The organism is Ruegeria sp. AL1, assembly GCF_056540905.1.
This window is the reverse complement of sequence record NZ_JBQFXP010000008.1, coordinates 56,585-169,832: the sequence shown is the minus strand read 5'-3', so window position 1 is coordinate 169,832 and position 113,248 is coordinate 56,585. Positions and strand designations below refer to the sequence as shown.

The window sequence follows — 113,248 nt, the reverse complement described above, 5'->3', positions numbered from 1 at the left end:
GTACCCAATACGCGTTCAAATCACCGTCTTTCAGCTTGCGGTGATGCAAAACCGCATGGAAGCCGGGTTTGGGCGGAATGGTCCCTGCCGGGACGTTCCAGGCGGTCTCGCAAATCTCGCGGTGCTTGTCGTTCATCACCACCATGTCGGCGGGCAGACGGTGGGCAAAGGTGCCGACCTCGCGCGCCGTACCACAGGCCGAGGGCTGACCGGTCAGCGAGAAGGGTGAGTTGCCGGGTTCCGAGATCTTACCGACCAGCAGGTGCACGTTATACATCAGCGAGTTCACCCAGGAACCGCGTGTGTGCTGGTTGAAGCCCATGGTCCACAGGCTCATGACCTTGCGATTGGGATCGGCATATTGCTGGGCCAGACGCTCCAGCTTGTCAGCCGGAACACCGGACAGTTCCGCTGTATATTCCAGCGTGTATTTCGAAACCGCCTCGGCATATTCCTCGAAACTGATGGGTTCCATCTTGCCGACATTGGGGTTCTCGGCCTCTTGCTGCAGCGGGTGATTATCGCGCAGGCCATAGCCAATATCGGTGGCGGTTTTGGTGATATTTACGTGGTTCTTGACGAACTCTTCATTCACCGCGCCATTCTGGATGATGTAATTGGCGATATAGTTCAGGATCGCCAAATCGGTCTGCGGCGTGAAGACCATGCCGTTATCGGCCAATTCGAACGAGCGGTGCTCATAGGTGGACAGCACGTGCACCTCGCAGCCCGGTTTGGTCAGGCGCGTATCGGTCAGGCGCGACCACAGGATCGGGTGCATTTCCGCCATGTTCGAGCCCCACAACACGAAAGTATCCGCGTGTTCAAGGTCGTCATAGCAGCCCATCGGCTCGTCAATGCCAAAGGTGCGGATAAAGCCCACCACAGCCGAGGCCATGCAGTGCCGCGCGTTGGGATCGATGTTGTTAGACCGGAACCCCGCCTTCATCATCTTGGCGGCGGCGTAGCCTTCCCAAACGGTCCACTGGCCCGAGCCGAACATACCGATGCTGGTCGGGCCTTTCTTGGCCAGCGCTTCTTTCCACTTGGCGGCCATGACGTCAAAGGCTTCGTCCCAGGAAACAGGCTCAAATTCACCGTTTTTGTCGTATTCGCCGTTGGTCTTGCGCAGCATCGGCATGGTCAGGCGGTCCTTGCCGTACATGATCTTGGACAGGAAATAGCCCTTGATGCAGTTCAGGCCCCGGTTGACCGGTGCGTCCGGGTCGCCCTGAGTGGCGACCACACGGCCTTCCTTGGTGCCGATCAGAACCGAGCACCCGGTGCCGCAGAACCGACACGCGGCCTTATCCCAGCGAATGTCGGGATTTCCGACCTGTGCGCTGGCCTGCCCGGTTGCAAGCGGCAAACCGGCGGCCGAGGCAGTCGCGGCGGCGGCGGTTGATTTCAAAAAGGTCCGACGGGATTCAGAGATGGTCATGACATGGGTCTCCGGCTTTATGTCTGGCGGGAAGCATCAAGATGCGGACGAGTTTCCGCGAGGTCTTCGAAATGGTGATAGGTGAGCGACAGCGAGATCACGCCTGGGATCTGGTGCAAATCCATGATCGTCTCGGACGCCAGTTTTTCCGGCGTATCCTCGACCACGACAACAAGGCGGCCATCCTCGGCCGCCGCGTGAACTTCGGCCCCGTTCACCCGCGCAATTGTATCCTGCGCGCTTTGGGTGGTCTCTGGGGTGACATGTACGAGGCATCCACAGATGTTCATAAGGCAACCTCCGGTGCGGGTGGGGTGTGGCGTTCAAAGCTGACGGATCCGGCAGGGCAGGCGCTGGCGCAAGCACCGCATCCGGTGCAGCTGTCGGTATCGAACGTCGGTTCAGCCCGACCTCCCTTCTTCAGCTTGAAACGGATCGCACCATGGTCGCAGACGTCCTGACACATCCGGCAACTTACGCCGTTCATGGACAGGCACGACGTCGATACTTTCGCCCGCCACGGCCAATCGGCCACATGTTCGGGGTCCAGCGCTCCGGTGGGACAGGCGGTGGCGCAATCGCCACAAAAGGTACAGGTTCCGGCATTCAGTTGAACAACTGGCCACCCGTGCGAATCGAATGTGATGATTTCTTCCGGACAGGCTTCGACGCATTCGTCGCATTGCGTGCACAGATCAAGGAATTCGACCTCATCTGCACCGGGCGGACGGATAGATGTCCGATCATTACGCAGCACCTTTCCCTTCAGAAAGGCGCGGCGGCTGGCTAACTTATTCATTCGCTCGCGACCTTTACGACAAGAGCAGGGGTTGGGCCTGCTCTGTCAGCCTTGTAGCGAGTCGCAAGTGACCGGAAATTGACTTAAGTCATTTCGAGAAATGTTTATTTTTTAGGCACTTTAAAAAACATGACAGAAAAATACATGAATTCAAATGCATGAGTGTGAGTCGTTCTTGAGTCGCGAGCCCCGATCCTTAGGCGCGTTTCTCACTGATCGAAGATACACCCAGAACCGACAGCACCTTGGCTTCGATCTGTTCAGCGTTCATACCGGCCACCGCATACATGTCCGCAGGATTAGCCTGGTCAATGAAGATATCCGGCAGAACCATGGACCGATACTTGAGCCCCTGATCAAACACGCCCTCATCCGCCAACAGCTGCGCGACATGGCTGCCGAAACCGCCCACGGCCCCTTCTTCTATGGTGATCAGGGCCTCATGCTGTGCGGACAGATCCAGAATAAGTTCCTTGTCTAATGGCTTGGCAAACCGGGCATCCGCTATGGTGGGCGTAATACCCTTGGCCGACAAAGCTTCAGAGGCTTTCTGAACTTCGGCCAGCCGTGTTCCGAATGACAGCAGGGCAACCCGCGCGCCTGTCTGGATGATCCGTCCCTTGCCGATCTCAAGCACGTCGCCCCGTTCCGGCAAGTCAACGCCGACGCCCTCGCCCCGCGGATAGCGGAAGGCGATTGGGCCATCGTTGTGGGCCACAGCAGTGGCAACCATATGCATCAGTTCAGCCTCATCCGCAGCGGCCATAACAACCATGCCGGGCAGGTTGGCCAGATAGGCGATGTCGAACGAGCCCGCATGGGTTGCACCATCTGCGCCCACCAGCCCCGCACGGTCGATGGCAAAGCGCACCGGCAGGCGCTGGATCGCCACATCATGCACCACCTGATCGTAGCCACGCTGAAGGAAGGTCGAATACATCGCGCAGAACGGCTTCATCCCACCGGCCGCAAGTGCTGCCGAGAAGGTCACCCCGTGCTGTTCCGCGATCGCCACATCGAAACAGCGCGACGGATAGCGCTCGGCAAACAGGTTCAACCCGGTGCCATCTGGCATCGCGGCGGTCACGGCGACGATCTTGTCATCCCGCGCGGCTTCTTCGACCAGGGTCTTGCCAAAGACCGAAGTATAAGAGGGCGCATTCGACGGTGCTTTCTTCTGCTCACCCGTCACCACATCGAACTTGGCGGTCGCATGACCCTTGTCGCGGGCCTGCTCGGCGGGGGCGTAGCCCTTGCCCTTCTTGGTCAGCACATGGATCAGGATCGGCCCCGTCGCCCGCGCCTTGACGGTGCGCAGAACCGGCAGCAACTGGTCCATATCATGCCCGTCGATGGGGCCGAGATAGGAAAAACCCAACTCTTCGAACAGCGTCCCGCCCACGGCCATGCCTTTCAGCATCTCCTTGGCGCGCTTGGCGCCTTCTCGGAAGGGCTCTGGCAGCAGCGAAACCGCGCCTTTGGCGGCAGCTTTCAGGTCGTGAAACGGTTCCTCGGCATAGATGCGCGACAGGTAGTTTGACAGGGCCCCCACAGGCGGCGCAATGCTCATCTCGTTGTCATTCAGGATGACGATCAGGCGCTTCTTCAGGTGGCCTGCGTTGTTCATCGCCTCAAAGGCCATGCCTGCGGACATCGAGCCATCGCCAATGACGGCAATCGCATCGCCCAGCCCCTCGGGCGTCACACCGCCCAGATCGCGCGCCACGGCAAACCCCAGCGCGGCACTGATCGAGGTGCTGGAATGGGCCGCGCCAAACGGGTCATACGGGCTTTCGCTGCGTTTGGTGAAACCGCTCAGCCCGTCCTTCATGCGCAGGGTGCGAATACGGTCGCGCCTTTCCGTCAGGATTTTATGCGGATAGCACTGGTGGCCCACATCCCAGATGATCTTGTCGCGCGGCGTATCGAACACCGCATGCAGCGCCGTGGTCAGTTCCACTACACCCAGCCCCGCCCCAAGGTGCCCGCCAGTGACGGACACGGCCGAGATCGTTTCAGCCCGCAATTCCTGCGCTACCTGATGCAACTGCGCGTCCGAAAACTGCTTGAGGTCCGCAGGGCGGTTCACAAGGTCCAGCAGAGGCGTATTCGGGCGGTCAGACATTTGGCAATCCTGGCTTAGCTGTCCCGGGCAATAACGAAGCGGGCAGCCTGCTTCAAGGTTTCTGCCTTCGGCCCGTACCCATCAAGCGCTGCGCAAGCCTGTTCGACCAGTTCGGCTGCGCGGGACTTGGCGGCATCCAGACCTAGCAGCGAGACAAAGGTTGCCTTGCCCGCATCGGCATCTTTCTGCAGTCGCTTTCCGGCCTTTTCGGCATCCCCCTCGACATCAAGAATGTCATCGGCGATCTGAAAAGCAAGGCCAAGCGCTTGGGCATATTGGCGCAAGGGGGTCGGGTCGGCCTGCGCCAGACGCGCCCCAGCGCACGCTGACCATTCAATAAGGGCTCCGGTCTTTCCCGCCTGTAAGCGCGTAATCTGATCCAATGTCAGCGGGTCTGACGTCTCCGCCGCGATGTCAAGGGCTTGACCCAATACCATCCCCTGCGCACCGCTTGCTTTCGCCAGTGTTAGGGTCAAATCGGCGCGGATTTCGGCATGACCAACTTCGGGTTGGGCGCATAGCTCAAAGGCCAATGTCTGCAGCGCATCCCCGGCCAGAACGGCCGTCCCGTCATCCCATTTCACATGAACCGTGGGGCGACCGCGCCGCAGGTCATCATCATCCATGCAAGGCAGATCGTCATGAACCAGCGAATAGGCGTGCAGCGCTTCTATGGCGGTGGCAGGCCAGATCGCTCGGGTTTCATCGACCCCATGCAACCGCGCACTCTCGAGCACCAGAAACCCGCGCAGACGTTTGCCGCCCTCGGTGGCGTAGGCCATGGCCCGGGTCACGTCCAGATCGTCCAGCCCCCCCAGAACCAGATCGAAATGGCCCTGAATCCGCGCCGCGTCCTGCGCCAGCCTTTCACGAAACATTTACTGACCTTCGACAGGCGTCGTCCCGGTGGGCTGACCATCCGCGTTCAGCGTGATCGCGGCCACCTTTTCCTCGGCGCGCTTCAACTCGTCCTCGCAGCGTTTCTTCAACGCCGCTCCGCGCTCATACAGCGCAATGGACTGGTCCAGCGCCACATCCCCGCGTTCCAGCTGGCCCACGACGGCCTCAAGCTCTTTCATCGCCTGTTCAAACGTCATCTGTTCGACTGGAGTATCGGTCATCGTGCTGCCTTTATCAGTTCTTCCACATGGGCGCGTGTCGCCTCGGCCAATGCGTTCAGATCATACCCGCCTTCCAGAGTCGAGACGATACGCCCCCCACAAACCTCAGCGGCGATCTTGCACAACTCGGCGGTGATCCAGGCAAAATCCCCCGTGGACCAGTTGAGATTGGCCAGCGGATCATCCTGATGCGCATCGAACCCGGCAGAGATGATGATCAGTTCCGGCTTGAACGCGCGTAGACGCGGAAAGGCCTGCGCCTCATAGGCCGCGCGCATTTCCGAGCCGCCGGTGCCGGGGGCCAGCGGCATGTTCACCACCGTTTCAAACGCGCCCGTCTCATCCGCGCGGCCTGTGCCGGGCCACAGCGGCATCTGCTGGCTGGTGATCACCAGCGCCCGCCGCTCGTCCCACAACAGGTCCTGCGTGCCATTGCCGTGATGCACATCGAAATCCACCACAGCGACACGGCTCAGCCCGTGATGATCCAGCGCATGCTTAGCCGCCAGCGCCGCATTGCCGAACAGGCAAAACCCCATTGCCGTCTCGGATTCCGCATGATGCCCCGGTGGACGAATGGCGCAGAACGCATTCCCGACCTCTCCGCCTAAGACCAGATCGACCGCCCGCACCGCCGCCCCTGCCGCGCGATAGGCCGCATCGACCGATCCCGGCGACAAAAACGTATCCCCATCGATCTGAGCAAACCCCTCAACTGGTCTGCTGCGTCGAATTTCGTCGATATGACTCTGCGGATGCACCCGCAACAGATCGTCATCGGCCACCATCGGAGCCGTGCGTCGATCCAACTCCAAAGGCTCTAACGCGCGCAAAACATGCTCCAACCGCGCCACCCGCTCCGGGTGTCCGTCCGGCGTAACGTGGCCCAAACAATCGGCATGAGTCAAAAGCGCAGTCGTCATCGGGATCCCATCTTCATCTGGCTAAAAATATCCTCGCCGAAGGCAAAAAACCGCCGCGCAGCGGCTAAATCAATCCGGCGCCAGCATATACCCGGCGCCGCGCACGGTCTGCAGATAGCGCGGCTGTTTCGGGTCCTGCTCGATCTTGCGCCGCAGCCGCGTGATCTGCACATCCACGGCCCGTTCCTGCGCCTGGCCCTTGTCGCGGCCCAGATCTTCAACCAGTTTGGCCCGGCTGATCGGCTCGCCCGGCTGCGCCGAAAAAATCTTCATCAGCTGGCTTTCGGTGGCGGTCAGGCGCACTGGGTCCTCGCCCTGCCACATCTCTCCGCGTTCGATATCGTACCGGATCGGGCCGAGGTTCAATATCTTCGCAACCGTATCTTGCGCAGGCGTCTCCGGCATACGCCGCAGAATGGCGTTGATCCGCAGCAAAAGCTCTTTCGGTTCAAACGGTTTGGCCAGATAGTCATCCGCTCCGGCTTCAAGCCCTGCGATACGATGCTCGGTCTCGCCACGTGCGGTCAAAAGCAGGATCGGGGTCGCATTTGTTTCCCGCAACGCCTTGGTCAGGCTCACGCCATCCTCACCCGGCATCATGACATCCAGCACAATCATGTCGAAATCCAACCCCGACAAGACGCGCCTGGCATGAGACGCATCGCGCGCTGATGTGACAAGAAACCCGTTGCGCATCAGGAATTTCTTGAGCAAATCCCGAATACGCTCGTCATCATCCACGATCAGAAGGTGGGCATCCATATCACTCATGAGGTGGTATCCCGCAATTTCTTGTAGGCATGACGCATATCAGCATCCATCATTGCTTCAAGTACTTTACGAAATCCCGAAACCGCCTCGGGACCCGCATCCTTATACGCCGCGCGCATCCGAACGCGCTGCGCTTCGGACAATGTGGCCTCTAGCGCACGACCCTCTTCTGTCAGAAATAGATGTCTTTCCCGTTTGTCCACTGTCCCCACACGACTTTGAACCAAACCGTCCTCGATCAAGGTTCGCAACACCCGGTTCAGGGACTGTTTGGTCACACCTAATATGGCCAACAGGTTGTTCACAGTGGTTCCCGGTGCCCGATTGATAAAGTGGATCGCCCGGTGATGCGCTCGCCCATAGGCCATGTCCGACAGTATGCGGTCCGGATCGGCGGTAAATCCGCGATAGGCAAAAAACATTGCCTCGATGCCCTGCCGCAGCTGTTCATCTGTCAGAAACAACAGACTTTCTCCGCCAAAAACCTGGGCGGGGCGGATATCCGACATATCGTGCCTCATTCGTTACTCATTTCCGAGTTTATGTCAGCGTTATTGACATTCCAAGGGCAGACAGGTATCGAACCGCAGTTTTTGCGCAATTTTGTCGCCGGATCAGACCGGTCAGGCGCAACATTCGAACTCATCAACCCAAGGCAGGAGGTTTCGCATGGCGGGGTATGACGATCGTGACGGTGTCATCTGGTTGGATGGCAAACTGGTGCCTTGGCGCGAGGCCAATGTGCACATCCTGACCCATGCGATGCACTACGCGTCTTCGGTATTTGAAGGCGAACGGGCCTATAATGGCAAGATCTTCAAAAGCCGCGCTCATTCCGAGCGCCTGATTGCCTCGGCCGAGGCGCTGGATATGCCGATGCCGTATACGGTGGACGATATCGAGGCCGCCAAGGAAGAAGCCCTGAACGCCAGCGGCCTGCAAGACGCCTATGTGCGCGTTCTGGTGTGGCGGGGGTCGGGCGACGATATGGGTGTGGCGTCGGCCAAGAATCCGGTGCGGATGGCTGTGGCTGTCTGGCCATGGGGCGCTTATTATGGCGACGCCAAAATGCAGGGCGCCAAGCTGGACATCGCGGAATGGAAACGCCCCAGCCCCGAAACGATCCCGGTTCACGCCAAGGCGGCAGGTCTTTACATGATCTGCACCATTTCAAAGCACAAGGCCGAGGCCAAGGGCTGCTCGGACGCGCTGTTCATGGATTGGCGCGGTTACGTGGCCGAGGCCACCGGTGCCAATGTCTTTTTCGTCAAGGACGGCGAAGTCCACACGCCGCTGGCCGATTGCTTTCTGAATGGCATCACCCGCCAGACTGTCATCCAGATGCTGAAAGACAAGGGCATCACTGTGCATGAGCGCCGGATCAAGCCCGAAGAAATGGCTGATTTCGAACAGTGCTGGCTGACAGGTACCGCCGCCGAGGTCACTCCGGTCGGACAGATCGGCGACTACACGTTCGAGGTTGGCGATCTGACGCGCGAAATCGCTGCGGATTACGAGGCGCTGGTCCGCGCCTGAAGCCCCAAAACGTCGCAATCAAGAACCCTCGCAGAATTGCGGGGGTTTTTCTTGTCCTAACGTGCGAGAATTCTTGCTGATCGTTCAGCATACTGGACGTCTGCGCGTATTGGTGTAGCTTACACACATGTTAGATCTGCTCAGCGATATCCTCACCCGCCTGTCCCTGCGGGGAACGTTCTATTTCAGAACCTCGTTCACGCCGCCATTCGGCATACAGGTTCCCGCCTTTGAAAACGTCGCGCGATTTCACTTTGTGCAGCGCGGGGAATTGAAGGTACATGTCTCTAACACAGGCGAAACGCTGCGTTTGAAACAGGGCGATCTTGTATTGATCCCGCATGGATTAGCTCACGCTCTGTTGTGCAACGAAGTCAAACCACTGGACGCGCTGCCTCTGGAACAGGTGCTGGATGATGCGGGTTACAAAGGCGATGGCGTTCTGGTGTATGGCGGGGAAGACAAAAGCCGCGACACGCAGCTGATCTGCGGGCATTTCTCGTTTACCGGGCCGCCGGGGCGTCAGGGCACGGGTCATATGCTGATTGACCGCCTGCCGCCCTATATCCTGATCGAAAACTACGGTGAAGAGGCCGGGGCCTGGATCGAATCCACCCTGCGCATGATCGGATCCGAGGTTAACGGTGCCCGGATCGGTGGTGACCTGATCGCCCTGAAACTGTCCGAGGTGCTGTTTGCGCAGGCGATCCGTGCCCATCTGGAGCATCAAAGCCCAAGCGAATCCGCTCTTGCGGGGTTTGCCGATCAGCGGGTCTCGCGTGCGCTGACTGCATTCCATCAGGCCCCGGCGCAGGACTGGAGTGTCGAACTGCTGGCGCGAGAAGCCGGCATGTCCCGCACTGCCTTTGCCCAGCTCTTTGCGGAAAAGATGGGAACGACACCGATGCAGTATCTGACTGACTGGCGGATGCAGATCGCATGTCATGGCCTGACCGAAAGTCGCTGGAATGTGGCCGACGCCGCCGCCGAGGTCGGATATGCGTCCGAGGCCGCTTTTTCGCGTGTGTTCAAAAAACAGGTTGGCCTGTCTCCCGCAGCTTACCGCGCGATGCACTAAAGCCCCGCTATTTTGAACGATCTGCAATTCATCGCGAACGATCCGGGCTGATACGTTCGGTTTCCGTCCCCTATCTTAGCAATATGCCAAGCAAGGAAAGGAGCCTTCATGTCCGCCCGTTTCGTCACCCGCAATATTCACGCCTATCTTGACTATCCCGTTGCCATCGCGCTGATGACCCTGCCCTTTATTTTGGGTCTGGGCCAATCCAACCCGCTGGCACTTTGGCTGTCCGTCGTCACCGGCGTCGCGGCCTTTGTGCTAACCGTTCTGACGGACCATCATCTGGGGATTTGGCGCGTCCTGCCTTACAAGCTCCACCTGACGGTCGACCTTCTGGTCGGTTTGACGTTCCTGGCCGCGCCCAGCCTGCTTGGGTTTACCGGTCTGGATGCCGCCTTTTACTGGGTCAATGGCGCAGCCGTGGTCATTGTCATCGCCCTCAGCGCCCCCGAACAAACTGCGGCAGCCTAGACTGCGCGCCACTCTGTCTGTCCCGCGAGAGCACACAAAGGATGCCCCGGTCATGGCCGGGGCATTTTCGTCTCTATTACTTAGAAATCAACACCACGCTGCGCTTTTATCCCAGCCTGGAACGGGTGCTTTTCTTCGGTCATTTCCGTGACCAGATCGGCATAATCACGCAAGGCCTGCGGCGCATCGCGGCCAGTCAGAAACACGCTGGTTTTGCCCGATCGCTCGTTCAACCCGTCGATCACCTGATCCACAGACAGGTATTCATATCGCAAGGCAATATTGATCTCATCCAGCACCACAAGGTCGTAATCTCCGCTGTGCATCAGCGCCCGTGCCTTGTCGAAAGCAGCATTGGCGGCGGCAATGTCGCGCTCGCGGTCCTGCGTATCCCAGGTAAAACCTTCGCCCATCGTGTGCCAGGTGACCAGATCACGTTCCTCGAAGAACCGCCGCTCGCCCGTCTTCCATTTGCCTTTGATGAATTGTACCACAGCGACCTTCTGACCCCAGCCCAGCGCCCGGATCACCACGCCAAACGCAGCCGATGACTTGCCCTTACCCTTGCCCGTATTGATCAGCACAAGGCCCCGATCGGGATTGACTGCCTCGGACACTTTCTTGCGGTGCTGGGCTTGCACCTTCTGCATCTTTTCCTTGTGATCTTGTGCGTCGCTCATGTGGGGAACCTTTTTTCGATGTTGCGCCCAACCTAAGCGAAGTTTGCCAAAGGTAAAGGTCAGGCTTTGGGGTCCGTGACCGAACGCGCCTTTCCACGTTCCAGCCCCAGTTGATGTTCGCGCAGAATGACCAGTACATTGCCTGCAATAACCAGTGTCGCCCCGCCCAGCATCACCAGGGTCGGCAATTCGTCGAACCAGATATAGCCAATGACAATCGCAAACAGCATGGTCGTGTAATCATAGGGTGCCAGCATCGAGGCCTGCCCGAACCGGTAAGACGAGGTCACCAGAATCTGCGCGACACCGCCAATCAGACCCATTGCGATGAGTATCAGAGCCTGATTCCAGGTGGGCAGGGTCCATCCCCAGAAGGCGGTCAACGCCGATAGCCCTGTTGCGATAAGCGAGAAATAAAACACAATGGCCGCCGGATGATCCACCTGTACGAGCTGTCGGATATGAATCTGCACAAACGCGCGCGCGATGGTAGCCGCCAAAACGCAAAGCGCCCCCACGGTGGCTGCGAGTTCCATGTTGTTGCCACCAAGGCGCGGCCAGATCATGATCAGAACCCCCAGCAAACCGATCGCCACCGCGCCGATGCGGATCATACGGATGCGTTCACCCAGCATGAATGCGGCGAGAATCAAGGTAAAGATCGGGGTCGCATAGCCGATGGCCGTCACTTCGGGCAAAGGCAGCAGGCTGAGGCCGGTAAAGGTCAGTCCCATGGCCGAAGTGCCCAGCACTCCACGCCAGAAATGTCCCATAGGTTTTTTGACGACAAAGCCCTGCGCCAGCTCTCGGCGCCAGATCAGCCAGCCGATGATGACCGGTATGGCAAAGAGCGAGCGGAAGAACACCATCTCGCCGGGCGGGAAATCCTCGGACAGCGCTTTGACCAGCGCCGCCATCGAGGTGAATAACACCAGCGCACTCAGTTTCAGACCCACGGCGAGCATGGGTCGATGCGATGTTAAGGATTGAGCCATTGCGCCTTTATCTGCGCCTTTGCGGTTCAAAGATCAACGAAAGTATTGTACCAATCAGGCATTCTTCCAGCACGCTGGCAAGGGACGGCCGATCTCATCGGCCAGCTCCTCGAGGTACTGAATCAAACAAGCGAGCCGCCGTCGCGCCAAAACCCGACCCGGCTCAGTCAACATGCCATCGGGCAAGTTCAGAAGCTTGACCTTCCAGTGATCAACCGAAAATCGCAAATCATCCAGAGGTCGGTTTTCCGCAAATGGGTCGGTCGGATCATACAGCACACGACCCAGTGCGCCGCTGACCATGAAAGTTCGCGCAATGCCAACTGCGCCCAGCGCATCCAGGCGATCGGCATCGCGCAGAATACAGGCCTCGCGCGTTTCCGGAGGAATATTGGCCGAAAAACTGTGGACCGCAATCGCATGTTGCGTGGCGGCAATGCGGGCAGAGGAAAACCCAATCTGCCTCAGAATAGGCTCTGATTGTTCGGCAGATCGACGCGATGCGAACTGTCGCTGAAGGTCATCTTTGGGCAGATTCACCAGATCGTGCAGATAGCAGGCCGCCAACAGCACCTGCATGTCCGTCTGGTTATCTGAAATGGCTTGAGCGTTGCGCCAGACCCTGTCCAGATGCGCCAAATCATGAGCCGGGTCGGTCTTCATGCGTTCCGCGACAGCGGCGCGCAGTCGGCTGCGCAGATCAGCCAATCTGCCCCCGATTCTCGCCGATCTGGCCGCGATGCAGCAGCAAGTGATCAAGAATCACGCAAGCCATCATCGCCTCGCCCACCGGCACGGCGCGGATGCCGACGCATGGGTCGTGGCGACCTTTGGTGATGATCTCGGTCTCTTCGCCCGATTTGGTGATGGTTTTGCGGGTGGTCAGGATCGATGAGGTAGGTTTCACCGCAAAGCGCACCACGATGTCCTGCCCGGTCGAGATGCCGCCCAGAATACCGCCTGCATGGTTCGAGCTGTATTGGGGGCCGTTCTGGCCCATGAAAATCTCATCCGCATTGGCCTCGCCGGTCAGTTCGGCGGCTGCCATACCCTCGCCGATCTCGACGCCTTTGACGGCGTTGATCGACATCATCGCAGCAGCCAGATCCGTGTCTAACTTGGCGTAAATCGGCGCGCCCAGCCCGGCGGGAACGCCGCGCGCCACAACCTCGACCACAGCGCCGACCGAGTTGCCGGATTTGCGCAGGTCATCGAGATAGGTCGCCCAGTCTTCGGCGGCCTGCGTGTCAGGTGTCCAGAATGGGTTCTGGTCTATCTGGGACCAGTCGAAATTGGCGCGGTCGATCTTGCGAGGTCCGATCTGCGTCATGTAGCCGGTGATCTGCACATTCGGCGCGATTTGTTTGATGGCCTCGCGCGCCAGCCCTCCGGCGGCCACGCGGGATGCGGTTTCACGGGCCGAGCTACGCCCGCCGCCGCGATAGTCGCGGATACCGTATTTCTGCCAATAGGTGATATCCGCGTGGCCCGGGCGGAACTTGTCCATGATATCACCATAGTCTTTCGAGCGCTGATCGGTGTTTTCGATCATCAGCTGGACCGGGGTTCCGGTGGTCTGGCCTTCGAACACACCGGACAGGATTTTCACCTGATCGGGCTCGCGTCGCTGGGTGGTGAACTTGTTCTGCCCCGGTTTGCGCTTGTCCAGCCAGTGCTGGATCATCGCTTCGTCGATGCTGACGCCCGGCGGACAGCCATCGACCGTCGCGCCCAAGGCGGGTCCATGGCTTTCGCCCCAGGTGGTAACGCGGAAGAGATGTCCGAAACTGTTCATCGACATAGGGCGTGCTCCTTTGAGGGTCGTGATTAGCGGGGAGTGCCTTTGGCCTCAAGCGGATTTGCGGCTGGATGGGTCAGGAGCGCTGCCCGGTGGGCAGCGCGATTGAGTATTTTTGAAAAGATGAAGATCAGGCGGCGGCAGCAAGCTTTGATCGGGTTGTCGTGATGCTGAGTGCTGCCTGGGCGGCCTCGCGCCCCTTTTCGACGAAGTGCGCGCGGTAGATGGCGTTGTGGTGGTCGGTTTCCTGATACTGGTGCGGGGTCAGCGAAACCGAGAGGACCGGGACGCCAGTATCGAGACCGGCGCGCATCAGGCCGTCCACCACGGCCTGGGCGACGAAATCGTGGCGGTAGATGCCGCCATCGACAACAAAGGCAGCGCAGGCGATTGCGGCGTATCGCCCTGTCTGGGCCAGATCGCGGGCCAGCAACGGCATCTCGAAGGCACCGGGGACGTCGAAAACATCGACCTGGTCGGCCGGAATGCGTTCAAGGAACCCATCCAGAGCGCGGTCGACGATATCTGCATGCCAGTTGGCTTTGATGAAAGCATAGCGGGTGTGTGTCATGGTGATCTCCTTTCAGTTTGGTGGCCTGCTGGCGGTCGCGAAAACCGGTTCCCACTTTTCGCTGCCAGCCCGGCATGACACGTCACCCAAGGCGATCACGGACAGACGCGCCGCTGTGCGACACGCTGCACGTTCTCTTTCATCCGGACTATGACCGTCGGCTCTGGCCTCTCACCAGATCTGCTGTCACCCCGGAGGATCCGGGGCCGCTCGCGGGCTTACGGGTCGCAGCCCGCATACCGCCGGTGGGGAATTTCGCCCCGCCCTGAGAACGAGGCGGAGCTTGCCAAGCGCGCATCGGTTCTGCAAGAGAATTCGGCAGGAGGATCGCCATGCACCCCAACCCCGCCTTTCGGACCGAGACCGCAGCACAGAATGCCGTCTTTGCGCGTGACCGTGCCTTTGGCGCGTTGGCGGTGTCCACTGATGCAGCGCCGCTGATAAGCCATGTTCCGTTTCTGCTGAACGAGGATGCCTCCCTGGCCGAATTGCATCTGGTTCGGTCAAATCCGATCGTTCGCGCGCTAAAGATGCCGGTTGCGGCACGCATCGCGGTTTCGGGGCCTGACGGGTATGTCTCGCCCGATTGGTATGGGGTCGACGACCAGGTGCCCACATGGAATTACGTGGCGGTGCACCTGACGGGTCAGCTTGAACTTTGCCCACCCGAAGAGTTGCGGGGTATGCTGGACCGGCAAACAGCGTTTTTCGAGGATCGGTTGCTGCCGAAACCCCCGTGGCTGGCGTCGAAGATGTCTGACGAGGTGCTGGGACGGTTCTTGCGGATGATCGTGCCCTGCCGCTTGCATATCAGCGATATCGAGGGCACCTGGAAACTAAACCAGAACAAGCCGGACGATGTGCGGCAGCGTGCAGCCGACCGGATCGCAGATGACAGTTTCGGCCATGAGTTGAAGACATTGCGGGGTCTGATGCGTGGCGCGTAGCGGGTTTTGTTTTGCTCTGCCTGCTGTACTCTGCGCGTCAGGCAAGGAGACCTGATATGAACCTTTATCACAGCCCGACCTCACCATATGTGCGTAAGGTCATGGTTCTGCTGCACGAGACCAACCAGCTTGAAGATGTTGAGGTGCAGGGCGTGGCCAGTACTCCCGTCGCCCCCGCCGAGGCACTGATCGGCAAGGCGCCATTGACCAAGGTTCCGGCGCTGGAGCGCTCCGACGGGCCCACATTGTTCGACAGCCGCGTGATCTGCGCTTTCATGGATGCCCGGGCGCAGACGGGCTTTTACCCGGAGGGGGCTCGGCGCTGGGATGTGCTGACGCTTGAAGCGCTGGCCGACGGTATTCTGGATGCGGCGCTGCTGATGACATATGAGAGCCGGTTGCGCCCCGAAGAGATGCAGTGGACTGCATGGGTCGACGCTCAATGGCTTAAGATCGAACGTGCTTGCACGGCACTGAACCAGCGTTGGCTGGCGCATCTTTCAGGCCCGCTGGATATGGGGCAGATCGCGGTGGGGTGCGCGCTGGGGTACCTCGATCTGCGCCATGACGCGCGAGGCTGGCGTAAAGGCAATGATGCGCTGGCGGCATGGTATGCCACGTTCAGCGCACGGCCCAGCATGGTGGCGACGCGTCCACCGGTCTGATCGCACGGGTAAGGCCGGGGCTGAACGGCCCCGGCCTTTAGATACGCTCAGGGGGCGCTGAAAGTAACGAGATAGGCAGCAATATCTTCTGCGCCTTTCTTCAGTTTGACGCTCATATTTGGACGAGCGGTGTCATCGCCAAGATAATCCTGAATAAAACCGATCGGGTCTTTGGAATAGGCCGCGATGTTTTCTTCGGTCCAGACCAAACCCTCCTGACCGGCGCGGATCATGTCATCCGTGAACATTCCGATGGGCAGGCGTTCGCTGCCATTCAGATAATCGTTCTCAGATCCCGCGATACGGCCGACCACGCCGTAGAGATTCGGCCCGGTTATGCCGCCTTTGACCAGAACCTCGCCATCTTTGATGATCGCGTGGCACGAAGAACAGCGATTGTAGAGCTTTTCGCCCCGGATCGGGTCTCCGGCGGCCAGTGCGTGGGGTGCGGTGGCAAGTGTAAGCAGCGTTGCGATGGCTGTGATCTTTGACATGGCTCTTCTCGCGATTGATGGGTGAATTGATTGCTGCGTATGGTCACTCTCGTAAAAAGTGCAATTGAAATCTGCCCCGACGGCCCGGTTTAAAAATATCTATTTCTGAGGCGTAATTTACCAGCGCCGGATTCGCGCCAAGCGTGAAATTCTGACGACGATTTCAGGGCGATTTTCCGGTGACATCCGGTCATATCCAAGGCGGATGCCGCCTGTGTGGAGCGGGCAACCTGTCCTTATCAGCACCGGCGAATCATCCACTGTCTGATTCGGGGTTCGACCGCATCCATTCGCACAAAATGACGCCGGAACTTGAATTTTCGCCTCTGCGTAGTGACATGAATGCCCAGATGCGGCGTAGTGCGCGCCTATGACCGCTGGACGAACCGTTTTCTCCCGGATAGATAGCCGCGATGAGACGCCGCTTTGATGCGGTGCTGATGCATGTTTGCCCGAAACTCGGGCGCTGGTAATCGGAGAAAACCTCGTGTCCCACGCAGAAGACCACGAAGGCAACCGCAGAGATTTCCTCTACTACGTCGCTGGCGGCGCAGGTGTCGTTGCGACGGGGGCAGCCGTTTGGCCCCTGGTGAACCAAATGAACCCATCCGCAGACGTTCAGGCGCTGTCGTCGATCCGCGTGGATGTCAGCGGGGTCGAGCCGGGTACGCAGCTGACCGTGAAATGGCTGGGCAAGCCCGTGTTCATCCGTCACCGCACCGGTGCCGAAATTCAGGAAGCTCAGCAGCAGGACGAGGAAGCCGTTGGCGATCTGCCCGACCCGCTGGCGCGGAACTTCAACCTGAATGCCGATGCACCCGCAACGGATGCCAACCGCGTCATGCCTTCGCCCGAGGGCGAAGCACCCGGTGCCTGGATCGTTCAGATGGGCGTGTGTACGCACCTCGGTTGTGTTCCGCTGGGCGATGCCGGTGACTTTGGCGGCTGGTTCTGCCCTTGCCACGGCTCGCACTATGACCTTGCCGGTCGTATCCGCAGAGGCCCCGCACCTGAAAACCTGCCCGTTCCGCCCGCTGAATGGGTGGACAACAGCACCATCAAACTCGGCTAAGGGAGACCCAGAATGTCAGGAATTCCCCACGACCACTATGAGCCAAAGACCAACGGCGAGAAGTGGCTGAACAGCCGCCTGCCGATTGTCGGCCTGATCTACGACACCATCATGATCCCCACCCCCAAGAACCTGAACTGGTGGTGGATCTGGGGCATCGTGTTGGCCTTCTGCCTGGCGTTGCAGATTGTCACCGGCATCGTACTGGTGATGCACTACACCCCGCATGTCGATATGGCCTTTGCCAGCATCGAACACATCATGCGCAACGTGAATGGCGGCTATATGCTGCGCTATCTGCACATGAACGGCGCATCGCTGTTCTTTGTTGCGGTCTACATCCACATCTTCCGCGGCCTGTTCTACGGCTCGTACAAAGCCCCGCGTGAGATCACGTGGATCATCGGCATGCTGATCTACCTGATGATGATGGGCACCGCCTTCATGGGTTACGTTCTGCCCTGGGGCCAGATGTCCTTCTGGGGGGCCACCGTGATTACCGGCCTGTTCGGCGCGATCCCGTTTGTGGGTGACGCGATCCAGACCTGGCTGCTGGGCGGACCCGCAGTGGACAACGCCACGCTGAACCGCTTCTTCTCGCTGCACTACCTGCTGCCGTTTGTCATCGCGGCGCTGGTGATCGTGCATATCTGGGCCTTCCACACCACCGGCAACAACAACCCCACGGGTGTTGAAGTGCGCCGTGGCTCGAAAGCCGAGGCTGAGAAAGACACGCTGCCCTTCTGGCCCTATTTCGTGATCAAGGACCTGTTCGCACTGGCCGTGATCCTGGTCGTGTTCTGGGCGGTTGTGGGCTTCATGCCGAACTATCTGGGCCACCCCGATAACTATATCGAGGCCAACCCGCTGGTCACGCCGGCACACATCGTGCCCGAATGGTATTTCCTGCCGTTCTACGCGATCCTGCGGGCCTTCACCGGTGAGGTCTGGGTTGTGCAATTCGCCAGCTTCATCACCGGCGGCATCATCGACGCCAAGTTCTTTGGTGTGATCGCGATGTTCGGTGCGATCCTGGCGATGGCTCTGGCGCCGTGGCTGGATACCTCGAGCGTGCGGTCGGGCAAGTACCGTCCGATGTTCAAATGGTGGTTCTACCTGCTGATCATCGACTTCTTTGCCCTGATGTGGCTGGGGGCGATGCCCGCCGAGGAGCCCTATGCGACCTTCTCGCTGATCGCGTCGGCCTATTGGTTCGCCTATTTCTTCGTGATCCTGCCGATCCTGGGTGTCATCGAGAAACCCGAGGCGCAGCCCGAGACCATCGAAGAAGACTTCAACGCGCATTATGGCAAGGCTGACGCCGACGCCACGCCGGCCGAGTAAGAAGAGGGACCGGAAACATGTTCAAGAAACTTGCAATCGGTGCCGCGTTTGCTATCGCCCTGACCCCTGCTGCGTCTTTCGCAGCAGGTGGTGGCGAGCAGCATATCGAGGATTTCCACTTCTCGTTCGAAGGGCCGTTTGGCACCTGGGATCAGAACCAGCTGCAGCGCGGTCTGCAGATCTATACAGAGGTCTGCGCAGCCTGCCACGGCCTGCAATATGTACCGCTGCGGACGCTTGAGGATCTGGGTTATTCGGAAGAAGAGGTTATAGCCTATTCCGAAGCCAATTTCGAAGTGTTTGACCCGGAACTGGATGACTTCCGTCCGGCAAAGCCCGTCGATCACTTCCCGGCCAATAACGGTGTTGGCGCGCCGGACCTGAGCCTGATGGCAAAGGCCCGTGCCGGGTTCCACGGCCCCTACGGTCTGGGGATCAACCAACTGTTCAAAGGCATGGGTGGCGCGGAATACATCGCCTCGCTGCTGGACGGTTACACAGGTGAAGAAAAGGAAGAGGCAGGCACCGTTCTGTACGAAAACAAGGCCTTCCCCGGTGGCTGGATTTCGATGGCACCGCCATTGTCGGAAGATCAGGTCGAATTTGCAGATGGTCACCCTGCAACCGTCGAAGCCATGTCCGAAGACATCGCCGCCTTCCTGATGTGGACAGCCGAACCGAAGATGATGGAACGTAAATACTCCGGATTTGTCGGTGTCCTGTTCCTGACGGTCCTGTCGGTTCTGCTGTATCTGGTGAACAAGCGTCTGTGGGCCGGTGTGAAAGGCAAGAAGAAAGCCTGATCAGCCTTCAATACCTGAAAGCTGAAACCCCCGCGCCATTGGCTGCGGGGGTTTCTTTTTGAGATCGGGTAAAAGGGGCCAGCCCCTTCTTGGCCTGCGGCCAATTCATCCCCGGGATATTTATGGCCAGATGAAAAGCGGATCAGGCCTGCAATTGGCTGGCTGTGTAGCCTTGTATCGCAACGGTCACGATCTGGCCTTCAGGCTGCGGGGTTTGGAAGCTGACCTCGGCGAATTGTTCGGTGCGGCCCATATGCGGGTTTTCCATGAGGACATTGTGCGTTTTGCCGTACTGGGCGGTCAGGTGTTTGGCGATCTGCTCGTCGCCTGCGGCACGCAAGCGGGCGGCGCGGTCTTTAATGATGACGCCGTTGACTTGCTGCGGGATACGGGCAGCTGGAGTGCCTTGACGTTTCGAATAGGGGAAGACGTGCAGCCAGGTCAGGTTGCAGTCGTTGACGAGTTTCAGCGAGTTTTCGAAGTGAACCTCTGTCTCGGTCGGGAAACCGGCGATAATGTCGGCCCCAAACGTCATGTCGGGGCGCAGCTTGCGGGCCTCTTCGGTGAACCGAATGGCATCGTCTCGCAGGTGGCGGCGCTTCATGCGTTTGAGGATCAGGTCATCGCCGTGCTGCAGCGACAGGTGCAAATGCGGCATCAGGCGGGGCTCGGTCGCAATGGCCTGCATCAGGTTCTCGTCCACTTCGATCGAGTCGATGGAACTGATCCGCAGGCGCGGCAGGTCCGGCACCAGCTTTAGGATCCGCATCACCAGATCGCCCAGCTTGGGCTGCGCGGGCAGGTCGGCGCCCCATGAGGTGAGATCGACGCCTGTCAGCACAACCTCATTATACCCCCGGTCCACCAACCGCTTGATCTGATCCACCACGACGCCTGCAGGGACGCTGCGCGAGTTGCCGCGGCCGTATGGGATGATGCAGAACGTGCAACGGTGGTCACAGCCATTCTGAACTTGCACATAGGCCCGGGAACGGGTGCCGAAGCCATCGATCAGGTGGCCTGCGGTTTCGGTGACGGACATGATGTCGTCGACCTGCACCGCCTCGGTCTTGCCGATGAAATCGGCGGCCATGCCTTTCCAGGTGTCGGGCTGCATTTTCTCGGTATTGCCGATGACTGCATCAACCTCCTCCATCCGGGCGAAGGTTTCAGGTTCGGTCTGCGCGGCACAGCCAGTGACGATCAGGCGCGCATCGGGATTCTCACGCCGAAGCTTGCGAATCTCCTGTCGGGCCTTGCGGACGGCCTCAGCTGTGACGGCGCAGGTGTTGACGACCACTGCGTTGTTCAGCCCGGCCTGTTGCGACAGCTCTTTCATCGCCTCGGTCTCATAGGCGTTCAGGCGGCAGCCCAGAGTGGTGAATTTGGGCGGAGTCATCCCAAAGACCTCAGGAATTCGGGTGTCAGCGAGCCCGAGAAGACATGGGCGGTGGGGCCGGTCATCCAGACGCCATCCTCGCGCCAGTCGATCCAGATGGTACCACCATCAAGGTCGATCTGCACCTTGCGCCCGGTCAGCCCGCGTCGTGCGGCGGCCACGGCTGTTGCGCAGGACGATGAGCCCGAAGCAAGCGTAATACCAACACCCCGCTCCCACACCCGCATCCGGATATGGTCGGGGCCGATCACCTGCGCCACCTGCACATTGGTTCGTTCGGGATAGAGCGGATGATGTTCGTACCGCGAACCGAATTCGGTGAGGGGGATGGCTTCGGCGTCGCTAACAAAAAAAGTACAGTGCGGATTGCCCATGCCGGTGGCCGTGGGGCCGCCTTCGATAGGCAGCTCCAGCGTGTCCACATCTTCGGCCAGCGGAATGTCACGCCAGTCAGTCTGAGGTTGCCCCATATTGACCGAGGTCAGCCCATCGCCCGCATCCCGGGCGTACAGAGTGCCGCGTTCGGTTGTGAGCGTCAGGTCGGATGTCCCGGACTCATCCATCAGGAACCGTGCGATGCAGCGCGTGGCATTGCCGCAAGCAGCCGAGCTCGACCCGTCGGCATTGTAGAATACCAAATGCGCATCAACCTCACCGGTTTCGATCACGGCGAGCTGATCAAACCCTACTCCGAACTGTCGGTGCCCGATGCCCTTTGCCAGAGCCGGGGTGATCGGCACAGGGTGCGCGCGCGCATCGACAATGACGAAGTCATTGCCCAGCCCGTGCATCTTCATGAAGAGCATTCCGGTATCGTTTGTGCGTCGCATGGCGGGCATATAACGCCGGGTCCGGAATGAATCCACCCTGTCGCGCAGATTCCTGAAAAAAGGGCTTGACCCCCCAGCGCCACCTGCCTAATTAGGCCGCCTATCGGGTCGCCTGAACCTATATGGTACTGGCGAAACGCGATGCGAAATAAGGTCTTGAACCCGGTAGGGTTCTTCCCTTAGAGAGCGTCAGGGATCGATCAGATCCAACAAAAGAGTGGGCCGTTAGCTCAGTTGGTAGAGCAACTGACTTTTAATCAGTGGGTCGCAGGTTCGAATCCTGCACGGCTCACCACTTTTTTCAATAAATCTACATCCTGCAAGGCATTTGGCCGCCACGGAAAGTAAAGTAACTCCATATGAAGGCCAAATCCGGGGCCATCGATAGTTTCATGCCGTGTTTTGATTAAGTGTCGCCCTCGCCTCATCGGCAGCGGGACGCTTAGCATACTTCGCATATTTCTGGGTCTGCTGTAGGGTGGCATGACCTAGCAGGAACGAAACTTTATCCAAGGGCCTCCCATTGTTCAGGAGGCGGTTGGCATAAGTATCTCGGCAAGAGTGGATGGTTGCGCTCCCTTTTTCCGCAGGCACCCTCTTACTGGACGGACACATGGTCGCTATGGCTTCCCGCAGATTCTTACATCGAGACGAATGGTTGGGGCTGGTTGTGAAGGCGGGATAGAACGTCATACACCCGGTCACTGATCGGTACAAAGATCGCCTTATGGGTCTTGTGATTCCAGTTGTCGATAACCCTTTGTTGCAGGTCGATATCTGCCCACTCGACTCCAAGTGCTTCTCCAAGTCGAACGCCTGTATCGATATGATAAACGAACAGGTCGTGCGCCTTCTGCCACGCTCCTGCGCCGTGTTCAGCTTCCTTTTCAAGGCAGTAGGCAATCACTGCCCGTTCCTATTGGGATGACAGGGACCGTGAATTAACAAAGCCCTTTTGCATCTGGAAGTCTAAGTCTGGGTTCGTTTTATGACGCTTCTTGAAAAAGTTGTTGACGCGTTTCAGGAACCGAAGTTCGAGATTTATTGTGTTCGGTTTCATGCCTTCTTCCTTGCGGGCGAGTCAGTGATCATCCAGATCGCCGTCTGTGAGTGATGATAGGTAACGATTAGGATCGAGCGCCCATCGTCCCTCGAAGGCAGCTGTGATGCCCAGTAGTTTGTTGGTGGCATACTGGTAGCTTTCGGCAGTTCTGCCTTCTTCGGAGGTTACCGTGAGATCGCATGAATCCTGCATAGTGATTTCCGGTTTTTCGCCGTGCTGACGCAAATCCATGACCTTGTTGTATTAGGCCATCATTACTCTGTTTGCTTCGGGCAGCATCGCCAAACCGGTTTGGATATCAGCGTCCTGTTTTTGCAGTAGATGCAGGGCAAATCCGAAGGCAACAAGTTCCAAAATCAGTATCTGAAATCGGATGAACCCACCCACCGCGGACTTGCCAAGCCTTACTGCTCCATGATGATCTGCCGGTTTGGTGACAACCGTGTCAGTTTTTTTGGTCGCTCGTGGTAGGTGCCGAAAGATCGCCAAGGTTGCTGCCACAGTGTTTGCAAACGATGGCGGCGGTTTTGATTTCCTCTGCGCAGAACGGACAGAGTCGTGTTGAGTTTTTCATGTGATACATTCTCTTTAACGAATTGAAAATTAACGGAACACTTCGCCGGTGGAGGCGTCGAGATACAAACGATTGGCGACTGTAGGTCCCCCGCAATACATGAAGTACACGGGCCTCGGTTCAAATGAACCCGACCTCACCCATCCTCCATGTTCTACAAACTCGTTCGGTTTGCATGTGCCGTTCTCTACCAACTCTGTGGCAGCGATCAGGAATGCTCCGTGATGTCTCTGCAAATCATCCGACTTGGCGATCCAAGCGTCGGCACCCGACGCATGGGCGGCACCTGCATACATCACGCCTGCAAACAAATACGAAAGTGCAATTATTCTGCTCATAGCGGTTCCTCTACTAACGAAATCGGCCACCAGAGTTTCCTCTGGCAGCCGGGGAGTTAGTAAGCCGCCAAGAGACGACCGCGCTGGCCTTTAGGCCGGAGCCCTGGACATACGCCAGTGCCTCCCCGACCATAGGGTTCGAGGAGGTGTCATTTCGGCCGACACCGACCGCTCTTGGAGGGGTTACTACGCCCCGAGACTGGCTCTATCTGCCAATCCTGAACGCAGCCTAGCCCGGATACCTGAAAATCGAAAGCGCAATCGTCACCCTTCGGACTTGCCGAAGATGTTGATTCCAGTGAAAAAATCGGAATGCTATTGGAGAAGGGTGGTGCCGCTGATAGGACTCGAACCTACGACCCCATCATTACGAATGACGTGCTCTACCAGCTGAGCTACAGCGGCACACTTCTCTTATCCGAGGCCCTGATAGGAACCTCCTCGCAGCCCTGCACGATAGCTCGAAAACTTGCGGGCGGATGACCGACATATCCATGTCTGCCAAAGCCATCCCTCAGCCGGGAACCCGTATGCGGCAATGCGAAAGATCGTTTAAACTGACAACAGGCGCGGCGCAAGTGGGGATCGACAAAGGCGCGGCAGGGGGTTTCTCTGCGGTAGCTGCGCCTCACAAGGTTGACCCAATGACGTTCATCCCGCATCTTTTGTTCAAACTGATTGTATCTTTACCCGGCTGAACCGGGTTCCCTGCACTTTTTCAAAGGTTTAAACTAACCGTCGCAATGTCGGGATACTCGAAAAAGACATATGTTCTGGATACGCACAGGTTGCGCGACCCTGAAAAGACGCTGGCGATTGTCGAGCCCTTTCTGAAAGACATGGGCATCACCCGCATCGCAAATCTGACGGGGCTGGACCGTGTCGGTCTGCCGACAGTGATGGTGACCCGGCCCAACGCGCGCTCGGTCGCGGTTTCGCTGGGAAAGGGCCTGTCGCTGAATGCCGCCCGCGCATCAGGGGTTATGGAGGCTATTGAATCCTGGCATGCGGAGCGGATTGAGCTGCCGCTGCGGTTCGCCAGTTATGCGGATCTTTCGCAATCGGTCATGGTCGCTGATGTGACACGGTTGCCGCAGGTGACCGGAGGTCGCTTTGATCCCCATGACAGCCTGCTTTGGATCGAAGGGCTTGATCTTGGCACTGGTGTGGGGTGCTGGGTTCCTTATGAGATGGTTGATACGGACTATACCACCTCGCCCGTGGGCGCAGCCCGGGCGTTTCCGCGAACCACCAACGGGCTGGCGTCGGGCAACGATGTGACCGAGGCGAGTTGTCATGCGATCTGTGAATTGATTGAACGGGATGCCACGACGCTGTGGCATCAGCGCCGCAGTGACCCAAGGCTTGATCACAAGACGATAGACGACCCAAGGTGCCGGCAGGCGATGGATCAAATTACTGGTGCCGGGCTTGATCTGGGCATTTGGGACACGACCTCGGACATTGGTATTGCCAGCTTTCGGTGCGCGATTTGTGAGTCCTCGGGCAATACGGGGCATATCGGGATCGGGGATGGATGCCATCCCGACCGCGCCATTGCCTTATTACGCGCCCTGACAGAGGCCGCGCAAACCCGACTGACCTACATATCCGGTGCGCGAGATGATCTGGACCCGGATGAGTTCACCGATGCCGCCCGGACCGACCGCAGCGGCTATGTTCGGAACCTGATCGACCATAGCCCTGCCACCCGGCCGTTCAGCGCCTGCCCGACCCATGTGAGCGACTCACTGCACGCCGATCTGGCCCTTTTGATGTCCCGTCTGGCAGCGGCAGGAATGGACCAGGTGATCACGGTCGACCTGTCGCGTCCACAGATTGACATCGCCGTGGTACGTGCGGTTATCCCCGGATTAGAAGCCCCGCATGACGATCCCGACTATGTCGCGGGCCCCCGCGCGAAAGGGATTGGCGCATGACCGTTGTCATTTTCGTCGGACCCACGCTGCGCAATAGCGACGTCTCGGATCATCTGGAGGCCACCATTCTGCCGCCGGTTCAGCAGGGCGATGTGTATCGCGTGGCCCGGGATAAGCCGCGCGCCATCGGGATCATCGACGGGTTCTTCGACGGCGTTCCTTCGGTATGGCACAAGGAAATCCTGTGGGCGATCGAACAGGGCATAACCGTCTTTGGCAGCGCCAGCATGGGGGCTTTGCGCGCGGCGGAACTTTCCGATTTCGGAATGATCGGGGTTGGACAGATTTTCGAGGATTATCGCAACGGCACCCTTAGCGACGATGACGAGGTTGCTGTTTTGCATAGCCCAGCGGAACTGGGGTTTCAGGCGCTCAGCGAGCCGATGGTCTCTATTCGGGCAACGGTTGCGCGTGCTGTGTCCGAGGATATCCTGACACGCGAACTGGCCGGGCGGATTCTGGAGGTCGCGAAAGAGCTGAACTATCGCGAGCGGGCCTGGACAACCGTGATTGAAAGGGTCGATGGCCACTTTGACCTTTCGGGATTTGCAAGCTGGCTGAGTTCGGGGCGCGTGGACGCCAAGGGCGACGACGCCCGACAAATGCTTGCCACAATGGCCGAGTACTTGCGCGACAACAACCGAGCAGCAGCCGACCATAGGGTCGAGCGGACTCTGGCATGGCGCGACCTGTGTGCCCGCATCGACGCTGAAACCGAGGCCGGTCCGTCAAAGGACATAGCGCTGGTGAATGAGTTGCGCCTGACCCCTGATCGCTTTGCTGCGATCCGGGAACGGGCTGCGTTGACCTTGCTGGCAAACGACGAATCCTTGCGGTTGGGATACGTCCCGGATCGTGAGGCGCTGGTTCGAAAGATGTCGGAACATCGGGTTGAGGCAGGATTGCCCCGGCAAACGGATTTGATGGCTTGGTTGCAGACCAACAACCTGGACCCGCAGCAATATGAGAGTTTTCTGGCCGACAGGTCGCGCACGGATCAGGTGATGTCTGCGCTGCAGGACAGAATGGATACCGCCATTCTGGACGAACTGCGCCGCGCGGGCGATTACCCGGAAATGTGGGACCGCGCCGCACGGAAATCCCGGGTTTTGGCCGCGCAAGATCCCAACCCCGACCCGGGCGCGCCAGCCAGCGCTATGCGTATGTTAATCTGGTATTTTGAAACACAACTTGACCAAAGGGTCCCGGATGATCTTGAATCCTATGCAATTGCGCTTGGTCTGAGCGGGCGCGATGCGCTTATTGAACTGATTGAAGCCGAATTTTTGTTTTGCCAATTGGATGGCGGCCCGACGGATGACAAGCCCTCCGACATGGCGGGCTGACACCGGAGCGCCGCGGGAGGGGAAATTGACGATCTGGCCCGAACAACCCGAAGACGAAGCACCGGGCACACGGTTCCTGCTTTATCCGCAGTCGCCTTTTTTGGAACCTGACGCCCAGTTGGAGCTGGTTGAAATATCCGCGCCACCCGGCACGATTGGCGCGGGCCCTTCGGGGCCGCGCATGTATACCGTCAACCCGGTCGGCAAAACGACCCCTTACGGAGCCATGGTGCCCGGCCCCGGTGGGCCGCAGATGTACCTGCCGCCCTGGGACGGCTATTTCCAACCGCCGCCGGAACCCGACGAGTTCGGTAACTTCGTCCACATTGATCCGTCAAACCCCAGTTTCGAGGCCGCGCATCTGTTCGGATCGGCCCATTTCACCATGGATGTATGGGAAGGTTATTTCGGCCGCCCGATCCCCTGGCATTTCCGCAGAGACTTCGACCGGCTTGAACTGTCTTTGCTTCCCAGCCTCGACAATGCCCATATCGGTTGGGGATTTCTGGAAACCGGCGGAACGTGGGATCACGGTGATGAATACCGCGCCTATAGTCTGAACTTTGACGTGGTGGCTCATGAAATCGGGCACGCGATCATCTACAGCGTGATCGGGATGCCCTCGGACGGGGATGCTTCGGGCGAGTATTATGGCTTTCACGAATCCGCCGCCGACATGGTCGCGCTGCTGGCCTCTTTGCATTTCGGTTCGGTTGTCGAGGATTTGCTCGAAAACACGCGGGGCAATCTTTACACGTTCAACCGCCTCAGCCGGTTCGCCGAGCTGTCGCACAATGCACAAATCCGGATCGCAGCCAATGACCGGGTTCTGTCCGAGTTTTCGCAAGGTTGGTCCAGTGAACATGCCTTGTCCGAGCCCTTGACTGGCGCGATGTTCGACATTCTGGTCGACATTTACCACGAACGCCTGCTGGTCCATGACCTGATCACCCCCGAGATGGAGCATCTGTCGGATCAATTGGAAGGGTCACCCGAATACAGCGCGGTGATGCAGCAGATGTTCGACACCCGTTATGAAAAAAACCCCGACGGGTTCCGTACCGCCTTGCTTGAGGCGCGGGATTTCCTTGGGTCCTATCTGGCTGACGCATGGGAATTGCTGGATGCCGACATGCTCAGCTATTTCGGCGTCGAACGCGCTTTGCTCGCCGTAGATCACGAGATCACCGGCGGCGCGTTCCGTCAGATCATCGAAGGCAACTTCCGCATGCGCGACATCGGGCTGACCACGGCAGGTCCGCGGCTGAAAGAACCTGATGAGACCAGCCACGCCTCGTCGGTGCGCACCCGGGTACCCGGGTGAGACTGTGCAAGTGGCTTTGATTTTTGGTTGTTTTGTGGCATTTTATGCCCACGGGGTGATATTTATTGCAATTGGGCACGCATATTTTGCGCGCCAAAAAGGGGGGAGATGAGGTCCTGGACGTCGTCGATCCCGTATGAGGGAGAAAGTGATATGTCTGAGTCCTTGCTCAGTTTTTCCGAAGTGCTGTTATTTGGGCGTGAAATTGAGGACATGGAAGTCAAGCAACAAACAGACGTGCGGCTTGCCATCGAGAAAAATGATACTGCTCTACCATCCATAGGCGGAGAGATTGACGGTGTTGATGTTAAAGATGGGGATCATGTCCTTGTACAAATAGACGATAAGGCGATTTCAGGAATCTACACCGTTTCCAAATCGGGAACCACTTTTACACTTACTGGCCGCGCGACCGTGGACAAGAACAGTTTCGTCTATGTCGAAAAAGGTAAGAACTTCAAAAAGACATTCTGGAAACAAAGGCTGGAAAAAACAGGGGAACAGAGCTTTAAAAACAAGGGAAAACGTAGACGCGGAAAAGGTAAGAATAACTTCATTGGTGATCAATTCGCAGGTGACCCGCGCTTAGCCCGAATTTATGGTTTCTCGTATGAAGGCACATTTTATGAGCTTCCCGAACCGACCGTTTTCTTGGTTCACGGCAAAGGTGCCAGCGCTACGAACAGAAACAAACCCGGAGATTTGGCTTCGCGGGCACCAAACGACCCTTCGCTCAGCGGCGTCGCGGCCGCAGACTATCAAATCGCTGACGACATACTTGTCTGGGAATACGATAAGGCAGATTACACGATCCGCATGGACGTGATGTCCGGCCAGTTCGAACAGGTCCTGCTGGATCTGTATTTCGGCTTCGACAGCCCCGCCATCAGCGGAGCCAAGGTCAGCGGCGCGAAAGTCAGTGGGGCCAAGGTCAGCGGTGCGAAAGTGAGCGGAGCCAAGGTCAGTGGGGCCAAGGTTAGCGGTGCCAAAGCGCGCGGCGACTGAATGGGTGCGACAATGAATGCGAAGGGCGTGCAGTTTGCGCGCCCTTTTTCGTTCAGAATCCGGCCTTTTTCAAACCTTCGACAAAATGCTGCGTGTCATCCTCCAGACGGTCCGGCAACACCTTGGCCCAGCGCGTCAGAGAGAAGTTGGGATGCGCAGCGCGATGCTTGTCAGCAATCTGGCGTGCCATATCCATATTGCCCAATTGCGCGTGGCTGGCCGCCAGCATCCGTTGTCCCTCGGTCGGGTTGTTCATCTTGTTAACCGAGGTGATCACGTCGTCATAGCGTTTGAGGTTGTAATAGGCCCCGCCCAGATGCCACAGATACTGGTCCGGGAAATAAGGGTTCAGCCGCATCGCTTGTTGAAGATGCTGAATCGCCGTTTCATTGTCACCGGAATGGGCCAGCGCATCCGCGTAATCCGAGTGCATATCGGCATCGTTGGGGTTCAGCACCAGCGCACGTTTGTAGGATTCGATCGCCGCGTCATGTTCCTTGCGATAGAGCTGAACAAATCCCAACTCCCCAAACCCACGTGCATCGGTGGGGTCCAGTTCGACCGCGCGCTGGGCGAACGACAGCGCTTTGTCCAGCGCGGTTCCAGGATCCTTCGTCCAGGAATAACGCCAGTCTATGTTGAGCGTTCGTGACAAAGCTGCGGCAGCGCGGGCATATCCTTCATCGCGCTGCAGCGCGGACTCATAACAATGCTGCGCCTCGCGATTGTCCTGCCGCGTATATTTGAAGATATGGTGTTGCCCGCGCAGGACCGAGCCATAGGCCTGTAAATCAGCCGGAATCGACTGAACCATGCGTTGCTTTTCATGAGATTCGATCATCACCGCCGTTGCCGCAACGATGCATTCCGTGACTTCATCCAGAATATCGAAGATATCATCAATTTTGCGGTCAAACCGCTCGGCCCAGATCGTGCGTTCGGAATTGGCATCAATCAGTTCGGCAGTGATCCGAATACGGCTGGATGACCGCCGCACATTGCCCCGCGCGATATAGCGCACATTCAACCGGCGGGCGGCCTCTTGCGGCGCCATCGATTGCGCTTTGAAAAAGAAGGATGAGTTCCGGGCGATGATGAAGAGGTTACGAAACTTGGACAGGTTCATGATGATGTCATCTGTCAGCCCTTCGGCAATCCAGTTGTCATCTTCTTCTCCGCCCTGGCTGACAAAAGGCAGCACGGCGACCGAGGGGATATCCGGGCGCTCCAGCACTTCCAGGCTCATATCGGGCCGCAAGGTTGCCGCCATCGTCGCGCCCTCGACCTCGCTGCGGACGCAATAGGTCGGCACTGGCGACAGGATGTTTTTCAGCTGTTTGGGGCCCAGAAACTCGTAACCATAACGCAGCCGGTTGCGGATCTGGTCATATACCGCCGAGCTGACATAGACCCGTTCGGGCTCGGCAATCTCCTGAAGGCGGGCAGCGATGTTGACGTTGTCGCCATGGACACCGCGTTCATCCACCAGAACCTCACCCAGATGAACACCCGCGCGGAACTTGATTTTCTGATCCGCCGCGCGGTCCTGATTGTGCTCGGCCGCGATTCTGTGCAGTTCCACGGCAAACTCGACAGCGCTGGTCGCGGTTTCAAACAGGACCAGAATGCCATCCCCGCGTACTTCGACAACATTGCCTTCATATCGGGTGCTGGTGGACTCAAGCTGAGACAACAGAGATTTCAACGCGTTATACGTCTCCATCTCATTCTCGCTCATCAATCTGGAGTAGCCGACAACATCGGCAAAGAGCACCGCCCCCAATTTTTGTCTGATTGTCCGTTCCGAACTGGCGTTATTCACTGGCAATACTCGACTGAATTTCCTCGTCGGCTTTGACGAGAGATGTCTATCAGAAACTGGTCCGACATGCGCGGATTTTCAACTTTGTCCCTTATTTTTTGGCGGCCAGCACCATTTGGACGGTGTGTTCGGCCCAAAGGTGACCACAGTTTCGTCGCCCAGTTCCCGGGCCAGATCCTTTCGACGTTTGTCCCATTCCTCTTTCAGTACACCCACAACGACCATGTCATGGTAATGACCATCCGCATACCAGGCCTGCCGCATTGTGCCTTCGATCTGACATCCCACATGCGCGATCAAATCGCGGCTGATGTGATTGTCGGCGCGGTAGTAAGAGGTGATCCGGTTCAGCCCCAGTTGCCGGAACGCAAAATCCAGAAGCAGCGCAATCGCCCGGACTGCAACGCCCTGCCGCCGCACGGATTTGTCGATAAAGATCGGTATGACAGCATCGCGGTTGACCTGCGATATCGCCTCGAGCCCAATCATGCCCTGCGGCTGGCCGCTTTCGGATTCAATGATAAACCAGCACTTGCCACAATCACGCGACGCACAGACGGCATCACCCCAGATTTCTTCGGTTTGCAGCAGGTTCAGCGGAATGCGCGACGTTCGGTCGAAGAACGCCAGATCTTCGATATCTTGAAACCAACGCGCGACGATTTCCAGGTCAGATTTCTCCAATGGACGCAGTTTGAACAGTCTTGTGGCAGAATTGGACAAAAGAAAAACGCCCCCTGAAATAAGTGCTTTAAAGTATTCAAACGATACTATCACAATCGCGCCGAAAACAAGAATTGTGTTTTGGCTGCCTTGTACTTGTGCCCAGGTCAAAACGATGCAACCCCATACAATGTTTAATACAGCTTAGATGACCTCGGCACGGCTGAATGTGAGCGGCGTCACAGACAGCGTCCCAAAAGACCGCTAAATTGGGGATATTAACGAGTTGGCGCCCATGTTGCGTTCCGGGCGCGAGTTTTTATTTTCCTCCCTGTGACTGGGCGCGCCATCAACTGGCGTGCCCGTTTTTGTTCCGGCTTGGCATCATCCTTCAAATTGACGTTTCGGCACATGGGATTGGCAAAGATGCACAAGCCATTTTCCCCGCGCAACTCCATATCTGGTTGCACGATTAGCGCGGAGGCAAACAGATGTCAGATATTGAAAAACGAATTGAAGAACCCACACTCAACCGACTGAACAAAACGGTCGGCGTATTTTCAAAACGCGGCTGGAGGCCGATAGGGCCAGTGATCAAATGCACAAAAGGCTATTCTCAATATGTCCAGCGCCAGTGCTGCCTGTGCTGAGCAGTCTTTTGTGGGGGTCTGAGGGGCTAGCGTGGGTGAGTGGGTTAAGGCCAGCCCCTCCTGAGGGGGTACACGGATCGGCCAATACCGTCCGTTGGGTTCAATCTACCGAACTGGCGTGATCGGGAAAATTGGGGGAATCCCTTAATTCGCGGCTCTTGGCAAAATTGGTTTCGGATTTCCGAACAGTGAGTTTCCGAGGAAATCATGGACACATTTCCGCCACAATGGCACGATGATCTCGTGGGCGGCATGTTTGAATTTTAGCATGCACTGGTTTTCAAACTAGTTTCCGAGGGGGTTATGAGTGCGACATGCCGCCCCACGAATTTCCCAAAGACGGAATTTTCAAATGTGGCCTTTTCGGTCACATAGCGCACAGTATTTTAATAAACTCGACATATTGTGGTCATGCGGACCACCTATACATCAAGTGCGACGCGCCTTGGGATGTCGACGATTTATTTGAGGGGGTACGAGTTCGGCGTGTCGCACCCTGCTAACCCAAACGTCTAACGTTGCGCGTCGTTTCTGAAAATCACGCCACCCCGGCAGGAAACAATCAACCCGTTCAGCAACGCCCACAGCGCTTATTCGGGCCCAAGATTGGTAAAGCAACACCATCCTTCAACGCACCTGCCGATCAGTGCCCTCGCTTACCGCGTCAGGTGTTCGGGCAGCAACGCAATGTAGCTGTCAGTGTCTTCTGTTGAAAGCGCGCCTCTTCGGGTCAACTCTTCGAGGCACAAACACGCAAGATCAAAAGCGCCCATCACGCTGTCTGCAAGAATGCAAAGCTTGGACAATTGAACAACACTCAACGAGCGCAGACGACGCAGGTCCCGGACGAAAAAAGCGTCCCCATCGACAATTTGCGAATGCACTCGTCGGCGCAGTTTCGACCTCAGAGAGCGGCTGCCCAATACCGGTTTCAGGAAATCGAAACTGTGAAAAACAAACCCTTGCGCGCGCAGCTCGCTTTCAAGTTCTCCAAATGTCGGTTCATTTTCATACAGAGGGAAAAAGCGAACTTCTGTTTGGATCACCAGCGCATCAGACAGCTTTTGTCTTGCGTTTTGCATAACGCTCAACTCTCCGCCCTGGATGTCGATCTTGAGCAAGTCGACAGGTGGTACATAATCCAGATCATCCAGACGTTCGGTCTCAATCTCTTCTACGGCTTCGATCCGCATGGGCCTTCCAAAACCCAGATATGCTGCGCTGGCTCGGTCTGGTTTGAACAGCGATGTAAACCCTGAATGTCTGGTCAGGTTGAGTTGTGCAGGACCTCCAGCCCCAATGGCCGTGCAATAATATGTCTCGTTGGATGCGGCTTCGTTCAACAGCTTTTGATGCGCTTCAGGATTAGGCTCAAAACCCACAACTTCGGCTTGGCCGTGTTCCAGAAGATGCCCATACGACGGCGTGCCTTCAATTGGATTTGCGCCAATGTCTACGACACTAACGGTTTGAAAGCTGTCCAGCTTGCAGATGAGCCAAGCCAGCCTTTCGGTTTTTTCAATGTTCTTTCCACCACTTGCTGTTTTTCGGACAGGAGAGTTCTTTGCCCGGGCCAGTGCCCTCGACAACGCCCTGCTCACGTGATCCGAAGAGGAAGGCAGAATGTTTCTCAGCCGATGTATCTTCAAATTCCCTTTTTGACCGCTTTGGATTCGCGTCAGTAGTTTCGACATCGGCACCGAGGGGTGCATCACGCGCGTATCTTCTTGCGACTTCTCAAGAATTTCCTGCATGTGAGGAGGGTTTGTATCAAAGCAATTTCTGTCAAAAACACCCTTGAAATCATATAGGTCAGTTACGCGGAGCGCCCCTTTGTGGGCCGCAGTTGCAAGTATGGCTTCATCGTTTACGCGAAGCGCAGAATGATGGTTTTGAACCTTCTTTCTGAGCGAGAACATGTCCGGGATTAACCGAGCGCTCACGCGCGTAACGGGAAAGATACACCCATAGTGAGTGTCCTCTTCGATTTGCTCCAGGTGTTTTGAGAATTTCCGCGGTTCGTCAAACCTTCGCAAGTCTGCGGCAACTGCGTCACTGGTGTTCGATTGCAGAATTGATTTCACCGCTTTCGCCGCGTCCTCACTTAGAAACACATCGGATTCTATCAGACAATAATATTCATAGTCCGCGAGCTGATGGGCGGCGGCATAATAGCAATAATCCCCACATAACCAGCCCCAATCTCGAGGATGTCTTTCGAATGTCCAGTTTGCCAGGACGGAAGGTGACAACGAGATCTTTCTTGCCTCGGGAAAATCCAAATTGCGCCCTGTTTCATCACAGACAACGAATGTGTTGGGTGAAACATTGGCTTTCAGGTTGTTTAGGAGCGTCAGAATTTGCGAGCTGCGTTCATGAGTTCGAACGAGGAAGGCAGTGTTATCGATGGTCATAGGAGGACTTTTGCCGTCGAACTTGGAAATTGGCAAGTGGCTCGATAGCAGCCCGGCAAATGGACGGTTTTCACCTGCATCGAGGTTCCAATTGCTGGCTCGCTTTCCCAGCCGAGACCACCCGCACCACTTTGTGTACCCAATGGCGGCCGTAGATCCGTCTGTCTGGCGACCCCGGCAGGAAACCTTCTTCACGTCAAAGTTTTTTCTATAACTATTTGAAATATATAAATTAAAATGAAAAGCTCGTAGTGTAATTTTTTAGTAGTGATGCTTACACCACGTTTAGTTTCTTGTCTTCAAACGCAAAAAATTCGCTGCGAGAGCACCGCAACAGATACTATTTGACGATGCAAAACTTAGAAACGTGCTGCGTCACTTCTATGCGTTCAATCTGAGACAAGCAGTCTTTGAGATGTTACTTGGTAACCGGGTTTCTTTCCCTAGTGATGAGCAAGATGAAAGCGATAAAACTCCCAACTCTATTCTCATTGTTACTGATCTACACGAATTTTCATAATGTAAATCACAGTCTCATAGGGTGGTAGGACGTCAAAATCGATTTCCGCAGCACTTCTATGTTCGTCTTCCGTATATGTGTTGTAAAGGTAGTCGACCGAGGTGGTGTGAGCCATTACCCCACCGCCATTTTCAGCCCTCATAGCATTGGTTCTGCTTCCTTTCGCTATGTTGTGAGAATGCAACGGCAAGTCGAGAGTATGGCTGCTTTTTCCACCTTGTTGACCAACTTCGCCTGTTCCGCCTACACCTCTCAAGAAACGTCCACGCAAATCTGGAGTCCCATTGGTTCCGTTGCATATCGCCCACCCCTGGGGGACGTTCCCGTTGCCTTGCCAAGCAACTATAGTGCCAATTGGCAACCTATCCCCTATTTTTCCTATGGCACTGGAAATCAAATCTTCGGCTGTTTTTTGATCGACATATTCGTCTTCTTTGGGATCTTGGGCAGTGTCGTCAGCCTCTTCCCGCTGGATGTCTTTAATCTGCTTTTCCAGATTCTTATTGGTTTCGGTCAAGTCTTCAATCTTCGCCAGAATACATTTGAAGTTTTCATTTGCGGAAACAGTTCCCTTCACTTCTGCAAGCGAACAGTCTTGATCATCTGCGGCAACGACATCAGCCCAACTAAGGACAGCCGCACACAAGCCTATCTTCCAAACAGAAAAAGCAACGAATTTCATCCCAACCTCCAGTCATCAAATAGAAAATAGCAACAAGCACAACAAGAGTTATGGCAGAGGAAATAAGGGTTCTTCCACGTGCAATAGATCGATTTTCAGTTGGCAGGTGCCACAGCGCGTCATCTCCATCACCCTTTTTGTGTTTCGCACCTATTCTTATTAGGTGTCGTTGCAGGTCCTTACGATCTTCGTCAAAGTAACCACCAAAAGACTTCCTAATTGCACCAAAAGTACGGCGGCGTCTCGGGTAAGCGCTATCGCGAAAAAGTTCACGAATATTCTCTGCAACTGCATCGTCAAATTCGTTCTCTCGCTTTCGTTTTTCTTCAGCGTCGACCGATGATTGCACCGCAGAATACAGTTTGATGAGATCGCTGGGGCTAATCACCTGATAACCAAACCTTAGAAAAATCTGATGAGAGCCTATTCCAATTTTTCTAAAGCTGTCCAGTTTTGAATTAACAGAAACTCACTGATGAAAAGCAACAAGGGTACTGAAAGGAAAGTGATCACTCACTTCTGCGCCTGTTTGAGCCCATTGACTTTGGTCTTTGTACCATACGGCAAACTGCACTTTGCCACACATATCTGGTCTGTGCCTCCTGTTCCGCCGTTAATCGCTTTGAGCTTAAGATTAGCCCCCGAGAGATTCAGGCACATATGCGCGGCACTATATTATATAATCTCTGGCACTCAGATTTTTTGCCAAAATAATTTGGTCCCTCAAAAGTGAACCACGGTTCACCGTGAAGTCAGCCTGAAGCGGCTTTTCAATTTTGCGTGAGATTGCACTTTCAATATCCCCAACAAACGATCCACGGTTTGATGGCGGTTTTCTAGCTGTTATTCCTCAGCGACGTGGTTCTTCAAATCTTCCACCAACTGACACATCTCGGCGAGGGCATAGGAAGCAAGCTCTAGCGGCGAACGCGAACTAAAACACTTGTCGCCTAACTTCCGAGGTATATCGACTGTAATTCTTTTCTTTTCACTCGTGATAGGCTGGAGAATAATTTCCGCCGGTGTGATAGCCGCAAACACTAGGTCATCTCCCTGTACGCTACGAAACCGTCCTCCTTTTACGTCAATTTTTACGTCCTTTATTTGGAAGTCATCAAATTGGCAGTCTTCAATATGCACGTCAAAATTTGAATCCTCATCAAAGTCCAACGCCCCCCAAAGAGTTGTCTTCCTGGGTATAACTTTCATCTGAGGCTCTAGCCCGTGCTCGGCGTCATTTCGAGCTTCGCGCAAATAGAACAAAACATCGTCGTCACCGTTGGAAGCATTCTTAACTTTGTGAGCCCATGCACGAGTTCCTTTCTGCTTCATTCCGTGAGAAATCACCTTACCCATTGTCCGAGAAAAACCTGCGAGGAAGTCTTCCCATGCGTCGCGTAGTTCGCCGCTTTCCTTAGCCTGTGTCATTTGTTCAAATGCGGTTTTAGTTCTTTTTAATGCTCTTTCGATCTCAGGGTTCGACATTGGTAATCAATCACTAATTGCTTCTTTGGACCGCATGTTGCCACTTCCCTGTTCTACCTAAAAGCCCTTAAGGTACCCGTCGCGTTCCATCCTATCGACGATCTTACGTTGCACCTGTCGCAATTCATCCCGGCCCAGCCCGTGGTTGTAAATCTCACTAGCTCTGCGCTCATCCTTAGACCAGCCGCCAAGCTGCACAGCGTCCTTGTCGTCAACGCCCGCCCTGTGTGCGATGGTCCGCCACGTGTGCCTTAACGAATGAAAGTCCAGCATCACGTTGCCTTCAGGTCGGCCCAGAACATCATCCCTAAGACGGCTATACAACTGACTGGCTTGCTTGCTGTTGCCTGATTTGGGGTCCAGACTGAAGGCCCAGAGAAGCCTGCCCTTGGGTCCATCTCTACTCTCCACTTCATTTCGCAACTTCAATACCGTCGCTTGGAGCTCAGTGGGTACGGGGGTCCACCGTTTAGCGTTTTCGTTTTTGCCAATAATGATCTTCAGCCCAGCGCCGTCAGAATCTACATCCTCAACTGTGACCCTAACCAATTCGGAAATGCGTGTTCCGAGTGTCAGGCCCAGACGCATCAAAACTCCCAACGGTGTTTCCTGTGAACGCGCTACGAACAAAGCACTGGTCTGCTCTGGTCGGTACATCAGCCTTTCTTTCTTCGGCGTGGCGGCTTCCCTAGTAACCCCTTTAGGTAGCGTGAAGGGTTCCACTGAGGGATTGCTTGTGGCCTTGGTTTCTACAAGCCACGCCCAAAACGTGCGAAGCTGCGTCGTGAGTTTCTGGATGGTCGCTCCTGCTAGCGGCTCCTCTGTCCGCTCCGACACGATGCCCCCTAGGTATTCCCTGAAGGCCACCGCCTCAACGTCTGCCACATCGTCCACAAAAAGGTTGGATATATCACCGCCCAGAAAGTCGACCAGATAGCGAACCGAAGTCCGAAAATCATTGATGGTTGAACTTCCCAGCGGTTTATAACCTGAAGCGTTCCCCGGTGCTCTAGCCTCAATATACGCCTCAACCATCTCAGCCAGTGGTCTGGATGTAGCCATGCCCCTTTTACCGAACGCATCTCGCACCGCGCTGGGCGCGTTCTCAACATCTTCATAGAACACATCACGCGCCAGCATCGCGGCTTCAGGGTCGGGGTCTGCCATGGCCTCAGCCCATCGGTCTGCCGCAGCAGTGCTATATCGGTTCCTACCCAGCGCTTGTAATTCCAACTCTCGAACCTTGCTAAGTTCCACGTCGCGTAGCTTACGTGCCGTGGTTTTGTGCTTAACACCTCCAAGGCTTCTTATGATGTTGCGACCAAAAAGTTTGCCCGTCTCTGGATCAGTGGTGCCCTTTAAAATTTTGGGCGTAGACATCCTAAACCGCCAAGCCGTACCGGGTCCGCGTGGTTGCTCAAGATTCCTATCATTACTCATGGTCTGCTCTTACGTGGTGTAAATTCGTGGTGTAAGTCCACCACTCTCGTAACACCACACACAGCAAATGGTCAATAAAATAGGGGTTCGCAAAATCTGGCGACCCCGGCAGGATTCGAACCTGCAACCTGCCCCTTAGGAGGGGGCTGCTCTATCCAGTTGAGCCACGGGGCCGCGTAAGGCTGTCTGTAACCGGCTTTTTTCGGATTGTCATCGGTTATGCGTAACAGTTGAACAGATCGCCCTGTTCACGCTACCATTGTCGAAACAAACTATGCAGGTATCCCCGGTGACAACAGAAACTAAACGCCCTCTTACCCTTCGTGATGTCTCGGAAGCGTCCGGAGTGTCCGAAATGACGGTCAGCCGGGTGCTGCGAAACCGAGGGGATGTGTCGGATGCGACCAGAACCCGTGTTCTGGCTGCGGCGAAAGAGCTGGGATACGTACCCAACAAGATCGCGGGCGCGCTGGCGTCCAGCCGGGTCAATCTGGTGGCGGTGATCATACCATCGTTGTCGAACATGGTTTTTCCCGAGGTGCTGACCGGCATCAATCAAGTGCTGGAAGATACCGAATTGCAGCCCGTCGTGGGCGTGACCGACTATCTGCCCGAAAAAGAAGAGAAAGTGCTGTACGAGATGCTGTCGTGGCGACCATCAGGCGTCATCATCGCCGGATTGGAGCATACTGAAGCCGCGCGCGCCATGTTGGATTCTGCCGGTATTCCGGTGGTTGAAATCATGGATACCGACGGCAAACCCGTGGATGCTATGGTCGGGATTTCGCATCGCCGGGCCGGGCGCGAGATGGCCCAGGCAATCCTCAAAGCAGGGTACGAACATATTGGTTTCATGGGCACCAAGATGCCGCTTGATCACCGGGCACGAAAGCGCTTCGAAGGGTTCACCGAGGTGCTGGGAAAACACGGTGTCGAAATCGAAGATCGGGAGTTTTATTCCGGAGGTTCAGCGCTGGCCAAGGGGCGAGAGATGACGCAGGCCATGCTGGATCGGTCTCCGGAGTTGGATTTTCTTTATTATTCCAATGACATGATCGGGGCGGGTGGACTTTTGTATCTGCTGGATCAGGGAATCGATGTGCCCGGGCAAATCGGTCTGGCCGGGTTCAATAATGTCGAACTGCTGCAGGGGCTGCCGCGCAAACTGGCGACCATGGATGCCTGCCGGCTTGAAATAGGTCGGCAGGCCGCCGAAATCATCGCGACGCAGCTGCAAAACCCCGAAGCCGAGATCGAGAGCCGGGTAACGCTGACCCCCAAAATCAGTTTCGGCGATACGCTCAAACGGCGCTGAGCTGGTGACACTGCGTCATCTGGACAACAAAACCGCGCGCGCTGTTTTCATGGATCGTCACGCGCTTTTGGAATCGCCTGCGGGCAGTGCCAAAGGGGCCGCCCTTCTTGGCCTGATCCATCGGCTTGGCTTCGTGCAACTCGACAGTATCAACACCGTGGCACGCGCGCATGACATGATCCTGTTCGCGCGCAGGCCCACATACCGGACGTCCTACCTCAAACGGCTGTATGAGCAGGATCGCGCCTTGTTCGAGCACTGGACCCATGATGCAGCTGTAATACCGATGGGTTTCTACCGCCACTGGCACCTGCGGTTTCTGCGCGACACCGAGATGCTGAAAGCGCGATGGAAGAACTGGCGCCGAGACGGATATGAACAGCGCTTTGACAAAGTCATGGAGCATATCCGGGATCACGGGCCTGTCGGGTCATCGGATGTGGGCAAGGATGAAAAGAAGGGATCAGGTGGTTGGTGGGACTGGCACCCCTCTAAAACGGCACTGGAGTATCTGTGGCGATCCGGGTCACTGACCGTTGTCGGACGTGATGGATTTCAAAAGCAATATGACCTGACCGAAAGGGTGATCGACACGCATCTCTGCCCCGGACATCTGCCTTGTGACACCGAAGGAACAGTGGACTGGTTGTGCAATGCGGCACTTGACCGATTGGGCTTTGCAACATCCGGGGAGCTGGCCGCCTTTTGGGATACAACCACCGCCGCAGAGGCAAAAGCGTGGTGTGAACAGGCTCTGACGCGGGGAGAAATCGAGCAAATCAGTGTAAAATGCGCAGACGGACGCGACCGAAAAACCTTTGCCCGGCCCGGCTTGATTGACGAAGCACTCAATCTTCCGACAGCCCCCGGCCGTATCCGGGTCCTCAGCCCGTTTGATCCAATGTTGCGTGACCGAAACCGTGCCCAGCGGCTGTTTGGGTTCCATTACCGCATCGAAGTTTTTGTCCCCGCCGCCAAGCGCATCTACGGCTATTATGTGTTTCCGCTACTGGAAGGGGACCGGCTGATCGGGCGCATAGATATGAAGGCGCACAGAGACAAGGATCTGTTGAATATTCGCGCGGTCTGGCCGGAGAAAACCATGAGATGGTCCGATGCCCGCACCAGACGGCTTGAGGCCGAATTGGATCGGGTCCGCCGGTTTGCGGGGCTGGGACAGGTCACATTTGAAAGGGATTGGCTCAAAAAGCCCATGAAACCTTAAACCGCTATTCTTCCAACCCATACAACTCGGCCAACAGGTCCAGCAACAGTTCGTGGCGTTCCTGACCCAGCAACGATTTCATATGCGCGGCCTGTTCCACCATCGCTGCCAGATTGGCGTATATGATTTTTTCGCCCGCATTGCTGATATCGACGATTTGCCGCCGACGATCCTTGACATCGGGTCGTCGGGCAATCAGCTTTTTGTCTTCAAGGTTCTTCAGAATACGGGTCAGGCTGGGCAACAGCAGGCAGGCGCGCTCGGCGATTTGCGTCGGCTCAAGCGGCCCTTCTTCTTTCAAGACACGCAGAACGCGCCATTGTTGCTCGGTGACGCCAGCGTCAGCCAACACGGCCCGAATTGGCCCCATGACTTTTTCCCTGGCCCGCAATAAGGCAATGGGCAGAGAGCGCGACGTCAGCGGAAGATCGCCAGACATATGGAATTGTTGCCGAAATCTAAAATGATAGCAAGTTCAGATGGTTTTCGATGCCAATTGACATGTTTAGAGTCTGTTTTCCCGCATTGCCGCTGCAGCTTGCGCATATCCGCCCGAGGCACCGTCGACAAAGTGGACATGATCATCGCGCGTTGCCGACGGCACGAAACACGTCATCATCGCCTCTTTCTGGGCGTGCAGACCATACCGAATTTTGCCCAGCGCCTGCGCATCATCCAAAAGCCTGGTGATCTTCGACAAGGTTGACGCATCGCAATCCAATGTCATTTTTAACCCATCGTCGAATTTGCGAAAATCGGCGTTGCGGCTGACCATCTCCTTGTAATGAGCGGGTTCAAACTGGCCCAAGCGCATCCCCGTTTTAAACAATAACGCGATTAAAAGGTTTTCGACCATCAGCCGCGCCTTGTGCGGTAGCAAGCGGCGTCCGGCGCGTGAGACATGGGCATCGATATCAAGGCCCGGCGGCGGCCATTTGATCGGGGGGCCCTTCGCCGCAACCGGGTGGCCACCGCGCTCAAGCACTTCGGCCACAGACAGCACCGCTTGGGTTAAAGTCGCGAAATCCCCTTCATCAGTGTCGTTTTCCGGTTGAATGACCAGCGAAACGATGTCTCCATTCCGGGACTGACTGTTAGACCACCTGCACGACAGCCCGGTCAGGTCGGGTTGAGCATCCGGTGCGGCCGGCGGCACCAGATCGCGTCCTGATTTCATCCGTGCCTCGGCCCAGGCCAGCCCACCGCCCGAGAACATGGCATAATCCACCCCTGAGGATGGCCCAAACCGCGCAACCCTCAAATCCCGTCCCGCAGCGCGGATATCGGATAAAGGCACGAGTGTGGCGCGCAACGAGATGGAAAACTCGGCCTTTGCCCAACTGCGCAACGTCGCGAGCGTATCTTGCGCAGCGGCACTGTCCTTGCCCGGTATGGCAAACGCGGCCCCGTCGCCCCCGAAAACATAGGGGAAAACCTTGCCGCCCAGCGCATTGATCATGCCCGAGATCACAGCAGCACCCACCATATTGACCGTCTTGTAGCGCCCCCGCGCGATCTCGCCGGTTGAATCCACGATATCGGCAACGCCCAACACCCAATCCTCGGGCACGGGTGTGAATTTTGAAGGGTCGCTTAGGCTTAAAAAGTTACTGGATATTGGAATCGTGTCATAAAAATCAGTTTTGGTTTCAGTCATGATCTATCCTGAATTACCTGTTCCGATTTCTTCACATAGCTCGATTGTGAAGCCTTTCCGTCCTTTGACCCTCTAAACACATGCTTGTGCCCCGCCGAACGACGTGTCAAGCAGACCGCCGAGGAGGAGATCGATGCAGGCAGGTTTGGTAGTATTGTGTCTGGCATATGTCCTCAGCCAGTTCTTTCGCGCGTTCCTTGCGGTTCTGACCGTGGATCTGGGTCGCGATATCGGCGCAACCGCCGAGGATCTGGCCTTTGCCTCGGGTCTTTGGTTTTTGGTGTTTGCGGGCATGCAAATTCCGGTCGGCTGGGCACTGGATCGGATTGGCCCCCGTCGCAGTTCTGCAATCCTGTTGCTGGTCGGCGGAGCAGGCGGTGCGGCACTGTTCGCGGTCGCAACAGCGCCCGTTCATGTCAGCCTTGCGATGGCACTAATCGGGGTGGGGTGCTCGCCAGTTCTGATGGCGTCCTATTTCATCTTTGCGCGTCAATTCCCGCCTGCGAAATTCGCCACGTTGGCTGCGGTGATGCTGGGGGTTGGGTCGGTGGGAAATCTGGTGGCCTCTTATCCGACTGCATTAGCAGTGGAATGGGTGGGCTGGCGCGCAACACTGACCGGTTTGGCGGTGATCTCCGCCATTGTGGCGCTGGGCATCTGGGCGACGGTACAGGACCCCGAGCGTGTCGAGACCGAGCATAAAGGGTCCGTTCTGGATTTGCTGAAAGAGCCCGCCTTATGGGCGATCCTGCCGCTGATGCTTGTGGCTTATGCGCCATCGGCGGCGCTGCGCGGGCTTTGGGCAGGGCCTTATCTGGGCGATGTATTCGGGCTGGGTACAACACAGATCGGACAAGCCACGCTGATCATGGGTACCGCCATGATTGCCGGAACCTTCGCCTACGGGCCACTGGATCGGGTTTTGAAGACCCGGAAATGGGTGATCTTCGGCGGCAACGCATCTGGTGCTTTGGCGTTGGTATTGCTGTGTCTCTGGATCGATAACACGGTCTGGCAATCTGTGGCCTTGCTGGCCATCATCGGGTTCACCGGGGCCAGCTTTCCGGTCATTATGGCGCATGGCCGCGCCTTTGTGCCGGCGCATCTGGTGGGTCGCGGCGTGACACTGCTGAACCTGTTTGGCATCGGCGGCGTCGGGCTTGCCCAATTCGCTACGGGTCGTATTCACGCCGCCAGTGCTGGGATTAGTTCGACCGCCCCTTACACCGCAATCTTCGGGTTCTTCGCCATCACCCTTGCCATTGGATGCGTGATCTATCTATTCAGTCGCGACAGCATCGACTGACGGATTGGAGGCACCCGTGCAGGATATCGAGGTCATCGCACCCAATCTGAAACACTCCCTGTCGGGCGTGACAACCACGGTGGTCCGGCTGTTGCCGATACAGGAAAAGATGATCGGCATCCGCGCGACCGGCCCCGGCCTTCCCGACGATTTACCCCATATTAGGCTCTGGAAACTGCTGTTTCTGCCCAATCGCAAACGGGTCTGGCATGCGCGGCGTAATACCGAAATGCTGATGGGCCTGATCCTGCGCACTGTGTTCCGACGCAACTACAAACTGCTGTTTACCTCTGCCGCGCAACGCAATCATTCCGGATTCACGAAACGGCTGATCCGTAAGATGGACGCGCTGATTGCAACAACCCCGCAAGCGGCCTCGTTTCTGGAACATCCCGCCACGGTCATCATGCATGGGGTGAACACCGACCTGTTCCATCCCACCGAGGACAAGCAAGCCCTGCGCCAGAAACTTGGCCTGCCCGATGGTCTGCTGATCGGCTGTTTTGGCCGCATCCGCCCTCAGAAAGGCGTCGATTTGCTGGTGGAGGCTGCCTTAAAGGTCCTGCCCCATCACCCGGATGCCCATGTGATCTTCACCGGGCGCGCCACGAAGGAATTCGAGACGTTTCAGGCCGAGCAGGAGCAGAAGCTGCAAGACGCAGGCCTTGGTGACCGCGTGCATTTTCTGGGTGAACGACCCTGGGACGAGATTGTCGAGACCTACCGCGCGCTCGATCTTTTCGTGGCCCCCGCACGTCACGAAGGGTTTGGCCTGACCCCGCTTGAGGCGATGGCCTCCGGCGTGCCCGCCATAGCCTGCCACGGGGTTGGTGCATTCAGCGCGCAGATCAAGGATGGTGAGACAGGCCGATTGGTCGAAAAGGACAACGCGCCGGCATTGGCTGATGCTCTGGAAGACATGTTGCAGGATAGTACCGCGCTGGCTGCAGCCGGTCAGGCCGCCCGCACCCATGTCGAGCAGAATTTTCGAATCGAAGGCGAGGCCCAGGCCATCGTTGAGGTTTATCGATCCTTGCTGAAACAACCCTGAACGGGTTTGAACGGCGTCAAATCGGTGTGACGGGGTGAAATAAGCCGAAACGCCTCTTTTTTCTTTGCCGCAACGCGGCTATGAACGCGCGTCCTTAACTTTGGAGACATGAGATGGGCTATCGCGTCGTTGTCGCCGGCGCCACGGGTAACGTGGGCCGCGAAATGCTGAACATTCTGGCGGAACGCCAGTTCCCGGTTGACGAACTTGCCGTGCTGGCAAGCCGTCGTTCGCTGGGCACCGAAGTAAGCTTTGGCGACAAGACACTGACAACCCAGGACATCGATACCTTTGATTTCACCGGCTGGGACATGGCGCTGTTTGCCATCGGCTCGGACGCAACCAAAGTCTATGCGCCCAAGGCGGCTGCGGCAGGGTGCGTGGTGATCGATAACAGCTCGCTCTATCGTTACGACCCGGACATTCCGCTGATCGTGCCGGAATGTAACCCGCAGGCGATCCACGACTACAAGAACAAGAACATCATCGCCAACCCCAACTGCTCGACCGCGCAGATGGTGGTCGCACTGAAACCGCTGCATGACCGCGCACGGATCAAGCGCGTGGTTGTCTCGACCTATCAGTCGGTGTCGGGTGCCGGTAAGGAAGGCATGGATGAGCTTTGGGATCAGACCAAAGCGGTTTACAACCCCACCACCGAGGTGGAACCGAAGAAATTCCAGAAGCAGATCGCCTTCAACGTCATTCCGCAAATCGACGTCTTCATGGAAGACGGCTCGACCAAGGAAGAGTGGAAAATGGTGGTGGAAACCAAAAAGATCGTCGACCCGTCGATCAAGGTCACCGCAACCTGCGTCCGCGTCCCGGTTTTCGTCGGCCATTCCGAGGCCGTGAATATCGAGTTCGAGGAGTTCCTGGACGAAGACGAAGCCCGCGACATCCTGCGCGAGGCTCCGGGCATCATGGTGATCGACAAGCGTGAGGCCGGTGGCTACGTCTCGCCCATCGAATGCGCGGGCGATTTCGCGACTTTCATCAGCCGTATCCGTCAGGACTCGACCATCGAGAACGGCCTGAACCTGTGGTGTGTCAGCGACAACCTGCGCAAGGGCGCGGCTCTGAACGCGGTGCAGATCGCCGAATTGCTGGGCCGTGAGGTTTTGAAAAAGGGCTGATTGGCTCTCCTCATCACGATTGCAGGGGCCGTTCGCAAGAGCGGCCCTTTTTGCTTGAAAAGCTTCGCGGCGCCTGCAACCTTGGCGCGAAAATTCCTTTGTTGTGAGCTTTTATGAAACGTCTGACTTATCTCCTGATCCTTATGCCAACCCTGCTGCACGCCGAGACCTTTGCCATCGACACCAAAGTCAGCGCAGTGACGATGTATCCCCGAGGCGCAGAAATAACCCGGTCCGGGTCATTCAGCGTCCCGGCTGGAAATCACCGTCTTGTCCTGCTCGGAGTCCCGGAAGGGAGCGTGGAGAGTCAGTTTTTGACTATGCAAGTGCAAGCTGACGGGTTGACCCGCACCGCGCTGATCGTCCGGGAAGGGAATGTTCCATGGCATGATTACGTCAGCGATGACGTCAAGGCCGCCGAAGATCTTGTCACTCGGGTCGAGCGTCGGATCGAGGCGGTCAAGACTCTGGCCGAAACCGCACGGTTGAAAGCCCAGGCCGCGCAGCACAAGATTGCGTTTCTGTCCAATCTTGGCCGCAATGAAGGGCTTGCCGGATCGGATGCCGAAAACCTGCGCAACATCGCGCGGATGATCGACCAGGAAAGCCTTGACGCAGAGAACGCCGCCCAGGCAGCAGAAATAGAAGCGCGCGAAATCGAAACACAGCTTGAAGATCTGGATATCGAATTGCAGGCCGCCAAGGCCGATCTTGCTGCCCTGCTGCCGGAAACAGACGCGCGTGTTTTTGTGGCCGTCGACATCAATGCGCCTGAAGATACGGAAGGAATGGTGTCGCTGTCCTATCTGGACACGTATAGCGCCGGCTGGCAGCCGGGATATGACTTTGACCTGATCACCACAGGTTCGCCTGAGGTGCGGATCGACCGCCGCGTTCTGATCACGCAGGAGACCGGCGAGAATTGGCGGGACATCACACTCAGCGTCTCGACGCTACAACCGGTCGGACAGAATAGCGCGTCGTCGATCAGACCCCAGCGCCGCACCATCAGTGAAGAGGTCGCAAAACTCGAAGAACCGGTGGTTGAAGCTCATGTTGTTTATGAAGAGACCCAAAGATGGATGCCAGACGCCGCATCGGTCGAAGGAACGGGGCTGACCTATACCCTTCCCGGACCGATCTCATTGGCCAGCGGATATACGATTGCTGAATTTGCTTTGGACAGCAAAACCCAATCGGCAGAGCTTTTTGCAACGACCACCCCGCTGAGGGATGACACCGCCTATCGCACAGCACGCTTCAGCAACCCTTACGAGCAGAACCTGCTGTCGTCGAACGCGGTGAGGTTTCGGGTCAACGGCGTGCTGGTCGCTACTGATTCCGTTTCGGATATCGGACCCGGTGAAGAGGTCGAATTGGGGTTCGGCCCACTGTTTGGGGTGACCGTGCAGCGACGCATTCTGAACCGCAGTACCGGTGATGTCGGACTGATTTCCCGTTCCAACCAGAATATGGAACGCGCACAGATACGGGTCGAGAACTTTACCGATCAGACATGGCCCCTGCGCATTCTGGACCGCGTACCTTATTCGGAACAGGATGATCTGGACATCACATGGACGGCGGACCCTCGGCCGACCACGGAAAACGTAGACGACCAGCGCGGCATTCTGGCCTGGGAGGTCGAGCTGAAACCGGGCCAATCGGAAACCCTGCAGCTGGATACAACCCTGAACTGGCCGGAAGGAATGGTTCTCGACTAGGCCGCGCCTGAAAAGCTGTTGCACGGATGTTGGTACTTCCGATCCTGGCCGGATTGTTTCGACCCGTCCAATTGACAAAGGCGTCAATCAGACCACAATCACATGGCAAATCGCAAACGGGCGGAAAGACAGCCCGGATAAACAATGATCGAGGCTAACCTGCAGTTTTTGGCCACCAATAAACCTGTACGAGGATTGATCTTCTTCTGCTCAGCCCTGTTGGTCGCGCTGATGGCCGTTGGATTCACCGGGCATTACTTTGCAGCAGGCGATTCCATAGCGCTTCTGCGTCCTCAGGTTGGCGTGTTGCTTGTGTTCAGCACGGTCGTGCTTTTGGCCGCGCGCGCAAGGAAGTTCGCGCTTTTGACCCTTGCCTCTGCCACCATCGCCATCGGTTCCGTGGCCTCGGGCGTGATCTCTCCTGCAGATGACTGCGATGACGCCTGTTTGACGCTCTATCAGAAAAACCTGATGTCCCAAGCCTGGCCGCGGTATCCGCTGACAGATGACATCCTTGCCTCGGGTGCGGACATCGTGACCCTGCAAGAAGTCTCCAGCCACAACCAGAAATACATGAGCCCCCTGTTCGAGCGCTACCCGTCATCGGCAATCTGCGAATTCAGACCCGAACAGAACGTGGCGATCCTGTCGGCGCTGCCGGTCATCGAAGGATCGGAATTCTGTCTGCCGGGTGACGGTATGGTCGGGGTGCAGATCGTGACCCCAACCGGGGACCCTTTGTGGGTTGTATCGCTACACCTGAGATGGCCTTACCCCTATAGCCAGTTCGAGCAAAGCAAGATAATTGCTCAACGCATTAAAGAGCTTGATGGCCCGGTGATCATTGCAGGTGATTTCAACATGGTGCCCTGGGCCAGCAGTGTCCGGCGCATCGGCACAGCCGCGAACAATCGAAATTTTGGCTCGATCCTGAACACTCATTCGCTGGGTAGCTGGATGGTTCCGATGCCGATTGACAATTTGCTGGTGCCCAAGGGCAGCACGGGCTCGGCCGAGCTGCGCCCTTTCATGGGGTCCGATCATCTTGGGATTAAGGCGCGCATTGGCCTGCCGCGTTAAGCCCTATTGCCCGCTTTCGACAAGACCTTTCAGATTGTCCAGCCCGCGCTCGTAATCGGCACCAACCCACTTGTCCATCATCAGGCCCATCCACCGCGACATGGGGTTCAATCCCAGATCGGATTCAAACCCCCACGTAACCTGAGTTGCAGCCCCTTCAGGTTGCAGAACAAACGAAGAGGATGCCTTACCCATAGAGCCAAAATCAAGTGCCGTCTTTACGCTTTGATCCGCGACGCTTTCGATGATTTCCTGCGAACCGGTTCCGACCTGCGGATGCTCGGAGCTCCAGTTCAGAACGTTCCCTACCCCAGAAGCCGGCCCGTCATAAGACAGCTTGGTTTCCGGGTCCCGCGACAACCAAGGTGACCATTTTTCAGTTTCCTGCATGGAGTTTACGTATGGAAATATGGCGCTGGCCGGGGCGTTGATCGTAACGCTGCGCGATACTTCGGCCTTGCCCGGCAACACATAGGATATGCCGACCAGAGTCAGCAGAAGAACTAAAATCGTCAGTAAAATTCTTTTTATAAACAGCATATTCAGCCCTTACATCAGATACAGGCATCCTCAGCTTAACACAGAATGCGCTGAATCCGATGTACGTGAGACCGAGATTGGGGGTCTGTCGGATCAGACCGGCTTGAACGCGCCGGTTTCCGGATCGTAGCACTGCAGTCCGCCTTCGCCGATATCGGTCCAGAGACCGTGAAGGCTCAGCGCGTTGGACTCGACTGCTGAAGACACAAAAGGAAAGGTCATCAGGTTTTCCAATGATGCCACGACCGCCTGTTTCTCAAACTGTCGCGCCTGATCGGTTCCATCTTCGACATCTGCAACCAGATCGTATTTGGGTTTAAGGATATCCATCCAGCGCCCGACAAAGCTGTCTTTGGCCTCCAGTTGCGGGGCTTTGCCCTTGCACATGTCGATGCAGCCTTGAACGCCACCGCATTGTGAATGACCCAGAACGATCAGATGTGCCACTTTCAAAGCCGTAACCGCGTATTCAATCGCAGCACTGGTGCCGTGATGATCGCCATCCGGGGCATACGGCGGCACGAGGTTCGCAATGTTGCGGTGAATAAAGAACTCACCCTGATCCGCTCCGAAAATCGAGGTCACATGAACCCGGCTGTCGCAACATGAAATTACCATCGCGCGCGGGCGCTGACCTTCGGTCGCCAATCTCCGATACCAGACCTGGTTTTCCGAGTAAGTCGTCGCCTTCCAACCGTGATACCGTTTCGCCAGGTAAGTTGGCAGAGGTTTGGCTTTTTGCATTCCGTGGTCCTTGCGTACTGAGATTATCCGCTCTGTAACCCGAATTCTCGCAAAATTCGAGACATTATCGAGATGCGGGTCAAGGATTTGCAAAGGAGTTTGATGGCAGGATCGTCCCGTGCCGTGGGGGCATGCAAGCTGAGGTGAACGTGGTGGAAAAGATAATCACGCTTGAACAAAAGGAATCCGTGCGGCTGGATCCGGATCGTTTGAACATGCTGTGTCGTCAATTGGGCGATACCAACGCAATCGATGTTCTGTGCCGCACGGTCGAGGAATTGGCCGTGCGGCTGTCTAATTGCGAACGGTTCTGGCGACAGCGCGATTGGACGGGTCTGCGCAAATGCGCCAAATCCCTGATCGCCATCGCCGAACAGATCGGCATGACTGCGCTGGCCCGCGTGGCGGGGGATGTGTCACACGCCGTGGATGCAGGCGATGTTGTGGCAACAGCGGCGACGCTGAACCGAATGATCCGGGTCGGAGAACGCTCATTGACGGCGATCTGGGATCAGCAGGATCTTTCAGTGTGACGGGGGTTGCGGGCTGGCCATCGACCGCTAGTCTGGGCGCATCCTAAATCAGCCGAGACACCCATGACCCTGTCCTTTGCCCAGCCCGATGATGCGGCCCTGCCTCTTCATGTTGTTTCCCAATCCGATCTGGACGACTGGTTGTCGACACAGAACGACCACGTGCGGTCCTGGGTTGCGACCAACGGGTTTACCGGAGCGCTGGGTCAAACCCTGCTGGTACCCGATCAAAACGGCGCGCCGGGTTTGGCACTGGCAGGGTATGGAACCAGCGACAAGCGATCCCGCAAACGGTTCCCGTTGGCGGGCGCTGCGGAATCTCTGCCACAAGGAACCTATCGGATCGCGTCCGGCGTCCCTGCCGAGGCTTTGGCCACCGAAGCGTTAGGCTGGCTGCTGACGGGTTATGCGTTTGACCGCTATGCCACGCAATCTGCGGCCAAAGCGGCGCTAATGGCTCCGGATGGGATCGACGCCAAGCAGATCGAAATCCTTGCCGAGGCCGAGGCTCTGACCCGAGATCTGGTGAACACGCCCGCCTCCGACATGGGGCCTGCACAATTGCAGGCTGCCGCAGAATCTCTGGCGGCGGAATTCAATGCGACGTGCTCGGTCATCGTGGGCGACGATTTGCTGGATCAGAACTTTCCGATGATCCACACCGTAGGGCGCGCGGCCGAGCAAGCCCCCCGGTTGATCGAGATGACCTGGGGAAACACTGGTCCCAATCTGGCCCTGGTTGGGAAAGGTGTGTGCTTTGACACAGGCGGGCTCGACCTGAAGCCCGCATCCGCCATGGGGTTGATGAAAAAGGACATGGGCGGTGCAGCCAACGTGCTGGGGCTGGCCCGGATGATCATGGCGCTGAATCTTCCGCTGCAATTGCGGGTTCTGATCCCGGCGGTCGAAAATGCTGTTGCAGGCAACGCGTTCCGGCCCGGCGATATCCTGACCGCGCGCAACGGCCTGACGGTCGAGATCAACAACACCGATGCCGAAGGCCGTCTGGTGCTGGCCGATGCCCTTGCGCTGGCCGAGGAAGGACAGCCGGATTTCGTGATCTCGATGGCGACGCTGACCGGCGCCGCGCGGGTGGCGCTGGGCCCCGATCTTGCCCCGTTCTACACCGATGACGATGATGCCGCCGCCGCTTTGTCCCAAGCGGCACAAACGGCAGCGGACCCGGTCTGGCGCATGCCGTTTCACGAACCCTATGAGGCGATGATCGAACCGGGGATTGCCGATCTGGACAACGCGCCTTCGGGCGGGTTTGCGGGGTCGATCACGGCGGCGCTTTTCCTGCGCCGGTTTGTGAAAGAAAGCCGATACATGCATTTCGACATTTATTCCTGGCAACCCAGCAAGCAACCGGGCCGCAGCAAAGGCGGGCTGGGTCAGGGGCCGCGGGCGGTGCTTGCCGCACTTCCCGAGATTTTAGGCCTATGACCGACCCCAGGCTACTACCGTTCAACGGGCGGGTCGCGCATTCATCGCTGAAGGGTCAGGTGGATGCACAGACCTTTAGCGATGGGGAGATTAGATATTTTCACCGTGTTGTAACGGACATTCTGGACAAGCCCGAAGGCGCGAGACAATGCCAGTTGGTGGCCGGAGAGGGTTTTGTCGTTCTCGACACATTGCAGAAATACCAGTTCGGATACCGGGAAAAGGATGGCTATGTCGGCTGGGTGTTTCCCTATATTCCGGACCGCGCGTTACAACCGACACATCGCGTTAGTGTCCCTCGCGCGGTGGTTTTGGAACATCCTGATGTCACGCAAAACACCAACGAACGGATTCTGCCCTTTGGTTGTGGCGTAGAACACTGGCCCATCCCGGGGCCCGAGCGCGAGGCGGCACTGCGTAGCTCGGGCTGGATCCGCATCATACAACATGGCCATATCCCGTCGCCGGGATACATTCGTGAAACACAGTTGGTCGAAATAGACTGGGTCTCGTCAGACCCCGTAACTGTGGCAGAACAGTTTCTTGCCACCCCATACATATATGGTGGTGACACAGGGCTTGGAATTGACTGTTCCGGCTTGATTCAAGTCGCGTTTCAGTCCTGCGGATTGTCCTGCCCGCGCGATAGCGACATGCAATCAAGGTTTTTCAAACCGATCTCGAAACCTGACCTACGCCGAGGCGATCTGGTGTTCTGGAAAGGTCACGTGGGGATGATGTTGGACGCGGAAACACTTCTGCATGCGAATGCCCATCACATGGCCGTCGCCCGAGAGCCTTTGGAACAAGCTGAAAAACGGATCGGTCAGAAAGAATTCGGGGCTATTACGGGATACGGACGGCACCCGGAGTTTTGACGCGCTAGTCCAGATTCACGGGCCGGATCAGTTTGCGCTCCAGCACGCGCAATACAGCACGCAGGTCATGGCCACGCTTGAGGATACGACCGTCCATCCCAACCACCGAATACATACCCTGCCGTTGCCGCAGCCGCGGATGTTTTTCCACACGATAGATCGGGTGTTCTGCGGTGCGACGGAAAATCGAGAAGATCGCCACATCCCGCAGATTGGAAATACCATAGTCCCGCCACTCTCCGGCGGCGACCATCCGACCGTATACGGACAGGATATGAGACATCTCTCGCCGGTCGAACGCGACGGGCATCTGGGCCGAGTTTGCAGAGAACCGGCTGGGAGGCTGCATGTTCATACGCCAAGCCTTGCCGGAAATCGCTTCTGAATCAAGTCCGCACGGCGCAGGTGTGGTATTTTTGGATCGCGCCGCCGTTACCGGCGTCCAACCTGGCGACAGATCAGGATCACCGGCAACAGCCCGACTGCCAGAATGACCAGTGACGGTACAGCCGCCCCTTCCAGCCGCTCGTCAGAGGCCAGACGATAGGCCTGAACAGCAAGTGTGTCGAAATTGAACGGGCGCATGATCAGCGTGGCGGGCAGCTCTTTCATCACGTCCACAAAGACGATCAGCAGTGCCGTCAGCAGCGACGGCGTCAGGATTGGCAGATGCACCCGACGTAATGTCCCCAGCGGGGACTGACCCAGCGACCGCGCAGCCGCATCCATATTGGCATGCACGGTGCTTTGCCCCCCTTCATAAGCACTGAGCGCCGCAGCCAGAAACCGCACCATATAGGCCGCAACCAGCAACCAGATAGACCCTGTCACCAGCAATCCGGTCGAGATGTCAAAAGTCCGGCGCATCCAGGCGTCCAACGCATTATCAAATCCTGCAAATGGAACAATCAGACCCACGGCAATCACACCGCCCGGAACCGCATATCCAAGGCGCGCGAGATAGGCGGAAATCGACGAGCCACGCCCCGGTCTGAGCCTCTGGAAGAACCCCATGCAGATCGCCGCACAGACAGTGATGACCGCCGCGGTTCCGGCCAGCGTCAGCGAGTTCCGGATAAAGCCGACATAGCGTCGTGACAGCAGATTTTGTTCAGACTCCATGCCCATTTGCACAAGGATTACCACCGGCAGAAGAAAGCCGAACAGGACCGGGATCGCACACAGAAGAAAGGCCGCAATGGCCTGCCATCCCTTGAGTTGCGCAGCAGGAAGAACCGCATGGCGTTTGCCTGCCTGATAGTATTTGGCCTTTCCCCGTTGCGTGCGTTCAGCCACCGCCATGACAAGGGCAAACCCCAGCAAACACAGGGCCAATTGGGCGGCAGCCGCCCGGTCGGCCATTGAAAACCAACTGGTATAGATGCCCGTGGCAAAGGTCTGCACGCCGAAATAGGCCACGGTGCCGAAATCGGCGATGGTTTCCATGACGGCCAGAAGAACACCGCCCGCAATGGCCGGGCGCGCCATGGGCAAAGACACGCGCCAGAACGCGGACCACGGCCCGTTGCCCAGCGCGCGCGCGGCCAGAAAGGCGGTCGCGCTTTGCTGCAGGAAGGCTGCGCGGGCCAACAGATAGACGTAAGGATAAAGTACAAGGATCAGCATGACCGCCGCGCCCTCGGTCGAGCGGATCTCGGGGAACCAATAGTCGCGGGGCCCCCAACCGGTCACATCGCGCAGGGTGGATTGGACGATTCCCGGGTGATCCAGAATGAACGTGTAGGCATAGGCCAGAACGTAAGCGGGAAAAGCCAGCGGCAACACCAGCGCGATTTCAAGCACACGCACGCCGGGAAAACGCGTCATCGTCACCAGCCAGGCCGCACCCACACCAATCGCAAAAGTTCCGATGGACACCAGCACCACAAGAACCGCCGTGGTCATCGCGTACCCTGGCAAAACAGTCTCTAACAAATGAGAAATCGTGTCCGTGCCGCCTGTGAACGCCGCCAGAACGACCGCCACCATGGGCAGCAGACAGGCTGCGGCAACCAGATAGGCGATGCCACCGACCAACCGTGTTCCCAACGCACCGCGATTGCGCGTTCCGTGTTCTGAGTATTCGACTTCGGCCATGGCTCCGGCGTTTTGACTGGCGACCTTACTGGGCTTCGCCTTTAATCGACCAAAACGCTAAGAAACACCAGTGGCAGGGTCAACAAATCTGCGAAACATGCTGCCGCAGATGTGTTGATGCGTTACTCGTAGACGCGCTGATCCTCGATCACCAGCCCGTCTTTGGGCAGGGAACCCGGTGCCACGACCTCGATCGCGCCTTTGAGTTTCAGAACCTCAACCACAGATCTGGAATAGGCACCATCATTCTCGCAGGGGCTTTCGATCTGCACGGTCATGGTGTCCATCTCACCCTGACGGGCGGCAATGACGCGGGCCTTGACGATCTCATCATGTTTGTCGACCAGCGCCGCGACCTGTTCCGGGCGCACGAACATGCCCTTGATCTTGGTGGTCTGATCGGCCCGGCCCATCCACCCCTTAATGCGCATATTGGTGCGACCGCAGGGAGAGGCTCCAGGCATGATGGCAGACAGATCGCCGGTCGCGAAGCGGATCAGCGGGTAATCGGGGTTTAGCGTGGTAACAACGACTTCGCCCACCTCGCCCGGGGCGACAGGCGTTCCGGTGCCGGGGGTGACAATCTCAACGATGACGTGCTCATCGATGATCATCCCCTCCATCGCGGGGCTTTCATAGGCGATGTTGCCGAGATCGGCGGTGGCATAGCATTGCAGGCAGGCGATGCCGCGATCTGCGTATTCCTGACGCAGCGACGGGAACAGCGCACCACCCCCGACAACGGCTTTCTGGAAGTGCAGGTCAACACCCATCGCATCTGCTTTGTCGAGGATGATCTTCAGGTAATCCGGCGTGCCCGCATAGGCCGTACAGCCCACATCACGGGCGGCGGTCACCTGCAGTTCGGTCTGGCCGGTGCCTGCGGGCAGCACGGCGGCCCCAACCGCTTGCGCGCCGCTTTCAAAGATCATGCCCGCCGGGGTCAGGTGATAGCCGAAACAGTTCTGCACGATGTCGCCGGGGCCAATCCCGGCGGCGTTCAGGAACCGGCCCATGCGCCACCAGTCATGATCGGTGCTGCCGGGCTCATAGATCGGGCCCGGAGACTGAAACACATGCTGGAAATGCCGCGCGGGCTTGACGGTGAACCCACCGAACGGAGGCCGCGTGCCCTGCGCCTGCGTCAGATCGGATTTGCGCAGCACCGGCAGGTTGGCCAAAGCCTCGGCACTGGTCACAACGCTCGCGTCGATGCCTGCAAGGATATTTGCATAACCAGGGGCCGATTGCGCCCGCTCGATCTGCGCCGGCAGCGCGCGGGCGTGATCGGCCGCGCGTTCATCGGCGGATCGGGTTTCAAGCTTGTCGAAAAAACTCATCGAAAGATCCTCCATCCGCTTACAGCCATCTCTTGCGGCGGCGGTATGAGCGCACGTCGCGAAAGCTTTTGCGGCCTTCGTCCGACATGCCGAGGTAGAATTCCTTGACGTCCGGGTTTTCGCGCAGTTCAGCGGCGGGGCCATCCATCACAATGCGACCCGATTCCAGAATATAACCGTAATGCGCAAACCTGAGCGCCACATTCGTGTTCTGTTCAGCCAGCAGGAAAGACACGCCTTCCTTCTCGTTCAGGTCCTTCACAATGCCGAAAATCTCTTCGACTAGTTGCGGAGCCAGACCCATCGAGGGCTCATCCAGCAGAATGGTTTCAGGTCGCGACATCAGCGCCCGACCCATCGCCACCATTTGCTGCTCACCGCCCGAAGTGTAACCTGCCTGCGATTTGCGGCGTTCCTTGAGGCGAGGGAAATAGGTATAAACCAGCTCCAGATCCTGCTGAATTGCCGCCGCGCCATCCTTGCGGGTATAGGCCCCGGTCAGCAGGTTCTCCTCGACCGTCAGGTGTTCGAAACAGTGGCGGCCTTCCATCACCTGAATGACGCCCTTTTCCACCAGATCAGCCGGGTCGCTTTCATGCACGCTGGTGCCGCGATAGGTGATCGTTCCCTTGGTCACCTCGCCGCGTTCCGAATGCAGCAGGTTCGACACAGCCTTCAGCGTCGTTGTCTTGCCCGCACCGTTGCCACCCAGCAACGCCGTGATGCCACCCTTGGGCACGGTCAGGCTGACGCCTTTCAGCACAAGGATCACATGGTTGTAGATCACCTCGATATTGTTGACCTCAAGCAGGGTTTCCGCCTGCACGTCCGTGGTTTGAGCCGCATCCAGCATCAGCGCGTGTCCTCATGCGAGTGTTGGGGTCGGGGCGGCGAGACCGCCGCCCCGGAATTCAAAGCGCCTTAGCTGCAGCGCCCCTCGATGTTGTTCTCTGCGGCGAAAGCCGAGGAATCCGCATCAATCAGCGGCTGAATGACGTCCTGATCCGACTGTTTGAAGTCCGAGATCAGCGACCATGTCTTCGTCGACGCATCCCATTGGGTCACACCCACCAGACCGTCACCACCATGGTTGCCGCACGACACTGAGAAGGTGGGTCCGAAATTCGGCAGGCCCAGTTCGCTCATCAGCGCCTCGTCAATCACCAGCGCTTCCATGCCGTCGCGCATCATGACCGAGTCGATATCTGCGACGCCGTGCATCTCTTGCGCCTTTTTGGCAGCCTCGGCCACCAGCATCGCCGCATAGAGACCCCGGTTATACAGAACCGTACCGGACTGATCGCCCGCACCTGCAGACAGGTTCTTGTCATAGACATGGGTCTTGAGGTCTTCGTAGATCGGGTAATCCGCACCCACATTGTGGAAGCTCAGCGCCTTATAGCCATTTGCGGCCTCACCCGTGGGCAACACGTCGTTCTCTGACCCAGACCACCAGACACCGATGAAATTCTCCATTGGATAGCGGATGTTCGCGGCTTCTTGCACCGCAACCTGGTTCATCACGCCCCAGCCCCACATCAGGACATAGTCGGGGCGGTCACGGCGGATTTGCAGCCACTGTGATTTCTGCTCTTGTCCCGGATGATCGACGGGCAGCGCCACCAATTCGAACCCATGCTTTTCAGACAGTTCTTCAAGTGTGCGGATCGGTTCCTTGCCATAGGCCGAGTTGTGATAGACCAGAGCGATCTTCTTGCCCGAGATGTCGCCGTCATTGATATCAAGGATGTGATTGATCGCACCGGATGCGCCATCCCAGTAGTTGGCCGGGAAGTTGAACACCCATTCGAATACCGACCCGTTCTTGGCCGAGGTACGTCCCAGACCCGATGTCAGCATCGGAATCTTGTCCACTGCAAGCTTAGGGATCAACTGATAGGTGATACCGGTCGACAGCGGTTGATAGACCAGCGCGCCTTCCCCCTTGGTCGCTTCATAACATTCCACACCTTTTTCGGTGTTATACGCAGTCTCGCATTCCGGAACGCTGACAGTGACTCCACCAATGCCGCCGTCACGCTCGTTCAGCAGGGTGAAATAGTCGGCGTAGCCGTCCGCAAACGGGATACCGCCGGCGGCGTAAGGCCCTGTACGATAACTTAGCGATGGGAAAACGAGGTCGGCCATAACCGGACCTGCCGCCATTACGGCGCCCAGCGCCATGGTTGCCAGTTTCAATTTCATCGGGTGTCTCCTCCCTTGGTTGGTCCGATGGTGAGTTCGGGCTTTGCACCCGTTATCTGGTTGGGCCTGCCCGCTTAATGCGGGAACGGCCAGAGTCTGAGCTTTTCTTTTGCAACGCGCCACAGCTGCGCCAGCCCGTGAGGTTCAAGGATCAGGAACATGATGATCAGCAAGCCGACGATCACGAGGTTCAGATGCGCCACGATATCCGTTGGCCAGCCCAGCATATCCGCGCCGACAACCTTCAGAACCACCGGCAACAGAACCAGGAAAGCCGCACCCGCGAAACACCCGAAGATTGACCCTAATCCGCCGATAATGATCATGAACAGAACCAGGAATGATTTCTGGATGCCAAAGACCTCTCCGACCTCGACGGCGCCCAGATAGACAGCAAAGAACAGCGCGCCCGAGACGCCCACAAAGAAAGAGCTGACGGCAAAGGCGGTCAACTTGGCCTTCAGCGGATTCACCCCGATGATTTCGGCTGCAATATCCATGTCGCGGATCGCCATCCATTTGCGGCCTGTGGTGCCGCGCGTCAGGTTGCGGGCAATAACGGCGCAGAATGTCAGGAAGATCAGGCAGAACAGGTAGGTCGCCCAAGCCGGAGCGTTCGGACCGGTAATGATGATGCCGAACACATCCCGTTCGGGCGCGTTGATCTGACCCGAGGCCGAGTAGTTGTAGAACCATGGCACCCGGTTAAAGAGCCAGACCAGAAAGAACTGCGCGGCCAGCGTGGCCACCGCCAGATAGAACCCCTTGATCCGCAGGGACGGCAGACCGAACAGAACGCCGACCAGGGCCGTGACCCCACCTGCCAGAAGAATATGGATGAACATGCTGACATCGGGAAATGCGGTCATCAGTTTGTAACAGGCATAGGCCCCCACGGCCATGAACCCGCCCGTGCCCAAGCTGACCTGCCCGCAATAGCCCACCAGAATGTTCAGTCCGATCGCTGCAATCGCATAGATCAGGAACGGCAGCAGCAGCGCGTTCGCCCAATAATCGTTGATGATGAATGGGATAATCCCAAACGCGACCGCCAGCACGACGTAATACCGGTACCGGTCGAACTTGATCGGGAAAGTCTGGTTGTCATCCACGTACGAGACTTTGAAGTCCCCGGCCTCACGATAGAACATGTCTTACTTTCCCCATTCTTCCTGCGCCTGGTTGCGCACGGCAGCGTCCAGTTGGTTCGACCCTTTGGCATATCCCGTCGCCTCGGATGCTCGCACCAGTTTCAGATAGGCCAGAACGCCCATGATCAGCCCGGCAAAAGCCAAAATCGCGGCGATGGTCAGCTGCCCGTCTGTCAGATCATCCGAAGTGAGGGCGATATAGCCAAACGCCCAGAAGCCGGCCCATGCAATCACGTTGACGATGGCGATCAGTTTTTGCATCGCTACACCCTCTCGATGATCTTCTCACCGAACAGGCCTTGCGGTCGGAACACGAGGAAGATCAACGCCAGTACATAAGCGAACCAGTTCTCGGTCGCGCCGCCCACCAGCGGGCCAATGGCAAATTCAAACAGCTTTTCGCCCACCCCGATGATCAGTCCGCCAACAATGGCTCCGGGGATCGAGGTGAACCCGCCCAGCATCAGTACTGGCAACGCCTTGAGCGCAATCAGCGACAGTGAGAACTGCACACCTGATTTCGTGCCCCACATGATCCCTGCGACCAGCGCAACAAAGCCTGCAACCGACCAGACCATGACCCAGATGAAATTCAGCGAAATCCCCACCGAGAGCGCCGCCTGATGGTCATCGGCCACCGCCCGCATTGCTCGACCCTGCTTGGTATATTGGCTGAACGCCACCAGCGCCGCCACAAGCAGGGCTGCGATGACAGTCGCAATGATGTCCAGATTGTCGATGAAGAAGCCGTAGCCGAAGATGTTGAACGTGCTTTCATCAATCCACAGGTTGATACCCTGCGGCAGACCTACATCCAGCGTCTTGATCTCGGATCCCCACATCAGGTCTGCCACGCCTTCGAGCAGATAGGCGAGGCCAATCGTAGCCATGAACAGAATGATAGGCTCCTGGCCCACAAGATGCCGCATCACGAACCGCTGCACGGCCCAGGCCAGCAGCACCATGACAGCCATGGTCAGGACAATTGCCAGCAAAGCGGGCACGTTCCAGCCAAAGTAGTGGATATGGGTTCCGAATGTGGCATTGATCAGATGCGCAAACGGCACTTGCCCGTTCATGATCCCGACCAAGGTCATCGCCGCAAACAGGGCCATAACACCTTGCGCATAGTTGAAAATTCCCGAAGCCTTGTAGATCAGCACAAAGCCCAGCGCGACCAAAGCGTAAAGAACTCCGGCCATCAGGCCATTCAGAATGACCTCCATCGCGAATACCAACTGATCAGGCATGTACGCCCCCTCTCATGTCTGTCAGATGCTCAGTCATGGCTGACCCCCAGATACGCGTCGATAACTTCCTGATTGTTGCGCACCTCGTCAGGCGTGCCATCCCCGATCTTACGGCCGTAATCCATCACCACCACGCGGTCGCTCAGGTCCATGACCACGCCCATATCATGTTCGATCAGAGCAATCGTGGTGCCGAACTCATCATTCACGTCCAGAACAAAGCGGCTCATGTCCTCTTTCTCTTCGACGTTCATCCCGGCCATCGGCTCATCCAGCAGCAACAGCTTCGGCTCAGCCGCCAGGGCACGCGCCAGTTCGACGCGTTTCTTCAACCCGTATGGCAGGCGCGATACCGGAGTTTTACGAATGTGCTGAATTTCCAGAAAATCGATGATCTTCTCGACGGCTTCACGGTTCTCGGTCTCTTCCGCTTCGGCCTTTCCCTTCCACAGAGCCTGCTGGAGGATGTTGGTCTTCATAAATCCCAACCGCCCGGTCATCACGTTGTCCAGAACGCTCATCCCCTCGAACAACGCAATATTCTGGAACGTCCGCGCGATCCCCTGCTGCGCCACCTCGAACGGGCGCATAGGTGGGCGTTTGGCCCCGTGAAACCAGACTTCGCCCTCCTGCGGGACATAAAACCCCGAGATCACATTCAGCATCGAGGATTTCCCGGCCCCGTTCGGCCCGATAATCGCCCGAATCTCGCCCTCGCGAATGTCGAACGAGATATCCTTGATCGCCACCACGCCACCAAACCGCAGAGTGATGTTCTTCATCTCCATCACCACACCGCCGATCTTGCGACCGTCTTCGGTGACATATCCTTCGGAATTATCCAGCATCAGACACTCCCTGACATAAAAACGGGACGGCGGGCGGGGCGACGACCGTATGGTCGAGCGTCGCTCGAACGGCCCTCATTCCGCCGCCACCTTATGCTGCACGGCTGTGACAACAGGCGCGTCGACGATCTCCAACGTGGCCGAGATCGACCCTTTGCGCCCATCCTCATAAGTCACCTCAGTCGTGGTCGAAACACTGGACGACCCGTCATAGAGCGCATCAATAATGTCTTGGAACTTCTCTTCCACAAACCCGCGCCGCACCTTGCGGGTCCGGGTCATCTCGCCATCGTCTGCATCCAGTTCCTTGTGCAACACCACGAAGCGATGCACCTGACAGCCTGACAACATTTCATCAGCGGCAACCGACTTGTTCACCTCTTCCACATGGGATTTGATCGTCTCTAACACACGCGGATTCGCCGTCAGTTCCTGATACGAACCGTAGGCCACGTTGTTACGCTCGGCCCAGTTCCCCACAGCGGTCAGATCGATATTGATAAAGGCAACGCAGCGATCCTTGCCGTTGCCGAACAGCACGACCTCAAGAATATCCGGGAAGAACTTCAGCTTGTTCTCGACATATTTCGGCGCGAACATCGACCCGTCGGCCATCTTCCCCACGTCCTTGGCGCGATCGATGATCCGCAGATGGCCCGAGTCTTCCTCGATAAATCCGGCATCCCCGGTGGCCACCCAACCCTCGGCATCCTTGGTCGAGGCCGTCGAGTCCGGGTTGTTGTAATACTCGACGAACACCCCGGGTGAGCGATAGTGAATCTCACCTTTGTCGTCGATCTTCAACTCGACATCCGGTGCGGGCACACCAACGGTGTCCGCCCGAACCTCGCCATCGGGCTGCACAGTGATGAACACGGTCGCCTCGGTCTGACCGTAAAGCTGCTTCAGGTTGATGCCCAAAGAGCGATAGAAATCAAAGATTTCCGGCCCAATCGCCTCACCCGCTGTATAACCCACGCGGAACCGACCATAGCCAAGCGTATCTTTTAGCGGGCCATAGACCAGCAAATTGCCCAGCGCGTATTTCAGCTTGTCACCAAAGCCCACCGGCTTGCCGTCCAGCAGCAACCCACCCACCTTCTTGGCGTGCGCCATGAAGTGATGGAACATACGTTGCTTCAGCTTGCCCGCATCCTCCATCCGGATCATGACGTTGGTCAGCTGGGTTTCGAACACGCGCGGCGGGGCGAAGAAATAAGTCGGCCCGATTTCGCGCAGGTCGGTCATCATCGTGTCGGCGCTTTCGGGACAGTTCACGCAGAAGCCGCACCAATAGGCCTGACCGATGGAGAAGATGAAATCGCCCACCCAGGCCATCGGCAGGTAGGACAGGATGTCTTCGTTCCGGGTCAGATGATCGAACTCGGCGGAGTTCTTGGCGCTTTCAATCACATTCCGGTTCGACAGCACCACGCCCTTGGGCTTGCCTGTCGTTCCGCTGGTATAAAGCATCACGCAGGTATCGTCATAGGTGATCGCCGCGATGCGCTTGTCCAGTTCCACATCGAACCGCGCATGACCGGCGCTGCCCTCGGCCATGATATCGTCCAGCGCGTTCATCTGGGAATGGTCGTATTTCCGCATACCGCGCTTGTCGGTATAGAGGATATGTTTGACCTGATTGAGATTTTCCTGAATCTCAATGACCTTGTCGACCTGCTCCTGATCGCCGCAGACCACGTATTTCGCGCCGCAATGTTCCAGCACATAGGCCATCTCTTCGGCGACCGAGTCCTGATACAAAGGCACCGGCACCGCGCCCACCATCTGCGCGGCCACCATCGACCAGTAATGCGCCGGACGGTTGCGGCCTATGACGGCGATATGGTCGCCTTTCTCAACACCAATCTCCAGAAACCCAAGCGCTATCGCACGGATTTCCTTGGCCGTTTCAGCCCAGGACCAGCATTGCCAGATCCCGAAATCCTTCTCCCGATAGGCCGGGGCATCCCCGAACTGAGCGACATTGCGGTGTAGCAGCGCCGGAAGGGACTGCATCCCCTCAGCGCCCGACTGCGTCTGAGCCAATCTTTCTCTCCTCCCCACCCGACCCCTCCCCGGGTCGGAAATGGCGGGTCCGGGATTGTGCCCGAACGCCAATGCCCCATTGAGGGCACGGCCACGATCAGCGTCAAGTTTTGCCTGATGTTTTCTCAATTCTTACGAATTGTAACAGCGGTGGAGGAGTGTTCCTGAGGATTGAACGGTTTACAAGACCTCGCTTGGCGAGGCAGGTGATATGTGCGACCTCTACCGCATGTGTGTTTTAGGCAATTAATTAGGTAAGTTGATGACCAACACCATCTATAGGTTTTTGTTCATATTGAGCTTGCTCACGGGATCAGGGACAGTTGCAGAGCAACCCTCGGAGGTACTGATCCAGGGGCATATTAAAGTTGAAGACGATGAAGTTGTTTTTCGGTTTACTTGTGAAGAGTCTGCGGATTGCAAGGTTGCTATGGGAGACTTTGAAAGCACTCTAAGGCCAGGGCGCAATATCGTTTTCTTCCAGATCGTAAAAAGTGCAGGCAAGTTTCAATTCATCAATGAAAACAGGCACGCGATTATTCAATATGGAAAAAGCGTCAACACGTTTTCAATATTTGATACTGCAGACGCAGATTTTGTCAGAAATGGCGCAAATACTCCGGTTGGGTATCTCAAATTGTCGGTGACACGCATTGAGTAACCCGGTGCTTGCGCGGCGGCTTTTGAGGCTCTAGAGCCAATCCCGCAAAATCGGGATCAGAGGCACATCCGCCGCGGGCATCGGATAATTCCGCAGATCATTCCCCCGCACCCATTTTAACGCCTGACCTTCTTTCGACTGCGGAATGCCCTCCCACTTGCGACAAGCAAACAGAGGCATGAGCAAGTGAAAGTCGTCATAGCTGTGGCTGGCGAAGGTCAGCGGCGCGAGGCAGGAGGTCCAGGTGTTGATGCCCAATTCCTCGTGCAATTCACGGATCAGGGCGGCCTCAGGGGTTTCGCCGGGTTCGATTTTGCCGCCGGGGAATTCCCAGAGACCGGCCATGGATTTGCCCTCGGGGCGTTGGGCCAGCAGGACCCGACCCTCGATGTCGATCAGGGCGACGGCAGATACCAGAACTGTTTTCACGAGCGGTAATCCGCGTTGATCTCGATATATCCATGGGTCAGGTCGCAGGTCCAGACGGTGGATTTGCCCTCGGCCAAGCCTAGATCGACGGCGATTACTAAGTCCTGACCTTTCATGTAGGTGGCAGCGTCTTCTTCGCTGTAATCGGGACTAACCCAGCCTTTTTCGGCGACAAGGATGTCTCCGAAAGAGATGCTCAGGCGGTCGCGATCAGCGGCGGCTCCGGACTTGCCGATGGCCATGACGATACGGCCCCAGTTTGGGTCTTCGCCCGCGATGGCGGTTTTGACCAAAGGAGAATTGGCGATGGCAAGCCCGTGGGTTTTGGCGTCGGAATCCGTGGCAGCTCCGGTCACACGAATTTCTACGAATTTCGTGGCCCCTTCACCGTCGCGCACCACTTGCTGCGCGAGGTCCAGCATTACCGATTCCAAAGCGTCCGCAAAGGCGGTGTTGCCGGTGACATCGACGCCCGAGGCCCCGGTGGCGCACAGAAGCAGGCTGTCCGAGGTCGAGGTGTCGCTGTCGACCGTGATACAATTGAAAGTACGATCTGTCTGTTCACCCAGCATGGCCTGCAAGGCAGATTGCTCCACCTGCGCATCGGTGAAGATGTAGACCAGCATCGTCGCCATGTCGGGCGCGATCATGCCGGAGCCCTTGGCAATCCCCCCAATAGAGACTGTTTTCCCGTCAATCTCGACCTGCGCCGACGCGCCTTTCGGGAAGGTATCAGTGGTCATGATGGCGCGCGCCGCGTCTTCGATGGCGTGGCGGCTGAGGCCCGATTTCAGCGCCTCAAGCTGGGTCACGATACGGTCGTGCGGCAGTGGCTCGCCGATCACGCCGGTGGATGAGGTAAACACACGCTCGACCGGCACACCAGTCGCCGTGGCGACAGCCTGCGTTACCTCGGCCACCGAGGTCTGCCCGAAATGACCCGTGAAAGCATTGGCGTTGCCCGAGTTCACAAGGATCGCCGCGGGCCCGTCGCTGGGTCCGCCGATCTTGTCCTGACAATCCAGCACCGGGGCCGCGCGGGTGGCGGATCGGGTGAAAACCCCGGCCACCGAAGTGCCGGGGTCCAGCACGGCCAGCATCACATCGGTGCGGCCCTGATAGCGGACGCCCGCCGCGACCGTCGCAAAGCGCACGCCGTCGATGGCGGGCAGTTCGGGAAAGCTCGCCGGGGCCAGCGGGGAAACCTTGGTGATCGTCGCCACGGGGGTTACTCCTGCAGCAATTCGATCTGGCGCATGATCTCGGGGCCTGCACCTTCCAGCGCTGGGCGTTCGATCTGAGCCTGCTGGGTCAATTCATCAATTTTGGTCTGAATCGCCTCTTGCCGCAGAGTTTGCGCCAGTTCCTCGCGTACTGCCGCCAGATCCGGGGCCTGCGATTTGCGTTTGTCATTCAGGATCAGCACATGCCAGCCGAATTGGGTCTGCACCGGGTCCGAGATCTGGCCTTTCTCCAGCTCAAGAACGGCCGCCTCAAACGGAGGCACCATCTGTCCCTTGCCGAACCAACCCAACGCGCCCCCGTTAGGTCCGGACGGGCCGGTGGATCTCTCTTTCGCAAGCTCGGCAAAATCAGCTCCGCCATCCAGCTGCGCCTTGATTTCCTTGGCCTCTTCTTCGGTCGCGACAAGGATATGGCTGGCATCAAACTCATCCGCGCCCTCGAAACCTGCGAATTGCGCATCATAGGCGGCCTGAATGGCATCGTCCGTCACGGTGGCGGCGGTGATCTCTTCGACCGTCTGAACCGCGCGCAGGGACCGGGTTTCATTTTCCAGCCGCAATGCATTCAGCGTGTTCAGGTTCTCCTGCTCAAGGCTAAGCAGATGCTGCTGAACCAGTTGTTCGAGGATGAAATCATAAAGCACGTCGTCTTCAAGCTGCTGATACTGCGGCGGCAATGTCGTTGCGGTGGCGATAACGTGACCCAATGTGATCTCGTCCCCGTTCACACGCGCCACAACCGTCGATGCATCGGGCGCGGTTTGAGCGGCAAGCGGCAGGGCCATCGCGGCGGTTATGACCAGCGATGGAAGAAAAGTGAGGCCTTTGGGCATGGAATCATCCTATTTCTTTGCCGCGACGGGGCGCAGCGTTGACACTTCAGAACCTGCCGCTTACATCGCTTTGAAGCCTTGGACAGGGCCGCCTTTCACCCCCCGTATCTATGGGTTGCGCGCAAGGTGGGCAAGCCTGTCGCAACCAAGACAAGAACAGATCCGCTGGAGTGAACATGCTGGGACTCGGAACGCTCGCCAAAAAGGTGTTCGGAACACCGAACGACCGCAAGATCAAGGCGACACGCCCATTGATCGACAAGATCAACGCGCTGGAACCCGAGTTCGAGAAACTGACCGATGAGGGCTTGATCGAAAAGACCGCCGAGCTGCGCAAACGCGCGCTGGACGGCGAAAGTCTGGATGATCTGCTCCCCGAAGCCTTTGCCAATGTGCGCGAAGGCGGTCGTCGTGCGCTGGGTCTGCGGGCCTTTGACGTGCAGCTGATGGGGGGCGTGTTCCTGCATCAGGGCAACATCTCGGAAATGAAGACGGGTGAAGGCAAGACCTTGGTCGCGACCCTTCCTGCCTATCTGAACGCGCTGACCGGCAAGGGCGTGCATATCGTCACGGTGAACGAATACCTGGCCAAGCGCGACTCGGAATGGATGGGCAAGGTATTTGCTGCCGTGGGCATGACCACTGGCGTGATCTGGTCGGGTCAGCCTGATGCAGAAAAGATGGCGGCTTATTCCTGTGACATCACCTATGCCACCAACAATGAGCTGGGCTTCGACTATCTGCGCGACAATATGAAAGCCGAACTGGATCAGGTTTACCAGAAGCACCACAATTACGCGATTGTGGACGAAGTGGATTCGATCCTGATCGATGAAGCCCGTACGCCGCTGATTATCTCGGGCCCATCCGAGGACCGATCCGAGCTTTACACATCGATCGATGCGCTGATCCCCACTCTGGGCGAAGACCATTTTACGCTGGACGAAAAAACCCGAAATGTGACCTTCACCGACGAAGGCAACGAGTTTCTGGAAAGCCAGCTGCAGGCAGCCGGTCTTATCGAAGAGGGGCATTCGCTCTACGATCCCGAAAGCACCACTGTTGTGCACCACGTCAATCAGGGTCTGCGCGCGCACAAGCTGTTCCAGCGCGACAAGGATTACATCGTGCGTGACGGTAACGTGGTGCTGATCGACGAATTCACGGGTCGCATGATGCCGGGCCGCCGCCTGTCCGAGGGCCTGCACCAGGCCATCGAAGCCAAGGAAGGCGTACAGATTCAGCCCGAAAACGTGACGCTGGCCAGCGTGACCTTCCAGAATTACTTCCGGCTTTATGACAAGCTGGGCGGAATGACCGGCACCGCGCTGACCGAGGCTGAAGAATTTGCCGAAATCTACGGGCTTGGCGTGGTTGAGGTTCCGACCAACAAACCAATTGCCCGTGAGGATGAAGACGACCAAGTCTATCGCACCGCCGTCGAAAAGTATGGTGCGATGATCTCGGAGACCAAGAAAGCGCAGGAAAAAGGTCAACCGGTTCTGCTGGGAACCACGTCCATCGAGAAATCTGAATTGCTGAGCCAGCTTCTGACCAAGGAAGGCATTGAGCATAACGTTCTGAATGCGCGTCAGCACGAGCAGGAGGCGCAGATCGTCGCCGATGCAGGCCGGTTCGGGGCGGTCACCATCGCAACCAACATGGCCGGGCGCGGCACAGACATTCAGTTGGGCGGCAATGTGGAAATGAAAGTGCTGCGGGCGCTGGCCGAGAATCCCGAAGCAGATCCCTCGGAACTGCGCACCAAGGAAGAAGCGCGCCATGCCGAGGAGAAGGAAAAAGTGCTGGAAGCCGGCGGGCTTTACGTCATGGCGTCAGAACGCCACGAAAGCCGCCGCATCGACAACCAGCTGCGGGGCCGGTCCGGCCGTCAGGGTGATCCGGGCCGCACTGTCTTTTACCTGAGCCTGGAAGACGATTTGATGCGCATTTTTGGCTCCGAACGGTTGGACAAGGTTCTGACCACTTTGGGGATGAAAGAAGGCGAGGCGATCATTCACCCCTGGGTCAACAAATCTCTGGAGCGTGCGCAGTCCAAGGTCGAGGGGCGCAACTTCGACATGCGCAAGACCGTCTTGAAGTTCGATGACGTGATGAACGATCAGCGCAAGGTGATCTTCAGCCAGCGGCGCGAAATCATGTCCACAGATGATCTGTCCGAGATCGTGTCAGACATGCGCGAGCAGGTGATCGACGATCTGATCGATGAGTACATGCCACCGAAATCTTATGCTGACCAATGGGATACTGATGGCCTGCACGAAGCGGTCAAGGACAAGCTGACCATTGACGCGCCGGTTCAGGAATGGGCCGCCGAGGAAGGCGTGGATGATGAGCAGGTGCGCGAGCGTCTGGTCAAGGCTGCGGACGAAATGATGGCACAAAAGGCCGTCGCCTTTGGCCCCGAGAACATGCGCAACATCGAAAAACAGGTGTTGCTGCAGACCATCGACGGGAAATGGCGCGAACACCTGCTGACGCTGGAGCATCTGCGCTCGGTCGTCAGTTTCCGGGGCTATGCCCAGCGCGACCCGCTGAACGAATACAAAAACGAAAGCTTCCAGCTGTTTGAATCCATGCTGGACGGTCTGCGCGAGACGGTGACACAGCAGCTGTCGCGCGTGCGCCCACTGACCGAGGAAGAGCAAAAGGAAATGCTGGCGCAGATGGCCGCGCAACAGGCCGCAAGTCAGAAAGCGGTCGAACAGGCCACCGATCAGGCCGAAGCACTGGCCGAGGCCGAAGCCTCGGGCGACCCGCGCCCCGGCTTTGTCGAGGACGACCCCGAGACCTGGGGAAACCCGTCGCGCAATGACAAATGCCCCTGCGGTTCAGGCAAGAAATTTAAACATTGCCACGGCAGGTTGACCTAACGTTATGTGAACTAAGTCACAATGAGTCCGCCTGTCGGCCACATATTGGCCTCGATTCGGCGACAATGTACGACTCGCTCCTTCAACTGGGGAGGGTGTCTTGTTTGTAATAAAGAACTACGTGACCACGGGCGGTACTGTTGCCTGCGCCCTGGCCATCGGATATTTGATGCAGAACGAGACGGCTTTGAGACCCAAGGCCGATCCCGTCACAACCGGCGTGGCAATCGCCTCGACCGAAGATACAGCCTTGGCTGGTCTGGAAGATGTCGTGCTGACATCGTCTTCACCCGACCAGACCCGTGCAAATCCGTTGCGAAAATCGACGTTACCCACTTCGCTCAAACCGCGCGATGCGGCGACCTGCAACGTAACGGCAAGGGCGATGCCCAAGCCCGGTGCATCTGTTCAACTGCAGATCAAAGCGCCCTGCCATACCGACGACTCGATTGAGATTCACCACAGCGGTCTGGTCTTCTCAGCCATGACCGATACACGAGGGCATCTGAACATTACTGTCCCGGCACTGTCCGAATATGCGATCTTTCTGATCTCGCTGGGTGATCAAAAAGGGACCGTTGCCACAACCCATGTTCGCGACATCGCAATGTATTACCGTGTCGCATTGCAATGGCGCGGTGAAACCGAGCTTCAGCTGCACGCGCTGGAATTTGGGGCGGGTTACGGTGACGACGGCCATGTCTGGTCAGGATCGGAATCGGCAGGTGCAGGATCGGTGATCCATTTAGGGTTCGGCGAAACCAATATGGCGCGTAACATCCAAGTCTATTCCTTCCCAAATCAACGCGCATCACAGTCTGGCGCGATCGAACTGTCGGTCGAGGCCGAAGTGACCGCCGCCAATTGTGGGCAGGATCTGGATGTGTTGTCTCTGCAACTGCAGGCCAATCAACGCCTGGAAACCCAGGAAACCACCCTTAATTTTCCGGATTGCAGCGCGGTCGGGGATTTTCTGGTGTTGAATAATCTGTTCCAAGACCTGACAATCGCCGCAAAGTAATAACAGGCAACGCATCGGTTCATAATGACTGTAGCTCGTGCGGCATTGGCCGCGCTGTTCAGTGCATACATCGCTCATCCGGCGGCGGCACAAGATATCTCTCTGACCTCACATGACGGCAAGGTCGAGGTGATCGGCACATTGCTTGGTTATGACGGAGAGTTTTACCGCGTTCAGACCCAGTTCGGAGAACTGACGGTAGATGGCTCGGGCGTCACTTGCGATGGACCGGCCTGTCCAAACCTGACCGATTTTGTGGCTGATATCCGTTTTGCCGGCTCATCGATCATGGCCGAATCTCTGATGCCTGCGCTTGTTCAAGGCTTCGCGGCGCAGGAAAACCTGACCGTCGAAACGTCAAGACCATCAGACGCCGTGCAGATTTATGCTTTGTACCAACCGGACCGAAACGCACCTCTGGCACGGTTGACACTTCACGCGACAGATACCGCGAATGGGTTTTCCGCTTTGGCCGACATGACGTCGGATATCGTATTGGCTCAGCGCGAAATTCGTCCCCAAGAACAGGAGATGACCCGCAATGCGGGGCTTGGCGATTTGACCAAGGCGCGGCGTGCACGCGTCCTGGCGTTGGATGCAATGGTCGCCGTTGTGTCGCCGGACAATCCGGTGCGGCAGATTTCGCCGACCGATCTGACGCGTGTTTTTGCCGCCGAGATTGACAATTGGGCACAGCTTGGTGGGCCGGATGCACCGATTTCATTGCATCTGCCACCTGCCGGATCCGGACTGTCACAGGCGGTGGAAGACCGGTTGATGCGCCCCGCCGGCTTAGCTTTACATGATCACATTATTCGGCACCGCCGCAGCAGCGATTTAATTCAGGCTGTGGCCGAAGACCCATTTGCGATCGGAATCGCCAGTCACGCCGAGGCTGCCGATGCACGGGCGCTTCCTTTGGCTGGGGGCTGCGGTCATGCCTTGTCTGCAAACCGGCACGCGGTCAAAACCGAAGATTACCCGCTGACATCGCCCATGTTCCTCTATCTGCCTCATCGACGACTCCCGCGTGTTGCACGTCAGTTTCTGGCCTTTTCCCTAAGCGGCGCGGCGCAAAAGGTAATACGGCAGGCAGGTTTCGTCGATCAGGCAACCGAAACCACCGCGCTTGAGGCGCAGGGCGACAGGCTGGCCAATGCAATCACAACAGGTGCCACTGAGGTGGGCTTGGAAGAAGTGCAACGCATGATCGAAATCTTGCGACCCATGGAACGCCTGTCCCTGTCAGTCCGGTTCGAGCCGGGCTCCTCGCGTCCCGATGCGCAATCCCGGTCAAATATCCTTCAGCTGTCGCAAGCATTGGAGAGCGGTACATTGGGCGTGCAGAAGGTTCTTTTTGTGGGATTCAGCGATGGGGATGGCGCTGCCGCTGCAAATACGCGTATTGCCTTGCGTCGCGCCCAGACAGTACGGAACGCAGTGTTGGCCGCAGTCGAAACCGCCCTGCCAGCCAGCCTGGACATGGCTGCCGATGGATTTGGTGAAGCGATGCCGATGGCCTGCGACGACACCGAATGGGGGCGCAGAACCAACCGCAGGGTCGAAATCTGGGTGCAGTGACCACTACAAATACCCCTGCGACCGAAAACTCAACTCGGTCGATTTACCGATAATCAGATGGTCATGCAGCGTCAGCCCAAGGGCCGAACAGGCATCCTGTATCCGGTTGGTCATATCAACATCCGACTGTGACGGAGTGGGGTCACCGGACGGATGATTGTGCACTAAAATCAAGGCCGATGCATTCAGTTCCAGCGCCCGTTTCGCCACTTCGCGCGGGTAGACAGGGACGTGGTCCACCGTGCCCTTGGCCTGTTCTTCATCCGCGATCAGCACGTTCTTGCGATCCAGATAGAACACCCTGAATTGCTCGATTTCGCGATGCGCCATGGTGGTGTGACAATAATCCAGCAGCGCATCCCAGCCCGAGATCACATGCCTTTGCATCACCCTTGCGCGGGCCATGCGGTGTGCGCAGGCCTCAAGGATTTTCAGATCAGTGATGACCGTGTCGCCAACCCCATTAATCTGCCGCAGCCGCTCCTCGGGCGCGGTCAGCACACGGTTAAAATCGCCGAACGTGTCCATCAACGCTCGCGCTAAAGGTTTCACATCCTGCCGGGGGATGGAGCGGAACAGCACCAGCTCCAACAGTTCATAATCGGGCATCGCAGTCGCGCCCCCTGACATGAACCTTTCGCGCAGCCGCTTGCGGTGGTCTTTGATATAGGAGGGTAATCGACCAGAGGGCAGCGGCTGCGCGGGCGCTTCGTCCGTGTCAAACAGCATGGGGGCTTCGGCAAAGGCGTCCTGTGTCATAGGCCCACCTTGACGCAGATTCGGTTTCCAACTGGTTAACGTGTCTCACCCGCCATGCGCGCTGTGGCGCGGCGGACCATCATATGCAGCACAATCGAGAACACGCCCAGCGTCAGCATCGCGGCGAACATCAGATCGGTCTTGGCGCGGCCATTGGCCAGCAACATCAGATAACCCAACCCTTGCGAAGATCCGACCCATTCGCCGATCACGGCCCCGATTGGCGCATAAACCGCCGCCAAGCGCATCCCCGAAGCCAGCGAGGGCAGGGCCGCCGGGATACGGATATGCCACAAAACCGCACGCGGGCTCGCTTGCATGGTGCGGGCAAGGTCAAGATAGCCCGCAGGCGTCCGCATCAGCCCATCAAAAAAGGACGAAGTAATCGGAAAATAAATAATCAGAACCGCCATCGCGACCTTGGACCAAAGGCCATAGCCCAACCACAGGGTCAGCAGCGGGGCCAGTGCAAAAACCGGCAGCGCCTGCGTGAACACCAGCATCGGCTGCACCAGCACCCGCGCGGCGCGCGAATTGGCCAGTTGCAACGCCGTCACCACGCCCAAAACGGTTCCGACGGCCAGACCGATGACCACTTCAACCGCCGTGATCCAAGTGTGTTCGGCAATCAGCCAGCGGTTCTGCCACCATGTCTCGGCCACCAGCGCGGGACCGGGCAGGATGAATTTCGGCAACCCGGTCAGGCTGACAATCGCCTGCCAGATGGCCAGCGCAAAGACGGTTGCTGCAAGGGCCGACAGGACTTTCATGCCGCTTCCCGCAGCAGCTTCAGCAGCGCGCCTTGTGTTTCCAACGTCTCCAGATCGTCCACATGGCGCGGCGCGGGGGCTGCGGGTGGATCACAGGGCGTCAGGCCGTGCTGCGTCATCACCACGATGGACTGGCCCAGACGCGCGGCCTCGGCCGGGTCATGGGTGACCAGCAGGACGGTGCGGCCTTGTAGTACCTCGGCGGCCAGATCCTGCATATCGGCACGGGTGCGGGCGTCGAGCGCTGAAAAGGGCTCGTCCAGCAGCACGATGGGGCGGTTCTCCATCAGCGTGCGGGCGAGGGCCACGCGTTGCCGCTGACCCCCCGAAAGCTCAGCCGGTTTCTTGGTCAGGTGATCCTGCAGGCGCATCCGGTCGATCAGCCGGTCCCGGCGCGCGAGGTCTGGTTTCTCACCCCGCAACCGCGCGCCCAGCGAGACGTTCTGCGTAACCGTCGCCCAAGGCAGCAACAAATCGTCCTGCGCCATATAAGCCACGCGCTCGGGCACAGGCTCTCCATCGCTCGCGGTGATCTGACCGCTGAATTCGGCCCCGGTTTCCAACCCCGCAATCAGGCGCAGAACGGTGGTTTTCCCTACGCCCGATCCGCCCAGCAGGCAGGTCCAGTGCCCCGACCCAAGAGTCAGGGTCAACGGCGCGAACAAGGTCGCGCCGTCGATGGTGGCCGTACCGCTGATGGTCAGATCGGGCGCAGAGGTCATGGGGTCAGGCCCATTTGCCAGAAATTGACCTCAAGCTCGGTCGCGGTGTGGAAAGTCTGGCAAAGACGATCCCAGCGCGGAGAGGCTTCGAAATCCGCCCCGATGCGACGTGTTAGAGCCTGATCAAGCAATTCTCCGACCGCGTTACACGCGCCTTGGTAATCTTCACCGGCATAGGTGTTGATCCAATCGCGATAGCTGTCCGAAGTCGCCTCGACCGCCAGCCGCGCGCCGATCTCGCCATAACCCATCACGCAGGGCGCAAGCGCCGCCAGCAGGTCGAGCAGATCGCCGCTGTACCCAGCCTCCAACACAAACCGCGTATAGGCCAGATTCTCGGCCCGTTCGGCGGTGGCGAACAATTCCTCTTGTGAGATCCCTGCCGCCTCGCAAATGCCGATATGCAACTGCATCTCTTCGGCGACCAGTGCGTTCACGGTGCCCACAGCCGTCAGCATTTCCGAATGCGTTTCCGATTTCACCACCGCCAGCGCCCAGGCACGGGAAAAGTGGATCAGGAACACATAATCCTGCCGCAGATAGTGCAGGAACGCCGCGCGCGGGAGCGTGCCGTCCTTCAGCCCTTCGACAAAGGCGTGGCGGGTGTAATCCCGCCACGGGCCCTGCGCGGCATCTCGCATCAGGGCGAAGGCTTTGCCATAATCATTCATTGCGCGGTGACGTCGATGGCGATGTCGCTGACCGGGTTCAAGCTGTCGATCATGCCACTGTTCTTCAGGAACTGCTCAAACCTTGCATAGCGCCCCGCATCAAAACCCGCCGGACGCAAAGCAAACCGCGGCAGCGTGTCAACCCAGGCACGGGCGTTCAGCTCGTCCTGCAGCTCGGGCGACGTGGCCGAGAATATCTCCCAGCTTTTTTCCGGGTTGTTCACGATATACTGGGTCGCTTTTTCGGTCGCGGCCAGAAAACGCGCCACCTTGTCCGCGTCCATGGTTTCAGGGTTGGCGACATAGATCAGCTCGTCATATGAGGGGATGCCTTCCTCTTCGATATAAAAGCACCGGCCCGCGACCCCTTCGATATCCATCTGGTTCAGCTCAAAATTACGGAATGCACCGATTACGGCATCGACCTGCTTGGTCATCAGCGAGGGCGACAATGAGAAGTTGACGTTGATCATCTCGATCTCATCCAGACCGATATCATGCTGGCCCAGCAAGGTGGTCAGGATCGCCTCTTCGACACCGGCAACCGAGAAACCAATCTTCTTACCGCGCAGGTCGGCAAGCGATTGGATCGGGCCGTCTTCCAGAACCAGAAGACAGTTCAAAGGTGTAGCAACCAGCGTGCCCACGCGTTTCAGGGGCAAACCTTCGTGGATTTGCAGGTGCAGTTGCGGCTGGTAGGACACTGCCAGATCGGCCTGACCGGCGGCCACCAGACGGGGCGGAGCGGACGGGTCGGCAGGCGGGACAATCTCGACCTCAAGACCTTGCTCGGCGAAATAGCCATTTTCCTGCGCTACGATGATCGGGCCGTGATCGGGGTTGATGAACCAGTCCAGCAGAACGGTCATCTTGTCCTCGGCCCAAGCGGGCGCGGCGGCCAGCAAGGCAATTGCGGCGATCAGTTTCTTCATAGCTCGCGTTTCCTTTTTTCACGAGGTTGAGGCCGCGACGAGCACAATCTCGCCCGGCCAATCCGGTTCAATCTGTTCCGCTGCGCGCCATGCACGCAAGCCGGTGGCGCAGCACAACGCCAGTCGTTTTCCGTTGTTAGGGTTTAATTTTTGCAGGTCGTCGGGCGATATCCGTTTGGCGTTCGGATGCGCTGGCGTTGAGGCTTCATCCGTGCCGCGCAGTTCGATGATCTGGTCATCCGCCGTCAGTTGAGTGGCCGAGAGGAAGCGGAAACACCTCCTTGGCTCGGGCGCATCATCGAACCGGAAACTGCTGCTGCGCAGGGTGCGGCCATCATATTGGACCATCTGACCCAGAGGAGACGGGTCGATCCCGAGGATCATGTTCAGCGCCATTTGCGCCTGCATCGCTCCAATCGTCCCCACCACGGGGCCAAGAACGCCTGCGGTGGCACAACTGGCCCCACTGTCCGGCGCATCCGGGAACAATGCCCGCAGCGATGGCGCCCTGCCGCAGAAGCCACCGACATAGCCCGAAAGCCCCAGCACCGAGGCGCTGATCAGCGGTTTGTCCTGCGCCAGACAGGTATCCGACAGGATATAGCTGGCGGCATAGCTGTCGGCGCAATCGAGGATCACGTCTGCTTGCGCCACTAAGGTGGCTGTATTCTCGCTTGTTAGAGCCTGTTTTTCGCCAGTGACAGCAATCTCGCCATTCAAAGCGCGACACCGATCCGCAGCGATTTCGGCTTTGGGTCGCCCGCAATCCGCCTCGGTAAACAAGGTCTGGCGATGCAGGTTCGACAAATCAATCGTATCACCATCCACAATCGTGATCCGCCCGACGCCTGCCCCGGTCAGCAATGGCAAGACCGGCGCAGCCAGCCCTCCGGCCCCCACAACGAGAACCCGCGCTGTCGACAGGCGGGCCTGTCCCTCGGAGCCTATTTCAGGCAGCAACGTCTGGCGGGCATAGCGGCTCATCTGGTGACCTCGATCCACTGACGCACCCGCGCCTCGGGGTCGTCGTTCAGGGTGATATCCGTGACGACCGAGACAATATCCGCCCCCGCCTGCAACACACCCGGAGCACGTTCCACGCTCATCCCTCCGATCCCAACCAGAGGGGTATCGCCCACGCGCGCCTTCCATTCGGTCACACGCGGCAGGCCCTGCTGATGCCATTTCATCTTTTTCAGAATGGTCGGATAGACCGGACCCAGAGCGACATAGTCCGGGTCCATGGCCAGCACACGCTCAAGCTCATCATCATCATGGGTGGAGACGCCCAGTTTAAGCCCCGCCCTGCGGATGGCGTTCAGATCGGCGTCGTCCAGATCCTCCTGCCCCAGATGCAGCCAGTCGCAGCCCAGATCAATCGCCTGCTGCCAATAGTCATTCACCACCAGCACCGCGCCATGGTCCCGGCACAGATCGCGGGATGTGGCGATCTGATCGCACACCATGTCCTCGGGCTGATCCTTCATACGCAACTGCACCAGTTTCACGCCCAAAGGCAGCATCCGCCGCAGCCAGTCCGAGTGGTCGAAGATCGGATAGAAACGATCCAGCGTCATGACAGAAAGGCCTTTCCGATCACGGGTGTCGAAGGTTCTGCCATATCGCGCGCCTCGATCGGGTCGGCCTGATGGGCCAGTTGCCCGGCCTCAATGGCACGCATCATGGCGCGGGCCATCATCGCGGGGTCTCCGGCGCGGGCAACGGCGGTGTTCAGCAAGACGGCGTCATAGCCAAGCTCCATCGCATGGGCGGCGTGACTGGGAAGACCGATGCCTGCGTCGATCACCAGCGGTATGTCGGGAAACTCCGCCCGCATCGCACGCAGGGCGTATTTGTTGTTCAGCCCCCGCCCCGATCCAATCGGCGCCCCCCAAGGCATCAGCACCTCGCACCCAGACGCAAGCAGGCGTTCCCCCACGATCAGATCGTCGGTGGTATAGGGAAAGACCTGAAAGCCATCCTCGGTCAGGATGCGCGCGGCCTCGACCAGTTGGAACACATCCGGTTGCAGGCTGTCCGTGTGGCCGATCAGTTCCAGCTTGATCCATTTGGTGCCGAACACCTCTCGCGCCATCTGCGCGGTGGTCACCGCCTCTTTCACCGTATGGCACCCTGCGGTGTTGGGCAGGATCAGAACGCCGAGGTCCTGAATCATCTGCCAAAAGGTCTGCCCTGCCCCGGATTCACGCCTCAGAGACACCGTAGCCACGCCCGCGCCACTGTCGCGAAACGCCTGTTCCAGAATGGCGGGGCTGGGATATTGCGCGGTCCCCAGCATCAGCGGGTTAGGCAGTTCGGTGCCGTAAAACCTCTTCATCCTCAGCCCCCTTGCATTGGCGCGACGACCTCAACCCGGTCGCCATCGGCCAGCTGATGAGCGATGCGCAGGCTTGAGGGCACAAAGCTTTCGTTCACCGCCGTCGCGACACGACCCGAAAAGCCGCATTCCTCCAGCACCTCGGCCAACGTTTCCGCCTGCACCTCACGCGCTTCACCGTTAAGCACGATCTTCATCGACCATCTCCGAATGTTTGTTCTCAAGCGCCAGATCGGCCACGCCCTGCGCCAGCGCGGGGGCCAGCAGGTACCCATGGCGGTACAGTCCATTGGCATAGATTGTCCGACCCAAACGTCGGATACGCGGCAGGTTGTCCGGGAAGGCCGGGCGCAGATCCACGCCGATCTCCAACACCTCGGCCTCGCCAAACGAAGGGTTCAGCGCATAAGCCGCACTGAGCAGTTCCAGCATCGAACGCGCGGTGATCCGGCTGCTATCCTCGGATTCGATCATCGTCGCACCCAGCATATAAATTCCATCCCCACGCGGCACGATATAGAGCGGCATCCGGGGATGCAGCAGACGCACAGGACGCGTCAGCGTAACGTCCGGGCAGCGGATCACCAGCATCTCACCCTTCACACCGCGCAGATCATGCAGATACTCACGCGCATGCAAGCCGCGACAGTCGATAGCGTTCTCCAACTGGGCTGGAGCAAGCTTCTTGTGAAACACCACGCCCTTACCCTTTAGTGCGCAATACAGATCGTGAAGTGCCTGACGCGGATCCAGATGAGCTTCATCCGGAAAATGAAGGGCCTTGCCGAACCCATGCAGATCAGGCTCTAATTTAGTGATTTTACCGCGATCAACTTCCGAAAACCCCTCGGTCCGACGTGCAAAACGGCGCAGGTCGGGCAGATCGCGCGCATTGGCCACCACCAGAGTCCCCTGCCGCGTCACACACGTATGCGCAGCCCACCAGTCGATGGCCGTTTTTCCCAGACGCAGTACAGGTTCTTCGGCGTTTTCGAACTCACACCAGGGGGCCAACATGCCCCCGGCCCACCAGGAACATCCATGCGGCCCGGGCGGGCCGGCAGGATCGAAGACCTGCACCTTTGCGCCACGCGCCGTCAGTTCGCTGGCGATTGCCAACCCGGCCACCCCGGCCCCTATGATCGACCATGTCGTCACGCGGACCAAACCTGATGAAAATGATGCACTGGCCCATGGCCCCGCCCGATATTCAGCGCATCGGCTTGCGAGATCGCACCCTGAAGATACGCATGCGCCTGCGCGACCGCATCATTCAGAGGCAAGCCCTTGGCAAGCCCTGCCGCAATGGAAGAGGACAATGTGCATCCCGTCCCATGGGTGTTGCGAGTGTCCTGCCGAAGGGCCTGGAACGAAGTCACCGAACCCGACGCATCCACCAGAAGGTCATGGCAGACATCCCCTGCCCCATGGCCACCCTTCATCAGAACCGCCTGCGCCCCTATTGCGCAAAGCGCGCGGCCCTGCTCGGCCATCTCTACCCAGCCTGCTGCCTCATCCCCATCAAGCAGACGCGCCGCCTCGGGCAGGTTCGGAGTAAGGACGCTGGCGCACGGCAGAAGAACTTCGCTGAGCGTCTTAACAGCGTCTTCGACCAGCAAGGGATCTCCGGATTTCGCAATCATTACGGGATCAAGCACCACCGGTCCCTCAAACCCGGCAATACGATCAGCCACTGTCTGGATAATCTCGGGCGTTGCCAGCATTCCGATCTTGATCGCGCCCACGTCCAGATCGCTCAGAACCGCATCAATTTGCGCTGAGATCACATCCAAAGGAACACCGTGCACCGCCGTCACGGCCTGAGTGTTTTGCGCGGTAACAGCCGTAATCACACTGGCCCCGTAAACGCCCAGCGCCGACATGGCCTTTAGATCCGCCTGTATCCCGGCCCCGCCGCCGCTGTCGGATCCTGCAATGGTCAGGGCAATAGCCACCATGTCGTTGCTCCATCATTCTGGGGCAACGGCGCATGGAAAACGTCTGTGTTCAAAAGACCGTTCCCTACGCCGGAATTGCCCGGATCAGGTTCGATGGGTTGACGCCGATACGCCTCTCAGCCTTGCAAACAAGGCACCCCAACGGTTGCGCGGAACATCTCAGGCGCGGCGTAAAGAATCAAGTGGTTTTTGCGAGGCTCTGCCTCGCGCTCCGGGATATTTGTAGCCAGATGAAGCTGGGGATCCAAACTTCATCTGGCCCAAAATATCCCGGGGGAGTCGCGGCTTGCCGCGGCGGGGGCAGAGCCCCCTATCACCTGCCTTACCCCTTCATCCCGTCCCAAAAGGACTTTACGGAGGAGAAAAAACTTTTGGACTCCGGGTGGTTATCTTCACCCAGATCTTCAAACTCTCGGAGCAGTTCTTTTTGGCGGCTGGTCAGATTGACCGGGGTCTCCACAGCCAGTTCGATGAACATATCACCCACGCCACCGCCGCGCAGGGCGGGCATGCCTTTGCCACGCAGGCGCATCTGACGACCTGACTGGCTGCCGGCCGGAATTTGCACGCGACCGCGGCCGCCATCGATGGTCGGCACTTCTATGGAACCGCCCAACGCTGCTTTGGCCATGCTGACCGGCACGCGGCAATAGAGGTTCACGCTGTCGCGCTCGAACAGTTTGTGGTCTGACACCTCGACAAAGATGTAGAGATCGCCCGGAGGGCCGCCGCGCATTCCGGCCTCACCTTCACCCGCCAAACGGATGCGGGTGCCAGTTTCGACACCGGCAGGGATGTTCACGGACAGGGCACGTTCCTTCTCAACGCGGCCAGCGCCATTGCAGGACTTGCAGGGATTCTTGATGATCTGACCCAGACCCGAGCAGGTCGGGCAGGTACGTTCAACGGTGAAAAAGCCCTGTTGCGCACGGACTTTTCCCATTCCGGAACAGGTTGGACAGGTTGTGGGTTCCACGCCACCTTCTGCGCCGGAACCATCGCAGGCCGAACAGGCGACCGCAGCCGGGACACTGATCGTTTTCTGTAGGCCCGAGAACGCCTCTTCCAGCGATACGCGCAGATTATAACGAAGGTCGGATCCGCGGGCTGCGCGGCGTCCACCACCGCCACCCCGCTGGCCGCCCATGAAATCGCCGAACAGATCGTCAAACACATCCGAGAACGCGCTGGAGAAATCACCCTGCCCGCCAAAACCGCCACCGGGACGCCCGCCACCGGTTCCATTTTCAAAGGCGGCATGGCCAAAGCGATCATAAGCGGCTTTTTTGTCGGCATCGCGCAGGATGTCATAGGCCTCGTTAGCCTCTTTGAACTGCGCCTCGGCATCCGGGTTGTCTTTGTTGCGGTCGGGATGCAGTTCTTTGGCCTTCTTGCGAAAACCCTTTTTGATCTCGTCCGCCGATGCGCCCTTGGATACGCCGAGCACATCATAGTAGTCGCGTTTTGACATCAGTATTTCCTTCTGCCTCAACGTAATCGGGCCGGCCCGGCGAGCGGACCGGCCCAATTTGGCCAGGTTACCCGTTAGTTACGCTTGTCGTCGTCCAGATCTTCGAACTCGGCGTCGACAATGTCATCGTCACCCGGCGCAGCATCTGCTGCTGCCGGTTCTTCTTCACCTTCTTCGGCTTGCGCCTTGTAGATGGCTTCGCCCAGCTTCATGGCCGCTTCGGTGACGTTCTGGATGCCCGACTTGATCTTGTCGGCATTCTCGGTTTCCAGCTCGTCCTTCAGCGCGGCAATGGCCAGCTCGATCGCTTCGATCGTGGTCGGGTCCACCTTGTCCGAATGCTCCTCCATCGATTTTTCGGTCGAGTGGATGAGGCTTTCCGCCTGGTTCTTGGCGTCGACCAGCTCGCGGCGTTCCTTGTCGGCCTCGGCGTTCTCTTCGGCGTCCTTGACCATCTTTTCGATGTCCTCGTCGGACAAACCGCCCGAGGCCTGGATGGTGATCTTCTGCTCTTTGCCGGTACCTTTGTCCTTGGCCGAAACCGAGACAATGCCGTTGGCGTCAATGTCAAACGTCACCTCGATCTGAGGCATGCCGCGCGGTGCGGGCGGGATGTCTTCAAGGTTGAACTGACCCAGAATCTTGTTGTCCGCAGCCATTTCACGCTCACCCTGGAATACACGGATGGTCACGGCGTTCTGGTTGTCCTCGGCAGTCGAGAAGACCTGAGACTTTTTGGTCGGAATGGTCGTATTGCGGTCGATCAGACGGGTGAACACGCCACCCAGTGTCTCGATGCCCAGCGACAGAGGCGTTACGTCCAGCAGAACCACGTCTTTGACGTCGCCCTGCAGAACACCGGCCTGAATGGCGGCACCCATGGCAACCACCTCATCCGGGTTCACACCCTTGTGTGGCTCTTTGCCAAAGAACTTGGTGACCTCTTCGATGACTTTCGGCATCCGGGTCATACCACCGACCAGAACAACTTCATCGACGTCGCCAGCCGACAGGCCGGCGTCTTTCAAAGCCGCCTGACAGGGCTTCATCGACTTCTTGATCAGGTCGCCAACCAGCGATTCCAGCTTGGCACGGGTCAGTTTCATGACCATGTGCAGCGGCTGACCGTTCGAGCCCATCGAGATGAACGGCTGGTTGATTTCGGTCTGCGAGGTCGAGGACAGCTCGATCTTGGCTTTCTCAGCGGCTTCTTTCAGACGCTGCAGGGCCATCTTGTCAGCAGACAGATCGACGCCGTGTTCCTTTTTGAACTCATCCGCAAGGTAGTTGACGATGCGCATGTCAAAGTCTTCACCACCCAGGAAGGTGTCGCCGTTGGTCGATTTGACCTCGAACAATCCGTCGTCGATTTCCAGAATGGTCACGTCGAAAGTACCACCACCAAGGTCATAGACCGCGATGGTTTGGGTTTCTTCTTTGTCCAGACCATAGGCCAGCGCGGCCGCCGTTGGTTCGTTGATGATCCGCAGCACTTCGAGACCGGCGATCTTGCCGGCGTCTTTGGTGGCCTGACGCTGGGCGTCGTTGAAGTACGCCGGAACGGTGATGACCGCCTGTGTGACGTCCTCACCCAGATAGCTCTCAGCTGTTTCCTTCATCTTGCCCAGAGTGAAGGCCGAGATCTGGCTTGGGGAGTACTTTTCACCGCGGGCTTCAACCCACGCGTCGCCATTGCCGCCATCGACGATGGCGTACGGCACCATTTTCTTATCTTTTTCGACTTCTGCATCATCCACACGACGGCCGATCAGGCGCTTGACGCCAAAGATCGTGTTGTCGGGGTTGGTGACCGCCTGACGTTTTGCAGGCTGACCGACCAGACGCTCATCTTCGGTGAAGGCGACGATCGAGGGCGTGGTCCGCGCCCCTTCGGCGTTTTCGATGACCTTCGGCTGCGAGCCGTCCATGATGGCCACACACGAGTTGGTGGTGCCGAGGTCAATCCCGATTACTTTTCCCATTTTTGCAATCCCTTTCTCTTCAAGGCGATGTCCCGAGGCCGGGACCCGTTATGGCATCCCTGCCCCGATCAGTTGTGCACGAATGGCTCTACACCATCGCGCGTCCCGGCGTATATAAGGGCGCAATCTGGGGCCTGCAAGCGTTCAGAAACGCTGGTTTTAGGGATTCTGTGGCCTTTTTTGGCTAGGTTTTGGCAAGGTTTGGGGATTCTGGCATGGCGCGGCTGGTTTTGCGCGATTTCGATATCCGTAAAGGGTTTCTGGACGGGGACGCGCAGGTTCAGCTTGTCGAAGCGCTGCGCCCGATTCTGAAGGCCGCGCCCTTGTTTCGGCCCGTTACACCATCGGGCAAGGAAATGTCGGTGCGCATGACCTCGGCCGGGGCGTTGGGCTGGGTGACGGATCGGGGCGGCTATCGCTATCAGGCGCAGCACCCGCGCGGCATGGTCTGGCCCGAGATTCCACAACCCGTATTGACGATCTGGCACAGGCTGGTTGGACGTGATCGCGACCCCGATTGCTGCCTGATCAACTACTACGGCGACGGCACTAAAATGGGCATGCATCAGGACAAGGACGAGGCTGATTTCTCTTGGCCGGTTCTGTCCGTGTCCCTAGGCGATGACGCGCTGTTCCGCATCGGCAACACCACGCGCGGCGGCAAGACCGAGTCCATCTGGCTGAGTTCCGGCGATGTGGTGATCATTGGCGGCCCGGCGCGGCTGGCTTATCACGGGGTGGACCGTATCCGGTTTGGCTCGTCCAGACTGTTGCCCAAAGGCGGGCGGATCAACCTGACGCTGCGTGTCGCCACCTAGCGGCGGGCATCCCAGCTTTTCGAGACCTGCTTGCGGGTGTAGAACTCAGCCAGCAATCCGATCATGGTCAGAACTATGCCGACCCAAAGTGCATATTCCCAACTGGAGTTGCGCGGGAAATAGTTGCGGAACACGAAACCGCGGCACTGGTCGATGATGTGAAACAGCGGATTCCAGGCAAACATGGTCAGCATGAAACCGCCCAGCGCGTTGCCCACAAACATCTTGCCCGAGAACACCATGTTCATGCGGCGATAGACGTTCTTCAGAATGGCAACCGTATTTGGAAACCATGGCTTGAGCGCCAGAAACACCAGCCCCACAGAGCATCCGGTGAACCAGGCCAGCACCAACATCGCAAACGCCCCGCCGGGCTCCTGTATCTCCAGCGGAGAAACAGTGACGCTGTAGACGAACAGAATGACGATGATGGAAACAAGTTGGGTATAAAACGAACCAAAGGCAGCAGCCAATAACGCAACCATCATGTTCATAGGGGAATGCAAACGCATAGGGTTATTACCGTCACCGACGCCCCCAATCGCCCCGGCTGCCTTGATATGCGTTATGAACAGGAAGACGCCGCTCAGCAGAAAGAGAATGAACTCACCCCGGATTTTTGCCACCCGGGCCCCCATGAAAGACAAAATGAAATAGAAAGCCATGGCAACCAGGACCACCTGCAGGATATTCATCAATATCGCCACCACCGCATTGGCATGCTGGGACCGGATGTTGCGCACAACCGCGTGAAAAATCAGCTCTGCAGTGGTGAATGCCCCGCCCAGAAGTGACCGATTTCGCTTGTAGTGGAACACCTGTTGTCTCTTTCCTGCTGTGTCGCCGTCAATCTGGCACGAATTTCTTGCTGTTCCGTTTCCTTGGCATCATAAGTCCGTCAGGATTTTGGATCAACAAACCGCAATAACGGAGCTTTTTTGTGACCTACGACGCGCTTATTCCCGTCATCAGACGCCTGGCCCTGGAAGCCGGAGACAAGATCATGGAGATCTACGAGGCGGATGATTTTGACGTAAAGGTCAAATCCGACGCAAGCCCCGTGACCGAGGCGGACGAGGCGGCGGATGCGCTGATCTCAGCCGGGTTGCGCGAAGCCTTCCCCGACATCCTGCTGGTGACCGAGGAACAGGCGGATTCGCATTTGGAAAAGGGTGATACGTTCCTGATTGTCGATCCGCTGGATGGTACCAAGGAATTCATCAATCGGCGCGGCGACTTCACCGTGAATATTGCGCTGGTCGAAAACGGCGTACCCACGCGCGGTGTCGTTTACGCGCCGGCCCGGCAGCGAATGTTTTATACCCAGCCTGACGGTCAGTCGGTCGAGGAAACCGGGGCGCTCGACAAGACGCAACCCGGAGAGATTTCGGAAATATCAGTCTCTAAACCGGATAATTCGGCGTTGCTGATCGTCGCCTCCAAGTCGCATCGCGATCAGGCAACCGAGGACTACATCAACAAATATCAGGTGCAAGACAGCAAAAGCGCGGGCTCGTCGCTCAAGTTCTGTCTGGTCGCGACAGGTGAGGCCGATTTGTATCCCCGTGTGGGCCGCACGATGGAATGGGACACAGCCGCAGGTCATGCGGTTCTGTCCGGCGCAGGCGGCAACGTGGTGCGCTTTGATGATCATTCGCCGTTGACCTATGGCAAGGATGGCTATGCAAACCCGTTCTTCATCGCCTACGCTCCGGGCGTTGACCTTCAGGAGGCCTGATGTCCGTCGCCATTGTAATCCCCGCCCGCTATGCCTCGACCCGCTATCCCGGCAAACCGCTGGTGCCATTAACCGGGGCCAACGGAAGATCCATGACCCTGATCGAGCGATCCTGGCGTGCCGCTATGTCGGTTTCAGGCGCGGACAGAGTTGTCGTTGCAACAGATGATGACCGCATTCGCGAGACTTCCGAAGGTTTCGGGGCCGAGGTTGTCATGACGTCCGAGACATGCCGGAACGGCACCGAGCGCTGTGCCGAAGCGCATGGCGTTTTAGGGGAAGGTTACGACATTGTAGTGAACCTGCAGGGCGACGCGCCCCTGACACCACATTGGTTTGTCGAGGATTTGATAACCGGCCTGCGCGACGCACCGGATGCGGGTGTTGCCACGCCGGTATTGCGCTGTGACGGTGAAGCACTGAACAGCTTGTTGAATGACCGCAAACATGACCGTGTCGGAGGAACAACGGCCGTGTTCGGCCATGATCACAGCGCGATGTACTTCTCGAAAGAGGTCATCCCCTACACGTCTGACACCTACACCGATGCCGAGGCGACCCCGGTTTTTCACCATGTCGGCGTCTATGCCTACCGACCGGACGCTTTGGCAGCCTATCCCACCTGGCCGACCGGACCGCTGGAAACCCTGGAAGGGTTAGAGCAGCTGCGCTTCATGGAAAACGGTCGTAAAGTTCTGTGCGTCGAGGTCGAGGCCAAAGGCCGTCAGTTCTGGGAACTGAACAACCCGCAGGACGTTCAGAAGATCGAAGAGATGATGGTCGCGATGGGGCTGGACTAACGAAAAACGTGGGCAAGCCTTGCCGGAAAACCTTTATTAGAGACTAAAATGTACGACGTGACGGACACTGATCCAGAACGCAGACCCCGGGGTTTCAAGCAGAGGTGGTACAGGACAACTTACACCCCGCAACCATTGGATGGGTGTCGCAATATCGGCTGCGGCTGAAACGGCGGCGCCTTTTGTGGCGTTCGTTCCGAAGCCGTCATCAGTTGACCTGTCTGACAGACCGCACCCGATCAATCGGGCCAAACGCGATTCTGGCCGTCACGACGTTGCGAAATGAGATCACGCGCCTTCCGTGGTTCTTCCGTCATTACCGACGGCTGGGCGTTGACCACTTTCTGATCGTTGACAATGACAGCGATGACGGATCGGTAGCCTACCTGCTTGACCAGCCGGATGTCTCGTTATGGCAGACCGGTGCCAGCTATCGCGCAGCGCGGTTTGGGCTGGATTGGCTGACCTGGCTGCAGATGCGGTATTGTCACGGGCACTGGACGCTTATGGTGGATGCGGATGAGCTGCTGATATACGCCCATTACGACGGGCGTTCCTTGCAGGACCTGACGCGTACGCTGGACCAATCGGGGCAGACAGCCTTCGGGGCGCTGATGCTGGATCTTTATCCAGAAACTCCGCTTGGGGCGCAGGATTATGACCCCCAGACTGACCCGACCCATCTGCTCACCTGGTTCGACAAAGGACCTTACCGCGCACAGCGTCAGAACCCGCTGGGAAATCTCTGGGTTCAGGGCGGTGTTCGCGAACGCGCATTCTTTGCCACCCGGCGACATCGCTCGCCGACCTTGAATAAAATCCCCCTTGTCCGGTGGTCCCGTCGGTATGCTTATGTCAACTCAACACACTCTGCTCTGCCCCGATGGCTGAACTTTGCTTATGATGGCCCCGGCGGCTCCGCGCCCTCTGGCGTATTGCTGCATACCAAGTTCCTGCCCGAGATCATCGGCAAGTCGCGGATCGAGAAAGAGCGAAAGCAGCATTTTCACGATCCGGACGAGTTTAGTGTCTATTACGATGGAATATCAGCCCAACCCAACTTATGGACACCGCACTCTGTCCGCTATGAAAGCTGGGAACAGTTGGCGCAGCTTGGGCTGCTGCAACCGGGCAAAGACGGCCCGTAAGGTTCGGGCGCAATTCGCGGGGAAGTAAACCGGATTTAAACCCGTTGCCTCGCAAGGTGTAAAAATGTCATAAAACGTCAATTGTCCGGCACCACTCAGGTTTCAACCACCCCGGGCATGCTCGCGTATCATATGAAGGTTGGGCCGTCGCGTGAGCCTATTGGATTCCTATCGCATGAGATTGCGGCGCAAGCGCCGTTTGCTGAGGTGCATCCGAAAGCGGCGCGAGGTGAAACCCCTGGCCAACAAGACCTCTGCGATAAGACCGGACAGTGTTTTGTTGATGAGCGTTGTGCGCAACGAAAAAATCCGCCTGCCGTATTTCCTGCATTACTACCGGAAACTGGGCATCGACCACTTTCTGTTTGTTGACAACAACAGCGACGACGGTACCGCCGATTATCTGGTCGGGCAACCGGATGTCTCGGTCTGGCACACAACGGCAAGTTACAAACGTTCGACATATGGCATCGACTGGTCCAATTACCTGTTACGCAAATACGCGCACGGGCATTGGGTTCTGACTGTCGATCCGGATGAATTCTTTATCTACCCGTTTTGCGACACCCGCCCCATTCAGGCCCTGACCGGGTGGCTGGACGATACCGGGGTGCGCAGTTTCGGCACCATGCTGATCGATATGTACCCTGACGGTCCGATCGAAAACGCACCCTATCACGAAGGGCAGGATCCGTTCGAGATCGCCGCGTGGTTTGATTCCGGGAACTACATGATCTCGCGCAATCCGACCTATGAAAACCTTTGGATACAAGGGGGCCCCCGCGGTCGGGTATTTTTTCACGAGACCCCCTCCAAGGCGCCGGCGCTGAACAAGATTCCGCTGGTCAAATGGCACCGACGTTACGTCTATGTCAGTTCGACCCACGCCTTGCTGCCACGCGGCTTGAACCACGTTTATGAAGAACAGGGTGGCGAAAAGACAAGTGGCGCGTTGCTACATGCCAAACTGATCAACACCCTGGGCGACAAAACCCGGGAAGAGCTTTCGCGCAAACAGCATTATCGGGCATCGGGTGAGTATTTGGCCTATGCCGAACAATTGAGCGACAAGCCTGTTTTCTGGAACCAATGGTCCGAGAAATACATCAACTGGCGTCAGCTTGAAGTTCTGGGTCTGATGTCCAAGGGCAATTGGGCATGAGCGGTCTTGGTATCGTCATGCTGGTGCACACCGCTCTGGACCGCGCGGAACAGGTCGCGCGGCATTGGACAGCCGCGGGCTGCCCGGTTGTGATTCATGTGGATCGCAAGGTCGCACCAGCCACGTTTGATGCATTTGTGGCATCCTGCGCCGACAACCCTCTTATCCTGTTTTCGGACCGCCACATTTGCGAGTGGGGCAGATGGGGCATTGTCGCCGCATCACAATCGGCGGCCGAGCTGATGTTGGACCGGTTCCCGGAAGTTCGTCACGTGTACCTCTCATCAGGTGCCTGTCTGCCGTTGCGCCCCGTGCGCGACCTTGTGGAATATCTGGCGGATCGGCCGCGTGTTGATTTCATCGAAAGCGCAACAACCCGCGACGTGACCTGGACCATCGGCGGGCTGGATCTGGAGCGGTTTACGCTGCGGTTTCCGTTTTCCTGGCGTAAGCAGCGCAAATTGTTCGACGCCTATGTCAGATTGCAACGGGCAACCGGACTGCGGCGCAAAGTCCCCGATGGTCTGGTTCCGCATATGGGTAGCCAATGGTGGTGCCTCACGCGGCAAACTCTGTCCGCGATCCTGCAAGACCCCAAGCGAAAAACCTATGACCGGTATTTCCGACAGGTCTGGATACCGGATGAAAGCTATTTCCAGACCCTTGCCCGGCTCTATTCCACGCATATCGAAAGCCGATCCTTGACCTTGTCGAAATTCGATTATCAGGGCCGACCCCATATGTTCTATGATGATCATATGCAGTTACTACGCCGGTCCGATTGCTTTGTGGCGCGCAAGGTCTGGCCACGAGCAGATCGTTTGTATCAGGCGTTTCTGACCGATCAGGACAATGCGATGACACCGGCAGAACCGAACCCGGGCAAAATAGATCGCCTGTTCTCAAAGGCGGTCGAACGACGTACGCGCGGTCGGGACGGGCTGTATATGCAAAGCTGCTTTCCGCGTCAGGGCAAGGAATTTGGCCTGACGGCCTTTCCCTATTCCGTTTTTCAGGGATTTTCCGAGGTTTTTGAGGATTTCGAACCCTGGCTCGCGCATGCAACAGGCGCGCGGGTGCATGGGCATTTGTTTGCGCCAGACCGGACGGAGTTCTTTGGTGAGACGGACTTGACCAACGGCGCGCTCTGCGACAGTGCGACGTTGCGCGACTATAATCCAACGGCGTTTCTGACCAATCTGATCTGGAACACCCGTGGTGAGCGACAGTGTTTCCAGTTTGGCCCGGCGGATTCCCAGAAGATCAACGCGTTTCTGGCCCGTGACAAGAATGCCCAAATGTCGATCATAACCGGCGCCTGGGCTTTGGCGCTGTTCCGGTCAAACCTGAATTTTTCGGACATCCGGTGCGAGGCCGCGCGCCTTCAGCAAATTGAAACCAAACAGCTTGAGATTCTGGATTCCGCCCGGGCCAAGGCCCGCATTCACATCTGGTCGCTGGCTGATTTCCTGGAAGCTCCGATGGAAGCTCTTTTCAGCGTGACCGAGGAAATTGGCCTTGCCGAACCGACCCACCTGTCTGAAGCCCCCAGACTGGTCGATCTGAGCGGCTTCGGAAAGTTCCTGCAGAACCTGAAGAACCAGGGTATGCATCCATACCTGATGGGAGATTTCCCACCCGATGACGTGTTTGGCCCTCAGACCCGGCGGTATCCAAAGCCGTATTTGGTGAAATAAGCCGACATGGGGTCAAAGTTCGACTATTTCATCGTCCTTGCGGATATGCGCACCGGCTCGAACCTGCTTGAGGCGCACCTAAATGCGCTGGACGGCGTCACCTGCTTCGGAGAGGCGTTCAATCCCTTTTTTGTCGGGTTGCCAAAGCTGGATGGACTGCTTGGCTTTGAACTTGAAGACCGTGAACGTGACCCCTTTGCGCTGATAGACGCCATACGAAACGCTCCGGGCGATCTGAACGGATTTCGGTTCTTCAGCGATCACGACATCCGTGTGCTGAGCCCTGCTCTGGACGATCCGCGCTGTGCCAAGATCGTTTTGTCGCGCAACCCTTTGGACAGCTATATCTCTTGGAAAATTGCGGTGGAAACCAAGCAGTGGCGGCTGGTCAACATCAAACAACGCCGAGAAGCGCTGGTCACATTCGACGCTGACGAATTTGCCGGGCAACTGGCGAACCGCGCACAGTTCCAGCAGACCATACGCAGCCATTTGCAGAAGACCGGGCAGACAGGGTATTACATCGACTATGACGACCTGAATGATCTGGACGTTCTGAACGGCCTCGCAACCTGGTTGGGTGTTGAGGCGCGCCTTGAGGCAACGAACCAAAAGCTGAAACGCCAAAACCCCGCTCCTGCGTTGTCCAAGGTCGCCAATCCACAAGACATGGAGCGCGCGTTATCCTGGCAAGACAGGTTCAACCTGCACCAGATCCCCAATTTTGAACCTGCACGCGGGCCTGCCGTATCCCGATATGTCTGCGCCGCATGCGCGCCTCTGATGTACCTGCCGATCCGGGGTGGGCCCGAGGATGAGATCACCACTTGGCTGGCCAATCTGGACCGGGCCGGGTCTGAAGATGTTCTGACCGGACAAAACCAGAAACAGGTGCGTCACTGGATGCAATCAAACCCGCAGCACCGCAAATTTACAGTTTTGCGTCATCCTTTGGCTCGTGCGCATACGGTGTTTTGCAAACATATTCTCGGCACCGGTCCCGGCGCCTATGTGGCCATCCGCAACATGTTACAAAGGCGGTATAACGTGCCGCTTCCTGAAAAGGACAAACCAGAATCATATGGCGCCGATCAGCATCATGCCGCGTTTTCTGCGTTTCTCGATATGCTGCGGCCTATTCTGGCGGAACAAACACCCATTCGCGTCGACGGGACGTGGTGTGGTCAGGCGCAGACGCTGGAAGGTATGGCACGTTTCGCCTTGCCCGATGTTATATTGCGCGAAGAGGAGATTGCCGTTGCGCTGCCAAAACTGGCACGAGACATCGGTGTGGCGAACCCGCCCTCGGTACGTCCACCGCCAAATGACAAGCCGTATTCGCTTGTCCAGATTTACGACACCACTCTGGAACAAAAAGCCGAAGCTGCGTATCCCCGCGACTATCTGAGCTTCGGGTTCGGTCCATGGGCGCCCATTGAAAACCGGATCATGGACGCAGAGTGATTATGGTGCCTTCAGTCACCATTGCATAAATCTCTTCCATCTCTTCGTTTTTCACGGCGATGCACCCCGCAGTCCAGTCGACTGTTTTCTTCGCCCGCTTGCGTTCGGCGCGGCGGTTGGGTTGTCCGTGAATGAAGATATCCCCACCCGGATCGACACCGGCGGCCCTTGCCTGTTCGATATCTTTTGAATTGGGGTAGGAAATTCCCAGCGACAGATGATAGCGACTGCGCGGGTTACGGCGATCAATCCGATAGGTGCCCTCGGGCGTGCGTCCATCGCCTTTCTTGGTCTTGGTACCCGCCGGGGCAAAGCCAAGATCGACCTTGTATTCCTTCAGAATCTGCTCGTTATGCAAAAGATAAAGCTTGCGCGCACCCTTGTTGATGACCAACGAGGTCACCTCGGGGCCATCATAAGCCAGAAATCTGGGGCTGGCTGAGGCACATGCTGAAAGGCTCAGCGTAGCCACCGCACCCAATCCAAATGCTCGACGATCCATGAGTTTCACTGCCTGCTGCTCTTTTTTTGCAAGTATTACGTCAGACCCGTCAAAACGGAAATCACTTTTTGATGTGCGCCTGTTCGGTTAGACGGCGTTCGATGGATTCCAGCCGCTCGAGCACCTCGTCGCGATAGGCATCGGTTCTGACCTCATCCTCGGCATGGTGTGCGTCCTGCATCGAATTCACGATCAGACCGACCAGCAGGTTCACCACGGCGAAGGTGGTCACCATGATGAAGGGCACAAAGAACAGCCAGGCGTAGGGATAAACCTCCATCACCGGGCGGACGATGCCCATGGACCAGCTTTCCAGCGTCATGATCTGAAACAGCGTATAGGCCGACAGACCCAGATCGCCGAACCAGTCGGGGAAGGTGGCCGAGAACAGTTTGGTCGAGATCACCGCGCCGATATAGAACAGGATCGCCATCAACAGGAACACGCTGGCCATGCCTGGCAGGGCCGAAATGAAGCCTTCGACCACCCGGCGCAGGCGTGGCGCAACCGAGATCACCCGCAGCACCCGCAAAATCCGCAGCGCCCGCAGCACCGAGAGGGCCCCGGCGCTGGGCACCAGCGCGATGCCCACGATGATGAAATCAAAGATATTCCAACCGCTTGTAAAGAACCTGCGCCCGGTCGCGATCAGTTTCATCGCGATCTCCGCGACAAAGATGGCCAGGCACAGCTTGTCCAGCGCCACGATCAGGGGGCCCGCAACCTCCATCAGCGTGGGCGAGGTTTCCATGCCCAGCAGCACCGCGTTGAACATGATCACGCCGGTGATGAATTTCCCGAAAGCGGGCGCTTCGATGATGGGCAGCAGGCGTTGGGCGATCCCCATGCGGGTGTCTCCTGTCAGGATTTCGAGTTCAGGGTGAACCGGGCGGCAAGTTCGGTGTGTGACGACCATCGAAATTGGTCAACCACCTGTACCCATTCAAGGGTGTATCCCGCGTTAACCAGCGTCTTTGCGTCGCGGGCAAAGGTCACAGGGTTGCACGAAACATAAGCAATCACCGGGCGTTTGGCCTGTGCCAGCTCGCTCACCTGCGCCTCGGCCCCGGCGCGCGGCGGGTCAAGGACCACCGCGTCGAAATTTTTCAGCTCATCCGGCATCAGCGGGCGGCGGAACAGGTCGCGCGCCTCGGTCGTGACCTGTTTCAGACCTTGTGCCCTGCGCCAGCCCTGATCCAGGGCTTTGGTCATTTCACCCTCACCCTCGACCGCGTGGATTTCGGCGGTTTGCGCCAAAGGCAGGGCAAAGGTTCCGCAGCCCGAGAACAGGTCTGCGATACGCTTTGCGCCCTGCGTAGCCTCGGAAACGGCCTGTATTAGAGCCTGTTCTCCGTCCTTTGTGGCCTGTAAGAAGGCACCCGGCGGCGGCACGACAGTGGCGGGGCCAAACCGTTGGATCGGGGGTTCGCGCATGGCGATCACCTCACCCTCCCAACTCAGCCGGGCGAGGCCGTGATGTTCGGTTGCCTGTGCCAGCGCCAGTTCCAGCGGGCCGTCCAATGGCTTGCCGCCTTTGACCGACACGTCCAGACCAACCTCGGACAGGGTCAGCGTCACGGCCAGAACACCCTTGCGGCTGCCTCCCAGAAGAGCCAGTGCCTCGGCCACCGGAATGGCGGCGATCAGATCGGGATGCAAAAGGTGACAATCGGGGATCTCGGTGATCGTATCCGATGCGCGGCCGTGGAACCCGGCCAAGGCGCCTTTCTTGGTGCGCCGTACCGCAATGGTGGCACGGCGGCGCGAGCGGTCGGGCGAGGTGTGAATGGGCCGCATCGGGGCATCGAGCCCCTGCGCGGCCAGCGCGTTGCGCACCACGTCGACCTTCCAGCCGGCCACGAAATCATCGGCCGCGTGCTGCAACTGGCAGCCGCCGCAGGCCTTATAGTGCCGACAGGGCGCTTTCACCCGCTGGTCCGAGGGTGTTTCGACCCGGATATCGGTCAGCATTTGACCAACCAGCGTGCCACTGACCACCTCACCCGGCAAGGTACACGGGGCGTAGACGGGTCCGTCGGCGATGCCGTCACCCTGATGGCCAAGGCGGGTTATGGTGTATTGCTGCGTCATGGGGGCCTGATACCGGGGGATTGCAGGCAACAAAACCCCTTTGGGTCCTTTGCGTGTACTTTGGATCGAAATACGCTGTCTCTCCCTACGGTCGAACGCGCATTCCGATGCTTGATTTGTGAGAAACGCAAAGGCCCCTTATTCTGCCGCTTCTGCCTGAATGAACCCGCCAGACTGACGGTGCCAGAACCTTGCGTATAACCCGCCGCGCTCTAGCAGCGCACCATGCGTGCCGCTTTCAACGATATGCCCCTGATCCAGCACGATGATCCGATCCATCTCGCTGAGAGTCGACAGGCGGTGGGCGATGGCGAGCACCGTCTTACCCTGCATGACCCGATGCAGCGCGGCCTGGATCGAGGCCTCGACCTCGGAATCCAGCGCCGATGTGGCTTCGTCCAGCACCAGAATCGGTGCGTCTTTCAGGATGGCGCGGGCCAGCGCGATCCGTTGCCGCTGACCGCCGGAAAGCTTCACGCCCCGTTCCCCCAGATGCGCGTCATAACCCTTGCGGCCCTGCGCGTCCTGCAGGCCAAGGATGAATTCATGCGCCTCGGCCTTGGTGGCGGCTTCGATCATCTCGGCCTCGGACGCGTCGGGGCGGCCGTAGAGGATATTCTCGCGCGCGGAGCGATTGAACATCGCGATTTCCTGCGTGACCATGCCGATCTGGCGGCGCAGACTGTCCTGCGTCACCGCCGAGACATCCTGACCGTCGATGCGAATAGTGCCCTTTTCCCCGTCATAGAGTCTGAGCAGCAACGAAACCAAGGTCGATTTCCCAGCACCCGACGCACCGACAATGCCCAGTTTCTCACCCGGGGCGGCGGTGAAATGCAGGTCCGACACGCCACCCACATTCCGGCCATAGGCAAAGCTGACGTGATCGAACGCAATCTCTCCGTCAGACACCGCAAGCAGGGCGGCATTTGCGGCATCCTCAACCCGGTCGCGCTTGGTTAGCGTGTGCATCCCGTTTTCGATCTCGCCGACATTGGCATAAAGCCCCATCAGCGTGAAACTGACCCAGCCGGTCATTTGCGAGATGCGCACAGACACGGCCCCCGCCGCCACGATATCGCCGGTGGTCGCATTGCCCGCCTGCCACAGCCACAGGGTCGCGCCGATCAGCATCACCGGCAGCACTCCGGCCAGCGTCATCAGGATGAACCGGAAACTCGCCGAGAGCAGGCCGAAATCCAGCGCCTTTTTTCGGAGGTCGACCAGCGCGGTGCGTGCGGCCTGATCCTCGTGCTGGGCATGGGCGAACAGCTTGACGGTTTTGATGTTGGTGATCGTATCCACGATCTGCCCCGACACCATCGCCCGCGCCCCGGCCCGCGCGCCCGAGCGTTTGCGGATGCGTGGCAGATACCAGCGGACCAACAGGAAGTAGACGGTCAGCCACAGCACAAAGGGCAGCATCACCAGCGGATGAATAGACCCTAACAAAAGCAAAGAGCCCGCAAGTGAGGCCAGCGCAAACACAATCGCACTGATCGTTTCCGAAACCACCGAGGTCAGCGCGGTCGCGGTCTGAACCTGTTTCTGTGCGATCCGGCCCGCAAAATCATCGTCAAAATAGGTCACCGACTGTCCCAGCGTCCAGCGGTTCAGCTTGGCCAGAACCAGCGGCGGGATATTGGGCATGACCACATAGTTGTTCGAGAACGCTGAAAGGCCAAAGAACACCGGGCGCAGCAGCATGAAAAACGCCACCGCCCCGAGGATCATCCACAGATTGCTGCCGGTCAGAAACGCATCCGGCCCGCCGAGCGTCGCCACATCGATGACACGGCCCAGAATCCACGCCGTTCCAGCCTCCATCGCGCCTGCGGTGGCCGAGAAGAAGGCGGCGACAAACAGCATCGGCCATGCGCCGGACAACGCCCAGCGAATGAACGCCCCCAGCGTTTGCGGCGGGGGCGTGTCGGTGTCTTTGAACGGTTGGATGAGGTCGGCAATCCTCATTCGGCGGCCTCCGGGTTCAGGAAGCCTCCAGATTGCCGCGCCCAGAACTGGGCGTAAAGCCCGCCCTGCGCCAACAGGTCAGAATGGCCGCCCTCTTCTACGATGCGGCCCCCATCCATGACGAGAATACGGTCCATCTGGGCGATGGTGCTGAGCCGGTGGGCAATGGCGATCACGGTTTTCCCTTGCATCATGCCGTAGAGCGTTTCCTGTATCGAAGCTTCGACCTCGGAATCTAGGGCGGATGTCGCCTCGTCCAACAGCAAAATCGGCGCGTCCTTCAGGATCACCCGCGCCAGCGTTACCCGCTGACGCTGACCGCCGGACAGTTTCACACCACGTTCGCCCACATGAGCGTCGTAACCCTTGCGTCCCTGCGGGTCTTGCAGATCGAGGATGAAATCATGCGCTTCGGCCTGTTTGGCGGCGGCGATCATCTGTTCCTCGGTCGCGTCAGGTCGACCATAGAGGATGTTGGCCCGAACCGAACGATGCAGCAAGGCGCTGTCCTGCTGCACCATGCCGATATGGCTGCGCAGACTGTCCTGCGTGACCTTAGCGATATCCTGACCGTCAATCAGTATCGCACCCCGTTCGACGTCATAAAACCGCAAAAGCAGCTTGACTAGGGTCGACTTACCGGCACCCGAGCGCCCGATCAGGCCGATCTTTTCACCCGGCTGGATGGTCAGGCTGACATGATCCAGCCCACCGGTTTCGCGGCCATAATGGTGCGACAGGTCGCGGATTTCGATCTGGCCTTTCTCCAACCGCAGGGGTTTTGCATCCGCATCATCCAGCAAGCCAACCGGCTGCGCGATGGTCTGCATCCCTTCGGCAACGATCCCCAGTTCACGAAAGAAACTGGTCAGCGCCCACATGATCCAGCCGGTCATCGAGTTCAGCCGCAGCGTCAACGCCGTGGCCGCGGCGACAACGCCGACCGATGCGCTACCCTGCATCCACAGGGCAATGGCCCAGCCGCACACACCGACGATCAGGAACCCGTTCAGCGTGACCAGAGCGGCATCCATGATGGTGAAGATCCGCATCTCAACCTGAAAGGTGCGGCGCGTTTCCTCGATCGCCTCACGCGCATAATCCATCTCCTGCGTATCATGCGCGAACATCTTGACCGAGTGGATGTTGGTATAGCTGTCCACCACCCGCCCTGTCACGGTCGACCGTGCATCAGATGCCGCTTGCGAAGCCGGGCCGACGCGCTTGACCGTCCATGCGACCAGCGCGCCATAGAACACGAACCAGATCAGCAAGGGCAGCAACAGGCGCGCATCTGCCGCGATCAGCAGGATGGCCGCGCCGATCATATAGGCCAGCGCAAAGGAAATGGCGTCGAACACCTGAAACACCACCTCACCAGCGGCGGGCGGCGTTTGCATGATGCGGTTGGCGATGCGCCCGGCAAAGTCATTCTCGAACCAGCCAACCGATTGACGCAGAACGTGTTTATGCGCCCGCCAGCGGATCAGCGTGCCGAAATTGGGCAGGATCGCGTTGTTCAGCAACAGCACATCAACCACATGCAACAGCGGCCTGAGGAACAGGACAAACAGCGCGATCAGCACCAGTTCGGTCCCGTGCGCCTGCCACAGTTCAGCAGGTGAGCCGTTCAACAGATCGACGATGCGGCCCATGTAGTAGATCAGCCCAAGTTCAACCGCCGCCACGACGACCGAGATCAGCGCGGTCCAGGCGAAGACGCGGAAGAATGGCTGCGAGTATTCCAGCATGAAGGGCCACAGCCGCGTGGGCGGCGTGTCGGTTTCTTCATAGGCGACAAAAGGGTCTACAAGGTTTTCGAAATAGCGAAACATAGAGGGTGCTCCGATTGAGCAGATAATAGGTCATGCGAAGAAAGATGGCGTCTGAACACCACCCCTACGGGTCAAGTGTTCAGCCTTAGCTGTCCCAGATCCCGTAATACATTCGCAGTCCTCCCTCGGTTTGAGTCAGGCGCACCCTGCCAAAACTTGCGGGATTTGTCATCCCCTTTTGAGACTTCGTTTTATTCCGCCAGCAATTCTTCGCGGTTCAGCGCGAAATCCGAGGCGATCCAGCGCGCCTCAAGCTCGGCCAGTTTTGCGCCCAGCGCGGGGCCAGAAAAGGCGGGGATCAGATCGGCAGCCTTGATCGGAAAACTGGCCGCAGCCCCTTGTTCCAGAGCGGCGGCAAGGTCGTTTGACCATGGCTGTTCCAGAAACGCACACCGCAACAGGGTTTCGTGTAAACCGCCTTCGGACCCATAGCGATAGCCGAGTTCCGCGACGCTGGTTGTCGCCATCGCCTCGTCGCGCATCCGGGTCAGGCGCTGCAGCTGCGCACGGCTCAGGCGCAGGGTATTCGCAGCCTCCGGCGGGGCGATCGCGGCCAGACGACGAATCGGTTCGGGCGCAGCGTGGGCGTCCTGTTCCAGCTGGATCAGGATCGCGAGCGCCCGGTCATCTGCGCCCGGCAGCAGCCGCGCCAGCACCCCAGTGCTGCGCATCGCCGCCACCGAGGGCGCGGGATCGGGCGCGGCCAACAGTTTCAGCATCTCAGACCCGACGCGTTCGCGGGAAAGTGTCTCTAAACCACGCAGATCTGCCGCAATCGCAGCCAAAGCATCAGGATCGAAACCGGCATCGGCATCGCCGTACCACGCGTGAAACCGGAAATAGCGCAGGGACCGCAAGTAGTCCTCGCGAATACGATCCTGAGCCTCGCCGATAAACCGCACCCGACGCGCCTTCAGGTCTGGCAGACCGTCCAGCGGGTCAAGGATCGTGCCGTCGGGACGGGCATAAAGGGCGTTCATGGTGAAGTCGCGGCGCGCAGCGTCTTCTTCGACCCGATCCGAAAACGCGACGACTGCCCGGCGGCCATCGGTTTCGACATCGCGGCGAAAGGTGGTGACCTCATGCGGGATGCCGCCACTCACTACGGTGATCGTCCCATGATCAATCCCCGTCGGGATCGGTTTCAGCCCGGCCTGCTGCGCCAGTTCCACTACCCGTTCGGGCCGCGCATCGGTGGCAATGTCGATATCCGAGACCGCAGCCCCCAGCAGCGCATTGCGCACGCAGCCGCCCACGAACAACGCCTGCGCGCCACCCTTGGTCAGAGCGGCACAGACCGCTTGCGTTGCCGGTTCAGAGATCCAGTCTTCGGTGATCTGCTTCATTCGCTTATCCGTGCGGCCAACCCACGCAGCATCCGCGCCGTCGCGCCCCAGATGTAATAGGGACCATAGGGCACGGCAAAATAGTAGCGCCGCTGCCCACGCCACCGGCGCGATTCAACCACATAATTCACCGGGTTCAGCAGATGTTCAAGCGGAACCGAGAACACCTCGTCCACTTCGCCCGGCTCGGGTACGGGTTGAAACGAATGTCGCAGGATCGCGACGACAGGCGTGACGTTGAACGATGTAACCGTCTCATGTTCGGGAAGAAAACCAAGCACTTCCGGCAAGTCTTGAGGCAATCCGATCTCTTCCTGTGCCTCACGCAGAGCGGTCGCGGTAACGTCCAAGTCACCCCCGTCCTGCTTGCCTCCGGGAAAGGCGATTTGGCCGGGGTGGTGTTTTAAAGCGGACGACCGTTTGGTCAGAATGACGCGAGGAAAGCGACCCGTGACCGAGATCGGAACCAAAACACCCGCCGAACGTAACTTGCGGCCTTCGGGCAGCACCGTGTCCGGATTCAGGTCAAAATCGCTTGACCCCGCGCCGGGGCGGTCGAGCGCCGCCCGCAGCTGTTCGACCGTATCAGTCTTTGTCCGCATCGAAACCCACGGTATTGGGGTCCAGCACGTAATGGGCGCCGCAGAACTGGCAGTCTGCGGTGACCTTTCCATCATCCGTGGTCATCTTTTCGATATCCCGCGCGGAATAGATCGACAGGCTCTGGCGCACCCGATCCTCGGAGCAGGTACATCCGAACTGCACAGGCTGGGCATCATAGACCCTTGGTTGTTCTTCGTGGAACAGCCGGATCAGCAGATCGGTCGGCGCGATTGAGGGACCGATCAGTTCCAGATCCTCGACCGTGTCCAACAGGATGTTCACGCGGCCCCAATTTTCACCCTCTTCCCCATCAACCAGATCATTGGCCGTCAGAATCTCGCCAGTGCCCTCGGCTGACGCCGCAAAAGGCGAAGCTTTGGGCATGTGTTGCAACATCACCCCGCCCGCGCGCCAATGCTCGCCGACACCCGGTTCCGTGGATCTTCCGAAGCTCAGCGAAAACCGAGTGGGCAACTGTTCGGATTGCGCAAAATACGCCTCGGCGCACGCACTGAGCGAACCACCCGCAAGAGGGGTTATCCCCTGATAAGGCTGGGTGCCTTCACCCTGATCAATCAGGATCGCAAAATACCCGTCACCCACCTGATCAAACGGCGCGCTATCCGTCAGCTTGTCCCGATCGAAACTGGCATAGGCACGAATGCGCGCCGGTTCGCCTTCGGTCTTTGGCGCGTAGTAGTCGGTGGCAATCATCCGTACGGCACCCTTGGACTGCACCTGAAGCGACAGCTTCCAACGTAACGAGACTGTCTGGCCGATCAACGCTGTCAACAAAGCCATTTCAGCGACCAGAGCTTCGACCTTTTCGGGATAATCATGCTGCTTGAGGATGCCATCCAGCACACCGTCCAGACGGGCGACACGACCGCGCATATCCGATACATCAAGTTGAAAGGGCAGGACGGTATCGTCCCACGCGATTTTCGTTCCAAGAGACATGGGGTTTCCTTACACGCCACAGGTTGGCATACCGCCACCATATAGGTGGATCATTTTGGGTTGAAAGGGGCCATACATGATCAGGCGGTTCGGCGAAAGCCCACAATCAGGCCGAAAGTACATCCGACGGGTTGGGGTATACGCCCTGCTCCCGCGCGAAGCGCATCTGTTGCTGACGTGCCAGATGGAGCCGGGACCTGATCTGCAACTGCCTGGCGGCGGTATTGATCCCGGCGAATCGCCCATCACCGCCCTACATCGCGAAGTGTTCGAGGAAACCGGTTGGCGCATTGCCGATCCCCGCAAGGTTGGGGCTTTCCGTCGGTTCACCTTTATGCCCGAATATGATCTGTGGGCGGAAAAGATTTGCCTGATCTACCGTGCCCGACCGGTTCGCCGCCTTGGCCCGCCGACCGAGCCTTTTCACGAAGCGCTTTGGATGAGCTGCCCCGACGCTGTGCAAATGCTGGGCAACGGTGGAGATCGGCATTTCGCCAGTCTCCACCTCCAGGAGCTTCAGGCGCCGTGATATTCAAAGAACACAGCTGACAGGTCGTCGTCCATCCCCTGATCAGGCGCCATGGCTTGCGTGAGACGCCAGAACATATCGTCCAGAAACTCGGCCCCATGTCGGGTCGAAACACATTCTGACGCCATGCGGCGAAGGCCATGTTCGTCCAGCAGACCGCCTCCCTCAATGGGACATTCCGTGAACCCGTCGGAATACAACAGCAGCTTGTCACCGGGATTCAGGTATATATCGATCTGATGAAATGTGGCATCCGGTAACAAACCCACCGGCAAACCGCCGTCACCCAGAAACTCAGCGCTTCCGTCAGCGCGCAGAAGCAGCGGATGGGGGTGTCCCGCCTGCACCATTTTCAGATGTCCGTTGCGCAAATCGACGATGGCATAGACCATGGTAAAGTATTCTTCGATCCCCGCGTCTGCCATCAGGCGAGAATTCAGGGTCGCGGCCACCTCTTCCGGAGGGAGGAGAGCATAGAACTTGTTAAATCTCCGTTCCATCGCGACATTTTGATCGAAATGCTGACTGGACAGATACCCGCCCAGCCGCGCCGTCATCATGGCCGAGGTGATCCCGTGCCCTGACACATCGATGCTGTAGAACCCAAGCCGATTCACACCCGGAGAGAACATGCCCACCAGATCCCCCCCGATATGACCACAGGGTTTAAGCAAGAGACTAACCCGAGAATTTCCAAAGGCGCGGGTCAGTTCGGGAACGAGCGATTCCTGTATCTTACGTGCCTGTATCAAATCCTTGTCGATCGCATCATGGGCCAGTTTCAACTCGTCCAACGCCGCCTCGATCATGCGGTTTTTCTCGGACAGTTCGCGTTGCATGTCCAGAATGCGCGCACCCGCCGATATCCGCGCGCGCAGCTCGTCAGCCTCGAGCGGTTTGATCAGGAAGTCATCGGCACCCGCATCCAGACCCCGCGCTACTTCCTGTTTTTCACTTTTGGACGTTAACAGAATGAAATACGTGTATTCATCCTTCTCCAACTCGCGAAACGCGCGGCAGAATTCAAGCCCGCCCATACCCGGCATCACCCAATCGCTAAGCACCAGATCCGGCAGTCCACCGGCGCAGATTGTCATCGCCTCTTCGCCGCTGCTCGCCTCAAGAACCGTAAAACCCCATTTCCGGAGCGAGGCGACAAGGATGCGCCGCTGCAATCGGCTGTCATCGACAACAAGAACCGTGCGGATCGCACCAAAATCCAGCTCGACCCTGGCGTCTGATAAGCTGGTTTCCGACACGAGGTTCCCTGCGCTTTGTCCTTGTTTCCTTCCGCAAACGCTAGTGCCCAAAGTTTAACATTGCGTGAAAACCAAAGAGCACGCTGCCCTTAACCCAGCATTTACCCCTCAGCCGCTAAACAGAGCGAGGACGGAGGATGCATATGATACACTGGTCCAGGGTCAGACAATTGCACGATGAAGTTGGCGCAGAGGAATTCGGCGAAGTTGTCGAGATTTTCCTGGAAGAGGTGCAAGAGGCATTGCAGCGCCTACGCGCAGACACCCAACGGCTTGAGCTGGAGCAAAATCTGCATTTCCTGAAGGGCAGCGGATTGAGCCTTGGATTCGCGCAGTTTTCCGGCCTGTGTCAGGACGGTGAAAGATGCGCTGCCGCCGGCCGCGCCGAAGAGGTGGATGTTCCGGCCATCGTCGCCAGTTTCGATGCATCCCGATCCGCGTTTGAGGTCGGGTTGCGGGAAAACCTGTCATAGCTCAGATCACGAACTGCGCCAGTGTCTCGTCTTCGGTAATATCCGTATAGGTAAAGCCCGCCTCATCCAGATGGGCAAACAGGCGCATAAAATTCTCCGGCTTGCGGGTTTCGATCCCGATCAGGACCGAGCCGAAATTACGGGCGGATTTTTTCATGTATTCGAAGCGGGCGATGTCGTCTTCAGGACCCAGAATACTCAGGAATTCCTTCAACGCCCCGGGGCGCTGCGGCAGGCGCAGGATAAAGTACTTTTTGACGCCGGAATAACGCTGCGCGCGCTCTTTAACTTCGGGCAGACGCTCAAAATCGAAATTTCCACCCGAAGTGACGCAGACGACCGTCTTATCACGGATGAAACTTTGCACATCGCCGATAGCCTCAATCGCCAGCGCGCCGGCGGGCTCCAGCACAATGCCTTCGACATTCAGCATCTCGATCATGGTGGTGCAGATCCGGTCCTCGGACAGGACCAGAACATCAGAGAGGTGGCGCGATTTCAGCAGCTCGAAAGGCTTCGCCCCAATCCGGCCCACGGCAGCACCATCGACGAAATTATCCACGCGATCCAGCGACACCGGATGCCCCGCCGCCATCGCAGCATGCAAACAGGCGCCGCCTTTAGGCTCGACAAACAGGCAGTGCGTACGATCTCCGAACCACGTCGCCACGCCCGAGGACATGCCGCCCCCGCCCACTGGAAGGATGACGTGATTGGGCAATGCCCCCAGTTGCTCTTCGATCTCTACGGCCAGAGATGCCTGCCCCTCGATCACATCCTCATCGTCGAACGGGGACAGAAAATGCCCGCCCTGCTGGGCGCACCATTTCTGCGCGGCGGCCAGCGTGTCGTCGAAATAGTCGCCGGTGAGGTGGATTTCGATACTGTCGCCGCCAAAAATGCGGGTCTTCTGGATTTTCTGCTGCGGCGTGGTGACGGGCATGAAGATCACGCCGCGCACGTTGAGATGTTTGCACATATAGGCCACACCCTGCGCGTGATTGCCCGCGCTGGCGCAGACAAAAAGCTCCTGCCCGGTCTGCTTGCGCATCGCATTGAACGCGCCACGAATTTTGTAAGACCGCACGGGGCTGAGGTCTTCGCGTTTGAGCCAGATATCGGCCCCATACCGGTCCGACAGATGGGCGTTCCGCTGCAAAGGCGTTGCGGGAAACACAGAGCGCATCGCCTGTTCGGCGGCGCGGGCACGGGTCATGAAATCAGTCATGGCCGTTTCCCTGCCGTATCAGTGCAAAAAGGGCAAGGAATACATATGTGTGCCGCGCTCAGGTAAGTTCCCGTTTTTCTATGAACACGCCGTATATCGTTGTCAGGATGCTCACGTTGATCAATGGTACAACCAACAGCCCCACAACCGTGACGATCAGAGCTCCGATAATCGGAACCAGCAGCAACAAAGACGATAAACTTTGCAACAAGAGTTGAAGCAACAAAGACAACACCACGAGGACGACCAGCGCCCCGGACGACCCCGACGTTGCGCGCCACGCCTCGGGTATCGTAATCGATTTTCCAATCGCCGCCCCCGGCAGAATTGGAGACAAGCGATAGAAGCCAACCGTCATTATCGCAACAATACCGAGCCACACGGCCGATGCCGTCACTGCTGAAGCCTGCATGGCGGCGCCCACAACCAACAGAAAAGGCGAGATCGCTATCGCGCCCAAAATAATCAACATCAAAAGGCGTCCAAAATAGGCCATAACGCGGTCAAATCTGAAACTGGGCAGAAAGCCGGTTGGGTATTCCTCGAGCAGTACAAATCGGTGCCAAGAGACTACAATCCAGAGCATGACTCCGAACACAACCACTATCAGGCTGACGACAAAACCAAGTACTGACATCAGAGCGGAGTTATCAGGATTTCCAGCAGCGCCATCAAACTCTTCCAACGGCACATCGAAAACCAGAAACAGGACAATCGTCAGTGCAGCTGCGACAAGCGCTGGCACCAGTGAAATCTGCAGCGCCTGCATAAGATTTCTCAGCACCATCTTTATCGAATGCACAAAAATCTCGAGTCCCAGCATCTCAAAACCCGCCTCTCAACCAATCCTTGTTCTCTATCCGCCCGTTTCACCCCAATTCCCGCCCGGCGTCAACGCAGATAACTTGCCCCCGGTTTCAAAACCCGCTAGGGGCCAAGCGTCTTACGCATAAGGGGAAGTCAGATGTCCGCGCCCAAGAAAGTTGTTCTGGCCTATTCCGGTGGCCTTGATACCTCGATCATTCTGAAATGGCTGCAGACCGAGTATGGTTGTGAGGTCGTGACCTTCACCGCCGATCTGGGTCAGGGTGAGGAACTGGAACCCGCCCGTAAAAAGGCTGAGCTGCTGGGGATCAAGCCCGAGAACATCTATATCGAGGACATCCGCGAGGAATTCGTCCGCGACTTCGTCTTCCCGATGTTCCGTGCCAATGCGCAGTATGAGGGGTTGTATCTGCTGGGCACTTCGATCGCGCGGCCACTGATCTCAAAACGTCTGGTTGAGATTGCCGAAGCGACCGGCGCGGATGCCGTGGCCCATGGCGCGACCGGCAAGGGCAACGATCAGGTGCGGTTCGAACTGGCCGCTTATGCCTTGAACCCAGACATCAAGGTGATTGCCCCCTGGCGCGAATGGGATCTGACCAGCCGCACCAAACTGCTGGAGTTCGCCGAACAAAACCAGATTCCGATTGCCAAGGACAAGCGCGGCGAGGCTCCGTTCTCGGTCGATGCGAACCTGCTGCACACCTCGTCCGAGGGCAAGGTTCTGGAAGACCCCGCCGATATGGCACCCGATTATGTCTATCAGCGCACCGTCCACCCCGAGGACGCGCCGAATGAGCCCGAGTTCATCGAAATCGGCTTTGAAAAAGGCGACGCGGTCAGCATCAATGGCGAGGCGATGAGCCCCGCCACCATCCTGACCAAACTGAACGAGTATGGCGGCAAGCACGGCATTGGCCGTCTCGATCTGGTCGAAGGCCGTTTCGTCGGTATGAAATCGCGCGGCATTTATGAGACGCCGGGCGGTACCATCTTGCTGGAGGCGCATCGTGGCATCGAATCCATCACCATGGACCGGGGCGCGATGCACCTGAAAGACCAGCTGATGCCGCAATATGCCGAGCTGATCTATAACGGCTTCTGGTACAGCCCCGAGCGTGAGATGCTGCAGGCCGCCATCGACCGCTCGCAGGAACATGTCACCGGCACCGTCCGCGTGAAACTGTACAAAGGTCTGGCCTCGACCGTTGGCCGCTGGTCGGATCACTCGCTGTATTCCGAGGCGCACGTGACCTTCGAAGAAGACGCTGGCGCCTATGACCAGAAAGACGCGGCGGGCTTTATCCAGCTCAATGCGCTGCGCCTGAAACTTCTGGCGGCGCGCGACAAGCGGTTGAGCAAGTAACAGCGTTCAACCCGAATAGGACCCCGGTGCCCCGAAAGGTGCCGGGGTTTTTCTTTGGCCACTTCCCGTTTGGTCAGGCTTGCCCGTGGCACGCAGATGTCTTTACCCATGGGTCAACTTGGGAAAGGACAGATCATGCAGGACATCGCCGAGGGAATTCAGAAGGGTCTGAACGGCAAAAGCTTTGACGGATCACTGAAATTCGACTGTGGCGCGGACGGGGTGGTCGTGCTGGCCGATAACTCTGCCTCGACCACGGATCGTGACACAGATTGCACCATTCGGATTTCGAAAGACAACCTGACCAAGCTGCTAACCGGCAAGCTGAACCCGATGACCGGTGTTGCGTTGGGCAAGCTCAAGATCTCGGGCAATATGGGCGTGGCAATGAAGCTGGGGCAGCTGCTGGGATAAACTCGTCTCACCACCGCGTGACAAACCATGTCAGCGGATTGCGCCGGACGCAAAGACAAGGCAGCCTTACTCTCAGAAGGAGACTTGCCATGACCCGGACTGCTTACCTCGACTACATTAAGCCGACGCTTCTGTTCGCATTGATCATGCTCGCCGCCATGTTGCGGGCCTTGCCCGCACCTGCTGCAGGGACCGAGACCCTGACAGTGGCCGGTGGATGCTTCTGGTGCGTCGAATCCGACTTTGAATCCGTACCCGGCGTGATTGAGGCCGTTTCCGGCTTTACCGGCGGTAAGGCGGCCAACCCAAGCTATGACCAGGTATCAAAGGGTGGAACCGGCCATTACGAAGCCGTTCAGATCACATATAACCCGGCACAGGTTTCGCGCGAAACACTGTTGAACATGTTCTTCCGGTCAGTTGATCCCACAGATGCCGGTGGTCAGTTCTGTGACCGGGGCGACAGCTATCGCACGGCGATTTTCGTCTCTAACGCTGGCGAAAAAGCAATTGCGCAGCGGGCGAAGACAAACGCACAAAACGCTCTGGGCCAAACTGTTGTCACCCCAATCCTGCAGGCCGGAGCCTTCTATCCCGCCGAGGAATACCACCAGGATTACTACAAGGGGAACAAGCTGGTCTTTACCCGCTTTGGTCCCAAACGGCAGCACAGCGCATACAAAGCCTATCGCAAAGCCTGTGGACGCGATGACCGCGTAAAACAGCTGTGGGGGAACGAAGCGCCATTCACCGGGTCTTAATCGAACCGCGCCTCGAGAACCTCTTTCAAATCGGGGATGACATCAGCTGTACCGTGCCGCGTGACCATCAGGGCCGCGGCACGGTTTGCTTGAGCAACCGCCTGTGCCATAGGCATCCCGCGATCCATCGCCGATAGCACGTAGCCGGTGAACGTATCACCCGCCCCGGTCGTATCCACCGCCTGCACTTTGTGTGCCGGGAAATCTGAAATCGATCCACGGTGATAATACCGCGCGCCTTCCGCGCCCATCGTGACGATGACATGCTCCACATTCAGGTTGGTCACAGAAAGCCCCGTCGCCTGATGCAATTGTTCCGCCTCGACTTCATTCAGGATCAGGAAATCGAGATAGGGCAAAACGTCCTGCACCGCATCGGCCTGAAAAGGAGCGGCAGCATAGCAAATCGTCAGGCCCAACTCATGTCCCATTTTTGCAGCCTCAACCTGCAGGTTGGTTTCATTCTGCATCACCAGCAGATCGCCACGTGTGGCTGACGATAACGCCTGCCCCAACTGATCGGACGAGATCTCTTGATTGGCGCCAGGGAACAGAATGATATTGTTCTCGCCCTTTGCATCCACGGCAATAATGGCGTGGCCAGTCGGTATCTCGCTCTGTGCGATGTGACGGGTGTCCACCCCATATTCCGTCAGGCGTTCGCGCGCCCAGACCCCGTCTTTTCCAATGGCGCCGACATGCGCGACCTGCGACCCGGCACGCGCTGCAGCCACCGACATATTTGCACCTTTACCGCCCAGAAAACGATCCAGACGGTTTGCGGCAAGGGTCTCGCCCGGCCCGGGCAGGTGCGGCACGTCATAGATCATGTCCGCGTTGATCGATCCGAGGTTCCAGATCGTCATGGCTTACCCGAGATATCGCACGAGGCCAGAATGGCCATGTTCAAGATATCGTTTGCTGTCGAGACGGTCGAACAGATCTGAATCGGCTTGTCGACGCCGGACAGGATCGGGCCGATCACTGTGGCCCCACCCATTTCCTGCATCAGCTTGGTCGAGATACTGGCCGAGTGCCGCGCCGGGACGATCAGGATATTGGCCGGGCCGGTCAGGCGTTGGAACGGATAGGCGTCTTGCTGATCCACGTTCAGCGCAACATCGACGGTCATTTCGCCCTCATACTCGAAATCGACACCGCGCTGATCCAGCACTGCGGGCGCGCGGTGCATCTTTTCCGCGCGTTCCGACACCGGATAGCCGAAGGTCGAGAAACTGACAAAGGCCACGCGCGGCTCCAGCCCCATGTGGCGGGCCACAGCGGCAGCACGTTCGGCGATATTGGCCAGGTCGTTCTCGTCCGGCCATTCATGCACCAGAGTATCGCCAATCAAAACGATTCGCCCTTTGTGCAGCAAGGCGGTCACTCCCGCCGCACCATTCGCCGCATCTGCGTCAAAGACGTGATTGATCCGGTCCAGCGCATGCGCCGATTTCCGGGTGGCCCCTGTCACCAGACCGTCGCCATGCCCATGTGCCAGCATCAGGGCCGAGAATACGTGGCGATCCCGCGCCGCGAGGCGGTGAATATCTTTGCGGTCAAAGCCTTTGCGCTGCAGGCGCTGGTACAGAAAATCCTTATAGGCATCCAGATGCATGGTGTTCGCGGCGTTGACCACTTCCAATTCGCGCACCGCATCGCCAAGGCCCGCCTCTTCCAGCTGCTGCTTGACCTCTTCTTGCCGACCAACCACCAGCGCTTTGCCAAAGCCCGAGCGTTGGTACATGACAGCCGCGCGCAGCACGCGGGGATCGTCGCCTTCAGCAAAGATCATCCGACTTTGCGCGGCACGGGCCCGGGCGTTCAAGCCGCGCAGGATGCTGGCGGTCGGATCCATACGGGATTTCAGACTCAGCTCATAGGCGTCCATATCGATGATCGGGCGCCGCGCGGCCCCGGTATCCATTCCGGCCTTAGCAACGGCGGGCGGGATGCGGTGGATCAGACGCGGGTCGAACGGGGTCGGGATGATGTAGTCACGGCCAAAGGTCAGCGATTTGCCGTAGGCCATGGCCACTTCGTCCGGCACATCCTCGCGCGCCAGATTGGCCAACGCATGGGCGCAGGCGATCTTCATCTCGTCATTGATGGCACGGGCATGGATATCCAGCGCGCCCCGGAACAGGTAGGGAAAGCCCAGCACATTATTCACCTGATTGGGGTAATCGCTGCGGCCCGTCGCTACGATGGCATCGACGCGCACTTCATGTGCTTCTTCCGGCGTAATCTCAGGGTCGGGGTTTGCCATCGCGAAGATCACCGGATTATCGGCCATGCTGGCAACCATATCCTGGGTCACCGCGCCTTTTACCGACACACCAAGGAACACGTCGGCCCCTTTCATCGCCTCTTCAAGCGTGCGCAATTCCGTCGAAATCGCATGGGCCGATTTCCACTGGTTCATCCCCTCGGTCCGACCCTGATAGATCACACCTTTGGTGTCGCAGACGATACAATTCTCATGGCGCGCGCCCATCGACTTGAGCAGTTCGATACAGGCGATCCCCGCAGCCCCCGCGCCGTTCAAAACGATCTTCACATCCTCAATCTTCTTGCCCGAGATATGCAGCGCATTCAGCAGACCCGCAGCACAGATCACTGCCGTGCCATGCTGATCATCGTGGAAGACAGGGATATCCATCTCTTCCTTCAGGCGCTGTTCGATGATGAAACATTCGGGTGCCTTGATGTCCTCAAGGTTGATGCCACCAAAAGTCGGCCCCATCAGACGCACAGCGCGGCAAAACTCATCCGGGTCCTCAGTGTCCAGCTCAATATCGATCGAGTTCACATCGGCGAAGCGTTTGAACAGGACGGCCTTGCCCTCCATCACCGGCTTACCGCCCAACGCACCTAGATTGCCAAGACCCAGAACCGCCGTCCCATTCGAGATTACGGCGACCAGATTGCCCTTGTTGGTATAGTCATAGGCGGTCTCAGGCGCTTCGGCGATGGCTTCACATGGAACAGCGACGCCGGGGCTATAGGCCAGCGACAGATCGCGCTGCGTGGTCATGGGAACGGTGGCTTGCACCTCCCACTTGCCGGGGGTCGGGTCCAGGTGAAAGGCCAGCGCCTCTTCTTTGGTGATCTTCGTTTTAGGCATGGGAAATGTCGTTTCTTTGCAAGTTGGGGCCTTAGCGTCATAGCGCAGGCGGTCCTGCGCCTCAACGGGAATAGATTTCGCCTTTCGCAGCAAGGGTCGGGTTTGTAAGGTCGCCCGGAATTCGCCAGAAGGGAACAGCCTTGTCCACAGTCACGCCA

At 57.9% G+C, this 113,248-nt stretch carries 110 protein-coding genes, 3 tRNA genes and 2 riboswitches (1 of these 115 only partly in view); of the genes, 40 read left to right on the top strand and 73 right to left on the bottom strand.

The features are described from left to right. From napA to ACRZ9X_RS14260, 9 genes are all read right to left on the bottom strand, one after another. A protein-coding gene (gene napA / locus ACRZ9X_RS14300; protein WP_480519970.1) for a nitrate reductase catalytic subunit NapA crosses the window boundary here: on the bottom strand, window positions 1-1,441 show its 5' portion. 1,052 nt of this gene lie to the left of the window's left edge; 1,441 of the gene's 2,493 nt are visible here — the first part of the coding sequence; the start codon lies at window positions 1,439-1,441; its stop codon lies off the left edge, out of view. Window positions 1,442-1,458: 17 nt separating this feature from the next. Further along, a complete protein-coding gene (locus tag ACRZ9X_RS14295) occupies window positions 1,459-1,731 on the bottom strand; it encodes a chaperone NapD (protein ID WP_480519969.1) in 273 nt (90 codons plus the stop codon). Next, complete coding sequence (gene napF / locus ACRZ9X_RS14290) at window positions 1,728-2,240, bottom strand: ferredoxin-type protein NapF (protein WP_480519967.1); 513 nt, start codon at window positions 2,238-2,240, stop codon at window positions 1,728-1,730. The genes ACRZ9X_RS14295 and napF overlap by 4 nt, the downstream gene beginning before the upstream one ends. Window positions 2,241-2,436: 196 nt before the next feature. Then, entirely contained in the window at window positions 2,437-4,365 is a 1,929-nt protein-coding gene (gene dxs, locus ACRZ9X_RS14285; RefSeq protein ID WP_480519965.1) for a 1-deoxy-D-xylulose-5-phosphate synthase, read from the bottom strand. A gap of 14 nt (window positions 4,366-4,379) precedes the next feature. After that, a complete protein-coding gene (locus ACRZ9X_RS14280) occupies window positions 4,380-5,243 on the bottom strand; it encodes a polyprenyl synthetase family protein (RefSeq protein WP_480519963.1) in 864 nt (287 codons plus the stop codon). Further along, the gene (locus ACRZ9X_RS14275; RefSeq protein ID WP_480519961.1) at window positions 5,244-5,486 is read right to left on the bottom strand and encodes an exodeoxyribonuclease VII small subunit; all 243 of its coding nucleotides are present in this window, start codon (window positions 5,484-5,486) and stop codon (window positions 5,244-5,246) included. After that, window positions 5,483-6,409 carry a histone deacetylase family protein gene (locus ACRZ9X_RS14270; RefSeq protein ID WP_480519959.1) on the bottom strand — a complete coding sequence of 309 codons (927 nt, stop codon included), beginning with the start codon at window positions 6,407-6,409 and terminating at the stop codon, window positions 5,483-5,485. The genes ACRZ9X_RS14275 and ACRZ9X_RS14270 overlap by 4 nt, the downstream gene beginning before the upstream one ends. Before the next feature lie 69 nt (window positions 6,410-6,478). Next, entirely contained in the window at window positions 6,479-7,180 is a 702-nt protein-coding gene (locus ACRZ9X_RS14265) for a response regulator (protein WP_480519957.1), read from the bottom strand. Then, window positions 7,177-7,689: a MarR family winged helix-turn-helix transcriptional regulator gene (locus ACRZ9X_RS14260; RefSeq protein WP_480519955.1), complete on the bottom strand. Its 513-nt coding sequence runs from the start codon at window positions 7,687-7,689 to the stop codon at window positions 7,177-7,179. The genes ACRZ9X_RS14265 and ACRZ9X_RS14260 overlap by 4 nt, the downstream gene beginning before the upstream one ends. Window positions 7,690-7,849: 160 nt before the next feature. Between ACRZ9X_RS14260 and ACRZ9X_RS14255 the strand changes: the two genes are divergently transcribed. From ACRZ9X_RS14255 to ACRZ9X_RS14245, 3 genes are all read left to right on the top strand, one after another. Then, complete coding sequence (locus tag ACRZ9X_RS14255) at window positions 7,850-8,716, top strand: branched-chain amino acid aminotransferase (protein WP_480519953.1); 867 nt, start codon at window positions 7,850-7,852, stop codon at window positions 8,714-8,716. 127 nt (window positions 8,717-8,843) lie between these two features. After that, window positions 8,844-9,794, top strand: coding sequence for an AraC family transcriptional regulator (locus ACRZ9X_RS14250; RefSeq protein ID WP_480519951.1), 951 nt, complete (start codon window positions 8,844-8,846; stop codon window positions 9,792-9,794). A 108-nt stretch (window positions 9,795-9,902) separates the two neighbouring features. Then, window positions 9,903-10,268, top strand: a complete 366-nt coding sequence (locus ACRZ9X_RS14245; RefSeq protein ID WP_480519949.1) for an SPW repeat domain-containing protein — start codon at window positions 9,903-9,905, stop codon at window positions 10,266-10,268. Window positions 10,269-10,348: 80 nt separating this feature from the next. Here the strand turns inward: ACRZ9X_RS14245 and cobO are convergent, their stop codons facing one another. The 5 genes from cobO to ACRZ9X_RS14220 all read right to left on the bottom strand — a co-directional run bounded on the left by cobO (window position 10,349) and on the right by ACRZ9X_RS14220 (window position 14,312). Further along, window positions 10,349-10,948, bottom strand: a complete 600-nt coding sequence (gene cobO / locus ACRZ9X_RS14240; RefSeq protein ID WP_480519947.1) for a cob(I)yrinic acid a,c-diamide adenosyltransferase — start codon at window positions 10,946-10,948, stop codon at window positions 10,349-10,351. 59 nt (window positions 10,949-11,007) lie between these two features. Beyond that, window positions 11,008-11,943: a DMT family transporter gene (locus ACRZ9X_RS14235; RefSeq protein ID WP_480519945.1), complete on the bottom strand. Its 936-nt coding sequence runs from the start codon at window positions 11,941-11,943 to the stop codon at window positions 11,008-11,010. A 54-nt stretch (window positions 11,944-11,997) separates the two neighbouring features. Further along, the gene (locus ACRZ9X_RS14230) at window positions 11,998-12,651 is read right to left on the bottom strand and encodes an HD domain-containing protein (RefSeq protein WP_480519943.1); all 654 of its coding nucleotides are present in this window, start codon (window positions 12,649-12,651) and stop codon (window positions 11,998-12,000) included. Next, entirely contained in the window at window positions 12,644-13,744 is a 1,101-nt protein-coding gene (gene aroC / locus ACRZ9X_RS14225; RefSeq protein ID WP_480519941.1) for a chorismate synthase, read from the bottom strand. The genes ACRZ9X_RS14230 and aroC overlap by 8 nt, the downstream gene beginning before the upstream one ends. 127 nt (window positions 13,745-13,871) lie before the next feature. Further along, window positions 13,872-14,312 (bottom strand): 6,7-dimethyl-8-ribityllumazine synthase, encoded by a 441-nt coding sequence (locus tag ACRZ9X_RS14220; protein WP_480519939.1) that lies wholly within the window; start codon window positions 14,310-14,312, stop codon window positions 13,872-13,874. Between the two features lie 127 nt (window positions 14,313-14,439). After that, a riboswitch (FMN riboswitch) is annotated at window positions 14,440-14,589 on the bottom strand. Between the two features lie 55 nt (window positions 14,590-14,644). Between ACRZ9X_RS14220 and ACRZ9X_RS14215 the strand changes: the two genes are divergently transcribed. Together ACRZ9X_RS14215 and ACRZ9X_RS14210 are read left to right on the top strand one after the other, a co-directional pair. Beyond that, on the top strand, window positions 14,645-15,259 hold the full coding sequence (locus ACRZ9X_RS14215; protein ID WP_480519937.1) for an FMN-binding negative transcriptional regulator: 615 nt from the start codon (window positions 14,645-14,647) through the stop codon (window positions 15,257-15,259). A gap of 56 nt (window positions 15,260-15,315) precedes the next feature. Further along, window positions 15,316-15,924, top strand: a complete 609-nt coding sequence (locus ACRZ9X_RS14210; protein WP_480519935.1) for a glutathione S-transferase — start codon at window positions 15,316-15,318, stop codon at window positions 15,922-15,924. A gap of 47 nt (window positions 15,925-15,971) precedes the next feature. Here ACRZ9X_RS14210 and ACRZ9X_RS14205 read toward each other — a convergent pair whose 3' ends face one another. Next, window positions 15,972-16,418 carry a c-type cytochrome gene (locus tag ACRZ9X_RS14205; protein WP_480519933.1) on the bottom strand — a complete coding sequence of 149 codons (447 nt, stop codon included), beginning with the start codon at window positions 16,416-16,418 and terminating at the stop codon, window positions 15,972-15,974. A 487-nt stretch (window positions 16,419-16,905) separates the two neighbouring features. Between ACRZ9X_RS14205 and petA the strand changes: the two genes are divergently transcribed. Genes petA through ACRZ9X_RS14190 form a run of 3 tightly spaced genes read left to right on the top strand, consistent with a single transcriptional unit; the run spans window position 16,906 to window position 19,637 of the window. Then, entirely contained in the window at window positions 16,906-17,490 is a 585-nt protein-coding gene (gene petA / locus ACRZ9X_RS14200) for a ubiquinol-cytochrome c reductase iron-sulfur subunit (RefSeq protein ID WP_480519931.1), read from the top strand. A gap of 12 nt (window positions 17,491-17,502) precedes the next feature. Then, entirely contained in the window at window positions 17,503-18,834 is a 1,332-nt protein-coding gene (gene petB / locus ACRZ9X_RS14195; protein ID WP_480519929.1) for a cytochrome b, read from the top strand. 17 nt (window positions 18,835-18,851) lie between these two features. Then, complete coding sequence (locus ACRZ9X_RS14190; protein WP_480519927.1) at window positions 18,852-19,637, top strand: cytochrome c1; 786 nt, start codon at window positions 18,852-18,854, stop codon at window positions 19,635-19,637. Between the two features lie 142 nt (window positions 19,638-19,779). Here ACRZ9X_RS14190 and mtaB read toward each other — a convergent pair whose 3' ends face one another. Continuing rightward, complete coding sequence (gene mtaB, locus ACRZ9X_RS14185; protein WP_480519925.1) at window positions 19,780-21,036, bottom strand: tRNA (N(6)-L-threonylcarbamoyladenosine(37)-C(2))-methylthiotransferase MtaB; 1,257 nt, start codon at window positions 21,034-21,036, stop codon at window positions 19,780-19,782. Next, window positions 21,033-21,875 carry a diaminopimelate epimerase gene (dapF, locus tag ACRZ9X_RS14180; RefSeq protein ID WP_480519923.1) on the bottom strand — a complete coding sequence of 281 codons (843 nt, stop codon included), beginning with the start codon at window positions 21,873-21,875 and terminating at the stop codon, window positions 21,033-21,035. Before dapF ends, mtaB begins: the two co-directional genes overlap by 4 nt. Before the next feature lie 210 nt (window positions 21,876-22,085). Here dapF and ACRZ9X_RS14175 point away from each other — a divergent pair. Continuing rightward, window positions 22,086-22,161 (top strand) — tRNA-Lys (locus ACRZ9X_RS14175). Window positions 22,162-22,256: 95 nt separating this feature from the next. Here the strand turns inward: ACRZ9X_RS14175 and ACRZ9X_RS14170 are convergent. From ACRZ9X_RS14170 to ACRZ9X_RS14150, 5 genes are all read right to left on the bottom strand, one after another. Next, the gene (locus tag ACRZ9X_RS14170) at window positions 22,257-22,481 is read right to left on the bottom strand and encodes a tyrosine-type recombinase/integrase (protein ID WP_480519921.1); all 225 of its coding nucleotides are present in this window, start codon (window positions 22,479-22,481) and stop codon (window positions 22,257-22,259) included. 25 nt (window positions 22,482-22,506) lie between these two features. After that, the gene (locus ACRZ9X_RS14165) at window positions 22,507-22,773 is read right to left on the bottom strand and encodes a tyrosine-type recombinase/integrase (RefSeq protein ID WP_480519919.1); all 267 of its coding nucleotides are present in this window, start codon (window positions 22,771-22,773) and stop codon (window positions 22,507-22,509) included. Window positions 22,774-22,947: 174 nt separating this feature from the next. After that, window positions 22,948-23,160, bottom strand: coding sequence for a hypothetical protein (locus ACRZ9X_RS14160; RefSeq protein WP_480519917.1), 213 nt, complete (start codon window positions 23,158-23,160; stop codon window positions 22,948-22,950). Window positions 23,161-23,532: 372 nt separating this feature from the next. Further along, window positions 23,533-23,841 (bottom strand): hypothetical protein, encoded by a 309-nt coding sequence (locus ACRZ9X_RS14155; protein ID WP_480519915.1) that lies wholly within the window; start codon window positions 23,839-23,841, stop codon window positions 23,533-23,535. Window positions 23,842-24,170: 329 nt separating this feature from the next. Then, window positions 24,171-24,246, bottom strand: a tRNA-Thr gene (locus ACRZ9X_RS14150). 338 nt (window positions 24,247-24,584) lie between these two features. Between ACRZ9X_RS14150 and ACRZ9X_RS14145 the strand changes: the two genes are divergently transcribed. The 4 genes from ACRZ9X_RS14145 to ACRZ9X_RS14130 all read left to right on the top strand — a co-directional run bounded on the left by ACRZ9X_RS14145 (window position 24,585) and on the right by ACRZ9X_RS14130 (window position 29,456). Then, window positions 24,585-25,781, top strand: a complete 1,197-nt coding sequence (locus ACRZ9X_RS14145) for a YcaO-like family protein (RefSeq protein WP_480519913.1) — start codon at window positions 24,585-24,587, stop codon at window positions 25,779-25,781. Then, window positions 25,778-27,127 (top strand): TfuA-like protein, encoded by a 1,350-nt coding sequence (locus ACRZ9X_RS14140; protein WP_480519911.1) that lies wholly within the window; start codon window positions 25,778-25,780, stop codon window positions 27,125-27,127. Before ACRZ9X_RS14145 ends, ACRZ9X_RS14140 begins: the two co-directional genes overlap by 4 nt. Window positions 27,128-27,152: 25 nt before the next feature. Next, window positions 27,153-28,451, top strand: coding sequence for a gluzincin family metallopeptidase (locus ACRZ9X_RS14135; protein WP_480519909.1), 1,299 nt, complete (start codon window positions 27,153-27,155; stop codon window positions 28,449-28,451). A gap of 153 nt (window positions 28,452-28,604) precedes the next feature. Beyond that, complete coding sequence (locus ACRZ9X_RS14130; protein ID WP_480519907.1) at window positions 28,605-29,456, top strand: hypothetical protein; 852 nt, start codon at window positions 28,605-28,607, stop codon at window positions 29,454-29,456. A 52-nt stretch (window positions 29,457-29,508) separates the two neighbouring features. Here the strand turns inward: ACRZ9X_RS14130 and ACRZ9X_RS14125 are convergent, their stop codons facing one another. Both ACRZ9X_RS14125 and ACRZ9X_RS14120 read right to left on the bottom strand, forming a co-directional pair. Further along, on the bottom strand, window positions 29,509-31,230 hold the full coding sequence (locus tag ACRZ9X_RS14125; RefSeq protein ID WP_480520115.1) for an adenylate/guanylate cyclase domain-containing protein: 1,722 nt from the start codon (window positions 31,228-31,230) through the stop codon (window positions 29,509-29,511). Window positions 31,231-31,356: 126 nt separating this feature from the next. Further along, the gene (locus ACRZ9X_RS14120; RefSeq protein ID WP_480519905.1) at window positions 31,357-32,001 is read right to left on the bottom strand and encodes a GNAT family N-acetyltransferase; all 645 of its coding nucleotides are present in this window, start codon (window positions 31,999-32,001) and stop codon (window positions 31,357-31,359) included. A gap of 431 nt (window positions 32,002-32,432) precedes the next feature. Between ACRZ9X_RS14120 and ACRZ9X_RS14115 the strand changes: the two genes are divergently transcribed. Further along, complete coding sequence (locus ACRZ9X_RS14115; RefSeq protein ID WP_480519903.1) at window positions 32,433-32,591, top strand: hypothetical protein; 159 nt, start codon at window positions 32,433-32,435, stop codon at window positions 32,589-32,591. A 656-nt stretch (window positions 32,592-33,247) separates the two neighbouring features. On the opposite strand, the gene ACRZ9X_RS14110 is transcribed toward ACRZ9X_RS14115, so the two are convergent. From ACRZ9X_RS14110 to ACRZ9X_RS14090, 5 genes are all read right to left on the bottom strand, one after another. Continuing rightward, complete coding sequence (locus tag ACRZ9X_RS14110) at window positions 33,248-35,005, bottom strand: FkbM family methyltransferase (protein ID WP_480519901.1); 1,758 nt, start codon at window positions 35,003-35,005, stop codon at window positions 33,248-33,250. Between the two features lie 494 nt (window positions 35,006-35,499). Then, window positions 35,500-36,207, bottom strand: coding sequence for a hypothetical protein (locus ACRZ9X_RS14105; protein WP_480519899.1), 708 nt, complete (start codon window positions 36,205-36,207; stop codon window positions 35,500-35,502). An 843-nt stretch (window positions 36,208-37,050) separates the two neighbouring features. Further along, window positions 37,051-37,692, bottom strand: a complete 642-nt coding sequence (locus ACRZ9X_RS14100) for a hypothetical protein (protein ID WP_480519897.1) — start codon at window positions 37,690-37,692, stop codon at window positions 37,051-37,053. 57 nt (window positions 37,693-37,749) lie between these two features. Further along, window positions 37,750-39,072: a tyrosine-type recombinase/integrase gene (locus ACRZ9X_RS14095; protein ID WP_480519895.1), complete on the bottom strand. Its 1,323-nt coding sequence runs from the start codon at window positions 39,070-39,072 to the stop codon at window positions 37,750-37,752. Window positions 39,073-39,229: 157 nt separating this feature from the next. Further along, window positions 39,230-39,306, bottom strand: a tRNA-Arg gene (locus ACRZ9X_RS14090). 115 nt (window positions 39,307-39,421) lie between these two features. On the opposite strand from ACRZ9X_RS14090, the gene ACRZ9X_RS14085 reads away from it, so the two are divergent. Next, on the top strand, window positions 39,422-40,447 hold the full coding sequence (locus ACRZ9X_RS14085; RefSeq protein ID WP_480519893.1) for a LacI family DNA-binding transcriptional regulator: 1,026 nt from the start codon (window positions 39,422-39,424) through the stop codon (window positions 40,445-40,447). A gap of 4 nt (window positions 40,448-40,451) precedes the next feature. Next, the gene (locus ACRZ9X_RS14080; protein ID WP_480519891.1) at window positions 40,452-41,672 is read left to right on the top strand and encodes a winged helix-turn-helix domain-containing protein; all 1,221 of its coding nucleotides are present in this window, start codon (window positions 40,452-40,454) and stop codon (window positions 41,670-41,672) included. Between the two features lie 4 nt (window positions 41,673-41,676). On the opposite strand, the gene hpaR is transcribed toward ACRZ9X_RS14080, so the two are convergent. Together hpaR and ACRZ9X_RS14070 are read right to left on the bottom strand one after the other, a co-directional pair. After that, a complete protein-coding gene (gene hpaR, locus ACRZ9X_RS14075) occupies window positions 41,677-42,111 on the bottom strand; it encodes a homoprotocatechuate degradation operon regulator HpaR (protein WP_480519889.1) in 435 nt (144 codons plus the stop codon). A gap of 66 nt (window positions 42,112-42,177) precedes the next feature. Further along, a complete protein-coding gene (locus ACRZ9X_RS14070) occupies window positions 42,178-43,329 on the bottom strand; it encodes a DUF3095 domain-containing protein (RefSeq protein WP_480519887.1) in 1,152 nt (383 codons plus the stop codon). A gap of 133 nt (window positions 43,330-43,462) precedes the next feature. Here ACRZ9X_RS14070 and ACRZ9X_RS14065 point away from each other — a divergent pair, with 133 nt between their 5' ends. The 5 genes from ACRZ9X_RS14065 (at window position 43,463) to ACRZ9X_RS14045 (ending at window position 49,626) form a co-directional block, all read left to right on the top strand. After that, entirely contained in the window at window positions 43,463-44,635 is a 1,173-nt protein-coding gene (locus tag ACRZ9X_RS14065) for an MFS transporter (RefSeq protein WP_480519885.1), read from the top strand. 16 nt (window positions 44,636-44,651) lie between these two features. Further along, window positions 44,652-45,686, top strand: coding sequence for a glycosyltransferase family 4 protein (locus ACRZ9X_RS14060; protein WP_480519883.1), 1,035 nt, complete (start codon window positions 44,652-44,654; stop codon window positions 45,684-45,686). A gap of 113 nt (window positions 45,687-45,799) precedes the next feature. Beyond that, window positions 45,800-46,822 (top strand): aspartate-semialdehyde dehydrogenase, encoded by a 1,023-nt coding sequence (locus tag ACRZ9X_RS14055; protein WP_480519881.1) that lies wholly within the window; start codon window positions 45,800-45,802, stop codon window positions 46,820-46,822. A gap of 113 nt (window positions 46,823-46,935) precedes the next feature. After that, window positions 46,936-48,546, top strand: coding sequence for a DUF4139 domain-containing protein (locus ACRZ9X_RS14050; protein WP_480519879.1), 1,611 nt, complete (start codon window positions 46,936-46,938; stop codon window positions 48,544-48,546). 144 nt (window positions 48,547-48,690) lie between these two features. Further along, window positions 48,691-49,626: an endonuclease/exonuclease/phosphatase family protein gene (locus ACRZ9X_RS14045; protein ID WP_480519877.1), complete on the top strand. Its 936-nt coding sequence runs from the start codon at window positions 48,691-48,693 to the stop codon at window positions 49,624-49,626. 3 nt (window positions 49,627-49,629) lie between these two features. Here ACRZ9X_RS14045 and ACRZ9X_RS14040 read toward each other — a convergent pair whose 3' ends face one another. Together ACRZ9X_RS14040 and ACRZ9X_RS14035 are read right to left on the bottom strand one after the other, a co-directional pair. Then, on the bottom strand, window positions 49,630-50,166 hold the full coding sequence (locus ACRZ9X_RS14040) for an SRPBCC family protein (RefSeq protein ID WP_480519875.1): 537 nt from the start codon (window positions 50,164-50,166) through the stop codon (window positions 49,630-49,632). 93 nt (window positions 50,167-50,259) lie between these two features. Further along, window positions 50,260-50,910 (bottom strand): carbonic anhydrase, encoded by a 651-nt coding sequence (locus ACRZ9X_RS14035; protein WP_480519873.1) that lies wholly within the window; start codon window positions 50,908-50,910, stop codon window positions 50,260-50,262. A 143-nt stretch (window positions 50,911-51,053) separates the two neighbouring features. On the opposite strand from ACRZ9X_RS14035, the gene ACRZ9X_RS14030 reads away from it, so the two are divergent. The 3 genes from ACRZ9X_RS14030 to ACRZ9X_RS14020 all read left to right on the top strand — a co-directional run bounded on the left by ACRZ9X_RS14030 (window position 51,054) and on the right by ACRZ9X_RS14020 (window position 53,767). After that, window positions 51,054-51,443 (top strand): hypothetical protein, encoded by a 390-nt coding sequence (locus ACRZ9X_RS14030; protein ID WP_480520113.1) that lies wholly within the window; start codon window positions 51,054-51,056, stop codon window positions 51,441-51,443. A gap of 63 nt (window positions 51,444-51,506) precedes the next feature. Next, the gene (locus ACRZ9X_RS14025; RefSeq protein ID WP_480519871.1) at window positions 51,507-52,889 is read left to right on the top strand and encodes a leucyl aminopeptidase family protein; all 1,383 of its coding nucleotides are present in this window, start codon (window positions 51,507-51,509) and stop codon (window positions 52,887-52,889) included. After that, a complete protein-coding gene (locus ACRZ9X_RS14020; RefSeq protein WP_480519869.1) occupies window positions 52,886-53,767 on the top strand; it encodes a C40 family peptidase in 882 nt (293 codons plus the stop codon). Before ACRZ9X_RS14025 ends, ACRZ9X_RS14020 begins: the two co-directional genes overlap by 4 nt. Before the next feature lie 4 nt (window positions 53,768-53,771). Here the strand turns inward: ACRZ9X_RS14020 and ACRZ9X_RS14015 are convergent, their stop codons facing one another. From ACRZ9X_RS14015 to ACRZ9X_RS13970, 10 genes are all read right to left on the bottom strand, one after another. Further along, window positions 53,772-54,122 (bottom strand): DUF2794 domain-containing protein, encoded by a 351-nt coding sequence (locus tag ACRZ9X_RS14015; protein WP_480519867.1) that lies wholly within the window; start codon window positions 54,120-54,122, stop codon window positions 53,772-53,774. A gap of 77 nt (window positions 54,123-54,199) precedes the next feature. After that, window positions 54,200-55,864 (bottom strand): ABC transporter permease, encoded by a 1,665-nt coding sequence (locus ACRZ9X_RS14010; RefSeq protein WP_480519865.1) that lies wholly within the window; start codon window positions 55,862-55,864, stop codon window positions 54,200-54,202. 122 nt (window positions 55,865-55,986) lie between these two features. Further along, on the bottom strand, window positions 55,987-57,204 hold the full coding sequence (locus ACRZ9X_RS14005; RefSeq protein WP_480519863.1) for a phenylacetate--CoA ligase family protein: 1,218 nt from the start codon (window positions 57,202-57,204) through the stop codon (window positions 55,987-55,989). Window positions 57,205-57,223: 19 nt separating this feature from the next. Continuing rightward, window positions 57,224-58,057 carry an ABC transporter ATP-binding protein gene (locus tag ACRZ9X_RS14000; protein WP_480519861.1) on the bottom strand — a complete coding sequence of 278 codons (834 nt, stop codon included), beginning with the start codon at window positions 58,055-58,057 and terminating at the stop codon, window positions 57,224-57,226. A gap of 68 nt (window positions 58,058-58,125) precedes the next feature. Beyond that, window positions 58,126-59,409, bottom strand: coding sequence for an ABC transporter substrate-binding protein (locus ACRZ9X_RS13995; RefSeq protein ID WP_480519859.1), 1,284 nt, complete (start codon window positions 59,407-59,409; stop codon window positions 58,126-58,128). 74 nt (window positions 59,410-59,483) lie between these two features. After that, entirely contained in the window at window positions 59,484-60,560 is a 1,077-nt protein-coding gene (locus ACRZ9X_RS13990; RefSeq protein ID WP_480519857.1) for a branched-chain amino acid ABC transporter permease, read from the bottom strand. Between the two features lie 3 nt (window positions 60,561-60,563). Then, entirely contained in the window at window positions 60,564-60,821 is a 258-nt protein-coding gene (locus ACRZ9X_RS13985) for a hypothetical protein (protein ID WP_480519855.1), read from the bottom strand. A gap of 2 nt (window positions 60,822-60,823) precedes the next feature. Beyond that, window positions 60,824-61,810, bottom strand: a complete 987-nt coding sequence (locus tag ACRZ9X_RS13980; RefSeq protein WP_480519853.1) for a branched-chain amino acid ABC transporter permease — start codon at window positions 61,808-61,810, stop codon at window positions 60,824-60,826. 29 nt (window positions 61,811-61,839) lie between these two features. Next, the gene (locus tag ACRZ9X_RS13975; RefSeq protein WP_480519851.1) at window positions 61,840-62,658 is read right to left on the bottom strand and encodes an ABC transporter ATP-binding protein; all 819 of its coding nucleotides are present in this window, start codon (window positions 62,656-62,658) and stop codon (window positions 61,840-61,842) included. A gap of 75 nt (window positions 62,659-62,733) precedes the next feature. Next, window positions 62,734-64,677: an AMP-binding protein gene (locus ACRZ9X_RS13970; protein ID WP_480520111.1), complete on the bottom strand. Its 1,944-nt coding sequence runs from the start codon at window positions 64,675-64,677 to the stop codon at window positions 62,734-62,736. A gap of 292 nt (window positions 64,678-64,969) precedes the next feature. On the opposite strand from ACRZ9X_RS13970, the gene ACRZ9X_RS13965 reads away from it, so the two are divergent. Further along, window positions 64,970-65,368, top strand: a complete 399-nt coding sequence (locus ACRZ9X_RS13965) for a hypothetical protein (protein ID WP_480519849.1) — start codon at window positions 64,970-64,972, stop codon at window positions 65,366-65,368. Window positions 65,369-65,398: 30 nt separating this feature from the next. Here ACRZ9X_RS13965 and mutT read toward each other — a convergent pair whose 3' ends face one another. Genes mutT through ACRZ9X_RS13950 form a run of 3 tightly spaced genes read right to left on the bottom strand, consistent with a single transcriptional unit; the run spans window position 65,399 to window position 67,874 of the window. Further along, window positions 65,399-65,797, bottom strand: a complete 399-nt coding sequence (gene mutT, locus ACRZ9X_RS13960) for an 8-oxo-dGTP diphosphatase MutT (RefSeq protein WP_480519847.1) — start codon at window positions 65,795-65,797, stop codon at window positions 65,399-65,401. Further along, window positions 65,794-67,020, bottom strand: coding sequence for a bifunctional glutamate N-acetyltransferase/amino-acid acetyltransferase ArgJ (argJ, locus tag ACRZ9X_RS13955; RefSeq protein WP_480519845.1), 1,227 nt, complete (start codon window positions 67,018-67,020; stop codon window positions 65,794-65,796). Before argJ ends, mutT begins: the two co-directional genes overlap by 4 nt. 5 nt (window positions 67,021-67,025) lie before the next feature. Continuing rightward, complete coding sequence (locus ACRZ9X_RS13950; protein WP_480519843.1) at window positions 67,026-67,874, bottom strand: peptidylprolyl isomerase; 849 nt, start codon at window positions 67,872-67,874, stop codon at window positions 67,026-67,028. A 176-nt stretch (window positions 67,875-68,050) separates the two neighbouring features. On the opposite strand from ACRZ9X_RS13950, the gene secA reads away from it, so the two are divergent. From secA to ACRZ9X_RS13935, 3 genes are all read left to right on the top strand, one after another. Beyond that, window positions 68,051-70,768 carry a preprotein translocase subunit SecA gene (secA, locus tag ACRZ9X_RS13945; protein WP_480519841.1) on the top strand — a complete coding sequence of 906 codons (2,718 nt, stop codon included), beginning with the start codon at window positions 68,051-68,053 and terminating at the stop codon, window positions 70,766-70,768. A gap of 100 nt (window positions 70,769-70,868) precedes the next feature. Next, window positions 70,869-71,789 carry a hypothetical protein gene (locus tag ACRZ9X_RS13940; protein WP_480519839.1) on the top strand — a complete coding sequence of 307 codons (921 nt, stop codon included), beginning with the start codon at window positions 70,869-70,871 and terminating at the stop codon, window positions 71,787-71,789. A 24-nt stretch (window positions 71,790-71,813) separates the two neighbouring features. Then, a complete protein-coding gene (locus ACRZ9X_RS13935; RefSeq protein WP_480519837.1) occupies window positions 71,814-73,370 on the top strand; it encodes a phosphate ABC transporter substrate-binding/OmpA family protein in 1,557 nt (518 codons plus the stop codon). 3 nt (window positions 73,371-73,373) lie between these two features. Here ACRZ9X_RS13935 and radC read toward each other — a convergent pair whose 3' ends face one another. From radC to dnaK, 13 genes are all read right to left on the bottom strand, one after another. After that, entirely contained in the window at window positions 73,374-74,129 is a 756-nt protein-coding gene (radC, locus tag ACRZ9X_RS13930; RefSeq protein ID WP_480519835.1) for a RadC family protein, read from the bottom strand. A 35-nt stretch (window positions 74,130-74,164) separates the two neighbouring features. Next, a complete protein-coding gene (locus ACRZ9X_RS13925) occupies window positions 74,165-74,899 on the bottom strand; it encodes an ABC transporter permease (protein WP_480519833.1) in 735 nt (244 codons plus the stop codon). Further along, window positions 74,896-75,621, bottom strand: a complete 726-nt coding sequence (locus ACRZ9X_RS13920; RefSeq protein WP_480519831.1) for an ABC transporter ATP-binding protein — start codon at window positions 75,619-75,621, stop codon at window positions 74,896-74,898. The genes ACRZ9X_RS13925 and ACRZ9X_RS13920 overlap by 4 nt, the downstream gene beginning before the upstream one ends. Beyond that, window positions 75,618-76,292, bottom strand: coding sequence for a thiaminase II (gene tenA / locus ACRZ9X_RS13915; RefSeq protein WP_480519829.1), 675 nt, complete (start codon window positions 76,290-76,292; stop codon window positions 75,618-75,620). Before tenA ends, ACRZ9X_RS13920 begins: the two co-directional genes overlap by 4 nt. Then, window positions 76,289-77,224 (bottom strand): ABC transporter substrate-binding protein, encoded by a 936-nt coding sequence (locus ACRZ9X_RS13910; RefSeq protein WP_480519827.1) that lies wholly within the window; start codon window positions 77,222-77,224, stop codon window positions 76,289-76,291. Before ACRZ9X_RS13910 ends, tenA begins: the two co-directional genes overlap by 4 nt. A gap of 18 nt (window positions 77,225-77,242) precedes the next feature. Beyond that, the gene (locus tag ACRZ9X_RS13905; protein ID WP_480519825.1) at window positions 77,243-78,208 is read right to left on the bottom strand and encodes a HesA/MoeB/ThiF family protein; all 966 of its coding nucleotides are present in this window, start codon (window positions 78,206-78,208) and stop codon (window positions 77,243-77,245) included. Next, window positions 78,205-78,801 (bottom strand): thiamine phosphate synthase, encoded by a 597-nt coding sequence (locus ACRZ9X_RS13900; protein WP_480519823.1) that lies wholly within the window; start codon window positions 78,799-78,801, stop codon window positions 78,205-78,207. Before ACRZ9X_RS13900 ends, ACRZ9X_RS13905 begins: the two co-directional genes overlap by 4 nt. Further along, on the bottom strand, window positions 78,798-79,562 hold the full coding sequence (locus ACRZ9X_RS13895) for a thiazole synthase (RefSeq protein ID WP_480519821.1): 765 nt from the start codon (window positions 79,560-79,562) through the stop codon (window positions 78,798-78,800). Before ACRZ9X_RS13895 ends, ACRZ9X_RS13900 begins: the two co-directional genes overlap by 4 nt. A gap of 2 nt (window positions 79,563-79,564) precedes the next feature. After that, window positions 79,565-79,759 (bottom strand): sulfur carrier protein ThiS, encoded by a 195-nt coding sequence (thiS, locus tag ACRZ9X_RS13890; protein WP_480519819.1) that lies wholly within the window; start codon window positions 79,757-79,759, stop codon window positions 79,565-79,567. Continuing rightward, window positions 79,743-80,720 carry an FAD-dependent oxidoreductase gene (locus ACRZ9X_RS13885; protein WP_480519817.1) on the bottom strand — a complete coding sequence of 326 codons (978 nt, stop codon included), beginning with the start codon at window positions 80,718-80,720 and terminating at the stop codon, window positions 79,743-79,745. Before ACRZ9X_RS13885 ends, thiS begins: the two co-directional genes overlap by 17 nt. Next, window positions 80,717-81,520, bottom strand: a complete 804-nt coding sequence (gene thiD / locus ACRZ9X_RS13880) for a bifunctional hydroxymethylpyrimidine kinase/phosphomethylpyrimidine kinase (RefSeq protein WP_480519815.1) — start codon at window positions 81,518-81,520, stop codon at window positions 80,717-80,719. The genes ACRZ9X_RS13885 and thiD overlap by 4 nt, the downstream gene beginning before the upstream one ends. A 44-nt stretch (window positions 81,521-81,564) precedes the next feature. Continuing rightward, window positions 81,565-81,671: riboswitch (TPP riboswitch) on the bottom strand. Window positions 81,672-81,842: 171 nt separating this feature from the next. Further along, window positions 81,843-82,991 (bottom strand): molecular chaperone DnaJ, encoded by a 1,149-nt coding sequence (gene dnaJ, locus ACRZ9X_RS13875; RefSeq protein WP_480519813.1) that lies wholly within the window; start codon window positions 82,989-82,991, stop codon window positions 81,843-81,845. 74 nt (window positions 82,992-83,065) lie between these two features. Next, window positions 83,066-84,973, bottom strand: a complete 1,908-nt coding sequence (dnaK, locus tag ACRZ9X_RS13870) for a molecular chaperone DnaK (protein WP_480519811.1) — start codon at window positions 84,971-84,973, stop codon at window positions 83,066-83,068. A gap of 215 nt (window positions 84,974-85,188) precedes the next feature. On the opposite strand from dnaK, the gene ACRZ9X_RS13865 reads away from it, so the two are divergent. Then, window positions 85,189-85,791 (top strand): alpha-ketoglutarate-dependent dioxygenase AlkB family protein, encoded by a 603-nt coding sequence (locus tag ACRZ9X_RS13865; RefSeq protein WP_480519809.1) that lies wholly within the window; start codon window positions 85,189-85,191, stop codon window positions 85,789-85,791. Here the strand turns inward: ACRZ9X_RS13865 and ACRZ9X_RS13860 are convergent. Next, window positions 85,788-86,609, bottom strand: coding sequence for an ABC transporter permease (locus ACRZ9X_RS13860; protein WP_480519807.1), 822 nt, complete (start codon window positions 86,607-86,609; stop codon window positions 85,788-85,790). The genes ACRZ9X_RS13865 and ACRZ9X_RS13860 overlap by 4 nt on opposite strands. Before the next feature lie 122 nt (window positions 86,610-86,731). On the opposite strand from ACRZ9X_RS13860, the gene cysQ reads away from it, so the two are divergent. The 6 genes from cysQ to ACRZ9X_RS13830 all read left to right on the top strand — a co-directional run bounded on the left by cysQ (window position 86,732) and on the right by ACRZ9X_RS13830 (window position 93,800). Beyond that, the gene (gene cysQ, locus ACRZ9X_RS13855; protein ID WP_480519805.1) at window positions 86,732-87,529 is read left to right on the top strand and encodes a 3'(2'),5'-bisphosphate nucleotidase CysQ; all 798 of its coding nucleotides are present in this window, start codon (window positions 86,732-86,734) and stop codon (window positions 87,527-87,529) included. After that, complete coding sequence (locus ACRZ9X_RS13850) at window positions 87,529-88,329, top strand: 3-deoxy-manno-octulosonate cytidylyltransferase family protein (protein ID WP_480519803.1); 801 nt, start codon at window positions 87,529-87,531, stop codon at window positions 88,327-88,329. The genes cysQ and ACRZ9X_RS13850 overlap by 1 nt, the downstream gene beginning before the upstream one ends. Before the next feature lie 104 nt (window positions 88,330-88,433). After that, on the top strand, window positions 88,434-89,477 hold the full coding sequence (locus tag ACRZ9X_RS13845; RefSeq protein WP_480519801.1) for a glycosyltransferase family 2 protein: 1,044 nt from the start codon (window positions 88,434-88,436) through the stop codon (window positions 89,475-89,477). Between the two features lie 175 nt (window positions 89,478-89,652). Beyond that, complete coding sequence (locus ACRZ9X_RS13840) at window positions 89,653-90,639, top strand: glycosyltransferase family 2 protein (protein WP_480520109.1); 987 nt, start codon at window positions 89,653-89,655, stop codon at window positions 90,637-90,639. Continuing rightward, entirely contained in the window at window positions 90,636-92,336 is a 1,701-nt protein-coding gene (locus ACRZ9X_RS13835) for a DUF5927 domain-containing protein (RefSeq protein WP_480519799.1), read from the top strand. Before ACRZ9X_RS13840 ends, ACRZ9X_RS13835 begins: the two co-directional genes overlap by 4 nt. Before the next feature lie 6 nt (window positions 92,337-92,342). Continuing rightward, window positions 92,343-93,800, top strand: a complete 1,458-nt coding sequence (locus ACRZ9X_RS13830) for a nodulation protein NodH (RefSeq protein WP_480519797.1) — start codon at window positions 92,343-92,345, stop codon at window positions 93,798-93,800. Here the strand turns inward: ACRZ9X_RS13830 and ACRZ9X_RS13825 are convergent. The 8 genes from ACRZ9X_RS13825 to hslO form a co-directional block, all read right to left on the bottom strand. Continuing rightward, window positions 93,784-94,302 carry a L,D-transpeptidase family protein gene (locus ACRZ9X_RS13825; RefSeq protein WP_480519795.1) on the bottom strand — a complete coding sequence of 173 codons (519 nt, stop codon included), beginning with the start codon at window positions 94,300-94,302 and terminating at the stop codon, window positions 93,784-93,786. The genes ACRZ9X_RS13830 and ACRZ9X_RS13825 overlap by 17 nt on opposite strands. Before the next feature lie 61 nt (window positions 94,303-94,363). Beyond that, window positions 94,364-95,149 carry an ion transporter gene (locus ACRZ9X_RS13820; RefSeq protein WP_480519793.1) on the bottom strand — a complete coding sequence of 262 codons (786 nt, stop codon included), beginning with the start codon at window positions 95,147-95,149 and terminating at the stop codon, window positions 94,364-94,366. A 14-nt stretch (window positions 95,150-95,163) separates the two neighbouring features. Beyond that, window positions 95,164-96,393, bottom strand: a complete 1,230-nt coding sequence (locus ACRZ9X_RS13815) for a class I SAM-dependent RNA methyltransferase (RefSeq protein WP_480520107.1) — start codon at window positions 96,391-96,393, stop codon at window positions 95,164-95,166. 138 nt (window positions 96,394-96,531) lie between these two features. Then, the gene (locus tag ACRZ9X_RS13810; protein ID WP_480519791.1) at window positions 96,532-98,364 is read right to left on the bottom strand and encodes an ABC transporter ATP-binding protein; all 1,833 of its coding nucleotides are present in this window, start codon (window positions 98,362-98,364) and stop codon (window positions 96,532-96,534) included. Then, entirely contained in the window at window positions 98,361-100,199 is a 1,839-nt protein-coding gene (locus tag ACRZ9X_RS13805) for an ABC transporter ATP-binding protein (RefSeq protein ID WP_480519789.1), read from the bottom strand. Before ACRZ9X_RS13805 ends, ACRZ9X_RS13810 begins: the two co-directional genes overlap by 4 nt. 191 nt (window positions 100,200-100,390) lie before the next feature. Next, a complete protein-coding gene (locus tag ACRZ9X_RS13800; RefSeq protein WP_480519787.1) occupies window positions 100,391-101,545 on the bottom strand; it encodes a CCA tRNA nucleotidyltransferase in 1,155 nt (384 codons plus the stop codon). Beyond that, a complete protein-coding gene (locus ACRZ9X_RS13795) occupies window positions 101,542-102,147 on the bottom strand; it encodes a CoA pyrophosphatase (protein ID WP_480519785.1) in 606 nt (201 codons plus the stop codon). Before ACRZ9X_RS13795 ends, ACRZ9X_RS13800 begins: the two co-directional genes overlap by 4 nt. Further along, window positions 102,131-103,108: an Hsp33 family molecular chaperone HslO gene (gene hslO, locus ACRZ9X_RS13790; RefSeq protein WP_480519783.1), complete on the bottom strand. Its 978-nt coding sequence runs from the start codon at window positions 103,106-103,108 to the stop codon at window positions 102,131-102,133. Before hslO ends, ACRZ9X_RS13795 begins: the two co-directional genes overlap by 17 nt. 76 nt (window positions 103,109-103,184) lie before the next feature. Here hslO and ACRZ9X_RS13785 point away from each other — a divergent pair, with 76 nt between their 5' ends. After that, window positions 103,185-103,637, top strand: a complete 453-nt coding sequence (locus tag ACRZ9X_RS13785; RefSeq protein WP_480519781.1) for an NUDIX hydrolase — start codon at window positions 103,185-103,187, stop codon at window positions 103,635-103,637. On the opposite strand, the gene ACRZ9X_RS13780 is transcribed toward ACRZ9X_RS13785, so the two are convergent. Next, the gene (locus ACRZ9X_RS13780) at window positions 103,625-104,896 is read right to left on the bottom strand and encodes a PP2C family protein-serine/threonine phosphatase (protein WP_480519779.1); all 1,272 of its coding nucleotides are present in this window, start codon (window positions 104,894-104,896) and stop codon (window positions 103,625-103,627) included. The genes ACRZ9X_RS13785 and ACRZ9X_RS13780 overlap by 13 nt on opposite strands. Window positions 104,897-105,039: 143 nt before the next feature. On the opposite strand from ACRZ9X_RS13780, the gene ACRZ9X_RS13775 reads away from it, so the two are divergent. Further along, complete coding sequence (locus ACRZ9X_RS13775) at window positions 105,040-105,369, top strand: Hpt domain-containing protein (protein ID WP_480519777.1); 330 nt, start codon at window positions 105,040-105,042, stop codon at window positions 105,367-105,369. A 1-nt stretch (window position 105,370) separates the two neighbouring features. Here the strand turns inward: ACRZ9X_RS13775 and ilvA are convergent, their stop codons facing one another. Next, on the bottom strand, window positions 105,371-106,597 hold the full coding sequence (gene ilvA / locus ACRZ9X_RS13770) for a threonine ammonia-lyase IlvA (RefSeq protein ID WP_480519775.1): 1,227 nt from the start codon (window positions 106,595-106,597) through the stop codon (window positions 105,371-105,373). A gap of 58 nt (window positions 106,598-106,655) precedes the next feature. Next, window positions 106,656-107,420: a hypothetical protein gene (locus ACRZ9X_RS13765; RefSeq protein WP_480519773.1), complete on the bottom strand. Its 765-nt coding sequence runs from the start codon at window positions 107,418-107,420 to the stop codon at window positions 106,656-106,658. 141 nt (window positions 107,421-107,561) lie between these two features. On the opposite strand from ACRZ9X_RS13765, the gene ACRZ9X_RS13760 reads away from it, so the two are divergent. From ACRZ9X_RS13760 to msrA, 3 genes are all read left to right on the top strand, one after another. After that, window positions 107,562-108,788, top strand: a complete 1,227-nt coding sequence (locus tag ACRZ9X_RS13760; protein ID WP_480519771.1) for an argininosuccinate synthase — start codon at window positions 107,562-107,564, stop codon at window positions 108,786-108,788. A 135-nt stretch (window positions 108,789-108,923) separates the two neighbouring features. Further along, a complete protein-coding gene (locus tag ACRZ9X_RS13755) occupies window positions 108,924-109,202 on the top strand; it encodes an SCP2 sterol-binding domain-containing protein (RefSeq protein ID WP_480519769.1) in 279 nt (92 codons plus the stop codon). Window positions 109,203-109,291: 89 nt separating this feature from the next. Further along, entirely contained in the window at window positions 109,292-109,963 is a 672-nt protein-coding gene (msrA, locus tag ACRZ9X_RS13750) for a peptide-methionine (S)-S-oxide reductase MsrA (RefSeq protein ID WP_480519767.1), read from the top strand. On the opposite strand, the gene ACRZ9X_RS13745 is transcribed toward msrA, so the two are convergent. Next, window positions 109,960-110,829: a ribokinase gene (locus ACRZ9X_RS13745; protein WP_480519765.1), complete on the bottom strand. Its 870-nt coding sequence runs from the start codon at window positions 110,827-110,829 to the stop codon at window positions 109,960-109,962. The genes msrA and ACRZ9X_RS13745 overlap by 4 nt on opposite strands. Further along, a complete protein-coding gene (locus ACRZ9X_RS13740) occupies window positions 110,826-113,090 on the bottom strand; it encodes an NADP-dependent malic enzyme (RefSeq protein WP_480519763.1) in 2,265 nt (754 codons plus the stop codon). The genes ACRZ9X_RS13745 and ACRZ9X_RS13740 overlap by 4 nt, the downstream gene beginning before the upstream one ends. Window positions 113,091-113,248 lie beyond the last annotated feature (158 nt).

Excerpts from the sequence above, each read along its gene's own strand:
- ACRZ9X_RS14110 (WP_480519901.1), bottom strand. The coding sequence starts at position 35,005 with ATGACCATCGATAACACTGCCTTCCTCGTTCGAACTCATGAACGCAGC.
- ACRZ9X_RS14260 (WP_480519955.1), bottom strand. The coding sequence starts at position 7,689 with ATGTCGGATATCCGCCCCGCCCAGGTTTTTGGCGGAGAAAGTCTGTTG.
- ACRZ9X_RS13835 (WP_480519799.1), top strand. The coding sequence starts at position 90,636 with ATGAGCGGTCTTGGTATCGTCATGCTGGTGCACACCGCTCTGGACCGC.
- ACRZ9X_RS14235 (WP_480519945.1), bottom strand. The coding sequence starts at position 11,943 with ATGGCTCAATCCTTAACATCGCATCGACCCATGCTCGCCGTGGGTCTG.
- mtaB (WP_480519925.1), bottom strand. The coding sequence starts at position 21,036 with ATGACTCCGCCCAAATTCACCACTCTGGGCTGCCGCCTGAACGCCTAT.
- ACRZ9X_RS14065 (WP_480519885.1), top strand. The coding sequence starts at position 43,463 with ATGCAGGCAGGTTTGGTAGTATTGTGTCTGGCATATGTCCTCAGCCAG.
- ACRZ9X_RS14130 (WP_480519907.1), top strand. The coding sequence starts at position 28,605 with ATGTCTGAGTCCTTGCTCAGTTTTTCCGAAGTGCTGTTATTTGGGCGT.
- ACRZ9X_RS14270 (WP_480519959.1), bottom strand. The coding sequence starts at position 6,409 with ATGACGACTGCGCTTTTGACTCATGCCGATTGTTTGGGCCACGTTACG.
- ACRZ9X_RS13965 (WP_480519849.1), top strand. The coding sequence starts at position 64,970 with ATGACCAACACCATCTATAGGTTTTTGTTCATATTGAGCTTGCTCACG.
- ACRZ9X_RS14000 (WP_480519861.1), bottom strand. The coding sequence starts at position 58,057 with ATGCTGGATGCGGCTCAAACCACGGACGTGCAGGCGGAAACCCTGCTT.
- ACRZ9X_RS14160 (WP_480519917.1), bottom strand. The coding sequence starts at position 23,160 with ATGGATTTGCGTCAGCACGGCGAAAAACCGGAAATCACTATGCAGGAT.
- ACRZ9X_RS13850 (WP_480519803.1), top strand. The coding sequence starts at position 87,529 with ATGTCCGTCGCCATTGTAATCCCCGCCCGCTATGCCTCGACCCGCTAT.
- ACRZ9X_RS13815 (WP_480520107.1), bottom strand. The coding sequence starts at position 96,393 with ATGACGCAGCAATACACCATAACCCGCCTTGGCCATCAGGGTGACGGC.
- ACRZ9X_RS14035 (WP_480519873.1), bottom strand. The coding sequence starts at position 50,910 with ATGCAAAAAGCCAAACCTCTGCCAACTTACCTGGCGAAACGGTATCAC.
- ACRZ9X_RS14280 (WP_480519963.1), bottom strand. The coding sequence starts at position 5,243 with ATGTTTCGTGAAAGGCTGGCGCAGGACGCGGCGCGGATTCAGGGCCAT.
- tenA (WP_480519829.1), bottom strand. The coding sequence starts at position 76,292 with ATGAATGATTATGGCAAAGCCTTCGCCCTGATGCGAGATGCCGCGCAG.
- ACRZ9X_RS14055 (WP_480519881.1), top strand. The coding sequence starts at position 45,800 with ATGGGCTATCGCGTCGTTGTCGCCGGCGCCACGGGTAACGTGGGCCGC.
- ACRZ9X_RS14265 (WP_480519957.1), bottom strand. The coding sequence starts at position 7,180 with ATGAGTGATATGGATGCCCACCTTCTGATCGTGGATGATGACGAGCGT.
- aroC (WP_480519941.1), bottom strand. The coding sequence starts at position 13,744 with ATGTCGATGAACAGTTTCGGACATCTCTTCCGCGTTACCACCTGGGGC.
- ACRZ9X_RS14010 (WP_480519865.1), bottom strand. The coding sequence starts at position 55,864 with ATGGCCGAAGTCGAATACTCAGAACACGGAACGCGCAATCGCGGTGCG.
- ACRZ9X_RS13785 (WP_480519781.1), top strand. The coding sequence starts at position 103,185 with ATGATCAGGCGGTTCGGCGAAAGCCCACAATCAGGCCGAAAGTACATC.
- ACRZ9X_RS13800 (WP_480519787.1), bottom strand. The coding sequence starts at position 101,545 with ATGAAGCAGATCACCGAAGACTGGATCTCTGAACCGGCAACGCAAGCG.
- ilvA (WP_480519775.1), bottom strand. The coding sequence starts at position 106,597 with ATGACTGATTTCATGACCCGTGCCCGCGCCGCCGAACAGGCGATGCGC.
- ACRZ9X_RS13920 (WP_480519831.1), bottom strand. The coding sequence starts at position 75,621 with ATGACCTCTGCGCCCGATCTGACCATCAGCGGTACGGCCACCATCGAC.
- ACRZ9X_RS13830 (WP_480519797.1), top strand. The coding sequence starts at position 92,343 with ATGGGGTCAAAGTTCGACTATTTCATCGTCCTTGCGGATATGCGCACC.
- ACRZ9X_RS13950 (WP_480519843.1), bottom strand. The coding sequence starts at position 67,874 with ATGCCCAAAGGCCTCACTTTTCTTCCATCGCTGGTCATAACCGCCGCG.
- ACRZ9X_RS14245 (WP_480519949.1), top strand. The coding sequence starts at position 9,903 with ATGTCCGCCCGTTTCGTCACCCGCAATATTCACGCCTATCTTGACTAT.
- ACRZ9X_RS13755 (WP_480519769.1), top strand. The coding sequence starts at position 108,924 with ATGCAGGACATCGCCGAGGGAATTCAGAAGGGTCTGAACGGCAAAAGC.
- ACRZ9X_RS14210 (WP_480519935.1), top strand. The coding sequence starts at position 15,316 with ATGAACCTTTATCACAGCCCGACCTCACCATATGTGCGTAAGGTCATG.
- msrA (WP_480519767.1), top strand. The coding sequence starts at position 109,292 with ATGACCCGGACTGCTTACCTCGACTACATTAAGCCGACGCTTCTGTTC.
- ACRZ9X_RS13745 (WP_480519765.1), bottom strand. The coding sequence starts at position 110,829 with ATGACGATCTGGAACCTCGGATCGATCAACGCGGACATGATCTATGAC.
- radC (WP_480519835.1), bottom strand. The coding sequence starts at position 74,129 with ATGACACAGGACGCCTTTGCCGAAGCCCCCATGCTGTTTGACACGGAC.
- ACRZ9X_RS13795 (WP_480519785.1), bottom strand. The coding sequence starts at position 102,147 with ATGCGGACAAAGACTGATACGGTCGAACAGCTGCGGGCGGCGCTCGAC.
- ACRZ9X_RS14205 (WP_480519933.1), bottom strand. The coding sequence starts at position 16,418 with ATGTCAAAGATCACAGCCATCGCAACGCTGCTTACACTTGCCACCGCA.
- ACRZ9X_RS13865 (WP_480519809.1), top strand. The coding sequence starts at position 85,189 with ATGGCGCGGCTGGTTTTGCGCGATTTCGATATCCGTAAAGGGTTTCTG.
- napF (WP_480519967.1), bottom strand. The coding sequence starts at position 2,240 with ATGAATAAGTTAGCCAGCCGCCGCGCCTTTCTGAAGGGAAAGGTGCTG.
- ACRZ9X_RS14040 (WP_480519875.1), bottom strand. The coding sequence starts at position 50,166 with ATGCTGTTTATAAAAAGAATTTTACTGACGATTTTAGTTCTTCTGCTG.
- ACRZ9X_RS14275 (WP_480519961.1), bottom strand. The coding sequence starts at position 5,486 with ATGACCGATACTCCAGTCGAACAGATGACGTTTGAACAGGCGATGAAA.
- ACRZ9X_RS14250 (WP_480519951.1), top strand. The coding sequence starts at position 8,844 with ATGTTAGATCTGCTCAGCGATATCCTCACCCGCCTGTCCCTGCGGGGA.
- ACRZ9X_RS13810 (WP_480519791.1), bottom strand. The coding sequence starts at position 98,364 with ATGAGGATTGCCGACCTCATCCAACCGTTCAAAGACACCGACACGCCC.
- ACRZ9X_RS13820 (WP_480519793.1), bottom strand. The coding sequence starts at position 95,149 with ATGGGGATCGCCCAACGCCTGCTGCCCATCATCGAAGCGCCCGCTTTC.
- dxs (WP_480519965.1), bottom strand. The coding sequence starts at position 4,365 with ATGTCTGACCGCCCGAATACGCCTCTGCTGGACCTTGTGAACCGCCCT.
- hslO (WP_480519783.1), bottom strand. The coding sequence starts at position 103,108 with ATGTCTCTTGGAACGAAAATCGCGTGGGACGATACCGTCCTGCCCTTT.
- ACRZ9X_RS13995 (WP_480519859.1), bottom strand. The coding sequence starts at position 59,409 with ATGAAATTGAAACTGGCAACCATGGCGCTGGGCGCCGTAATGGCGGCA.
- ACRZ9X_RS13760 (WP_480519771.1), top strand. The coding sequence starts at position 107,562 with ATGTCCGCGCCCAAGAAAGTTGTTCTGGCCTATTCCGGTGGCCTTGAT.
- ACRZ9X_RS14005 (WP_480519863.1), bottom strand. The coding sequence starts at position 57,204 with ATGAGTTTTTTCGACAAGCTTGAAACCCGATCCGCCGATGAACGCGCG.
- dnaK (WP_480519811.1), bottom strand. The coding sequence starts at position 84,973 with ATGGGAAAAGTAATCGGGATTGACCTCGGCACCACCAACTCGTGTGTG.
- petB (WP_480519929.1), top strand. The coding sequence starts at position 17,503 with ATGTCAGGAATTCCCCACGACCACTATGAGCCAAAGACCAACGGCGAG.
- ACRZ9X_RS14155 (WP_480519915.1), bottom strand. The coding sequence starts at position 23,841 with ATGAGCAGAATAATTGCACTTTCGTATTTGTTTGCAGGCGTGATGTAT.
- hpaR (WP_480519889.1), bottom strand. The coding sequence starts at position 42,111 with ATGTCTGGCGATCTTCCGCTGACGTCGCGCTCTCTGCCCATTGCCTTA.
- ACRZ9X_RS14045 (WP_480519877.1), top strand. The coding sequence starts at position 48,691 with ATGATCGAGGCTAACCTGCAGTTTTTGGCCACCAATAAACCTGTACGA.
- ACRZ9X_RS13990 (WP_480519857.1), bottom strand. The coding sequence starts at position 60,560 with ATGTTCTATCGTGAGGCCGGGGACTTCAAAGTCTCGTACGTGGATGAC.
- ACRZ9X_RS14115 (WP_480519903.1), top strand. The coding sequence starts at position 32,433 with ATGTCAGATATTGAAAAACGAATTGAAGAACCCACACTCAACCGACTG.
- ACRZ9X_RS13935 (WP_480519837.1), top strand. The coding sequence starts at position 71,814 with ATGACTGTAGCTCGTGCGGCATTGGCCGCGCTGTTCAGTGCATACATC.
- ACRZ9X_RS14095 (WP_480519895.1), bottom strand. The coding sequence starts at position 39,072 with ATGTCTACGCCCAAAATTTTAAAGGGCACCACTGATCCAGAGACGGGC.
- dnaJ (WP_480519813.1), bottom strand. The coding sequence starts at position 82,991 with ATGTCAAAACGCGACTACTATGATGTGCTCGGCGTATCCAAGGGCGCA.
- ACRZ9X_RS13975 (WP_480519851.1), bottom strand. The coding sequence starts at position 62,658 with ATGCTGGATAATTCCGAAGGATATGTCACCGAAGACGGTCGCAAGATC.
- ACRZ9X_RS14015 (WP_480519867.1), bottom strand. The coding sequence starts at position 54,122 with ATGAACATGCAGCCTCCCAGCCGGTTCTCTGCAAACTCGGCCCAGATG.
- thiS (WP_480519819.1), bottom strand. The coding sequence starts at position 79,759 with ATGAAGATCGTGCTTAACGGTGAAGCGCGTGAGGTGCAGGCGGAAACG.
- ACRZ9X_RS14140 (WP_480519911.1), top strand. The coding sequence starts at position 25,778 with ATGACCGTTGTCATTTTCGTCGGACCCACGCTGCGCAATAGCGACGTC.
- ACRZ9X_RS14105 (WP_480519899.1), bottom strand. The coding sequence starts at position 36,207 with ATGAAATTCGTTGCTTTTTCTGTTTGGAAGATAGGCTTGTGTGCGGCT.
- ACRZ9X_RS14255 (WP_480519953.1), top strand. The coding sequence starts at position 7,850 with ATGGCGGGGTATGACGATCGTGACGGTGTCATCTGGTTGGATGGCAAA.
- dapF (WP_480519923.1), bottom strand. The coding sequence starts at position 21,875 with ATGCCCGCCATGCGACGCACAAACGATACCGGAATGCTCTTCATGAAG.
- ACRZ9X_RS13740 (WP_480519763.1), bottom strand. The coding sequence starts at position 113,090 with ATGCCTAAAACGAAGATCACCAAAGAAGAGGCGCTGGCCTTTCACCTG.
- ACRZ9X_RS13805 (WP_480519789.1), bottom strand. The coding sequence starts at position 100,199 with ATGTTTCGCTATTTCGAAAACCTTGTAGACCCTTTTGTCGCCTATGAA.
- ACRZ9X_RS13895 (WP_480519821.1), bottom strand. The coding sequence starts at position 79,562 with ATGAAGAGGTTTTACGGCACCGAACTGCCTAACCCGCTGATGCTGGGG.
- ACRZ9X_RS14295 (WP_480519969.1), bottom strand. The coding sequence starts at position 1,731 with ATGAACATCTGTGGATGCCTCGTACATGTCACCCCAGAGACCACCCAA.
- ACRZ9X_RS14145 (WP_480519913.1), top strand. The coding sequence starts at position 24,585 with ATGTCGGGATACTCGAAAAAGACATATGTTCTGGATACGCACAGGTTG.
- thiD (WP_480519815.1), bottom strand. The coding sequence starts at position 81,520 with ATGGTGGCTATTGCCCTGACCATTGCAGGATCCGACAGCGGCGGCGGG.
- ACRZ9X_RS14020 (WP_480519869.1), top strand. The coding sequence starts at position 52,886 with ATGACCGACCCCAGGCTACTACCGTTCAACGGGCGGGTCGCGCATTCA.
- cobO (WP_480519947.1), bottom strand. The coding sequence starts at position 10,948 with ATGAGCGACGCACAAGATCACAAGGAAAAGATGCAGAAGGTGCAAGCC.
- ACRZ9X_RS13985 (WP_480519855.1), bottom strand. The coding sequence starts at position 60,821 with ATGCAAAAACTGATCGCCATCGTCAACGTGATTGCATGGGCCGGCTTC.
- ACRZ9X_RS13775 (WP_480519777.1), top strand. The coding sequence starts at position 105,040 with ATGATACACTGGTCCAGGGTCAGACAATTGCACGATGAAGTTGGCGCA.
- ACRZ9X_RS14025 (WP_480519871.1), top strand. The coding sequence starts at position 51,507 with ATGACCCTGTCCTTTGCCCAGCCCGATGATGCGGCCCTGCCTCTTCAT.
- ACRZ9X_RS13980 (WP_480519853.1), bottom strand. The coding sequence starts at position 61,810 with ATGCCTGATCAGTTGGTATTCGCGATGGAGGTCATTCTGAATGGCCTG.
- ACRZ9X_RS13925 (WP_480519833.1), bottom strand. The coding sequence starts at position 74,899 with ATGAAAGTCCTGTCGGCCCTTGCAGCAACCGTCTTTGCGCTGGCCATC.
- ACRZ9X_RS14100 (WP_480519897.1), bottom strand. The coding sequence starts at position 37,692 with ATGTCGAACCCTGAGATCGAAAGAGCATTAAAAAGAACTAAAACCGCA.
- ACRZ9X_RS14215 (WP_480519937.1), top strand. The coding sequence starts at position 14,645 with ATGCACCCCAACCCCGCCTTTCGGACCGAGACCGCAGCACAGAATGCC.
- ACRZ9X_RS14070 (WP_480519887.1), bottom strand. The coding sequence starts at position 43,329 with ATGACTGAAACCAAAACTGATTTTTATGACACGATTCCAATATCCAGT.
- secA (WP_480519841.1), top strand. The coding sequence starts at position 68,051 with ATGCTGGGACTCGGAACGCTCGCCAAAAAGGTGTTCGGAACACCGAAC.
- ACRZ9X_RS14050 (WP_480519879.1), top strand. The coding sequence starts at position 46,936 with ATGAAACGTCTGACTTATCTCCTGATCCTTATGCCAACCCTGCTGCAC.
- ACRZ9X_RS13970 (WP_480520111.1), bottom strand. The coding sequence starts at position 64,677 with ATGCAGTCCCTTCCGGCGCTGCTACACCGCAATGTCGCTCAGTTCGGG.
- ACRZ9X_RS13900 (WP_480519823.1), bottom strand. The coding sequence starts at position 78,801 with ATGACGCTGGATCGTTTCTATCCGATCTTCGACCACTCGGACTGGCTG.
- ACRZ9X_RS13905 (WP_480519825.1), bottom strand. The coding sequence starts at position 78,208 with ATGAGCCGCTATGCCCGCCAGACGTTGCTGCCTGAAATAGGCTCCGAG.
- ACRZ9X_RS13840 (WP_480520109.1), top strand. The coding sequence starts at position 89,653 with ATGAGATTGCGGCGCAAGCGCCGTTTGCTGAGGTGCATCCGAAAGCGG.
- ACRZ9X_RS13765 (WP_480519773.1), bottom strand. The coding sequence starts at position 107,420 with ATGCTGGGACTCGAGATTTTTGTGCATTCGATAAAGATGGTGCTGAGA.
- ACRZ9X_RS14220 (WP_480519939.1), bottom strand. The coding sequence starts at position 14,312 with ATGACACACACCCGCTATGCTTTCATCAAAGCCAACTGGCATGCAGAT.
- ACRZ9X_RS13910 (WP_480519827.1), bottom strand. The coding sequence starts at position 77,224 with ATGAAGAAACTGATCGCCGCAATTGCCTTGCTGGCCGCCGCGCCCGCT.
- ACRZ9X_RS13825 (WP_480519795.1), bottom strand. The coding sequence starts at position 94,302 with ATGGATCGTCGAGCATTTGGATTGGGTGCGGTGGCTACGCTGAGCCTT.
- ACRZ9X_RS14190 (WP_480519927.1), top strand. The coding sequence starts at position 18,852 with ATGTTCAAGAAACTTGCAATCGGTGCCGCGTTTGCTATCGCCCTGACC.
- ACRZ9X_RS14170 (WP_480519921.1), bottom strand. The coding sequence starts at position 22,481 with ATGTGTCCGTCCAGTAAGAGGGTGCCTGCGGAAAAAGGGAGCGCAACC.